This is a genomic window from Stenotrophomonas sp. TWI1151 (assembly GCF_039673135.1).
In the GTDB taxonomy this organism is placed as follows: Bacteria; Pseudomonadota; Gammaproteobacteria; order Xanthomonadales; family Xanthomonadaceae; genus Stenotrophomonas.
This window is the reverse complement of sequence record NZ_JBDJLA010000012.1, coordinates 1-115,343: the sequence shown is the minus strand read 5'-3', so window position 1 is coordinate 115,343 and position 115,343 is coordinate 1. Positions and strand designations below refer to the sequence as shown.

Annotated in this window: 96 protein-coding genes (1 of these 96 running past the window's edge); 59 read left to right on the top strand and 37 right to left on the bottom strand. The window is 67.3% G+C overall.

Annotation, left to right across the window (positions count from 1 at the left end):
• The 6 genes from ABE422_RS14550 to ABE422_RS14525 form a co-directional block, all read right to left on the bottom strand.
• Positions 1-642 carry the start of an efflux RND transporter permease subunit gene (locus ABE422_RS14550; protein ID WP_346483223.1) on the bottom strand. It extends 2,436 nt beyond the left edge of the window, so the window shows 642 of its 3,078 coding nt (coding positions 1-642); its start codon is at positions 640-642; its stop codon lies beyond the left edge, outside the window.
• Positions 639-1,739, bottom strand: coding sequence for an efflux RND transporter periplasmic adaptor subunit (locus ABE422_RS14545; RefSeq protein ID WP_346483222.1), 1,101 nt, complete (start codon positions 1,737-1,739; stop codon positions 639-641). The genes ABE422_RS14550 and ABE422_RS14545 overlap by 4 nt, the downstream gene beginning before the upstream one ends.
• A 49-nt stretch (positions 1,740-1,788) precedes the next feature.
• Positions 1,789-2,421: a TetR/AcrR family transcriptional regulator C-terminal domain-containing protein gene (locus tag ABE422_RS14540; RefSeq protein WP_346483221.1), complete on the bottom strand. Its 633-nt coding sequence runs from the start codon at positions 2,419-2,421 to the stop codon at positions 1,789-1,791.
• Positions 2,422-2,497: 76 nt separating this feature from the next.
• Complete coding sequence (locus tag ABE422_RS14535) at positions 2,498-3,832, bottom strand: sensor domain-containing diguanylate cyclase (protein ID WP_346483220.1); 1,335 nt, start codon at positions 3,830-3,832, stop codon at positions 2,498-2,500.
• A complete protein-coding gene (locus ABE422_RS14530) occupies positions 3,829-4,635 on the bottom strand; it encodes an alpha/beta hydrolase (RefSeq protein WP_346483219.1) in 807 nt (268 codons plus the stop codon). Before ABE422_RS14530 ends, ABE422_RS14535 begins: the two co-directional genes overlap by 4 nt.
• A 35-nt stretch (positions 4,636-4,670) precedes the next feature.
• On the bottom strand, positions 4,671-5,015 hold the full coding sequence (locus tag ABE422_RS14525) for a hypothetical protein (RefSeq protein WP_313211099.1): 345 nt from the start codon (positions 5,013-5,015) through the stop codon (positions 4,671-4,673).
• A 70-nt stretch (positions 5,016-5,085) separates the two neighbouring features.
• Here ABE422_RS14525 and ABE422_RS14520 point away from each other — a divergent pair, with 70 nt between their 5' ends.
• The 5 genes from ABE422_RS14520 (at position 5,086) to cyoD (ending at position 10,451) form a co-directional block, all read left to right on the top strand.
• Entirely contained in the window at positions 5,086-6,090 is a 1,005-nt protein-coding gene (locus ABE422_RS14520; protein ID WP_313211100.1) for a 2-hydroxyacid dehydrogenase, read from the top strand.
• A gap of 302 nt (positions 6,091-6,392) precedes the next feature.
• A complete protein-coding gene (gene cyoA / locus ABE422_RS14515; protein ID WP_313211101.1) occupies positions 6,393-7,457 on the top strand; it encodes a ubiquinol oxidase subunit II in 1,065 nt (354 codons plus the stop codon).
• Positions 7,458-7,465: 8 nt separating this feature from the next.
• A complete protein-coding gene (gene cyoB, locus ABE422_RS14510; RefSeq protein ID WP_313211122.1) occupies positions 7,466-9,463 on the top strand; it encodes a cytochrome o ubiquinol oxidase subunit I in 1,998 nt (665 codons plus the stop codon).
• Positions 9,460-10,101: a cytochrome o ubiquinol oxidase subunit III gene (gene cyoC, locus ABE422_RS14505; RefSeq protein WP_183073819.1), complete on the top strand. Its 642-nt coding sequence runs from the start codon at positions 9,460-9,462 to the stop codon at positions 10,099-10,101. Before cyoB ends, cyoC begins: the two co-directional genes overlap by 4 nt.
• Positions 10,101-10,451, top strand: a complete 351-nt coding sequence (cyoD, locus tag ABE422_RS14500) for a cytochrome o ubiquinol oxidase subunit IV (protein WP_346483218.1) — start codon at positions 10,101-10,103, stop codon at positions 10,449-10,451. Before cyoC ends, cyoD begins: the two co-directional genes overlap by 1 nt.
• An 84-nt stretch (positions 10,452-10,535) precedes the next feature.
• Here cyoD and ABE422_RS14495 read toward each other — a convergent pair whose 3' ends face one another.
• Positions 10,536-12,599, bottom strand: a complete 2,064-nt coding sequence (locus ABE422_RS14495; protein ID WP_346483217.1) for a bifunctional diguanylate cyclase/phosphodiesterase — start codon at positions 12,597-12,599, stop codon at positions 10,536-10,538.
• Between the two features lie 148 nt (positions 12,600-12,747).
• Here ABE422_RS14495 and radA point away from each other — a divergent pair, with 148 nt between their 5' ends.
• Positions 12,748-14,127, top strand: coding sequence for a DNA repair protein RadA (gene radA, locus ABE422_RS14490; protein WP_121043463.1), 1,380 nt, complete (start codon positions 12,748-12,750; stop codon positions 14,125-14,127).
• A 147-nt stretch (positions 14,128-14,274) separates the two neighbouring features.
• Here the strand turns inward: radA and ccsA are convergent, their stop codons facing one another.
• A complete protein-coding gene (gene ccsA, locus ABE422_RS14485; protein ID WP_121043472.1) occupies positions 14,275-15,069 on the bottom strand; it encodes a cytochrome c biogenesis protein CcsA in 795 nt (264 codons plus the stop codon).
• Positions 15,070-15,199: 130 nt separating this feature from the next.
• On the opposite strand from ccsA, the gene ffh reads away from it, so the two are divergent.
• The 8 genes from ffh (at position 15,200) to ABE422_RS14445 (ending at position 21,251) form a co-directional block, all read left to right on the top strand.
• Positions 15,200-16,579, top strand: coding sequence for a signal recognition particle protein (gene ffh / locus ABE422_RS14480; RefSeq protein ID WP_265309386.1), 1,380 nt, complete (start codon positions 15,200-15,202; stop codon positions 16,577-16,579).
• 76 nt (positions 16,580-16,655) lie between these two features.
• Complete coding sequence (locus tag ABE422_RS14475; RefSeq protein ID WP_313211103.1) at positions 16,656-17,732, top strand: nitronate monooxygenase; 1,077 nt, start codon at positions 16,656-16,658, stop codon at positions 17,730-17,732.
• Entirely contained in the window at positions 17,729-18,517 is a 789-nt protein-coding gene (locus ABE422_RS14470; RefSeq protein WP_346483216.1) for an aminotransferase class IV, read from the top strand. The genes ABE422_RS14475 and ABE422_RS14470 overlap by 4 nt, the downstream gene beginning before the upstream one ends.
• A gap of 127 nt (positions 18,518-18,644) precedes the next feature.
• On the top strand, positions 18,645-18,905 hold the full coding sequence (gene rpsP / locus ABE422_RS14465) for a 30S ribosomal protein S16 (protein WP_017356068.1): 261 nt from the start codon (positions 18,645-18,647) through the stop codon (positions 18,903-18,905).
• Positions 18,906-18,947: 42 nt separating this feature from the next.
• Positions 18,948-19,460, top strand: a complete 513-nt coding sequence (rimM, locus tag ABE422_RS14460) for a ribosome maturation factor RimM (RefSeq protein ID WP_121043481.1) — start codon at positions 18,948-18,950, stop codon at positions 19,458-19,460.
• 5 nt (positions 19,461-19,465) lie between these two features.
• Complete coding sequence (gene trmD / locus ABE422_RS14455) at positions 19,466-20,224, top strand: tRNA (guanosine(37)-N1)-methyltransferase TrmD (RefSeq protein WP_176990033.1); 759 nt, start codon at positions 19,466-19,468, stop codon at positions 20,222-20,224.
• A gap of 156 nt (positions 20,225-20,380) precedes the next feature.
• Positions 20,381-20,788: a 50S ribosomal protein L19 gene (rplS, locus tag ABE422_RS14450; RefSeq protein ID WP_019184486.1), complete on the top strand. Its 408-nt coding sequence runs from the start codon at positions 20,381-20,383 to the stop codon at positions 20,786-20,788.
• Between the two features lie 85 nt (positions 20,789-20,873).
• Entirely contained in the window at positions 20,874-21,251 is a 378-nt protein-coding gene (locus ABE422_RS14445; protein ID WP_313217627.1) for a DUF6404 family protein, read from the top strand.
• Here the strand turns inward: ABE422_RS14445 and ABE422_RS14440 are convergent.
• A complete protein-coding gene (locus tag ABE422_RS14440; protein WP_346464327.1) occupies positions 21,248-22,735 on the bottom strand; it encodes an MATE family efflux transporter in 1,488 nt (495 codons plus the stop codon). The genes ABE422_RS14445 and ABE422_RS14440 overlap by 4 nt on opposite strands.
• A 139-nt stretch (positions 22,736-22,874) precedes the next feature.
• Here ABE422_RS14440 and ABE422_RS14435 point away from each other — a divergent pair, with 139 nt between their 5' ends.
• Both ABE422_RS14435 and ABE422_RS14430 read left to right on the top strand, forming a co-directional pair.
• Entirely contained in the window at positions 22,875-23,123 is a 249-nt protein-coding gene (locus tag ABE422_RS14435; RefSeq protein WP_313211123.1) for a hypothetical protein, read from the top strand.
• A 9-nt stretch (positions 23,124-23,132) separates the two neighbouring features.
• Complete coding sequence (locus ABE422_RS14430) at positions 23,133-23,537, top strand: S4 domain-containing protein (RefSeq protein WP_313211108.1); 405 nt, start codon at positions 23,133-23,135, stop codon at positions 23,535-23,537.
• A gap of 69 nt (positions 23,538-23,606) precedes the next feature.
• On the opposite strand, the gene katG is transcribed toward ABE422_RS14430, so the two are convergent.
• The 3 genes from katG to mutS all read right to left on the bottom strand — a co-directional run bounded on the left by katG (position 23,607) and on the right by mutS (position 29,479).
• Entirely contained in the window at positions 23,607-25,841 is a 2,235-nt protein-coding gene (gene katG / locus ABE422_RS14425) for a catalase/peroxidase HPI (protein ID WP_346483215.1), read from the bottom strand.
• A 201-nt stretch (positions 25,842-26,042) separates the two neighbouring features.
• Positions 26,043-26,654, bottom strand: a complete 612-nt coding sequence (locus ABE422_RS14420) for a DUF937 domain-containing protein (RefSeq protein ID WP_313217634.1) — start codon at positions 26,652-26,654, stop codon at positions 26,043-26,045.
• Between the two features lie 203 nt (positions 26,655-26,857).
• On the bottom strand, positions 26,858-29,479 hold the full coding sequence (mutS, locus tag ABE422_RS14415) for a DNA mismatch repair protein MutS (protein WP_346483214.1): 2,622 nt from the start codon (positions 29,477-29,479) through the stop codon (positions 26,858-26,860).
• A 458-nt stretch (positions 29,480-29,937) separates the two neighbouring features.
• On the opposite strand from mutS, the gene ABE422_RS14410 reads away from it, so the two are divergent.
• Entirely contained in the window at positions 29,938-30,225 is a 288-nt protein-coding gene (locus ABE422_RS14410) for a hypothetical protein (protein WP_313217637.1), read from the top strand.
• Positions 30,226-30,857: 632 nt separating this feature from the next.
• Here ABE422_RS14410 and ABE422_RS14405 read toward each other — a convergent pair.
• Positions 30,858-31,253, bottom strand: a complete 396-nt coding sequence (locus ABE422_RS14405) for a ribonuclease inhibitor (protein WP_346464324.1) — start codon at positions 31,251-31,253, stop codon at positions 30,858-30,860.
• Positions 31,254-31,564: 311 nt separating this feature from the next.
• On the opposite strand from ABE422_RS14405, the gene ABE422_RS14400 reads away from it, so the two are divergent.
• From ABE422_RS14400 to ABE422_RS14350, 11 genes are all read left to right on the top strand, one after another.
• Positions 31,565-32,422 (top strand): CoA ester lyase, encoded by an 858-nt coding sequence (locus ABE422_RS14400; protein WP_346464323.1) that lies wholly within the window; start codon positions 31,565-31,567, stop codon positions 32,420-32,422.
• 85 nt (positions 32,423-32,507) lie between these two features.
• Positions 32,508-34,955, top strand: coding sequence for a sodium:solute symporter (locus tag ABE422_RS14395; RefSeq protein WP_346483213.1), 2,448 nt, complete (start codon positions 32,508-32,510; stop codon positions 34,953-34,955).
• A gap of 93 nt (positions 34,956-35,048) precedes the next feature.
• Positions 35,049-35,930, top strand: coding sequence for a LysR family transcriptional regulator (locus tag ABE422_RS14390; RefSeq protein ID WP_102789143.1), 882 nt, complete (start codon positions 35,049-35,051; stop codon positions 35,928-35,930).
• A gap of 244 nt (positions 35,931-36,174) precedes the next feature.
• A complete protein-coding gene (locus ABE422_RS14385; protein ID WP_346483212.1) occupies positions 36,175-38,349 on the top strand; it encodes a TonB-dependent receptor in 2,175 nt (724 codons plus the stop codon).
• A gap of 99 nt (positions 38,350-38,448) precedes the next feature.
• Positions 38,449-39,768, top strand: coding sequence for a serine hydrolase domain-containing protein (locus tag ABE422_RS14380; RefSeq protein WP_346483211.1), 1,320 nt, complete (start codon positions 38,449-38,451; stop codon positions 39,766-39,768).
• A complete protein-coding gene (locus tag ABE422_RS14375; protein ID WP_346483210.1) occupies positions 39,765-40,718 on the top strand; it encodes a ribokinase in 954 nt (317 codons plus the stop codon). Before ABE422_RS14380 ends, ABE422_RS14375 begins: the two co-directional genes overlap by 4 nt.
• 37 nt (positions 40,719-40,755) lie before the next feature.
• On the top strand, positions 40,756-42,945 hold the full coding sequence (locus ABE422_RS14370) for a formylglycine-generating enzyme family protein (protein WP_102789226.1): 2,190 nt from the start codon (positions 40,756-40,758) through the stop codon (positions 42,943-42,945).
• Complete coding sequence (locus ABE422_RS14365) at positions 42,942-44,807, top strand: beta-L-arabinofuranosidase domain-containing protein (protein WP_346483209.1); 1,866 nt, start codon at positions 42,942-42,944, stop codon at positions 44,805-44,807. Before ABE422_RS14370 ends, ABE422_RS14365 begins: the two co-directional genes overlap by 4 nt.
• 137 nt (positions 44,808-44,944) lie before the next feature.
• Positions 44,945-46,135: a CoA transferase gene (locus ABE422_RS14360; protein WP_102789147.1), complete on the top strand. Its 1,191-nt coding sequence runs from the start codon at positions 44,945-44,947 to the stop codon at positions 46,133-46,135.
• Positions 46,136-46,151: 16 nt separating this feature from the next.
• Positions 46,152-47,108, top strand: a complete 957-nt coding sequence (locus ABE422_RS14355; protein ID WP_346483208.1) for a transaldolase — start codon at positions 46,152-46,154, stop codon at positions 47,106-47,108.
• Between the two features lie 128 nt (positions 47,109-47,236).
• A complete protein-coding gene (locus ABE422_RS14350) occupies positions 47,237-47,599 on the top strand; it encodes a glycine zipper 2TM domain-containing protein (RefSeq protein ID WP_102789149.1) in 363 nt (120 codons plus the stop codon).
• A 100-nt stretch (positions 47,600-47,699) separates the two neighbouring features.
• On the opposite strand, the gene fabR is transcribed toward ABE422_RS14350, so the two are convergent.
• Positions 47,700-48,362 carry an HTH-type transcriptional repressor FabR gene (gene fabR / locus ABE422_RS14345; protein WP_026069985.1) on the bottom strand — a complete coding sequence of 221 codons (663 nt, stop codon included), beginning with the start codon at positions 48,360-48,362 and terminating at the stop codon, positions 47,700-47,702.
• A 93-nt stretch (positions 48,363-48,455) separates the two neighbouring features.
• On the opposite strand from fabR, the gene ABE422_RS14340 reads away from it, so the two are divergent.
• Positions 48,456-49,529 carry a ferredoxin reductase gene (locus ABE422_RS14340; RefSeq protein WP_346483207.1) on the top strand — a complete coding sequence of 358 codons (1,074 nt, stop codon included), beginning with the start codon at positions 48,456-48,458 and terminating at the stop codon, positions 49,527-49,529.
• A 2-nt stretch (positions 49,530-49,531) separates the two neighbouring features.
• Positions 49,532-50,665 carry an acyl-CoA desaturase gene (locus ABE422_RS14335; protein ID WP_313213059.1) on the top strand — a complete coding sequence of 378 codons (1,134 nt, stop codon included), beginning with the start codon at positions 49,532-49,534 and terminating at the stop codon, positions 50,663-50,665.
• 6 nt (positions 50,666-50,671) lie between these two features.
• Here the strand turns inward: ABE422_RS14335 and ABE422_RS14330 are convergent, their stop codons facing one another.
• The 3 genes from ABE422_RS14330 to ABE422_RS14320 all read right to left on the bottom strand — a co-directional run bounded on the left by ABE422_RS14330 (position 50,672) and on the right by ABE422_RS14320 (position 54,842).
• The gene (locus tag ABE422_RS14330; RefSeq protein ID WP_346483206.1) at positions 50,672-52,846 is read right to left on the bottom strand and encodes a TonB-dependent receptor; all 2,175 of its coding nucleotides are present in this window, start codon (positions 52,844-52,846) and stop codon (positions 50,672-50,674) included.
• 113 nt (positions 52,847-52,959) lie between these two features.
• Complete coding sequence (locus tag ABE422_RS14325; protein ID WP_346483205.1) at positions 52,960-54,459, bottom strand: M23/M56 family metallopeptidase; 1,500 nt, start codon at positions 54,457-54,459, stop codon at positions 52,960-52,962.
• Positions 54,456-54,842 (bottom strand): BlaI/MecI/CopY family transcriptional regulator, encoded by a 387-nt coding sequence (locus tag ABE422_RS14320; RefSeq protein WP_313213037.1) that lies wholly within the window; start codon positions 54,840-54,842, stop codon positions 54,456-54,458. Before ABE422_RS14320 ends, ABE422_RS14325 begins: the two co-directional genes overlap by 4 nt.
• Before the next feature lie 219 nt (positions 54,843-55,061).
• Between ABE422_RS14320 and ABE422_RS14315 the strand changes: the two genes are divergently transcribed.
• From ABE422_RS14315 to ABE422_RS14300, 4 genes are all read left to right on the top strand, one after another.
• Positions 55,062-57,035, top strand: a complete 1,974-nt coding sequence (locus ABE422_RS14315; RefSeq protein ID WP_346483204.1) for an oleate hydratase — start codon at positions 55,062-55,064, stop codon at positions 57,033-57,035.
• Between the two features lie 113 nt (positions 57,036-57,148).
• Positions 57,149-57,751, top strand: a complete 603-nt coding sequence (locus ABE422_RS14310; RefSeq protein WP_313213033.1) for an ECF-type sigma factor — start codon at positions 57,149-57,151, stop codon at positions 57,749-57,751.
• Complete coding sequence (locus tag ABE422_RS14305; protein ID WP_346483203.1) at positions 57,748-60,441, top strand: tetratricopeptide repeat protein; 2,694 nt, start codon at positions 57,748-57,750, stop codon at positions 60,439-60,441. Before ABE422_RS14310 ends, ABE422_RS14305 begins: the two co-directional genes overlap by 4 nt.
• A gap of 69 nt (positions 60,442-60,510) precedes the next feature.
• Positions 60,511-60,804: a hypothetical protein gene (locus tag ABE422_RS14300; RefSeq protein ID WP_346483202.1), complete on the top strand. Its 294-nt coding sequence runs from the start codon at positions 60,511-60,513 to the stop codon at positions 60,802-60,804.
• A 33-nt stretch (positions 60,805-60,837) separates the two neighbouring features.
• On the opposite strand, the gene ABE422_RS14295 is transcribed toward ABE422_RS14300, so the two are convergent.
• Complete coding sequence (locus ABE422_RS14295) at positions 60,838-61,971, bottom strand: metallophosphoesterase (RefSeq protein ID WP_346483201.1); 1,134 nt, start codon at positions 61,969-61,971, stop codon at positions 60,838-60,840.
• Between the two features lie 130 nt (positions 61,972-62,101).
• Complete coding sequence (locus ABE422_RS14290) at positions 62,102-63,526, bottom strand: diguanylate cyclase (protein ID WP_346483200.1); 1,425 nt, start codon at positions 63,524-63,526, stop codon at positions 62,102-62,104.
• Positions 63,527-63,669: 143 nt separating this feature from the next.
• Here ABE422_RS14290 and ABE422_RS14285 point away from each other — a divergent pair, with 143 nt between their 5' ends.
• From ABE422_RS14285 to ABE422_RS14275, 3 genes are all read left to right on the top strand, one after another.
• The gene (locus ABE422_RS14285; RefSeq protein ID WP_346483199.1) at positions 63,670-64,704 is read left to right on the top strand and encodes a cation diffusion facilitator family transporter; all 1,035 of its coding nucleotides are present in this window, start codon (positions 63,670-63,672) and stop codon (positions 64,702-64,704) included.
• Positions 64,705-64,790: 86 nt separating this feature from the next.
• On the top strand, positions 64,791-65,540 hold the full coding sequence (gpmA, locus tag ABE422_RS14280; protein WP_346481903.1) for a 2,3-diphosphoglycerate-dependent phosphoglycerate mutase: 750 nt from the start codon (positions 64,791-64,793) through the stop codon (positions 65,538-65,540).
• Between the two features lie 221 nt (positions 65,541-65,761).
• Positions 65,762-67,855, top strand: a complete 2,094-nt coding sequence (locus ABE422_RS14275) for a M13 family metallopeptidase (RefSeq protein WP_313212864.1) — start codon at positions 65,762-65,764, stop codon at positions 67,853-67,855.
• Between the two features lie 86 nt (positions 67,856-67,941).
• On the opposite strand, the gene ABE422_RS14270 is transcribed toward ABE422_RS14275, so the two are convergent.
• From ABE422_RS14270 to rlmJ, 4 genes are all read right to left on the bottom strand, one after another.
• On the bottom strand, positions 67,942-68,523 hold the full coding sequence (locus ABE422_RS14270; RefSeq protein ID WP_259260099.1) for an HD domain-containing phosphohydrolase: 582 nt from the start codon (positions 68,521-68,523) through the stop codon (positions 67,942-67,944).
• A gap of 114 nt (positions 68,524-68,637) precedes the next feature.
• Entirely contained in the window at positions 68,638-72,105 is a 3,468-nt protein-coding gene (gene mfd, locus ABE422_RS14265; protein WP_346483198.1) for a transcription-repair coupling factor, read from the bottom strand.
• Positions 72,106-72,285: 180 nt separating this feature from the next.
• A complete protein-coding gene (locus ABE422_RS14260) occupies positions 72,286-72,831 on the bottom strand; it encodes a GNAT family N-acetyltransferase (protein WP_019184458.1) in 546 nt (181 codons plus the stop codon).
• 126 nt (positions 72,832-72,957) lie between these two features.
• Entirely contained in the window at positions 72,958-73,815 is an 858-nt protein-coding gene (gene rlmJ, locus ABE422_RS14255) for a 23S rRNA (adenine(2030)-N(6))-methyltransferase RlmJ (protein ID WP_282263631.1), read from the bottom strand.
• 45 nt (positions 73,816-73,860) lie between these two features.
• Between rlmJ and creB the strand changes: the two genes are divergently transcribed.
• The 7 genes from creB (at position 73,861) to ABE422_RS14220 (ending at position 81,575) form a co-directional block, all read left to right on the top strand.
• On the top strand, positions 73,861-74,550 hold the full coding sequence (gene creB, locus ABE422_RS14250; protein ID WP_346483197.1) for a two-component system response regulator CreB: 690 nt from the start codon (positions 73,861-73,863) through the stop codon (positions 74,548-74,550).
• Positions 74,551-74,552: 2 nt separating this feature from the next.
• Positions 74,553-76,010, top strand: a complete 1,458-nt coding sequence (creC, locus tag ABE422_RS14245) for a two-component system sensor histidine kinase CreC (protein ID WP_313212855.1) — start codon at positions 74,553-74,555, stop codon at positions 76,008-76,010.
• 92 nt (positions 76,011-76,102) lie between these two features.
• On the top strand, positions 76,103-77,422 hold the full coding sequence (creD, locus tag ABE422_RS14240) for a cell envelope integrity protein CreD (protein ID WP_313217675.1): 1,320 nt from the start codon (positions 76,103-76,105) through the stop codon (positions 77,420-77,422).
• A gap of 9 nt (positions 77,423-77,431) precedes the next feature.
• Positions 77,432-77,863 (top strand): hypothetical protein, encoded by a 432-nt coding sequence (locus tag ABE422_RS14235; RefSeq protein ID WP_346483196.1) that lies wholly within the window; start codon positions 77,432-77,434, stop codon positions 77,861-77,863.
• 100 nt (positions 77,864-77,963) lie between these two features.
• The gene (locus tag ABE422_RS14230) at positions 77,964-79,550 is read left to right on the top strand and encodes a M20/M25/M40 family metallo-hydrolase (RefSeq protein ID WP_346481910.1); all 1,587 of its coding nucleotides are present in this window, start codon (positions 77,964-77,966) and stop codon (positions 79,548-79,550) included.
• A 119-nt stretch (positions 79,551-79,669) separates the two neighbouring features.
• Complete coding sequence (gltX, locus tag ABE422_RS14225) at positions 79,670-81,073, top strand: glutamate--tRNA ligase (protein ID WP_346464400.1); 1,404 nt, start codon at positions 79,670-79,672, stop codon at positions 81,071-81,073.
• A 16-nt stretch (positions 81,074-81,089) separates the two neighbouring features.
• Complete coding sequence (locus tag ABE422_RS14220; protein WP_019184450.1) at positions 81,090-81,575, top strand: Fur family transcriptional regulator; 486 nt, start codon at positions 81,090-81,092, stop codon at positions 81,573-81,575.
• A gap of 65 nt (positions 81,576-81,640) precedes the next feature.
• Here ABE422_RS14220 and ABE422_RS14215 read toward each other — a convergent pair whose 3' ends face one another.
• The 6 genes from ABE422_RS14215 to ABE422_RS14190 form a co-directional block, all read right to left on the bottom strand.
• Positions 81,641-82,825, bottom strand: coding sequence for an HlyD family secretion protein (locus ABE422_RS14215; protein ID WP_313217679.1), 1,185 nt, complete (start codon positions 82,823-82,825; stop codon positions 81,641-81,643).
• 8 nt (positions 82,826-82,833) lie between these two features.
• Positions 82,834-84,519, bottom strand: coding sequence for an MFS transporter (locus ABE422_RS14210; protein WP_346483195.1), 1,686 nt, complete (start codon positions 84,517-84,519; stop codon positions 82,834-82,836).
• Positions 84,516-85,082: a TetR/AcrR family transcriptional regulator gene (locus tag ABE422_RS14205; protein ID WP_313210773.1), complete on the bottom strand. Its 567-nt coding sequence runs from the start codon at positions 85,080-85,082 to the stop codon at positions 84,516-84,518. Before ABE422_RS14205 ends, ABE422_RS14210 begins: the two co-directional genes overlap by 4 nt.
• Before the next feature lie 100 nt (positions 85,083-85,182).
• Positions 85,183-86,424 (bottom strand): MFS transporter, encoded by a 1,242-nt coding sequence (locus ABE422_RS14200; RefSeq protein WP_346483194.1) that lies wholly within the window; start codon positions 86,422-86,424, stop codon positions 85,183-85,185.
• The gene (locus ABE422_RS14195) at positions 86,421-86,855 is read right to left on the bottom strand and encodes a MarR family winged helix-turn-helix transcriptional regulator (RefSeq protein WP_313217685.1); all 435 of its coding nucleotides are present in this window, start codon (positions 86,853-86,855) and stop codon (positions 86,421-86,423) included. The genes ABE422_RS14200 and ABE422_RS14195 overlap by 4 nt, the downstream gene beginning before the upstream one ends.
• A gap of 114 nt (positions 86,856-86,969) precedes the next feature.
• On the bottom strand, positions 86,970-89,165 hold the full coding sequence (locus tag ABE422_RS14190; protein WP_346483193.1) for a TonB-dependent receptor: 2,196 nt from the start codon (positions 89,163-89,165) through the stop codon (positions 86,970-86,972).
• A gap of 157 nt (positions 89,166-89,322) precedes the next feature.
• Between ABE422_RS14190 and ABE422_RS14185 the strand changes: the two genes are divergently transcribed.
• Together ABE422_RS14185 and ABE422_RS14180 are read left to right on the top strand one after the other, a co-directional pair.
• Positions 89,323-89,736, top strand: coding sequence for a MerC domain-containing protein (locus tag ABE422_RS14185; RefSeq protein WP_121041406.1), 414 nt, complete (start codon positions 89,323-89,325; stop codon positions 89,734-89,736).
• A 118-nt stretch (positions 89,737-89,854) separates the two neighbouring features.
• Positions 89,855-90,037, top strand: a complete 183-nt coding sequence (locus tag ABE422_RS14180) for a 30S ribosomal protein THX (protein ID WP_019184443.1) — start codon at positions 89,855-89,857, stop codon at positions 90,035-90,037.
• A gap of 80 nt (positions 90,038-90,117) precedes the next feature.
• On the opposite strand, the gene ABE422_RS14175 is transcribed toward ABE422_RS14180, so the two are convergent.
• From ABE422_RS14175 to ABE422_RS14165, 3 genes are all read right to left on the bottom strand, one after another.
• Complete coding sequence (locus ABE422_RS14175) at positions 90,118-91,380, bottom strand: ectonucleotide pyrophosphatase/phosphodiesterase (protein ID WP_313210783.1); 1,263 nt, start codon at positions 91,378-91,380, stop codon at positions 90,118-90,120.
• 75 nt (positions 91,381-91,455) lie between these two features.
• Positions 91,456-91,947 (bottom strand): methylated-DNA--[protein]-cysteine S-methyltransferase, encoded by a 492-nt coding sequence (locus tag ABE422_RS14170; protein WP_313210785.1) that lies wholly within the window; start codon positions 91,945-91,947, stop codon positions 91,456-91,458.
• A complete protein-coding gene (locus ABE422_RS14165; protein ID WP_346483192.1) occupies positions 91,944-93,410 on the bottom strand; it encodes an AlkA N-terminal domain-containing protein in 1,467 nt (488 codons plus the stop codon). Before ABE422_RS14165 ends, ABE422_RS14170 begins: the two co-directional genes overlap by 4 nt.
• Positions 93,411-93,586: 176 nt before the next feature.
• On the opposite strand from ABE422_RS14165, the gene ABE422_RS14160 reads away from it, so the two are divergent.
• The 4 genes from ABE422_RS14160 (at position 93,587) to ubiM (ending at position 97,006) form a co-directional block, all read left to right on the top strand.
• The gene (locus ABE422_RS14160; RefSeq protein ID WP_346466592.1) at positions 93,587-94,729 is read left to right on the top strand and encodes a hypothetical protein; all 1,143 of its coding nucleotides are present in this window, start codon (positions 93,587-93,589) and stop codon (positions 94,727-94,729) included.
• Between the two features lie 61 nt (positions 94,730-94,790).
• Positions 94,791-95,336, top strand: coding sequence for a DUF4019 domain-containing protein (locus ABE422_RS14155; RefSeq protein ID WP_313210791.1), 546 nt, complete (start codon positions 94,791-94,793; stop codon positions 95,334-95,336).
• Positions 95,337-95,354: 18 nt separating this feature from the next.
• Entirely contained in the window at positions 95,355-95,744 is a 390-nt protein-coding gene (locus ABE422_RS14150; RefSeq protein ID WP_313210793.1) for an MAPEG family protein, read from the top strand.
• An 89-nt stretch (positions 95,745-95,833) separates the two neighbouring features.
• The gene (gene ubiM / locus ABE422_RS14145; protein ID WP_313217693.1) at positions 95,834-97,006 is read left to right on the top strand and encodes a 5-demethoxyubiquinol-8 5-hydroxylase UbiM; all 1,173 of its coding nucleotides are present in this window, start codon (positions 95,834-95,836) and stop codon (positions 97,004-97,006) included.
• A 23-nt stretch (positions 97,007-97,029) separates the two neighbouring features.
• On the opposite strand, the gene ABE422_RS14140 is transcribed toward ubiM, so the two are convergent.
• Positions 97,030-97,260 carry an RNA-binding S4 domain-containing protein gene (locus ABE422_RS14140; RefSeq protein ID WP_019184435.1) on the bottom strand — a complete coding sequence of 77 codons (231 nt, stop codon included), beginning with the start codon at positions 97,258-97,260 and terminating at the stop codon, positions 97,030-97,032.
• Between the two features lie 267 nt (positions 97,261-97,527).
• Between ABE422_RS14140 and ABE422_RS14135 the strand changes: the two genes are divergently transcribed.
• From ABE422_RS14135 to ABE422_RS14115, 5 genes are all read left to right on the top strand, one after another.
• The gene (locus ABE422_RS14135; RefSeq protein ID WP_346464416.1) at positions 97,528-99,477 is read left to right on the top strand and encodes a DEAD/DEAH box helicase; all 1,950 of its coding nucleotides are present in this window, start codon (positions 97,528-97,530) and stop codon (positions 99,475-99,477) included.
• Between the two features lie 222 nt (positions 99,478-99,699).
• Positions 99,700-102,081: an EAL domain-containing protein gene (locus ABE422_RS14130; protein WP_346483191.1), complete on the top strand. Its 2,382-nt coding sequence runs from the start codon at positions 99,700-99,702 to the stop codon at positions 102,079-102,081.
• Between the two features lie 101 nt (positions 102,082-102,182).
• Positions 102,183-103,817 carry a diguanylate cyclase gene (locus ABE422_RS14125; RefSeq protein ID WP_346483190.1) on the top strand — a complete coding sequence of 545 codons (1,635 nt, stop codon included), beginning with the start codon at positions 102,183-102,185 and terminating at the stop codon, positions 103,815-103,817.
• A gap of 56 nt (positions 103,818-103,873) precedes the next feature.
• Positions 103,874-104,596: a pseudouridine synthase gene (locus ABE422_RS14120; RefSeq protein ID WP_019184431.1), complete on the top strand. Its 723-nt coding sequence runs from the start codon at positions 103,874-103,876 to the stop codon at positions 104,594-104,596.
• A 68-nt stretch (positions 104,597-104,664) separates the two neighbouring features.
• Positions 104,665-105,735 (top strand): sensor domain-containing diguanylate cyclase, encoded by a 1,071-nt coding sequence (locus tag ABE422_RS14115; protein ID WP_313217701.1) that lies wholly within the window; start codon positions 104,665-104,667, stop codon positions 105,733-105,735.
• Positions 105,736-105,787: 52 nt separating this feature from the next.
• On the opposite strand, the gene ABE422_RS14110 is transcribed toward ABE422_RS14115, so the two are convergent.
• Positions 105,788-106,735 (bottom strand): DMT family transporter, encoded by a 948-nt coding sequence (locus ABE422_RS14110; RefSeq protein WP_346483189.1) that lies wholly within the window; start codon positions 106,733-106,735, stop codon positions 105,788-105,790.
• 78 nt (positions 106,736-106,813) lie between these two features.
• On the opposite strand from ABE422_RS14110, the gene ABE422_RS14105 reads away from it, so the two are divergent.
• On the top strand, positions 106,814-107,470 hold the full coding sequence (locus ABE422_RS14105) for a Pr6Pr family membrane protein (protein ID WP_346483188.1): 657 nt from the start codon (positions 106,814-106,816) through the stop codon (positions 107,468-107,470).
• Between the two features lie 4 nt (positions 107,471-107,474).
• On the opposite strand, the gene ABE422_RS14100 is transcribed toward ABE422_RS14105, so the two are convergent.
• Both ABE422_RS14100 and ABE422_RS14095 read right to left on the bottom strand, forming a co-directional pair.
• Entirely contained in the window at positions 107,475-108,293 is an 819-nt protein-coding gene (locus ABE422_RS14100) for a DUF72 domain-containing protein (protein ID WP_346483187.1), read from the bottom strand.
• Entirely contained in the window at positions 108,290-108,730 is a 441-nt protein-coding gene (locus tag ABE422_RS14095) for a VOC family protein (RefSeq protein ID WP_346483186.1), read from the bottom strand. Before ABE422_RS14095 ends, ABE422_RS14100 begins: the two co-directional genes overlap by 4 nt.
• A 111-nt stretch (positions 108,731-108,841) precedes the next feature.
• Here ABE422_RS14095 and ABE422_RS14090 point away from each other — a divergent pair, with 111 nt between their 5' ends.
• Together ABE422_RS14090 and smrA are read left to right on the top strand one after the other, a co-directional pair.
• Complete coding sequence (locus ABE422_RS14090; RefSeq protein ID WP_346483185.1) at positions 108,842-110,419, top strand: serine hydrolase; 1,578 nt, start codon at positions 108,842-108,844, stop codon at positions 110,417-110,419.
• Between the two features lie 89 nt (positions 110,420-110,508).
• Positions 110,509-112,341: a multidrug efflux ABC transporter SmrA gene (gene smrA, locus ABE422_RS14085; protein ID WP_346483184.1), complete on the top strand. Its 1,833-nt coding sequence runs from the start codon at positions 110,509-110,511 to the stop codon at positions 112,339-112,341.
• Between the two features lie 195 nt (positions 112,342-112,536).
• Here smrA and ABE422_RS14080 read toward each other — a convergent pair whose 3' ends face one another.
• Positions 112,537-114,345, bottom strand: a complete 1,809-nt coding sequence (locus ABE422_RS14080; RefSeq protein WP_313210819.1) for a DUF885 domain-containing protein — start codon at positions 114,343-114,345, stop codon at positions 112,537-112,539.
• A gap of 156 nt (positions 114,346-114,501) precedes the next feature.
• On the opposite strand from ABE422_RS14080, the gene ABE422_RS14075 reads away from it, so the two are divergent.
• Positions 114,502-115,272, top strand: coding sequence for a DUF4349 domain-containing protein (locus ABE422_RS14075; RefSeq protein ID WP_313210880.1), 771 nt, complete (start codon positions 114,502-114,504; stop codon positions 115,270-115,272).
• Positions 115,273-115,343 lie beyond the last annotated feature (71 nt).

Here is a 115,343-nt window from a genome sequence, read left to right as displayed (position 1 = left end):
GGCACGCTCGACCTGGATGCGGGCCAGCTGCTGCGAAACATCGCCGGCGGTGATGCCCATCGCGATCAGCGCATTGGGATCCAGATCCACCCGGACCTGGCGCTGCACGCCGCCCACGCGGGTGACGCGCGCCACACCGGGCACGCCGTACATCGCACGCGAGATGTCACGGTCGACGAACCAGCTGGCCTCATCCGTGGTCATGTGCGGGGCGACCAGCGCATAGGTCATCAGCGAGCCGCCGATATCGACCTTGGAGATCACCGGTTCCTGGATGTCCTGCGGCAGGTCGGTGCGGATGCGGGTGACCGCGTCGCGGGTGTCATCCAGCGCGGTGGCCAGATCGGCCTCGAGCTGGAACTCGATGGTGGTGGTGCTGACGCCTTCGCTGACCGAGGACATCACGCGCTTGACGTTGTTGACCGTCGCCACCGAGTCCTCGACCTTACGGGTCACCTCGGCCTCCAGCTGGCTGGGCGAGGCGCCCGGCTGGGTGACGGTGACGGTGGTCATCGGGAAGGCGATATCGGGGAAGCGCGCTACCGGCAGCTGATGGAAACCCCACAGGCCGGCCACGCACAGCACGAAGAAGATCAGCAGCGCAGGCAGGGGGCGGTTGATCGCCCAGGCGGAGATGTTCATCGGGCGGCGGCCTTGGTATCGGCCACCACGCGCACGCGGTCGCCCTCACCGAGGAAGCCGGCGCCATCCACCACCACCTGATCGCCCGCCTTCAATCCTTCAAGGATCGCGGTACGGCCCTTGACGGCCTGGCCGGTGCTGACGCGGTGGCGGGTGGCCTGCTGTTTGTCATTCACGGTGAACACGTAGTTGTGGCCATCGCGCTGCACGATCGCCGCGGTCGGGATGGTCAGCACCGGGCCGTCGCCGGTGACGATGCGGCCATCCACATAGATGCCCTGTTTGAGCGGGCCGGGCGTGGGCAGGTCGGCGTAGATGGTGCCGGTGCGGGTCTGCCCATCGACACCCGGGGTGACCGCGCGGATGCGGCCGCTGACCACCTGGCCGCCGTACGGCAGCTCCACGGTGTTGCCCACGGCGACATCCGCCAGCTGGTTCTCCGGCAGTTCCGCGCGCCACTCCAGGCGGCCGTCGCGGATCAGGCGCAGCAGTTCGGTACCGGCGGAAACCACCTGGCCCGGCTGCACCAGACGCTTGGAAATCAGGCCGTCGGCCGGTGCGCGCAGGTCGGCGAAATCGCGGCGCAGCTTGGCCGCGTCGCGCGCGGCACGTGCGGTGGCGGTCTGCGCTTCGGCATTGATGCGCGAGGCGCGCAGCTCATCCAGGCTGCTTTCGCTGATCAGCTGCTGGGCGGCCAGCTTGGCGCTGCGTTCGTAGTTCATGCGGGCCAGCTCCTGCGAGGCCTGCGCCTGCCGCAACGAGGCGTCGGCCTGCGCCAGCTCGCTGTCCAACGTGCGATGGTCCACCTGCAGCAACACCTGGCCCTGCTTGACCCATTGCCCCACATCCACCAGCAACGCGGTGACGCGCTGGCCGCTGATCTCCACGCCCAGCTGCATTTCTTCATAGGCGGTTACCGGCCCGGAGACCAGTACCGTGCGCGCCATGGTCTGCTGCTGCGCGGGCGCCAGTGAGACCGGCAGCGCCGAACTGGCGGCCGCGGCCTCGGCGGAGGCCTTGTCGTCCTTGCCGCCACACGCGGACAGCAGCGCAGCGACCAGGATCAGGGAGAAACTGCGGAAGGAGGGTGCACGCATGGAGTGGCTTTCCGGGTCGGAACAGCGGGAAAAGAAAGGAATGGGGCAATCAGGATGCGCGGGACAGGCGCAGTGCGATGCCATCCAGCATCAGGCCCAGCCCCTGCTCGAAGCGGGCGTCGAAATCGACCTCGCTCCACACGTCACGGGCCTGCCAGCAATGGGGAAAGCGGGCCTCGGCCAGCGCCATGAACGCCTCACCCAGCGCCTCCATGCTGCCGTCGCCGGGCCAGGACTGTTCCTCGATGACGAAGCCCATCGTGTAGTACACCAGGTCCATCGGGGTGGTCGCGGCAAAGCGTGCCGGCGCGCCGGCGCCCATCAGCGCGGCGATGCTGGCCTCACCCACCCGCAGCACGTTCTCGGTGGCCAGGAAGGTGCCGGCATACACCCGTGCACCATCGCGGCGGGCCTTGAAGGCCAGGCGGAACTCGCGCCCGATCTGCAGCAGGGTCTGCCGCCATGGCTGCCCGGCGGGGATCGCACGGGCGACGTCGCAGATCATGGCGTCGGCCATGGCGTCGATCAGCGCCTGTTTGCTTTTGAAGTGCCAGTACAACGACGGCGCCCGGATGCCCAGCGAGCAGGCCACCTTGCGCAGGGTAATACCCTCCAGACCGGCCTCGTCGAGGATCCGGAAGGCCGCCTCGACGATGTTTTCCCGCGCGATGGGTTGGCGCACTGTGCTCTGGCCTAACGTTGTTAGGCGGCGAATCTAACAGTGTTAGGCTGGCGCGGACAAGTGCCGCCCGTGTGCCTCAGAGGTTGATGAGGTCGGCCTGCAGCGGCGCCATCCGGACCCGGTTGCGCCCGCTGGTCTTGGCGTCGTACAGCGCCTCATCCGCCCGGGCGATCAGCGCCTCCAGCAGCCGCTGGTCGCCGCCCGGCAGCGCCTCGCCGATCGCGCCCCCGACGCTGACAGAGACAGTGATGCGCTCGCCGCCCACGAGGATGGGTTCAGCCGCCACCGCACTGCGCAACCGTCCGGCGGCGGCGGGAATCTCATCGACGGCGGACGCCGCCAGCAGGGCGATGAACTCTTCGCCGCCGAAGCGGGCGAACAGATCGCGCTCCCGCAGGGCGTCGCGGCAGCGCTTGGCGACCACCTTGAGGACTTCATCGCCGACCGGATGGCCGTAGGTATCGTTGATCTTCTTGAAGTGATCCACGTCCACCATCAGCACCGCGACGGCGCGGCCGTTGGCTTCGCGGGCGGCGATGATCTGGACCGAGCATTCTTCGAAATGACGGCGGTTGGGGACGCCGGTCAAGGGATCGGAGGAGGCGAGGCGGCGCAGCTCGGCGGCCATCAGCAGATCGGCGGTGACATCGGTGAACAGCCAGATGCGCCCGTGTGCGCCGTTGCCGCGCACCGGATGGGTGTCCACTTCGAAGGTGCGCTCGCCCAGGGTCCAGTTCTGCTTGGCGGCGAACTGGTCGTTGTTCATCTGGGCGCTGTAGGCCACTTCCAGCTCGGCGTGGTTGTCGCAGCGTTGACGCAGGGCGCGCATCGGGCCGGCCAGATCCGCCGCGCGGTGATTGCCTGCCGTGCAGCCCAGCAGCTCCGCGGCGTGCTCGTTGACAGCCGCCCCGACGCCATCGCCGTCGATCAGCACGATGCCCGCCGGCACGCTTTCAAACAGATCCAGGAACTGATTGCGGACGATCGTGCCGCGTGCGGCTTCGCGCCGTGCGGACAGCAGCCGGGCCACGCTCGTGGCCAGCAGTGGCACCTGTGCCGTCAAGGCTGCCGGGGCAGGGGGGCTTCGCCAAAGCAGCAGCAGGCCACTCAGCGGCGCGCCGTGGGAGGGGGCCGGAACGTACAGCAGGCGGGCGGGGCGGCCTTCCAGGGCATGGATGATCGCCGTCGGCAGCCGGAAGTCCGCTGCGTCCATGGCCTCGCCGGTCCAGCGCGCCTCGAGGATGCCGCTGCGCGCCAGGTTGAAGCTCGGCGAGGGCAGTGCCGGGGCTGACACCGCCCAGGTCGCCCTGCCGCCGGCGTCCACCTCCACCGCCATCACCAGGTCAGCGTGGGAGGCGAGGCGGGCGAACTGGCACAGGGCCGCCAGCGCGTCACTGTCGGACGTCGTCACAACGCGGTGCCCGCCAGTCGCTGTTCAAGGATGCGCATGACGTCATCCGGCGCGGTCATGTGCGGAAGATGACCCGAGGCATCGATCACATCCAGGGTGGCGCCATCGATCGCGTTGGCCAGCCAGTGGCCGACGGCGACCGGTACCGCCACGTCGTGCGCGGTCTGGATGAGGTGGACCGGCGTGGAAACCCGCGCAGCCAGGCTGCGCAGATCGGAGGTGAAGATCGTGCGCGACGTATTGAGGGCGATATCCGGGCGCATCTGGAACAGCGTATTGGAGAAATCGGCGACAACCGCGCTGTCCTCCACGCCGACGACCATCGGGGCGAAGCCGGCGATCCAGGCCTGGTAGTTGGCGCGCATGCTCTCGAACAGCTGCTCCAGGTCCTGCGGCTGGAAGCCGCCGGTGTAGCCGTCGTCGTCGAGATAACGCGGCGACGCACCGATGATGACCAGGCGCTCGAACAGCTCTGGGCGTGCAACGGCGGCGGCCGCGCCGATCATGCCGCTCATCGAGTGGCCGATGTAGGTGCAGTCACGCACGTCCAGCTCGTCCAGAATGTCGATCAGATCGTCGGCATAGCCGAACAGCGAACCGTGCCGTTCGAAATCGTAGGTCTGCGCACCTTGCGGACCGCAGCCGGCAAGATCGAAGGAGATCACATCAAAGCGTGCTTCAAACCAGGGGCGCAGGGCGTTCCATGCGGTCTGATCGGTACCAAAGCCGTGTGACAGGATCGCGACCGCTTTACCCGCACCGCTTCGGCGCCCGTTGAACCGCTCGAAACTCTTCACGCACATCCACCCATGGCGTCTTGCAAGGGCCGAATACTAGGTCACGGGCGCGCGTGGGTCCAACGCGCCCCCGTGCTGAATACCAGTTGCCGCAGATAACCGCCGATGAAACCTGCGATGGCCCCTGCGAGCGTATCCAGCAGTAAACGGGCCGCGGCGCGGGCGATACGGCTGGCATGCAGCCGCACCCAAGGCAACAAGGTCATGGCCTGGGCACCGATCAGCAGGATCAGCACATCCAGCCCCAGCGCATCCACTACGGGCAGCAGTGGTGCAAGCAATGGATTGCAGGCCATCAGGGTCACGATCGCGGCAGTGATTGCGAACAGGGCGCGTCGGCCCACCGGCGTGGCGGTCCAGCGGAGAAGGCGGGCAGTCAGGGACACGGCAGGCTCCAGGCAGTTGGCCGGAGTGTACTGCGGTATGGTCATGCTCGAACTCCCGGGGATCACCCTCATGAAGATCGCAGTATTCAGCGCCCGCCCGTACGACCAGCAGTTTCTCGATGAGGCCAGCCAGCGCCGCGGGGCAGGGCAGCCGTTCGAGTTTCTGTACTTCGATGCCGCGCTGGATCTGCATACCGCGGCGCTGGCGCAGGAGTGCGAGGCGGTCTGCGTGTTCGTGAATGACCGGCTGGATGCCCCGGTACTGCAGGCGCTGCAGGCAATGGGCGTGCGCGCGGTCCTGCTGCGCTGCGCCGGCTTCAATAATGTCGACCTCGCAGCGGCGGAGCAGCTGGGCCTGTTCGTGGCCCGTGTGCCCGCGTATTCGCCGGAGGCCGTGGCCGAACACGCGCTGGCGCTGGTGATGACGCTCAACCGCCGGACCCACCGCGCCTACAACCGGGTGCGCGAGGGCAACTTCATGCTCGATGGCCTGCTGGGCCGTACGTTGCATGGCAAAACGGTGGGCATCGTCGGCACCGGGCAGATCGGCCTGGCCACGGCCCGCATCTTCAAGGGCATGGGCTGCACCGTGCTGGGCCACGATCCGTATCCGTCGGCGGCGTTCGCTGCGATCGGCACGTCGGTCGCGCTGGACGAGCTGCTCGCCCGCGCGGATGTCGTCTCGCTGCACTGCCCGCTGACGCCGGACACCCATCACCTGATCGACGATGCGTCACTTGCCGGGATGAAGCCCGGGGCGATGCTGGTCAATACCTCGCGCGGTGGGCTGGTGGATACCCATGCGGTGATCCGCGCGCTGAAGTCACGGCGCCTGGGGCATCTGGCCATCGATGTGTACGAGCAGGAGAGCGGGCTGTTCTTCCAGGACCGGTCCGGCGAAATCATCGACGATGACGCGTTCCAGCGTCTGATGACCTTCCCCAATGTGCTGGTGACCGGGCACCAGGGCTTTTTCACGGTGGAGGCGCTGCAGGAAATCTCGGCCATCACGCTGCGCAACCTGGCGGACTTCGTCAGTGGCGCAAGCTGCGCCAATCAGGTACTGCCCCCCTGAGCGCCGCCGCCGGTGAGGCTGGCAGCCGCAGCCTCGGAGCTGACCCGTTCATGTCTATACAAGGGCCGAAATGTTGCCGAATCGGGTCATTGCCCGGCACTGCGACAACGTGTCGCAGCCCAAAACAGGCCTTTCCTGCGCTGGATCATTGTCAATGCCTTTCTTAAATGATGCGTGACGGCCTAAAATTAGAAGGCTGACATGATCGTCCTTCGTGCCTGTCCCCTTGGACCGGCACCACCGGCTTTGGCTGGGACGGAGGCGGGCTTGAACTGGCATTCCCTACGCAATTGGATCGACCGATGATTCCGTTGAAACCCCTTGGACGCTTCCTGCGTCCGGGCCTGCTGTTTGCGTTGTCCGTGTTCCTGACGGGCTGCAACTCGGCCATCCTCAACCCCAAGGGCCAGATCGGCCACGACGAGAAGACCCTGCTCATCACGGCGACCGTGCTGATGCTGCTGGTTGTCGTGCCGGTCATCATCATGACCCTCACCTTCGCGTGGAAGTACCGTGCGACCAACACCAAGGCCCGCTATGAGCCGAAGTGGTCGCATTCCACGGCCATCGAAGTGGTGGTCTGGTCGATCCCGTGCATGATCGTGCTGGTGCTGGCCGTGCTGACCTGGCGTTCCTCGCACGCGCTGGATCCGTATCGTCCGCTGGACTCGGACAAGAAGCCGGTGGTGATCGAAGCCATCTCGCTGGACTGGAAGTGGCTCTTCATCTATCCCGAAGAGAACATCGCCACCGTCAACGAGATCACCTTCCCGGTGGATACCCCGCTGAACTTCAAGATCACGTCCGATACGGTGATGAATGCGTTCTTCATTCCGCACCTGGGCAGCATGATCTACTCGATGACGGCCATGGAGACCAAACTCCACCTGATCGCCAACGAGACCGGTGAGTTCCCGGGCATGTCCTCGCATTACAGCGGCGCGGGCTTCAGCAAGATGCATTTCTCCGCGCACTCGGTGACCGAGGCGGAGTACCAGCAGTGGCTGACCAAGGTGCGTGCCGAAAGCGCGACCCTGGACAAGACCGCCTTTGCTGCGCTGACGGCCGAAAAGAACCATGACTGGCACCCGGTGACCTACTTCGGTACCACCGAGGCCGGCCTGTTCGACTGGGTCATCGCCAAGCACATGGGCGACAACCAGCACTACGGCATGAAGCACGACCACAAGGCCATGAAGCATGACGGCGCCGAGGGCGAAAGCCACGAAGGCCACACCATGCCGGCCGCCGGTGAATCGCACGACGGCCACGCGATGGCTGAAGGCGATGCTGCTGCACACGCCGAACACACTGCAGACGAGCACGCCGCAGCCGGTCACACCGGTCACGGCGGCTCGGGAGAATGACCATGAATCTGTTGGGTAAATTGACCTTTGCCGACATCCCGCATGACCCGATCATCATCACCACGTTGATCGGTGCTGGTATCGGCGGCCTGCTGGTGTTGGCCCTGATCACCAAGTTCAAGCTGTGGGGCTATCTCTGGAAAGAGTGGTTCACCTCGGTCGACCACAAGAAGATCGGCGTGATGTACCTCATCGTCGCCTTCGTCATGCTGCTGCGCGGCTTCGCCGACGCGATCATGATGCGTGTCCAGCAGGCCATGGCCGCTGGCGGCAACGAGGGCATCCTGCCTCCGCATCACTACGACCAGATCTTCACCGCCCACGGCGTGATCATGATCTTCTTCGTGGCGATGCCGCTGATCACCGGCCTGATGAACGTTGTCGTGCCGCTGCAGATCGGCGCACGCGACGTGGCCTTCCCGTTCGTCAACTCGCTCAGCTTCTGGCTGTTCGTGGCGGGCGCGGGCCTGGTGATGATCTCGCTGGGTGTCGGTGAGTTCGCGCAGACCGGCTGGCTGGCCTTCCCGCCGTTGTCAGGCAAGGAATACAGTCCAGGGGTAGGTGTCGATTACTACATCTGGGGCCTGCAGGTCGCCGGCCTGGGTACCACGCTGAGCGGCATCAACTTCTTCATCACCATCTTGAAGATGCGCACCCCCGGCATGAAGCTGATGCAGATGCCGATCTTCACCTGGACCGCGCTGGTCACCAACGTGCTGATCATCGCCGCCTTCCCGGTGCTGACCATCACCCTGGTGCTGCTGACCCTGGATCGTTACCTGGGCACGCATTTCTTCACCAATGACGGTGGCGGCAACGCCATGCTGTACATCAACCTGATCTGGATCTGGGGTCACCCGGAAGTCTATATCCTGGTCCTGCCGGCCTTCGGCGTGTTCTCCGAGGTCATCGCCACGTTCTCGCGCAAGGCGCTGTTCGGCTACAAGGGCATGGTCTACGCCACCGCCTGCATCGGCGTGCTGTCGTTCCTGGTCTGGCTGCACCACTTCTTCACCATGGGCTCGGGTGCCAACGTCAATGCCTTCTTCGGCATCACGACGATGATCATCTCGATCCCGACCGGCGTGAAAATCTTCAACTGGCTGTTCACCATGTTCCGCGGTCGCGTGCAGTTCACGACCCCGGTGCTGTGGACGATCGGCTTCATGGTCACCTTCACCATCGGCGGCATGACCGGCGTGATGCTGGCGATCCCGGCCATCGATTTCGTGCTGCACAACAGCCTGTTCCTGATTGCCCACTTCCACAACGTCATCATCGGCGGCGTGGTGTTCGGCATGTTCGCCGGCATCACCTACTGGTGGCCGAAGATGTTCGGCTTCCGCCTCAATGAAACCTGGGGCAAGCGCGCGTTCTGGTGCTGGTTCATCGGCTTCTATGTGGCCTTCATGCCGCTGTACATCCTGGGCTTCATGGGCATGACCCGCCGCATGCAGAGCTACCCGAACATGGAATATCAGCCGCTGCTGATCATCGCCATGTGTGGTGCCTTCATCATCGGTGCCGGCATCCTGTGCCAGATCATCCAGATCGCCGTGTCGATCCGTGACCGCAAGAAGACCGCCGACCTGACCGGCGATCCGTGGGACGCCCGTACGCTGGAGTGGGAAACCTCTTCGCCGCCGTCGTTCTACAACTTCGGCTCGCTGCCGCGCGTCAACGAACTGGACGAGTTCTGGGAGCGCAAGCAGCGCGGTGAGGCGTGGGAACGCCCGGCCAAGTACACCGACATCCACATGCCGCGCAACACCGGCACCGGTGTGGTGATCGGCGCCTTCAGCCTGGTGTTCGGCTTTGCGATGATCTGGCACATCTGGTGGCTGGCCATCGTGGGTCTGGTCGGCATGATCGGCACCTTCATCTGGCGCACCTTCGACAAGGACGTGGATTACTACGTGCCGGCCGCGGAAGTGGAGCGGATCGAAAATGAGCACCGTCGCCACCTGGTGGCGCAGGGCCTGGTGAAATCGGAGCTGAAGGCATGAGCACCACTATCCCCAACACCATGAACCCTGGGCACGCCGCGCACGCGGCGGCCCACGGCCATGACGACCACGAGCACCACGACACCGGCGGCAATACCGTCTTCGGTTTCTGGGTGTACCTGATGAGCGATTGCCTCATCTTCGCCACGCTGTTTGCGACCTACATCGTGCTGTCTGGCGGCACCGACGGCGGCCCCGGCCCGAAGGACCTGTTCGAACTGTCCTTCGTCGCCTGGGAAACCACGCTGCTGCTGGTCTCCTCGCTGACCTTCGGCCTGGGCATGATCGCCATGCACAAGCAGAAGGTGGGCCAGATGTACGCATGGCTGGCCCTGACCTGGCTGCTGGGCTTCGGCTTCATGTGCATGGAAGTGTGGGAGTTCAACCACCTGATCCATCAGGGCTACGGTCCGGACCATAGTGCGTTCCTGTCGGCGTTCTTCGCGCTGGTCGGTACCCACGGTCTGCACGTGAGCGCGGGTCTGCTGTGGCTGCTGATCATGTTCATCCAGATCAAGCAGAACGGCCTGACCCAGACCAACAAGACCCGCATGGCGTGCCTGAGCCTGTTCTGGCACTTCCTGGATCTGATCTGGATCGGCGTGTTCTCCGTCGTCTATCTGAATGGAGCGCTGTAATGGCCGCACATGACAATCACGCACACGATCATGGCCACAGCGCTGCCGGCGAAAGCCATGGCAGCGTCAAGTCTTACCTGATCGGCTTCGTCCTGGCCGCCGTGCTGACCATCATCCCGTTCTGGGCGGTCATGCATGGCGACCTGCCGCGCTTCACCACCGGCGTCATCATCGTCGTTGCCGCGGTGCTGCAGATCCTGGTGCACCTGGTGTTCTTCCTGCACCTGGACCGCTCCTCGGAACAGCGCTGGAACGTCAGCGCGGCGGCCTTCACCGTCGTGGTGATGGGCATCATCGTCGCCGGTTCGCTGTGGGTCATGCACAACATGAACGTGCACATGATGCACTGACGTCTTCGCGACGTTGCCACACGCAGAAAGGCCGCCCTCGGGCGGCCTTTTTGTTGGGTGATGTGATGGCGGTGGTGCCGCGCGTTACGCCGCCTTCGCCAGTCGCATGAACTCCACGGCATCCACCGGCCGCCCGAGGTGGTACCCCTGCAGCTGATCGCACCCCATGTCGCTCAGGTACTGGCGTTGGCCGGCGGTCTCCACGCCCTCGGCGACGATCTGCAGCTGCAGCGAGCGACCCAGCGCGATGATCGAGGAGACGATCGCCGCATCCTCGGCGTTGTCTTCCAGATCGTGCACGAAGGCGCGGTCGATCTTCAGCTCCGTGGCCGGCATGCGCTTGAGATAGAGCAGGCTGGAGTAGCCGGTGCCGAAATCATCGATGGAGATGTTCACGCCCATCGCGGTCAGTCCGTGCAGGATCAGCAGGCTGGCTTCCACATCGCGCATCGCGGTGGTCTCGGTGATCTCCAGGGTCAGCCGCTTCGGGTCCAGCCCATGCTTGTCCAGCGTGCGCTGCACGGTCTCGAGCAGCGTGCTGGAGCCGAACTGCAGCGGCGACAGATTCACCGCCATCGTCCAGTCCGGATGCCCGGCATCGTGCCAGTGGCGCAGCTGCGCGCAGGCCCGGTCGAGCACCCAGTCGCCGATGGACAGGATCAGCCCACTGCGCTCCGCGATCGGGATGAACGCATCCGGCGACAGCAGGCCCAGTTCCGGGTGCTGCCAGCGCACCAGCGCCTCGGCCCCGATCAGCGCGTTGCCGTTGGCCTGGAACTTGGGCTGATAGTGCAGCACCAGCTCGCTGCGGCTGACCGCCTTGCGCAGCTCCTGCAGCAGTTTCAGCTGGCGGTTGGCGCTGACGTTGAGTGACTGGGTAAAGAAGGTATACCCGTTCCGGCCCGAATCCTTGGTGTGGTACATCACCGCATCGGCGTGGGCCATCAGGTCGCGCTCGGTGGTGGCATCGGCCGGGTACAGCGCGATGCCCAGGCTGGCGCTGACCTGCAGTTCCAGCGCATCGATCTCGAACGGTTCGGCCACGCTGGCGATGATGCGTTCGGCGACCACCGCTGCGTCTTCCGGATCTTCCACCTGGAACACGATGACGAACTCGTCCCCGCCCAGCCGCGCGAACGTGTCCTGCGCACGCAGCAGCGCGGTGATCCGCTCGCTGACCTGGATCAGGAGTTTGTCGCCGAGCTGGTGGCCGTAGGCATCGTTGATCGCCTTGAAACCATCGAGGTCGCAGAACATCACCGCGAAGCTGAACTGCCGGCGTTGTGCCTTCTCGATGGCCTGCTCGATCCGGTCCTGCAGCAGCATGCGGTTGGGCAGCTGGGTCAGCGGGTCGTGCAGGGCGGCCTGCATCAGCTTCTCGTTGGCCTGCGCCAGCGAATCGGCCAGCAGGCCGGTGCGGGTACGCATCTGGCGATCGAACACCGAGGCGATCAACGCGATCCCCAGCGTGGCCAGTGTCGTCACGATCACCAGCACGGCCAGCCATTTGGTATCGATGCCCTGGCCGTACGCCGCGCCGCACAGCGCACCCTCGGGGAAGTTGGCTGCGGCCATCCCGGTGTAGTGCATGCCGACGATGGCCAGGCCCATCACCAGCGAGGCCAGGCCGCGCAGCAGGAACGGCCTGCGCTGTTCCAGGCGCAGCCGGAAGGCGATCCACAGCGCCGCACCGGCCGCGCCGATCGCGATCAGGATCGAGGCGGCAAACCACAACGGGTCGTAGTCGATGCCCGGCTGCATCTCCAGCGCGGCCATACCCAGGTAGTGCATGGCGGCGATGCCCAGCCCCATCAGCACCGCGCCTGCGCACAGTCGCGACCACGGCAGCTCTGCACGCGAGACCAGCCACAACGCATACGCCGAGGCGCCCACCGACACGGCCAGCGAGTACAGGGTAATGGCCAGGTCATAGCCGACCGGGATCGGCAGGTGGAAGGCGAGCATGCCGATGAAGTGCATCGACCAGATGCCCAGGCCCATCGCGCCGGCACCACCGGCCAGCCACCAGCGGGCGACCCGGCCGCGGGTACTGGCCAGGCGACCGGCCATGTCCAGCGCGGTGTACGAGGCGAGGATGGCGACGAGCAGCGAGAACACGACAAGACTCTGGCTGTAGGTGCCGGTCATTGAGAAGCCTGGAAAAGGTTGAAGGAGGGCAGTGGCCCGCCGGAGTATCGGCATCGGGGCCGGAATCTTGAGCGGGGGCGCTCGGCGTCTCGGTTGCTGCGACGCGGCTCGGCTATCCTGCCCCATCGATTCTGAAGCGGAAGTGGACATGGCCAAGCGACTCACCGCTTACGTCTGCAGTGAATGCGGCGCCGAATACAGCAAGTGGCAAGGCCAGTGCACCGAGTGCGGGGTCTGGAACACGCTCAGCGAAATCACGCTGGAAAGCGCGACGCCCACCAAGTCCTCGCCGGCCTCGCGACGTTCCGGCTGGGCCGGCAAGGTCGATGCGCCGAAGATCATGGCGCTCAAGGACGTACAGCAGACCGAACACCTGCGGGTGAGCACCGGCATCGGCGAGTTCGACCGCGTGCTCGGCGGTGGCCTGGTCGAAGGCGCGGTGGTGCTGGTCGGTGGCGATCCGGGCATCGGCAAATCCACACTGCTGCTGCAGGCGGTGGCGAAGATGGCTGCCAGCTTGCCGGTGCTGTACATCACCGGTGAGGAATCGCTCTCGCAGGTCGCGGGCCGTGCGGTCCGCCTGGATCTGCCGCTGGACAACGTCAACGCGCTGGCCGAAACCCAGGTCGAGGCGATCCTGCAGCATGCCAGCGTGGCCAAGCCGCGGCTGATCGTGGCCGATTCGGTGCAGACGCTGTGGACCGAATCGCTGACCGCCGCGCCCGGCTCGGTCAGCCAGGTGCGTGAGAGCGCCGCACGCCTGGTGCGCTTTGCCAAGGAAACCGGCACCGCCGTGTTCCTGGTCGGTCACGTGACCAAGGAGGGCGGCATCGCCGGCCCGCGCGTGCTCGAACACATGGTCGACGCGGTGCTGTACTTCGAAGGCGAGAGCGGCAGCCGATTCCGCCTGCTGCGGGCGTTCAAGAACCGCTTCGGCGCGGTCAACGAGCTGGGCGTGTTCGCGATGGGCGAGAAGGGCCTCAAAGAGGTCTCCAACCCCTCGGCGATCTTCCTCTCCGGCGGCAGCACCCAGCAGCCGGGCAGCTGCGTGATGGTGACCCGCGAGGGCACGCGCCCGCTGCTGGTGGAAGTACAGGCACTGGTGGATGCCTCACCGCTGTCCAACCCGCGCCGGGTGGCGGTGGGTCTGGAGCAGAACCGCCTGGCGATGCTGCTGGCGGTGCTGCACCGTCATGGCGGCGTGCTGGTGGGCGACCAGGACGTGTTCGTCAATGTGGTGGGTGGCATCCGCGTGCAGGAGACCGCCGCCGATCTGCCGGTGCTGCTGGCGGTGCTGTCCTCGCTGCAGGACCGGCCGCTGGCCGAGAAGACGATCGCCTTCGGCGAGGTGGGCCTGTCCGGCGAGATCCGCCCCGTGCCCAACGGTGAGGATCGCCTGCGCGAAGCAGCGACGCATGGCTTCAAGCGCGCGATCGTGCCCAAGGCGAACGCGCCGAAGACCGGCAGCGTGAAGGGCATGGAGGTGATCGCGGTGGAGCGGTTGTCCGAGGCGATCGACGCGCTGTAACGCGGCATGCCGACCAACGGTCGGCATCTACCTGCGATGTTCGGGGCCGCGTGCCGACCAGCGATCGGTACGCGGTGCACCGGTGGGTGCCGACCAACGATCGGCATGCGGTGCACGGGTAGGTGCCGACCGTTGGTCGGCACGCTTCTATCGCGTGCGCCCGAACACCAGCTCGATCACGAACTGGCTGCCGAAGAACGCCAGCAGCAGCAACGCCATCGCGGTCAGGGTCCAATGCACCGCCTTCGCGCCGCGCCAGCCGTAACGGCGGCGCCCGATCAGCAGCGTGCCAAACACGATCCAGGACAGGATGCTGAGCACGGTCTTGTGCACCAGCTTCTGCGCCAGCAGGTCATCGACGAACAGCACGCCGGTGACCAGGGTCAGCGTGAGCAGCGCAAAGCCGACCGCGATCACCCGGAACAGCAGGGCTTCCAGGTCGGCCAGCGGGGGCAGGGCGCGCAGCCACGGGCGGAAATCACGGCGGCGCAGGGCGCGTTCCTGCAGCCACAGCATGATCGCCAGCAACGCGGCCACGCTCAGGGTGGCGTAGGCGAGCAGCGCCATCCACGCGTGCGTGGCCAATTGCCAGCCCAGCGGCTTGCTCGGCTCGTGGCCGTAGGCGTGATAGATCCACAGCACCACGGCGGCCATCGGGAACACCAGGACGCCAAGTGCCGCCATGCGCCCGCGCGCAGCGACCAGCGAGGTCAGCCACGCCATGCCCAGCCCGACCAGCGACAGGGCGGCGAAGAAGTGCATGTCCGGCCCGCCGCTGGTACGCATCGCCACCAGCACGTGATAGCCGCCGTGCAGCAGCATCGCCGGCAGCGCCGGCCACAGCCAGGCCGGGGAGGTCACCGCGTCATCGCGGACGACCGCACGCACCAGCAGGCCGGTGGCGGTCAGGTACAGCAGGGTCGCGATGAGAACGATTGTCATCGTGTCAGTTTCGCATACCCCCGGGGTGCTGGCGATGCCCGCAGCGCCGCCGTCAGGGCCGGTCCGGGAGCCGGGGCGGAACCGTTATACTGGCGGTCTCATTGTCTTTTGTTCTGAACAGGTCGCTTCCATGTTCGAGTCCCTGACCCAGCGCCTCTCCGGCACCATCGAGCGGCTGCGCGGCCGCGGTCGCCTGACCGAGGAAAACATCCGCGAGGCCACCCGCGAAGTCCGCATCGCGCTGCTTGAAGCCGACGTCGCGCTGCCCGTGGTGCAGGCGCTGGTCGAACGCATCAAGGTGCGTGCGGTCGGCCAGGAAGTGCTCAAGTCGCTGACCCCGGGTCAGGCGCTGATCAAGGTCGTGCGCGACGAGCTGACCGCGGTCATGGGCTCGGCCGCCTCGGACCTGAACCTCAACGTGCCGGCGCCGGCGATCATCCTGATGGCCGGCCTGCAGGGTGCGGGCAAGACCACCACGGTGGGCAAGCTGGCCAAGCACCTCAAGGAAAAGCGCAAGAAGAAGGTGATGGTGGTCTCGGCCGACGTCTACCGTCCGGCCGCGATCGAGCAGCTCAAGACCCTGGCTGACCAGGTCGGTGTGCTGTTCTTTCCGTCCACCGCCGACCAGAAGCCGGAAGCCATCGTCCGCGCCGCCATCGATGACGCCCGCAAGTCGTTCGTGGATGTGCTGATCGTCGATACCGCCGGTCGCCTGGCCATCGACGAAGCGATGATGGCCGAGATCAAGGCGCTGCACGCCGCGGTCAACCCGGCCGAAACGCTGTTCGTGGTCGATGCCATGACCGGCCAGGATGCCGCCAATACCGCCAAGGCCTTCGGCGATGCACTGCCGCTGACCGGCGTGGTGCTGACCAAGACCGACGGTGACGCCCGCGGCGGTGCCGCGCTGAGCGTGCGCTACATCACCGGCAAGCCGATCAAGTTCGTCGGTGTGAGCGAAAAGCCGGACGGTCTGGATGTGTTCCACCCGGACCGTATCGCCAGCCGCATCCTGGACATGGGCGACGTGCTGTCGCTGGTGGAGCAGGTTGAGCAGCAGGTCGACAAGGACAAGGCCCAGAAGCTGGCCGAGAAGGTCGCCAAGGGCAAGAAGTTCGATCTGAACGACATGCGCGACCAGCTGGAGCAGATGCAGAACATGGGCGGCATCGGCGGCCTGATGGACAAGCTGCCGGGCCTGGGCCAGATCCCTGATCACCTCAAGCAGCAGGTCAGCCAGGGCAAGGACGTGCCGCGCATGATCGCGATCATCAACTCGATGACCAAGAAGGAGCGCCGCAACCCGGGCCTGCTCAACGGCTCGCGCCGTGCCCGTATCGCGCGCGGGTCCGGCCTGACCCCGGCCGACGTCAACAAGCTCATGAAGCAGTTCCAGCAGATGGAAAAGATGATGAGCAAGATGGCCGGCGGCGGCATGAAGGGCATGATGCGCAGCATGAAGGGGATGATGGGTGCCATGGGCGGCCGCGGCGGCATGCCGTTCCGCTGAGTCCTGCGCAGGCGCATTCCGGGCAGGGGCGGTGCGGCGTATGCTGGCACCGTCTCCTTCCACAGGTGCGCCGCGCGTGAATGGTTCCCCGCTTCTCGAACGCGCCGACAACTTCTGTCGGCGTTTTGCATTGCAGGCCCCGATCCTGCTCGCACCGATGGCCGGCGCCTGCCCCGTGCCGCTGTCGGCCGCGCTGGCCAATGCCGGCAGCATGGGCGCGATGGGCGCGGTGTTGTCGCAGCCGCAGGACATCGTGGCGTGGATGACCGATTTCCGTGCGCAGTCCGCCGGGCCGGCGCAGGTCAACGTCTGGATTCCGGATCCGCTGCCGTCACGCGATGCCGATGCTGAAGCGGCGACACGCCGCTTTCTGGCGAAGTGGGGCCCGGAGGTGCCGGCCAGTGCCGCCGATGCGGGGCCGGCCGATCTCGATGCGCAGTTCGATGCCTTGATCGAGGCCCGCCCGGCGGTGGCCTCCACCATCATGGGCGTGTTTTCTCCGGCACAGGTGCAGCGCCTGAAAGACGTGGGCATTGCCTGGATCGCGTGTGCGACGACCTTGGCCGAAGCGCGTGCCGCGCAGGCGGCCGGCGCTGACGCGGTGGTCGCGCAGGGGTTCGAAGCGGGCGGCCATCGCGGCGCCTTCGATCCGGAGGCCGCCGAGCGCCAACTGGTCGGATTGTTCGCGCTGCTGCCGCGGCTGGCCGATCATCTGGATATCCCGGTCATCGCGGCCGGTGGCATCGCTGATGGGCGCGGCATCGCGGCAGCCCTGACGCTCGGTGCCAGTGCGGTGCAGGTGGGCACCGCGTTCCTGCGCACCCCGGAGTGCCAGTTGAATCCGGCATGGTCACAGGCATTGGCGAACGCCGAACCGGAAGACACGTGGCCGACGCGCGCCTTCAGTGGTCGCCTCGGCCGTGGCCTGGCCACCGCGTATGTGCGCGCCGCGGCGTCTGCTGACGCACCACCGCCGCGGCCGTATCCGGTGCAGCGTGGGCTGACCGCGCCGATGCGCGCGCAGGCCGGGCGCGACAACAGCCTCGATGCAATGCAGGCCTGGGCGGGGCAGTCCGCGTGGATGGCGCCGGCGCGCCCGGCGGCCGAGGTGCTGCAGCAGATGTGGGCTGATGCGAAGGCGTTGCTCGGATGACGCTGTACTGCAATGGCCGCCCTGCCAGTGCCGACGACCTGGCGGGCGCATTGACCAACTACGGTCATTTCACCTCGCTGCAGGTGCGCAATGGCGCGGTGCAGGGGCTGGATCTGCATCTGCAGCGTCTGCAGGAGGGCACGGTGGCGTTGTTCGGCACCGCGCTGGAGCCGCTGCAGATGCGCGCCTGGATGCACGATGCGCTGCAGGCCGAAGGTGCGGTCGATGCCTCGCTGCGGGTGACCGTGTTTTCGCGGCAGTTCGATTTCCGGCGGCCGCTGCAACCCGTCGCCGTCGACGTGCTGGTCGCCGTCGCGCCAGCGGTCGATCTGCCGGCGATACCGCGGCGGCTGCGGACGGTGCGCTACCAGCGCGAACTGCCGCAGGTGAAGCATGTCGGTACGTTCGCGCTGTTCCAGCATCGCCGCGAGGCCTTGCTGGCAGGCGTGGATGACGCGCTGTTCGTCGGCGACGACGGCCTGGTCAGCGAAGGCACCACCTGGAACATCGCCTTCGCCTCGGGTGACACGTTGATCTGGCCGCAGGCGCCCGCGCTGCGCGGTACCCATGAGCGCCTGCTGCAGGCGGGGTGGGGCAGCGATCAGCAGGTGCGGCCGGTCGCGCTGGCGGACCTGGCCGGGTTCGACGCGGCCATTGCCTGCAACGCTGCCGGCCTCTGGCCGATCGCGGTGATCGATGGGGGCGTACTGGCGAACTCGGCGGCGCTGTGCGCCAAGGCCCGGCAGGTGCTCGCGGCGGCGCCCTGGCAGCCGTTGGTGGCCTGAGCAGCCCGGTCTGCAGGCCCTGTTCAGCTTTCCCGGTCTTCACAGGCTTGGAATGACCGGAGGCCGCCGCTATAATCGCCGGCTTACCGCGCCATCCTGGCGACTGGGCAATTGAGGAAACAACACCATGGTCAAGATTCGACTGACCCGCGGCGGCGCCAAGAAGCGTCCCTTCTACCACATCATCGTGACCGATTCGCGCAGCGCCCGTGATGGCCGCAACATCGAGCGCGTCGGTTACTACAACCCGGTTGCCCAGGGTGCCGAGTCCCGCATCGTGCTGGACCTGCCGCTGGTCGACAAGTGGGTCGCCAACGGCGCCCAGATGACCGACAAGGTTCGCAACCTGTACAAGGAAGCGACCAAGGCCCAGGCCTCCGCGGCCTGATCCTGAAGGGCCGCGCCTGCCGCGGCCCATCGGTCTATACAGATGAAAGATACCGAGCGCCGCATCCTGCTGGGCAGGATTGTCGGCGCTTTTGGTGTGCGAGGCGAGATCAAGCTCGAGTCCTGGACCGAGCCGCGTACCGCCATTTTCCATTACCAGCCCTGGATCCTGCGGACCCCCGCCGGCCAGGAGAGCACGCTCACCGGTGCACGCGGACGTCAGTCCGGCAAGCATCTGGTCGCCGTGTTTCCGGATATCACCGACCGCGATGTGGTCGAGGCGATGTACGGGACCGAAGTCTATGTCGCGCGCAGCGCGCTGCCGCCCCCGAAGCCCGATGAGTATTACTGGGTCGATCTGGAGGGCTTGCAGGTGCGTACCGTCGAGGGTGTCGAACTTGGGCGGGCGTCACACCTGTTCTCGACCGGCTCCAACGACGTGCTCGTGGTGCAGGGGGATCGTGAGCGGATGATTCCGTTCGTGCAGCCCGAATTCGTCGTCTCGGTGGATTTCGAGGCCAACCTGATCGTGGTCGACTGGGATCCGGAGTTCTAAGCCGGATGCGTATCGACGTCGTCACGTTGTTCCCCGAGTTCATGGCGCAGTCGGCCGCGCTGGGCGTGGTCGGCCGTGCTGCCGAGCGCGGTCTGCTGGAACTGCACGGCTGGAATCCGCGTGACTATGCCGAAGGCAACTACCGCCGGGTGGACGACCGTCCATTCGGGGGTGGCCCGGGCATGGTCATGCTGATCGAGCCGCTGCGGGCCTGTCTGGCGGCCGCGAAAGCCGCTGATCCGGCGCCCGCGCCGGTGATCTACCTCAGCCCGCAGGGCAAGCCGCTGACCCAGGCCAAGGTGCGGGAACTGGCGGCACTGCCGCGCATGATCCTGCTCTGCGGCCGCTATGAGGGCATCGACGAGCGCTTCCTCGAGGCCGAGGTCACCGAGGAAATCTCCCTCGGCGATTACGTGCTGTCCGGCGGTGAGCTGGGCGCGGCGGTGATCGTCGATGCGGTGACCCGCCTGCAGGAGGGGGCCCTCGGCGATGCCGAATCGGCCGCCCAGGACAGTTTCGAAGGCCCGCAGGGGCTGCTGGACTGCCCGCATTACAGCCATCCGGCCCAGCATGAATGGGGCACTGTCCCGGACGTACTGCGCTCGGGCAACCATGCCGCCATCGCCCGCTGGCGCCGGCAGCAGTCGCTGCTGCGCACCGCGCTGCGGCGGCCGGACCTGCTCGACGAAGGCCAGTTGTCCAAGGCCGACCGCCTCCTGCTGGAGCAGGCACGGCAGGCCGTTGCCAAGGATCCAACCCCCTAGCGCGGGGGCGGGATCTTGTTTACAATTCGGGATTGCCATCGGCCTTTTTGGGGCCCGTTGGCAGGAACCCCTACAAAAAACGTGCAGCACAGTCCGGTGACTGCATGAGCCCACGTTGTCGAACGACACGATCACCCGAACATTATCGGTGCACCCATGAGCAAGCTGAACAAATCCATCCTCTCGGACTTCGAATCCGCCCAGATCACCCGCGAGCTGCCGAAGTTCAGCCAGGGTGACACCGTCGTCGTCAACGTGAAGGTGAAGGAAGGCAACCGTGAGCGCGTGCAGGCTTACGAAGGCGTCGTCATCGGCACCAAGAACGCCGGCCTGAACTCCGCGTTCACCGTCCGCAAGATCTCGCACGGCTACGGCGTCGAGCGCGTCTTCCAGACCCACAGCGCCATCATCGACTCGGTCGAAGTGAAGCGTCGTGGTAAGGTCCGCGCCGGCAAGCTGTACTACCTGCGTGGTCTGGAAGGCAAGGCTGCCCGCATCAAGGAAGATCTGGCTGCTGCTGCGCAGGCCAAGGCCGCGCGCCTGGCTGCCAAGGCTGCCCAGTAATTCCCGGCCGACAACTTCGGTTGTCGCCTCAAACGGCCACCTTCGGGTGGCCGTTTGCATTTGTGGCCTCGTGATGGAGAAGCACATGGACCGTTATCCCGCTGATGTTCGTCACGCGCTGCAGGCCATGGCCGACGCCAACGTGCCTGCCGGCATGCGCGCACCGCCGCTGCATCGGCTGCTGTGGCGCATGGGGCTGCGCGTGCCGCCACCGCTGCTCGCCAGCTTCGGTGCCAATCTGTTCGTGATGGGCGGGCTGTTTGGCGTGTTGTGGGGCGTGTTGTGGCGCGGCTTGATGTGGCTGGTCCTGGACCTTGGCTCGCTCACGCTCGGCATCACCATTGGCAGTGCTGTCATGGCCGGGCTGTTGTTCGGCGTGATGATGGCGCTGCTGATGCGGTACCAGCGGCGACGCTACCAACTGCCTGCCTGGAAGACGCTGCTGCAGGGGCGCATGGCTTAATCCGGCCGTGCGGTGCCCACGCGGGCGGGCTGGAGCGGCGTGGTCGGATTCGGGTCCGCCACCGGCGACGGCGGCGACGCGGGGACCTCGGCCGGCGCGGCCAGTTCCTCGTGATGGCTGGGCAGCATGCGTGCCTTGCGCCAGCCGCCCCAGCGGTAATACGCCAGCGACATCAGCATCGCGCAGAACGAGCTGACCGGGAAACTCCACCACACCGCGTCGGCGCCCCAGCGGTCCTGCAGCAGCTCGGCGAAGGGCACGCGGATGCCCCACAGCGAGGCGGCCAGGATCAGCAGCGGCGGAATCACTGCGCCGGTCGAACGCACCACGCCGGAGATCACGAAGTTCACCCCGAAGAACAGGAACGACCACACCGCGATGTGGTTGAGGTGGCGCGCCACCTCCAGCGCCTGGCTGCCTTCGGGCAGGAACAGGGCGAGCGTGTATCGGTCGAGCAGGATCAGCGGCAGGATCAGCACGCCGGTCAGAAGGAAGTTGTAGAGCACGCCGCTGCGGGCGGTGCCGCGCACGCGGTCCCAGCGCTGCGCGCCGACGTTCTGCGCGGCCATGGTCGAGCACGCCGCGCCGATCGCCATCGCCGGCATCTGCACGTAGGTCCACAGCTGCAGCGAGGCGCCATACGCGGCGGCGGTGTCGGTGCCGTAGCTGTTGACCATGGTCATCATCAGGATCATCGACAGCGAGATCAGCACCATCTGCAGGCCCATCGGCACGCCCTTGACCACCAAGGCGCGCAGGATCTCGCCATCGATCTTGAACAGCGCCATGTCCTTGCGCCCCAACCACAGCACATGCCGCTTGTTGCGCATGTACCAGAGCAGGCCGAGCAGTGAGAGGGTCTGCGCGATCAACGTGGCCCACGCCGCGCCGGCGATGCCCAGCTGTGGGAACGGGCCGATGCCGAAGATCAGCAGCGGGTTGAAGCCGATATCCAGCACCACCGACAGCAGCAGGAAGCGGAACGGCGTGCGGGAGTCGCCCACGCCGCGCAGCGCAGAGCTCAGGAAGGCGAAGGCATACAGCGTCGGCATCGCCAGGAAGATGATGCGCAGGTAGGCCTCGGCCAGCGGCAGTGATTCGGCCGGTGTGCCCATCGCCGCCAGCAATGGATGCGACAGCCACCAGCCGGCGATCGCGATCACCACCGACAGGCCGATGAAGAAGGTGGCGCTGGTGCCCATCACGCGCCGGGCCTGGGGCAGGTCGCGGGCACCCATCGACTGGCCGATCAGGATCGAGGCGGCCATGCCGATCCCGAACACCGAGCCGATCAGGAAGAACATGATGTTGTTGGCGTTCGCGGTGGCGGTCAGCGCCGCCTCGCCGAGGAAGCGGCCGACCCAGATCGCGTTCACCGAGCCGTTCATCGACTGGGCGATGTTGCCGGCCAGGATCGGCAGGGCGAACAGGAACAGATTGCGCCCGATCGGGCCCGTGGTCAGGTCAAGCGGCGCTTTGGCCATGTGCGCTGGAGATCGAGCTCAGAGAGCGGCACACTAGCACCAAGCCCATCAAGGGGATATCGCGATGCGTACTTCCGCGTCTCAACGCACGTCAGCCGCTGCCCCGGTAGTGCCGGCCGCTGGCCGGCTGCAGATCCTTCTGGATGACCGGTTCATCCCCACCGCGCTGGCGCTCTTGATTGGCGCCTCGCTGGCCGCATGTTCGAGTACGGACGACCGCCTGCGCGACGCACAGGTACGGCCCATGGACCGACCGGAATGCCAGGTCGGCAGCCAGCGACGCGATCTGGATGCGGGGGTTCCCACGCTGATCGGTGGCACTGGCTGCCGTGGCGATCCATCGGCACCGCAACCGCTGAACCGACGACCGGCTGAGCCGGGGAGTTGAATCACCCGCATGATCGAAGCAACCCCATTGGCCGCCGTGCGGCTGGATGTGTGGCTCTGGGCCGCACGGTTCTATCGAACCCGCAGCCTGGCCAAACAGGCGGTGGAAACCGGCAAGGTGGATGTGGCCGGGCAGCGCCCGAAATCCTCGCGCGCGGTGCGCGTGGGCGAAGCGCTGCAGATCAGCCGTGGCGATGAAGTGTTCGATATCCAGGTGCTTGGGCTCAGCGAGATGCGCGGCCCGGCCCCGGTGGCCCAGCAGTTGTACGCCGAGAGCGAGGCCTCGCTTGCACGCCGCGCGGAGCTGCGCCTGCAGCGTGCCGCGGCGAAGAACGGTTACCAGCCGCCGGAGCACAAGCCGGACAAACGCGCGCGCCGGTTGATCCGTGCGCTGGGTGATCTGGACGCGCTGTGAGCCGCGCACCGCACGCATGAAAAGACCGGGCCATGCGGCCCGGTCGTTGTGTATGGCCACGGTGGTGAATCAACGCAGGTCGTAACGATCCAGCTCCATCACCCGCGCCCAGGCGGCGACGAAGTCGCGGACGAACTTCTTCTCGCCGTCCGCGCTGGCGTAGACCTCGGCCAGTGCACGCAGCACCGAGTTCGAGCCGAACACCAGGTCCACACGGCTACCGCTCCAGCGCTGCGCGCCGGTGGCGCGGTCACGGCCGCTGTAGTTGTCGCCATTGGCCACCCATTGCGTGCGCATGTCGAGCAGGTTGACGAAGAAGTCGTTGCTCAACGTGCCGACGCGATCGGTGAACACGCCCTCCTGGCCGCCGCCGACGTTGGTGCCGATCACCCGCAGACCACCGACCAGCGCGGTCATCTCCGGCGCGGTCAGTGTGAGCAGCTGCGCACGGTCGATCAGCAGCGCTTCGGCAGGCACGTTGTAGCGGCCCTTGACGTAGTTGCGGAACCCGTCGGCATACGGCTCCAGCACGGCGAAGGACGCCACATCGGTCTGGTCCTGGCTGGCATCGGTACGGCCGGGGTTGAACGGCACGCTGACCTCATGGCCACCGGCCCTGGCCGCCTGCTCGACGCCGACATTGCCGGCCAGCACGATCAGGTCGGCCAGCGAGACCGGCGTACCGCCGTCGCCCTTGAAGCCGGCCTGGATCTTTTCCAGTGCGGCCAGCACCTTGCCCAGCTGCTGCGGCTGGTTGACGGCCCAGTCTTTCTGCGGGGCCAGGCGCACACGCGCGCCGTTGGCGCCGCCACGCTTGTCCGAGCCGCGGAAGGTCGAGGCTGATGCCCACGCGGTGGAGACCAGCTCGCCCGCGCTCAGGCCGGTCGCGGCGATCTGCTGCTTCAGCGCGGCGATGTCCTGCGCGCTGAGCGGGGTCTGCGGAGCCGTCGGCACCGGGTCCTGCCAGACGAATTCTTCGGCGGGAATTTCCGGGCCGAGGTAGCGTGCACGCGGGCCCATGTCGCGATGGGTCAGCTTGAACCACGCACGGGCAAAGGCATCGGCGAAGGCCTGCGGATCGGCCAGGAAGCGGCGCGAGATCTTCTCGTAGGCCGGGTCCACACGCAGCGACAGATCGGTGGTGAGCATGGTCGGGCGGTGCTTTTTCGATGGATCGTGCGCGTCGGGAATGATCGCCTCGCTGTCCTTGGCCACCCACTGGTGCGCACCGGCCGGGCTCTTGGTCAGCTCCCACTCGTGGCCGAACAGGATCTCGAAGAAGTCATGGCTCCACTGCGCCGGCGTGCGCGTCCAGGTCACTTCCAGGCCACTGGTGATGGTGTCGCCACCCTTGCCGGTGCCGAATCGGTTGGCCCAGCCCAGGCCCTGGCTTTCCAGGCCCGCCGCTTCCGGTTCCACATCGACGTTGTCGGCCGGGCCGGCGCCGTGGGTCTTGCCGAAGCTGTGGCCACCAGCGATCAGCGCGACGGTTTCCTCATCGTCCATGGCCATCCGGCCGAACGTATCGCGGATGTCGAAGGCCGCCTTGAGCGGATCGGGATTGCCGTCCGGGCCTTCCGGATTGACGTAGATCAGGCCCATCTGCACGGCGGCCAGCGGGTTCTCCAGATCACGCGAGTGGATGTCGCCGTCAGCGTCATCATCGGAGACCAGCACGCCGTGGTCTTCCTGCACGCCTTCGGAGCCATGCGCATAGCGAACATCGCCGCCGAGCCAGGTGGTTTCGCGGCCCCAGTACACATCCTGGTCGGGTTCCCAGGTATCCGGACGGCCGCCCGCGAAGCCGAGTGTCTTGAAGCCCATCGATTCGAGCGCGACGTTGCCGGTGAGCACCAGCAGGTCAGCCCAGGAGATCGCCTGGCCGTACTTCTGCTTGATCGGCCACAGCAGGCGGCGTGCCTTGTCCAGGCTGACGTTGTCCGGCCAGCTGTTGAGCGGGGCGAAGCGCTGCTGACCACGGCCGGCGCCGCCACGGCCATCGCCGATGCGGTAGGTGCCGGCGCTGTGCCAGGCCATGCGCACGAACAGGCCGCCGTAGTGGCCGAAGTCGGCCGGCCACCAGTCCTGCGAATCGGTCATCAAGGCCTTGAGGTCGGCCTTGAGTGCGGCGTAATCCAGGCCCTTGAAGGCCTCGGCGTAATCGAATGCCTCATCCAGCGGATGCGACCGGGTCGAGTGCTGGTTGAGCAGGTCCACCCGCAGCTGCTTGGGCCACCAGTCGCGGTTGGTGGTGGCATCGCCGACGAGGGCGTGGTTGAACGGGCACTTGGCTTCGCTTTTCATGGGTATCTACCTGTGTACTGGCGAACGTGGCCACCATCGGCGTGGGGGAGGCGATGGCGACGTCGGAAAGGTTGCCTGCACACCTGGCCGTGGAGCACCGCGATGTGAAGGCGTGCCCACACGGTAATCACTGCCGTTCATTCGGTACATTCGAATGAATCAACCAATGCGATAGGCGCAGGCTATTTCAAGCGCGTGCCTTCAGCGCTTGCCGAACAGGCCGCCGCCGAGCTTGAGCAGATCGCCGACGCCCAGCTGCCCATCGCCATCCTGGTCCAGCACGGAGGTCAGCAGGCCACCACTGTTGGCGCTCTGCGCTTCCTGGCCGAGAGCCTGGCTGAGCTGACCCGGGTTGGCGTTGCCGCCGCTGGCGAAGCGCTGGGCGAGATAGGACATGACGATGGGGGCGAGGATGGCCAGCAGCTGGCTGGTCTTGCTGCTGTCCAGCCCGGTGGCCTGGCTCAGGCCCTGGGTGGCGCGGTCAGTGTTGCCACCGAAGACATGGCCGAGGATGCCGGCGCCATTGGTCGCATTGCCGCCACCGCCGCCCAGCACGCTGCCGAGCAGCCCGCCCAGATCGAAGCCCCCGGCACTGGCCGGCGCATGATCACGCTGCAGCGCCCCGAGCAGTGCCTGGGCGCCCTGGGGTTCCTGCGCGTTGCGGCCCATCGCGCCGAGCAGCAGGGGCAGGGCCGCGCCCACCGCGGTGCTGGCCTGGTTGGGGTCGATGCCCAGCTGCTGGGACACCTGCTGCAGGCCTTGGCCCTGCTGCAGTTGCTGGAAGAGGGACGCGGCAAGCGATTCGGTATTCACGGCGGACTCCAGGGCAGGGATGGGAACCGCCCGAGCATAGCGCTGCGTTCACTACGGGAATGCGAAGAATTCACGCGGGCCCGCGCGGACACCCGACCAACGGTCGGGTGCTACCGGCGCTGCGGGGAGCCGGCCAGCGGCCGGCACTACCGCACTGTGGCGGTAGGCCACGACCGTTGGTCGTGGCCAGCCCGGACGCTCCCTCAGAGCAGCGTCTTCAACCGGTACAGCGCTTCCAGTGCCTGCTTCGGGGTGAGCTCGTCCGGATCGATCGCGGCCAGCGCATCCTGTGCGGCGGTATTGGGTGCGTTGAACAGCCCGAACTGCTGCGGTGCATCCAGCGCCTGCGCGGCCACCACGGCGGACTGCGTCTCATGGCTGCGCTGCTCCAGCTCGGCCAAACGGCGCCGCGCCTGGGCGACGGTCGATTTCGGCAGGCCGGCCAGTGCGGCCACCTGCAGGCCGAAGCTGCGGTTGGCCGGGCCATCTTTCACGGCGTGCATGAAGACCAGTGCGTCGCCGTGTTCCACCGCATCCAGGTGCACGTTGGCGATGCCGCTGGCGCCGCCTTCGTGTTGTTCGTCGGCCAGCGCGGTCAGTTCGAAATAGTGCGTGGCGAACAGCGTGTAGCAGCGGTTCTGGTAAGCCAGATGCCGTGCGACCGCATCGGCCAGCGCCAGGCCGTCGTAGGTGGACGTGCCGCGGCCGATCTCGTCCATCAGCACCAGCGACTGTGCGCTGGCGTGATGCAGGATGTAGCTGGTCTCGGCCATTTCAACCATGAAGGTCGACTGCCCTCGGGCCAGATCGTCGCCGGCGCCGATACGGGTCAGGATGCGGTCGATCGGGCCGATCACCGCGCGGCTGGCCGGCACGAAACTGCCGATGTGGGCCAGCAGCACGATCAGCGCGTTCTGGCGCATGTAGGTGGATTTACCGCCCATGTTCGGGCCGGTGATGACCAGCATGCGGCGGTCGGGATGCAGGTCCAGATCGTTCGGCTCGAACGGCTGCTCGCGTACCGCTTCGACCACGGGATGACGCCCGCGCTCGATCTTCAGGCACGGCCCGGTCTCCAGTTCCGGTCGCGCCCAGTCCAGCGCCTGCGCGCGTTCGGCGAAGCCGGCCAGCACGTCCAGTTCGCTCAGCGCGGCGGCACACTGCTTGAGCGGCTCCAGCCCGCTGGCGAGGATGTCCAGCAGTTGTTCGTACAGGAACTTCTCGCGGGTCAGCGAGCGTTCCCGCGCGGACAGCACCTTGTCTTCGAAGGACTTCAGTTCTTCGGTGATGTAGCGCTCGGCATTGGTCAGCGTCTGGCGGCGCGTGTAATGCACCGGTGCCTTCTCCGACTGCCCCTTGCTGATTTCGATGTAGTAGCCGTGCACGCGGTTGTAGCCGACCTTCAGCGTGGCAATGCCGCTGCTGATGCGCTCGCGCTGTTCCAGATCGATCAGGAACTGATCCGCATGCGTGGAGAGGCGACGCAGTTCGTCGAGCTCGGCGTCGTAGCCTTCGGCGATGACGCCGCCATCGCTGAGCTTCAGCGGCGGGGTCGGGGCGATCGCGCTAGCCAGCAGATGCGCGCATTCGTCATGCGAGCCCAGTGCATCGTGCAGCGCGATCAGCCGTGGCGAATCCAGCGGTGCGAGCACCGCGCGCACCTCGGGCAGCAGACCCAGGCCATCGCGCAGCGTGGAGAAATCACGCGGGCGCGCCGAGCGCAGCGCCACGCGGGTGAGGATGCGTTCCAGATCGCCCAGCGCACGGAAGGCATCGCGCACGTCCCCATCGGCGCCGCGATCGATCAGCGTGGCAACCGCATCGTGACGGTGCACCAGCACTTCGCGCAGGCGCAGCGGCCGGTGCAGCCAGCGCCGCAGCAGGCGACCACCCATCGGCGTCACCGTGGTGTCGAGCACGCCGAGCAGGGTGTTGCGGGTATCGCCATCGACGCGCGTATCCAACTCCAGATGGCGGCGCGTGGCCGCGTTCATGGCGATGGCTTCGCTCGCGGTTTCGGTGGCGATCGCGGTGAGGTGCGGCAGGCGTTGCTTCTGGGTTTCTTCGACATAGCCCAGCAGGGCACCGGCGGCCGCGGTGGCGCGCGGCTTGTCGTCGATGCCGAAGCCGGTCAGGTCATGCAGCTTGAAGAAATTCAGCAGCTGGCGGCGGCCGCTGTCGGCATCGAACAGCCAGGGCGCGCGCCGGCGGATGCCATTGCGGTACTGCAGGAAGGCGGGCCAGTTCTCTTCATCGGGCACCAGCAGCTCGGCCGGTTCCAGGCGCGCGAGCTCGGCTTCCAGCGCATCGTCCGAATCGACTTCGTTGACCAGGAAGCGGCCACCGGCCAGATCGGCCCAGGCCAGGCCGTAGCCATTCTTGCCCCGCGAGAGGGCCATCAGCAGGGTGTCGCGGCGCTCGTCCAGCAACGCTTCGTCAGTGACGGTGCCGGGGGTGACGATGCGCACCACCTTGCGCTCGACCAGGCCTTTGGCCAGCGCCGGGTCGCCGATCTGCTCGCAGATCGCCACGGACTCGCCCAGGGCGACCAGACGCGCCAGATAGCCTTCGTAGGCATGCACGGGCACACCGGCCATCGGGATCGGCGCGCCGCCGGAGCTGCCGCGCTGGGTCAGGGTGATGTCCAGCAGCCGCGCCGCCTTGCGGGCGTCGTCGTAGAACAGCTCGTAGAAATCGCCCATCCGGAAGAAGAGCAGCAGGTCCGGGTAGTCGGACTTGGCGGCGAAGAACTGCTTCATCAGCGGGGTGTGCTCGGCCGAGGCCTTGGTGCTGCTGTTCTTTTGTTTTGAATCAGTGGCTTGCAATGGAGTGCGTCTCGGTCGGTGAACGCGGGTTGCCGCCGAAAGCGGCAAGTAACGGGATTTTTTGTTGCGATGGTGCTGCGACGGCTCGTCGGGAGCCAAAGATCGTGTTGCGACGCCAATCGGGACGCGGACGATCATGCCAAAAAATGGTGCGACGGGCCGCGCCACACGGCGCGAGGTCACCAAGTTTAGTCTGACCCGCCAGCAGGTGATGGAGCTTTCGGTACGTCGTATCCCTGTCCATGGGGCGCAGCCAAGCGCGCCAGGGTCGTCGAACGTGCGGTGGACAAGGGAGGCAAGGCTTATGGCGTGCTGATCGGGAGCCAAGGCACCCCGTGAGGGCGGGCTGGTGGGCAGTGGTCAAGGGAGAGGGGGTCCGCGCCCAATCATTTCACCCATCCGTGTCAATACGCTATCGTCTGAGCGCCGCCACGACGTCGGCTCGCCAAGGAATGCTCATGCGCTGGACTTCGTTTGCTTTTGCCTCCCTGCTCGCCGTGGCCGGCTCCGCTTCTGCCGCGCAAGGAGAGGTTTGCCTCGCCACTGAACAAATCACACCGGCCGGGGTCATGACCCCCTTCAGTGACAGCACCGTCTTCCAATGCAAGTCGGTTGGCCAAGTGACCGTTCCGCAGCTGTATTCGAAAGGGTGGAAGGTTGTGTCGGTGTTCCCGCAGAGCACCATGGATCCAGCCAAGCCCGGAATGGTCACCGTTCTCTGGACCATGGTCGTCGAAAAAGACTGATTTGCCGATGCCGACGGCTTGGCGTGTGCCGGGAACGTCTCAAGGCATTTCGGTCCCAGTATCCGGACCCCTGACCCTCACATCGGACTGGGAGACCGTTGGCAACCTTTTGCGCCGCGCGCCTGATAGGCCGGGGCGCCTGTCAGCCGGCAACCGGAGGCGGGATCGAATGAAAGGGCGTCGACGTCAGCGTCGACGCCCTTCAGCACCGTTACTTGCCGCGGGGAGGTGCGTTGCTACGGCTTCCGCCTGAAGGCTTTCCCGTTGTGCTGGGCCAGCCGCCGGCGTTCCCCGGACCGCGCCCACCAGGACCAGGGGCGCTTACCTTGCTTCCACCGCCCCCGGACTTCGCGCCACCGCCACTCGTGTTTCCTTTACTCATTGCAGATACTCCTTCACCTGCCGAACGGATTCTGGCTTTCCAGCGCTATCGGCTTCGCATTGGAGAGCTCGACGGCTCATCAATGAGAACACAGCCCGACCATCCACTACGGGGCTGCCAACCCAAGGTGAGTGCTTTTCCGCGTTTGAATGATCGTAGCTACGAGCAACTTGACTGACAAGCCGGCTCCAGAAGGTGGCGAGCAGGGCCACAACTACCCGTCGGCTCGATGGGCGCGCCCCGCAGCCGCTCAGTCCGTGCGCAGCTGCAAGGTGGGATGGGCGGCGAATACCTCCAGGATGATGTCGAAATAGGTCTGGCCGACGCCGCGTTCCAGCGCGTCCAGCTGGGTGGCGATTCCCGCGGCATTGAACACGCCGGGCCGCGCCTGTTTTTCCTGCAGCCAGGCGCGGGTGGCCGCCACCCCGAGCGCGGCGCGGCTGTGTGCGATGTGTGTCCAGTGCACGGTGGCGGATGCGTGCCCGGCCAGTGCGCCGTAGCCGCCGTAGAGCAGGTCATCCAGCGCATCCAGGCTTGGGGCCAGTTGCCAGTCCTCGCTGGCCATGAACACGCGGTTGATCTCGGCGTAGAAGCCGGCGATGTCGTGGATGGCGCTTCCATCCAGCACCAGGGTGGGGCCGGTCATGCCCAAGTCCGCGCGTGCAGGTGCTGCATGCACCGGGCGGTGGTTGTCGACGGCAAGGTGGCTTCATGCATCGGCAGCAGTCCTCGTGATGCGCTTGATGGGGGGCCGCCCGAGACGCGACGTGGGCGGTCACCACGGCAGGTTCCAGCAATGGATTGTGCGGGCAACACGGTGATGTTCGACGCTGTTCTGCTCGTGGTGCACTGCAGCGCAGTGGGCGGTCAAAACAAATGCTATCCAATGAATGTCCGGGACCGCACTTTTAAAGGGCTTCCAATTCTGCAGACTGCGCGGGTTGATGAGGGAAAACCATGCGTAGCAAGCTGTTCGTCCCCGGCGCCCGACCGGAACTGTTCGACAAGGCCATGGCCGGCGAGGCCGATGCGCTCTCTTTCGACCTGGAGGATTCGGTGCCCGAGGCCGGCAAGGCCCAGGCCCGCGACCAGGTCGCCGGCTTCCTGCGCCGCGTGCGGGGCGGCGCCGGTGACAAGCAGTTGATCGTGCGCAGCAACGGTACCGACAGCGCCCATTTCGGCGCGGACCTGGATGCCGTGGCGCTCCCCGGTGTGGACTTGCTCAATCTGCCCAAGATTGAATCGGTGGCGCAGCTGCTGGCGGCCATCGTACGGCTGGAACAGGCTGAGCAGCGCAACGGCGTGACGCGCCCGATCGGGCTGCTGATCAACATCGAAACCCCCAAGGCCCTGCGCATCGCCGCCGAACTGGCCGGCGCGCACCCGCGCGTGGCCGGATTGCAGTTGGGACTGGGCGACCTGTTTTCGCCCAACGGCATCGACCGTGAGCCGAGCAATGTGCATGCCACGCTGTTCGCGCTGCGGTTGGCGGCCGCCGAAGCCCAGGTGTTCGCCTGCGACGGCGCATTTCCGGACGTGGCTGACAGCGACGGCTTCCTGGCCGAGGCGCAGATGGCCCGGCAGTTGGGCTTCATCGGCAAAAGCTGCATCCACCCGCGCCAGGTTGCCCTGGCCAACGCCACCTTCAGCGTGCCGCCGGCGATGCTCGCGGAGGCGCAGCGGATTGTTGCCGCCGCCGCCGGTGCCGAAGGGCAGGGACACGGCGCGTTCCTGTTTGAAGGCCGGATGATCGACCTGCCGTACCTGCGCCGTGCTCAAGCCCTGCTTGCCGCGTCTTCTCCCCCGGTTACCTGATTGCGGTATCGGGATGCATCGACCACTGTCTCTTACCTGCGCTCTTGCCGGCTTCGGCGTTGCCGCACTTTTTCCGGGTAATTTCATGCACAAGCCTGCACCGTCCGCGTTTCTTTCCACTGTGCTCCGGCGCTGCGCGCGCAGCGTGCGGCTGGTTGCCGCCGCTGTCCTGCTTGCCGGCAGTGGCGCCGTGGCCGCCGAGAGCCTGACTACGGTGGCGGCCGGCAACCTGCCGGCATTGCCGACGCAGATCGCACCGGGCGGGCTGGTGCATGTGGACGGGCGCCTGGTGGCGCTCGGCCATGACGGTGCCTGGGAACTGCGCGCCGACAACAAAGCGTGGGATGCGTTGCCGGCGCCGGCCGCCGGGCAGCTGGACGGGCTTGAGGGGAGTGTCAGCGCGGCCGGGCGCACCTATCTGCTGCAGGGCCGGGATGCGCTCGGCGACCGCCTGCAGCCGGTGGTCCTGAACAACGGCGCGCTGGTTTTCGGCGCGGCCATTGCGCTGCCTGAGCCGCTGCGCAACGCGCGGGCGGCCACCTTTGGTGACGCGCTATATCTGGTGGGCACCGATGCGGCTGGCAGCGCCCAGCTCTACCGCCGTCCCGCGGCGGCAGGCACCGCCACTTGGCAGCATCTGGAGGACTTGCCGCAGCAGGGGGTTGCCAGCGCATTGCAGGCGCAGAAAGGCGCGCTGTACCTGGGCCTGGCCACCAGCGCGGGCAGCGATCAGCTGTGGCGCCGCAACGTCGACGCCAGCTGGCAGCAGGTCGCGTCGCCGGACGGCACGATCGTGGCCGGCTCGATGCGCGCGCTGGGCCAGGCGCATCTGCTGATGCTGGTGAAGGACGGCAGCGGCATGACCCAGGCGCGCACTTTCCACACGATCACCGATGCGTGGACGACGCTGGAGACGCCCGTGGCGGCCGATCCGCAGGCAGTCACCGCGTGGGGTAACGGACTGGCCTGGGCCAGCGCGGGCGCCACCGGCAGCCAGCTCCAGTACGCCGAAATGCAGGGCGGCAAGCACCTGCTGCGCTGGCTGGACTGGACGGTGATCGGCATCTACCTGCTGGCCATGCTCGGCATGGGCTTCTACTTCTACCTCAAGGATCAGAACGCTTCCACGGCGGACTTCTTCGTCGGCGGGCGCTCGATTCCGTTCTGGGCGGCCGGCATCAGCCTGTATGCCACCAACACCAGTTCGATCAGCTTCATCGCCATCCCGGCCAAAGCCTTCGATACCAACTGGCAGTACCTGACCAACAACCTGATCGCGGTCGTCGGCCTTATGTTCGTGGCGGTCTGGATCGTGCCGCTGCTGCGCCGGCTGGACCTGATGAGCGTGTTCTCCTACCTGGAAACCCGCTTCCACCCGGCGATCCGCATGCTGTCCAGCGCACTGTGCATCGTGATGCAGATCGGCAGCCGCATGAGCGTGATCCTGTTCCTGCCGGCGCTGGCGATCTCCACCATTACCGGCGTGGACGTGGTCTGGTCGATCATGCTGATGGGCGTGTTCACCATCATCTACTCCACCGTCGGCGGTTCCAAGGCGGTGATCTGGACCGACGTGGTGCAGGTGATCGTGATGTTCGGCGGCGCGCTGTTCGCGATCGGCTTCATCTTCCTGCAGACCGGTGGCGACATGCCGCAGCTGCTCAGTGCGGCTGCGGCGGAAGACAAGACCAAGCTGTTCGATTTCAGCTTCGACCTGACCAAGGCCACGGTGTGGGGCTTCATCTTCCTGGTCGTGTTCGATGTGGTGCTGACCTTCCCGAAGGACCAGGTGCTGATGCAGCGCACCTTGTCCACGCGCTCGGACAAGGAAGCCGGGCGATCGATCTGGGCATTCGCCGCCATCATGATTCCCGGCGGCTTCGTGTTCTACGGCATCGGTACGGCCCTGTGGATGTACTACCGCAACAATCCCGAGCGCCTGAATCCGCTGCTGCCGATCGATGCGACCTTCCCGCTGTTCATCGCCGCCGAGCTGCCGGCCGGGGTCACCGGGCTGATCATCGCCGGCATCTTCGCCGCGGCGATGTCGACCCTGTCGAGCATCATCAACTCGATCTCGACCCTGGTCTCGGTGGATTTCTACCAGAAACTGGTCAAGGACCCGAACGAGAAAACCGCCGTGCGCGTGGCCGAATGGTCCGGCGTGGGCGTGGGCCTGATCGGCATCGGCATCGCGCTGGTGATGAGCCGCTATGACATCCATTCGCTGTTCGATGTTTCCATCGAACTGGCCGGTCTGCTCGGCGGTGGTTTTGCCGGTGCCTACACGTTGGGGATGTTCACCCGCCGCGCCAACGCGCCGGGCGTGGCGATCGGTGTGGCCGGCTCGATCCTGATCACGCTGGTCTGCTGGACCATGGACCTGGTGCACCCGTACTTCTATCTGGCGATCTCGATCCTGCTGTGCATCGTGATCGGCTACGTGGCCAGCCTGTTCTTCCCGGCGCCCACCCGCTCGCTGAAGGGGCTGACCATCTACCGCGATACCCCGGCCGAAGCGGCAGCCCCATGACCAGCACCGTTGAGGCGCCGGCGCACGGGCCATTGGTCCAATCGCATTGCGCCAGTGGCTCGTGTAGGTTGCTCACGCGCTGAGAGGTAATCCGTGGAAACCCAGTTCCTGAGTACGTTCGTAACAGTGGTGGACCGCGGCTCGATGGCTGCCGCGGCCCGCTCGCTGCATATCACCCCGGCCGCGGTCGCCCAGCAGATCCGCACGCTGGAACGTGAACTCGGCGCGCCGCTGATCGCCCGCGCCGGGCGCACCGTCAGCGTCACCGAGGACGGCGCGCGCATCCTGCAGCGGGCGCGCGACCTGCTGCGCCAGGTGGCCGACCTGCGCAGCGTGGCCAACGAAAACGACCTGGCCGGCGAGCTGCGGCTGGGTGCGTGCCCGACCGCGCTGGCCGGCCTGCTGCCGGACATCCTGTCGCGGATGGTGGCGACGTTCCCGCAGATCAACGTCTTCATCAAGCCGGGCTACTCGGCCGATCTGTACCGGGCGGTGGAGGCTGGCGATCTGGATGCGGCGATGGTGCTGCAGGCCCCCTTCGCGCTGCCCAAGACCTGCAAGTGGCAGCAGCTGCGCGAAGAACCGCTGGTGGTGCTGGCGCCGGCCCATCTGGGCAGCCGTGACCCGCACGAGCTGCTGCGCGAGCAGCCGTTGATCCGCTACGATCGCCACGAATGGGGCGGTCGCCTCGCCGATGACTACCTGCGACAGGCCGGGATCGTGCCGCGCGAGCGGTTCGAGCTCAATGCACTCAACGCCATCGCGGTCATGGTCGACCGCGGGCTGGGCGTGTCACTGGTGCCGGATTGGGCCAAGCCCTGGCCGGAAGGCTTGAATGTCGTGCGCATTCCCTTGCCGCAGTGCAGCGAACCGCGCCGGATTGGCGTGGTCTGGTCGCGTTCGTCGGTGCGCATCCGCCTGGTGAACGTGTTGCTGGAGGAAGCGCGCGTCGCATTGACCGAGCCGCAACGCTGACACCACGGGTTTTCGCGCGGTGCGCGGTGCGAAGCGAAACAAATCCTAGGCTTTGAACATACCTGAGCACAGTTCTATCGCCATGGCGCCGCGCCTAGGCTCTCGCCTCGTTGCCGGACAGGACGTGGAGACCCGCAAGGGAGCCGCATCGACCGGCGGAAGGGCGAAAGCCCACGCGCGTCATCGGTGGCGACGGCTCCCCGGCCGGCTGTCCCGCATTTCCTTTTTTGGGGGGGAGAAACGAATGATCAAGCCACTTTCCGCGGCCATCAGCACTGCACTGTTCGCCTGTGTCATCAGCCCTGCCATGGCGCAGAGCACGACGCCCACCGATCTGGACCAGGTGATCGTGACCGGCAGCCGGACCCCGATTTCGATCGAGAAGGTTCCCGGTGCAGTGACCGTCGTGAACCAGGAACAGGTGCAGCGCACCCTCAACCTGACCGAAGACGCCACGGCCGTGCTGGCACGCATGGTGCCCGGTTACTCCGAATCCTCCCAGGCGATGAGCAACAGTGGCGAGACCCTGCGCGGCCGCGTCGCGCTGCGCCTGTTCGATGGTGTGCCGCAGGGCTCCCCGCTGCGCGAAGGCAGCCGCAACGGCACGTTCACCGACATGGGCGTGATCGGCCGCATCGAGGTCATCAACGGCCCGTCGGCCGCCGAAGGCATCGGCGGTGCCGGTGGCGTCATCAACTATCTCTCCAAGAATCCGGAAGTGGAGGGCCACCAGACCACGGTGAGCACGCGCTACGGCACCCAGTTCAAGGATGACAGCGGCCAGTCCAAGATCGGCATCACCCACACCTTCAAGGGCGATGCGGCGGACTTCCTGATCAGCGGCGCCTACATCGATCGCGGCATCGCCTACGACGGCGACGGCCGCCGGGTTGGCTTGAACACCTCCGGCTCGCTGTCCGATTCCTACAGCAAGAACCTGTTCCTGAAGGGCGGCTACAACTTCGGCGAGGGCCAGATGCAGCGCATCCAGGCCAGTTACAGCAACTTCCATATCGGTGGGAAGCACAACTACATTCCGGTCGAAGGCTGCCGCTACGACGCCGTGGAGTGCCCGGTGCCGAGCACCAATACCGCCGAGAAGGGCTCGATCAAGGATTCGCTGGCCGAGTTCAACGATTTCGAACAGTTCGCTGCCAAGTACACCCATGCCGATTTCTTCGGCGGTGACCTGAGCGTGGACCTGTACTGGGCCAAGCAGGCGATGCGTTATGTGCCGGAGAACGGTACGGACCGCCAGCTGGTCAAGCCGGCCCCGCCGGAAGACCAGCGCATCTGGGACCAGTCGGAGATCAACTCCGAGAAAAAGGGGCTGCGCGCGGCGTATGCCTACAGTGGCCTGTTCGCGGTGGAAGGCCTGCGCCTGCGCACCGGCCTGGACCTGGTGGAAGACACGGCGGAACAGCGCCTGGCGTTGACCGACCGGGTCTGGGTGCCGCCGATGAAGTACACCAGCCTGGCACCGTACGCGCAGCTGAGCTGGGACATCGGCCCGGTGACGCTGGATGCGGGCATCCGCCGCGAAGATGGCCAGCTGGAGATCGACAGCTATACCACCACCGCCTACCGCGACTTCACCCCGGTGCAGGGCGGCAAGCTCGACTACAAGGCCAACCTGCCCAACTTCGGTGCGATCTGGCGCATCACCGATGCGTGGTCGGTGTTCGCCTCGTACTCGGAAGGCTTCGGTATTGCCAACGTGGGCATCCCGCTGCGCAACATCCAGGCCAACAGCCCGTGCAAGGCAGTGGCATGCATCGCCGATCTGCAGCCGCTGATCACCAAGAACAAGGAAGTGGGCTTCAACTGGCGCGGCGAGCAGGCACAGGTCGGGATGTCGGCTTACCGCTCGACGTCCGAGTTCGGCTCATCGCTGACCGTGGACAAGGTGACCGAGGACTTCATCCTCACCCGCGCCCCGACCCGGATCGAAGGCGTTGAACTGAACAGCGCCTGGACCTTCAACGACCAGTGGAAGGCGACGCTGCTGTACTCGCGGATCCGCGGCCAGACCCAGTACTACGACGGCTCGGGCCTGAACAAGGAGATGGGCATCCTCGATATCTCGCCGGACAAGGTCAATGCCTCGCTGACCTGGACGCCGAACGAACGCTTCGACGCGACGCTGGGCGTGAGCCGTACCTTCAGCCGTGACCTGCGCGAGACCTTCGTCAATCCGTCCAACGGTGCGGTGTATCGCAATGACGAGGATACCTACGGCTACGCGCTGTGGGATCTCAGCATGAACTACGACACCGGCACCTACGGCAAGCTGTCGCTGGGCATCGAGAACCTGCTGGACAAGCAGTACGTGCTGACCTGGTCGCAGCTGCCGGGCTGGCAGAACTTCTTCTCCGGCCGTGGCCGCATGGTGTCGCTGACCCATACCTTCACGTTCTGACCGTCACCGCGGACCGGCGCTGCGAGGCACTGCAGCGCCGGTCCGTTTTTATTGCCTTACCCTGTCATGACGTTACCGCCACCGACAGCAGGAGAGCGGATGTACTGGCCATCGCACGGACCGGCCCACGCCCGTCATTGCCGCCCCCGGGCACGCCTGGCCGTGTTCGCGTTGCTGATGCTGGCGGTGGGACAGGCCGCGGCGTCGTTGCCGGACCCGCCGAGCCGGACGGAAACGACGGCTGCGTCGGCGCGTTTGCCAGCAGTCGATGCCTTCCTGCACGAATCGACCGGCCGCCAGGGCTATACCGGCGCGGTCGCGCTGGTGATCCACGATGGCCGCATCGTGCATGACGCCGCCTACGGTTGGCAGGACCTGGCGCATGCCACGCCCATGCAGCGTGACAGCATTTTTCGCATCTACTCGATGACCAAGACGGTGGCCTCGGTGGCCGCCTTGATGCTGGTGGAAGAGGGTCGGCTGGATCTGGATGATCCGGTGGCGCGCCATCTCCCTGAGTTCTCACGTCTGCAGGTCTTCGCCGGGGGCACCGCCGCGGCGCCACAGCTGCGGCCGGTGACACAGACGCTGACCGTACGACATCTGCTCACCCATATCGCTGGTTTCGCAGCGGGTGGCGAGGGATTCGAGGCGGTAACCGCATTGCTGGAACACCAGCAGGTGCAGGCCGCGGACAGCCTGGCCGCCTACACCACGCGCTTGGCCCGCGTGCCACTGGCGACCGAGCCGGGCACGCGCTTCCGTTACGACAGCACGTCGATCGAGGTTCTGTCGCGCGTGGTGGAAGTGGTGGGTGGGCTGCCGTTCGAGCAGTTCCTGCAACAGCGTGTGTTCGGCCCGCTGGACATGCGCGACACCGGGTTCGTGGTGCCGGTGCGCGATCGCGCACGGGTGGTGGCGCTGACCACCATGGGCGAGCACGGTGATCTGGTGCTCGCCGATGAGGTGCATGCGCGGGTGCCCGGCAGTGCGCTCCGGCCGTATCCAAGCGGTGCCGGTGGTCTGTATTCCACGGCCGGCGACTATGGCCGGTTCGCGCAGATGCTGCTGGACGGCGGCCGCTACGGCGAGGTGCAGTTGCTTCGACCCTCCACCGTGGCCCTGATGATGCAGAACCAGCTGGTGCACACCGCCTTGCCCCGGCCGGTAACCGAGTTCAGCGATGCCGAGGGCTTCGGCCTGGGCGGTTCGGTGTTGCTGGATCCGGCCCTGAAAGGACGCACCGCTTCGGTCGGCGCGTTCGGCTGGTCGGGCGCGGCCTCGACCTACTACACGATCGACCCGGCACGCCGCCTGGTCGCGATCCTGATGCTGCAGCATCTTCCGGGCGGCAATGACGATCTGCCGCGCATCAGTACGACGTTCTACAACCGCGTTGATGAGGCGATAGACCCATGAGTAGTGCGACACGTTCCACCGTCCTTGTCGCCGGCTCGGCCAATCTCGATTTCGTGGTGCGCGCCACGCATGTGCCGGCGCCCGGTGAGACGGTGCTGGGCCGTGGCTTCAGCACGTTCCCCGGTGGCAAAGGCGCCAATCAGGCCGTGGCCTGCGCGCGGGCCGGCGGTACGCCGACACGGATGCTGCTGGCCGTGGGCGAGGATGATTTCGCCGCGCCGATCGAAGCGTCCCTGCGCGATGCGGGTGTGGCCCTGTCGACCGTGCGCGATCCTGCGCTGCCCACCGGTACCGCCTTCATCTGCCTGGCCGACACCGCCGAGAACGCGATCACGGTCGCGCCGGGTGCGAACCTCGGGCTTCGCGAGGAGCACCTGCCGGCACTGGAGGGCGTGGACTGGCTGCTGCTGCAGCTGGAAACCCCCGTGCCCACCATCACCGCCTATGCCCACCGCGCCCGTGCGACCGGGCTCAAGGTCGCGCTCAACGCGGCGCCGGCACAGGTCCTGTCCGATGCGCTGCTCGCGCTGCTGGATGTGCTGATCGTCAACGAAGGTGAGCTGGATGTGGTGGCCGGCCATCCCCCGGACCTGGCCACGGGGCTGGCCCGCGTGCCGGTGCCCTGCGTGATCGTGACCCTGGGTGCGCGTGGCTGCCTGGCCCGGGTGAACGGCGAGGTGCTGCTGCAGCCGGGGTTCCGCATCGACCCGTTGGACACCACCGCGGCCGGCGATACTTTCTGTGGCGCCCTGATCGCTGCGCTGGCCGACCATCAACCGATGGCCGAGGCGTTGCTGGCGGCCACCGCAGCTTCCGCGCTGGCCTGCACCCGCCTGGGCGCACAGGCGAGCATTCCCACCCGCGCCGAGGTGCAGGCGCTGCTGGGCGATCCCACGCGCGTTCCCGATGCCGCCGCCCATGCCGCGCTGGCGGCAGCGTGCGCGCGCTGATGTCCCTCCTTTCCGTTTCCTGCTGGATGCCTTGCCCATGACCACGCCGTATCAGAGCCCCGATTACGACACCGATGCAGCCGACTACGGGCGTGAGCCGATCCGCACCGAGTACAAGTTCTCGCACGTGACCACCGGGCGTTACCTGCCGACGCCCGGCAAGGCGCCGGCGTGGCCCTTCGCCGATATCGGCAGCTGGATGATCGATGCCAATGCCAGCGCGGGCGATTGGCTGGAAGAACTGAAGGACTGGCGCCGCGAGCACCTGGTCCGGATCGGCTACACCGATGTGAACTACCGTCGTCCGGAGCTGCAGTGGGCGCAGCGCAACTTCGTGCATGCACAGATGATGGTCGAGGATCGCTATTTCTTCGATGCGGCCACCGGGCAGTACACCGTCGATCGGTACCTGGACGATCTGACCGCACGGTTCGGCGGGCTGGATTCGGTGCTGATCTGGTACATCTACCCCAACATCGGTATCGATGACCGCAACCAGTTCGATCTGGCGCATGACATGCCCGGCGGCCTGGCGGGATTGAAGGCCGCGGTGCAGGCCTTCCAGAAGCGCGGCGTCAAAGTGTTCCTGCCGGCCAAGCCGTGGGACCACGGCACCCGCGACCCGGGCGTGACGCACTGGGATGGGCTGGCCGAGATCGTCAAGGCGGTCGGTGCCGACGGCATCAACGGCGATACCTTCAACGGTGTGCCGCGGGCGTTCTTCGATGCCTGTGATGCACGCGGCAATCCAGTGGTGGTGCAGCCCGAATCCACCATCAGTTCCGAAGAGCAGTTGATCTGGAACGTGCAGAGCTGGGGCAAGAAGGCGCCTGATGGCCCGGTGCCGCCCGTCTCCAAATGGAAGTGGCTGGAGCCACGCCACATGGTGAACTACGAGAACCGCTGGGGCCGCAACCGCAATCACGACCTGCAGTACTGCTTCTTCAACGGCATCGGCTACAACGCCTGGGAAAACATCTGGGGCGTCTGGAACCAGTTCACCCCGCGCGACGGTGAAGCGCTGCGCCGGATTGCCACGCTGTACCGGCAGTTCCCGCAGCTGGTGGTCTCGATGGACTGGGAGCCGTACCAGGTCTGCCTGCAGGGCGGCATCTTCGCCAGCCGGTTCCCGGGCGAGGGGGTAGCGCTGCACACGTTGATCAACCGCAACGAATACGCCGTGGACGGTGAGCAGATCGCGCTGGCGCATGCGCAAGGCACGCGTTACTTCGATGCGTGGCATGGCCGCGCGTTGACGCCGCGGATCATCGACGGCGCGGCGTACATCGAGCTGCCGATGGAAGCGCGCGGCTTCGGGGCTATCCTGAGTGTGGCTGCAGGTACCGCGATCGAGGGTCTGGACGAATTCCTGGCGGCGACCGCCGAGCGCGCACAGCAGCCCCTCAACAGTTACTCCGCCGCGTGGAAGGCCGCTCCGCAGGAACTGCTGGCGATCGCGAGCACGCCCCCGCAGGCCGAGGCGCCGACAGGCATGGTCACGATCCCGGCCGGCGAGTTCCTGTTCCAGGTGGGCGGTATCGAGATCGAAGGGTTCACCTGGGCGGGCCTGGATGTGCAGTACCCGTGGGAAGACTGCGCGCGCCGCCACCATCGCCGGCGCATGGCGCTGCCTGCGTTCCACATCGATCGCCACCCGGTCACCAACGCCGCGTTCAAGCGCTTCCTCGATGACAGCGGCTACCGGCCGGCCGATGACCACAACTTCCTGGCGGACTGGAAGGACGGCGCGCCGCGTGCGGGCTGGGACAACAAGCCGGTCACCTGGGTCTCGATCGAGGACGCGCGTGCGTACGCGGCGTGGGCCGGCAAGCGGCTGCCGCATGCGTGGGAATGGCAGTACGCCGCGCAGGGCACCGACGAGCGCCTGTACCCGTGGGGCAACGCGTGGGATGCCGCACGCGTGCCGCGGGTCAATCGTGGCCGTCGCCTCACCCCGCCGGCGGATGTGGATGCACATCCGCAGGGGGCCAGCCCGTTCGGGGTGGAGGACCTGGTCGGCAATGTGTGGCAATGGACCGATGAATTCAGCGATGCGCACACCCGCGCGGCCGTACTGCGTGGCGGCAGCAGCTATCAGCCGCAGACCTCGCACTGGTACTTCCCGCAGGCCTACCGCCTGGATCAGCACGGCAAGTACCTGCTGATGGGTCCGTCCAAGGATCGCGCCGGTACGGTCGGCTTCCGTTGCGTGGTGGATGCGGCATGAACCGTCTGCATCCCGCCGCCCGCGGCATGACGCTGGTCCCGCCGCAACAGGTCACCTTGCAGGGCGTGCTGGGCGATGCCCTGGCAGCCAACCGCAGCGGGCGCCTGAGCACGTTCGTCGTGGATGAGCACAGCGCGCCGATCAGCATCTTCAGCCAGGCGCACAAGCACCAGAACCACGAGGGCGACTGGTATGGCGAGCACGCCGGCAAGTGGCTCTCGGCCACCGCGCGGGCGGTGGCGCAGGGCGGGCAGCCGCAGCTGGAGGCCTCGTTGCGCCGCGTCGCCGACTGGTTGATCAGCCAGCAGGACGATGACGGCTACCTGGGCAACTATGCGCCTGAGCGTCGCTTCACCGTGCCGCAGCCGCCCAAGCCGGAGAGCTGGAACGGCGAGCCGGCGCTGCGCACCTGGGACATCTGGACGCACAGCTACCTGATCCTCGGGTTCCTGGAAACGTGGCGCGCGCTCGGCAACGCAGCCTACCTGCAGGCCGCGTGCCGGATCGCCGACCTGTGCTGGCAGGCCCTGCAATCGGGCATCGACATCACCACGCTGGGCAACCACCACGGCATGTCCGCCACGGTACTGCTGGATCCTGCCGCCGATCTCTATCTGGTCACCGGCGAGCCGCGCTATCTGGCACTGGCCGAATGCATCCTGGCGCAGGCCAACGCCAACCCGCGGCTGGCGCTGCTGGACAAGGCGCTGGCTGGTGAGGACGCGGCCTTCATCGCAACCGGCAAGGCCTATCAGCTCAGCTGGAACCTGGTCGGGCTGGCCAAGCTGTACAAGGCCACCGGGCAAGACGACCATCGCCAGGCGCTGGATCATCTCTGGCACAACATCCGCGAGCAGCACCTCACGCTGGGCGGCGGGCCGTGGGGTGGGGTGGCGCACCGGTCGCGGGAGGTATTCAACGCGCCGCGCACCTTCTTCCCGCAGGCCTATGTGGAAACCTGCTCGGTACTGGCGTGGATGCAGCTCAACCGTGAGCTGCTGGCCATCACCGGCCACGCACGCTACGCCGATGAACTGGAGCGCACCGCCTACAACGACCTGCTGGCGGCGATGGCCGCCAATGGCGAGGACTGGTGCTACTACACCTATCCCAACGGCCGGCGCGTGCACACCACGTACTGGCGCTGCTGCAAATCCAGCGGCGCGATGGCCGTGGAAGAGTTGCCACAAGTCGCCTATGGAATCGCGGCCGATGGTGAGCTGCGGGTCAATCTGTACGGGCCGGGCGAGGCCACGTTGCTGCACGCGCAGGCCGGTGCAGTGACCCTGCTGCAGGCGACCCGATTCCCCTTCGAGGGTACGGTGACCCTCACCGTGCTGCCCGAGTGCGTCGCCGAGTTCAGCATCGGCGTGCGGATACCGGGCTGGGCGACGGGCGCACGGATCGAGGTCAATGGACAGCCCGAGGCGGCCGAGGCGGGCGCGGACGGGTTCGTGCACGTGCAGCGTACCTGGCAGTCCGGCGACACGATCTGCGTGCAACTGCCGATGCAGCCACGCCTGCACCGGGCGGCCAACATCAACGTGCAGGAATCGCGCGCGCCGGATGGCGCGCCGGTGGCGCAGGAGGTCCTGCGCTGGGAGTACGTGGGGTTGAGCTACGGGCCGCTGGTGTATGCCACCGGCCTGATCGACGGGTACAAAACCGATGAGACGGTGCGCTTGCCGGACCGGCCACCCTCGCAGTGGCTGCAGGTGGGCGAGGACACGGGCGAGGGCGCGTCGATCACCGTGCAGCTGGAGTGCCGCGGCCCGCTGACGTTCGAGCCCTACTACCGGTGTGGCGGGCGCGATCACGGCAGCTGGCGGTTGAGCTGGCTGTCGCTGGCGCCGTCGGGCTGACGTCCCGGCGGTGTTCGGCGGCCGTGGCGCCGCCGACGCCGCAGCGTGCTTTTTGTCCACCCAGAACATACCCACACGATCTGTTTCTTCCCGTTGGCCAGGAGGAAACTTCCATCAAGGTATCGAGTGTATTGACCATGACCGGAAGCAACCCCAGTTCTCCATTCGCCATCGCACAGCGGGAAGGTGCCACCGGGCCGTTGAGCGGCATTCGGGTGCTGGATCTGAGCGCCTACATTGCCGGCCCCTACGGCTGCACGCTGCTGGCCGACCAGGGCGCGGAGGTGATCAAGGTGGAGCCGCCGGTCGGCGACAACCTGCGGCGCTATCCCTCCACGCTGGAGGCCGAGAGCCGCGCATTCCTCGGCGTGAACCGCTCCAAGCGCGGCGTGGTGCTGGACCTGAAACAGCCTGACCAGCGTGCGGTGCTGATGCGCCTGGTGCGCGAGGCGGACGTGCTGGTGCACAACTTCCGGCCGAGCGTGCCGGTACGCCTGGGCATCGATTTCGAGAGCCTGCACAAGCTCAACCCGCGCCTGGTGTATTGCTCGGTCACCGGCTACGGCGAGCAGGGGCCGTTGAAGGAGAAGGCAGGGTACGACCAGGTGCTGCAGACCATGACCGGCATGTGCACGATGCAGGGCAAGGCGGGCGGCGCCCCGGAGATCCTGTACGGCTCGGTGGTCGATTACTACGCTGCCGCGCTGGTGGCGGCCGGTGTGTCATCGGCCCTTTACGAGCGCGAACGCAGCGGCGAAGGCCAGTTCGTGGGCGTGTCGCTGCTGCGCAGTGCGCTGACGATGCAGTCGGCGCGGATGGTCTGGGCCGAGGGCGAGCCGGCGGCAGTGGGCCGCGATATGCGCTCAGGCGGTGTCACCGGCATCCATCCCACCGCGGATGGATACCTGTACATCTCGGCCAATACCCCGCGCTTCTGGCAGGCATTGTGCGAGCGGATCGGGCGGCCGGAACTGGCGGCCGACGCGCGCTACGACACGGTGCGCAAGCGGGCTGCGGAGGCCGAGATACTGTTGCCGCAGTTGCACGCCGCGCTGGCCACGCGCAGCGCGCTGGCGTGGGAGGCGTTGTTCGGCGAAGAGGTGCCGTGCGCGGCCGCGCGCCAGGTCGAGGACATGTTCGACCATCCACAGGTGCAGGCCGAGCAGATGGTCACGTCGCTGCCGCACCCGCTGTTGGGCAGCTACCGCGGCATCACCCGGCCGATCGTGTTCGGCCGCACACCCGGCCCGGAGCCGTTCGCCGCGCCGGTGTTCGACCAGGACACGGCGGCGGTCAGCGCGCTGCTCGACGCGTGCTCCGATGACTGATGCCCAGGAGCTCTCCATGACGTCGCTGTCCAAACTCTCCCAGCTGCGTGATCTGTCCGTGGTGGTTGCCGATACCGGCGACTATGAGGCGATCAAGCGCTTGAAGCCGGTCGACTGCACGACCAACCCCACCCTGGTGAAGAAAGCGCTGGACCTGCCGGTATACGCCGATCTCATCGAGGGCGCGCTGGCCTGGGGCCGCGAGCAGGCGGGCGAGCGCGAGACCATCGTGCACGCGGTGGCCGATCGCCTGACCGTGGGCGTGGGCACCCTGCTCAGCACCCTGGTGCCGGGCCGGGTCTCGACCGAGGTCGATGCCGACCAGGCGCACGACACCGCGGCCACGGTGGCCAAGGCGCGTCAGTTCATCGCCATGTACGACGCGGCCGGCGTGCCGCGCAGCAAGGTGCTGATCAAGATCGCGGCAACCTGGGAAGGCGTGGAAGCGGCACGTCAGCTGCAGGCCGAAGGGATCGACTGCAATCTGACGCTGATCTTCAATCCCACCCAGGCGCTGGCCTGCAGCGAGGCCGGGGCGTTCCTGATTTCGCCGTTCGTGGGCCGCATCCTGGATTGGTACGTGGCCAACGGCCAGGCGCCAGCCAGCATCGATGAAGACCCGGGCGTGGTGTTCGTGCGCGGCGTGTATGCCGAGTTCAAGCGCCGTGGTTCGCCGACGGTGGTGATGGGTGCGTCGTTCCGTTCGACGGCGCAGATCGAGGCCCTGGCCGGCTGCGATCGCCTGACGATTTCGCCGGACCTGCTGGAGACGCTGGACGCCGATCATGGCCAGCTGCCGCGCATGCTGGTGGCCGGTGCGGCCGAGTCGGTGCAGGTGACGCCGATCGATGCGGCGCGCTTTGCGGCGGATCTGGCGGCCGATCCGATGGCGACAGAGAAGCTGGCCAGCGGCATCGATGCGTTCGCCAAGGATCTGGACGCGTTGCGGCAGACGATCCGCGCGCGGTTGTAAGCGCGCATGGCTGGATGGCTGCGGCCTGAACGCCGCCGCTGGCGTTGACGTGGCGTGGACGCAACTTCACCCGGGCTTGCCGCCGGCAGGCAGACACTCGGGCCATGTTCCATAAACAGGGATCGACCATGAAGACGAGCTTCCGCGTGTTGTGCCTGGGCAGTCTGCTCGCCGTATCGGCCGTTGCCGGCGCCCAGACCTATGGCCCCAAGGACGAGGGGCGCCGCTTCAACGACGGCAGCAAGGTGGTGTGCCACAACGTCGAGGTCCAGCGTAATTCCAAGGATCCCAACCGCATCACCGGCACCGCGACCGGCGCGGTCGTGGGTGGTCTGCTGGGCAACCAGGTGGGTGGCGGCAATGGCAAGAAGCTGGCGACGGTTGCCGGTGCCGTGGCCGGTGGAGCCGCAGGCCGCCAGATCCAGGGCAACCAGCAGTCCAAGAATGGTGATCGCGTGGTTGAGCGTCGCTGCGAACGTCAGTACCGCTGATCAAGCGCCGCCCACTGCCCTGCAGTTGCGGCGTGCAACAGGATCAAAAATGACGGCCCGGTGGGTCGTCATTTTTTTTGTGCGCGGCCCGCAGGCCGGATCAGCGCAGCGGCGGACTGCCTGCCAACGTGCGTGCCCCGGTGATGATCATCCGCAGCATCTGGGTCAGCTGCTCGATCAGTTCCGGATCCTTCTCCGGCGGCAGGTCAACCGCCGTCGCACCCATCGCAAACACCAGCCGGGTAATCGCCTTGGAGGCCAGGGCCGGTTCATGCAGCCGCGCGCCGTCGGCGGCCGCCAGGCGGATCAGGTCGACCCGCAGTTCGTCTTCGAAGTAATTCAGTTCGCGATCCACCGCATGCTTGAACGCATCCGAGCCGGCCGTGCCTTCGCGCAGCAGGACATGGAGCAGGCGGTCATCGGCGCGCAGCTGCTCCATGAAGGTCTCCACCGACAGGCGGATCACGCTGCGGTCGGAGGAGGCGGCGCGCTGGCGCGCCTCGCCGATGATCGTGCGCAGTGAGCGCCCGGCCAGGTCGATCAGGGCCACGGTCAGCTCGTCCATGTCGCGGAACTGCCGGTAGAACGAGTTCGGGGCGATCCCGGCTTCACGCGCGACCTCGCGCAGGCTCAACGTGGAGACGCTGCGGTGCGGGCCGATCAGGGCCAATGCCGCGGCCAGCAGATCCTCGCGGGAGATGGAGGCTTTGCGCGCGGGATGGGCGTCGTCGGAGGCGGGCAGGGGCAGGTCTGGGGAGGTCATCAGGGGCAGCGGGGTCAAGTCCCTGAATCATAGCCCGTCCCGGCAATATACAACTGTATACACAGTCGTATGCTCGGCCGTATAGTGCGAAGCATGAGCACCGTCCCGCGCATTGCCGCCCGCCGTCACGCCGCCAGCCCCCGCCGCTGGGTCCCCGAAGCGCTGTTCGACTTCTGGGGCACCCGTCTGCACCCGCTGTGGACGCTGCGCCGCCCCTTGGCCCGGCTGCTGTCGCGCACCGCCGAGAGCGCGGATGCGGTCACCCTGGTGCTGAAGCCCAACCGCCATTTCCGTGGTCTGCTGCCGGGCCAGCACGTCACCCTCGGCGTCGAAGTCGATGGCCGCCGCCTGTCGCGCAGTTACAGCCCGACCGTGCTGGCCGACGGTCGCTTGGCGATCACCGTCAAGGCCATCGCCGGCGGTGCCGTCAGCCAGCATCTGGCCCATGCCGCGGCGATCGGTGAGATCTTTGAGCTGGGCCAGGCGTTCGGTGAAATGACCTTGCCCAACGCCTCTGGCGCGCGGCTGTTGCTGCTGGCCGCTGGCAGCGGCATCACCCCGATGCGCGCGCTGCTGCGTCAGCTCGATGGTGCCGGCATGCCGGGCCAGGTGGACCTGGTGTATTGGGCACGCCGGCGTGAGGAAGTCTGTTTCGCCGAAGAGCTGGCCGCGCTGGCGGCGCGCCATCCCTCGTTCACGCTGCACATCGCGCTGACCCGCGACCCGGCGGCACCGGCGTCGCGTGTGGATGCATTCGCCTTCGCGACGCTGGGCGATCTGAGCACCGCCCGCACTCTGGTGTGCGGCCCGGGTGGCTTCGTCGATGCAGCGCAGGCGCGGCTGCAGGGCCAGGTCGCGTCGCTGCAGTCCGAGGCGTTCACACCGCCGGTGCTGCCGGATGCCGAAGAGGGCACGGTGCAGGTCGAACTGCGCCGCAGCGGCCGCACGCTTGCCCTGCCACGCGGCACGTCGCTGCTGCAGGCGCTGGAAGCCGAAGGGCTGCGCCCGGCCAGCGGCTGCCGCATGGGCATCTGCAATACCTGTGTCTGCGGGAAGGTATCCGGCGTCACCCGCCACACCCTGACCGGCGAGCACGCGGCCGAACCGGCCACGCAAGTAAAGCTGTGCGTGAACAGCGCCAGCACCGACCTGATCCTGGAGCTGTGACCATGTCTTCCGTGCACAACCGCGCGCTGTCCCCGGCCGAACTGCAGGCCTTCGGCGCTGAACTCGATGCACTGCGCGCGCGCCAGCTGGCCACGCTCGGTGCGCGCGATGCGCGTTACATCCGCCGCGTCGTGGCCGCCGTCCGCTGGACCGGCGTGGCCGGCCGCGCGTTGCTGTTCCTCGGTGCCTTCGTGCACAGCGTGTTGATCCCGGCGTGGATTGCCGGCGTGGTGATGCTGGCGCTGTCCAAGATCCTGGAAAACATGGAGCTGGCGCACAACGTCATCCATGGCCAGTACGACTGGATGGGGGATCCGCAGCTGCAGGGCAGCACCTACGAGTGGGATATCGTCGGCACCGCCGACGCCTGGCGCAAGACCCACAACTTCCGCCACCACACCTACACCAATGTGCGCGGGCTGGACGACGATATCGGTTACGGGCTGCTGCGCATTTTCCCCGAGCAGCGCTGGCGCCCGTTCTACCTGATGCAGCCGGTGGTCGCGGTGGTGTTCGCGCTGCTGTTCGAATGGGGCATCGCGATCCAGGACCTGCGCCTGGGCCGCGTGTTTGCCGGCAAAATGACGCTCAAGCAGCTGGGCAGGCAGTTCCGCCCGGTCGGCCGCAAGATGGGCAAGCAGATGTTCAAGGACTACCTGCTGTTCCCGGCGCTGGCCGGCCCCTTCTTCCTGCCGGTGCTGCTGGGCAACGTGGTCGCCAACCTCATCCGCAACGTGTGGACCTACGTGATCATCTTCTGCGGCCACTTCACCGCCGAGGCTGAAACATTCCCGAAGGAATGCGTGCGTGATGAGACCCGTGGCCACTGGTACCTGCGCCAGCTGCGCGGCTCATCCAACCTGACCGGCGGCAAGCTGATGAACGTCATGTCGGGCAACCTCAGCCACCAGATCGAGCATCACTTCTACCCCGACATCCCGGCCAACCGCTACGCGGCGATCGCGGTCGAAGTGAAGGACATCTGCGCGCGCTACGGCCAGCACTACAACACCGGTTCGCTGCCGCGGCAGTTCGGCCAGGTGATGTGGCGGATCGTGCGCCATGCCTTCCCGAGCAAGCCGGGCCGCGCGCGTGCGCTGCCGGCGGTAGGTGAGGCCAGCCGCCAGCCGGGCTGAGCCGGGCTAGAGCGGCAGTTCCAGCTGCAGGCGCAGCAGCGGGGATGCCCTGCGCTGGCGCCGCAGCTGCTCGGTACCGTCTTGGCTGACCCGCTCCTGCCCCGTGTGCAGCGCCCGGTGCAGCGCGTTGTTGAGGCTCAGCCGCAGCTTGCTGCCTGCGCGCAGCGACCACAGCGAGTACAGGTCCAACTCGCGCCCGTACGCACTGATCTCGAACTGGCCGGGGCTGACCTGCACCGTGCCGCCGGTGCGGTAGGTGTAACTGCCGCCGACCGTCCAGCCGGTGCGGATCTCGTAATCCGCGCCCAAGGTGCCGCTGAAGCGCACCTGCTCATCAAGCCGGTTGTCCGGACCGGGCACATCATCCACGCGCGAATCGTTGGCGGTCGCATTGAAACGCACCGCCACGGCCGGCGCGCCTGCGATCAGCTGCGGCAGACGGAATGCCGTATCCATCTCCAGCCCCCAGGTCATCGCAGTGCCGCCGTTGACCGGCGTGGCCACCCAGCGACCGTCCTGCAGATGTGTTTCGGTGCGGATCACCTCACTGATCCGGCGCGCATAACCGCCGATGCTGAGCTGCGCGCCGTCCTTGCCGTAGGTTTCGTAGGACAGGTCCACGCCGGTCGCCAGTTCGGGCCGCAGCGCCGGGTTGCCGCGTTCGTCGGGGTTGAGCGGGCGGTTGTTGGTGGAGGTGTACGGGCGCGGGATCAGCGAAGCCAGCGTAGGCGAGCGATAGGTCCGGGTCAGCGCGACGCGCAGCTGGTCGCCCCGGGTGCCGGGCATTTTCCAGAGTGACTGCAACACCGGTGAGAGCACCTGGTCACGGCGCTGAATGCCGCTGAAGCTGCTGCCGTCACTGCGGGTATCGATCTGTTCCCAGCGTGCGCCGGCATAGAGGGACCAGCGCTCGCTCAGCGAGATGTCATCCTGCACGTACAGCGCCAGGCGACGGATGCGCGCGTCGAAAGCCAGGTCGCTGATCGCCACCACGCCGCCCTCGTGGACAGGCAACAGCTGCTGCACGCGTGTTTCATCGCGGCGATCCTCGCTGCCCTCCCAGCCGAGCTGCAGCGCATGCCGCCCGCGGGCGGGCAGCGTGTACTTGCCACTGCTGTTCAGATCGCCCACGGTCAACCGCGCGTCGGTGTGGTCCTCCAGGTTCTGTCGCCCATCCGCTGCCTGGCCCTGTTCGCGATAGGTGTAGCGCTCGCGGTTGCCGCCCAGGCGCAGCTTGGTGGTGAACGTGCCGCCCCGTTCGAACGCCCGCGTCCACGTCATGCTGCCATTGGCCTGCGCCACGTCGATGCGCGTGCGTTGTTGATAGCGGGTGGTCTGTAGTGGGGCGCCGAGCGTGGTGGCCCAGTCGATGTCGGTGATGCGGTTGAACCGGCTCGCATCGGCGAAGCCCTGCAGCGCGAAGATATCGCCGTTCTCCAGCGTCGCTTCGAGGCTGGGGGCCAGTGAGAGCACATCGCGGTTTCCGCTGGCGCGCAGGGAGGTGTCACGCAGGGTGGTCGGTGTTCCCTGCCGATTCCATGCACGCTCGGTACCGGTTTCCTCGACCAGGAACTCGCGGCGCGATGCGGTCGCCGTGATCGCGCTGCTGCGGTGGTCGGCGCGCCGGTTGCGCTGCCAGCTGACCGAGGGCGTGTTCCGGCCGTTGCTGTTGCCCCAGGCCACCGACAGCTGCCCGCTGTCCTTTCGCGCGCCTGCGGCCAGCACGATGTTGATCGAGCCGGCGATCGCTTCGGCGCGCTGGTCGGCGGTGGGTGCGCGGATGATCTCCACGCGCTCGACCATCTCCGGCGTGAGCGAGTCCAGGTCGAACCCGGCGGGCGCTTTCTGGCCGTTGAGCAGGATCTGGGTATAGCCCGCACCCAACCCCCGCAATGACAGCGTGCCGCTGCGGCCGGGCGCACCCGTGCCGACGGTAATGCCGGGCAGGCGTTTGAGCGCGTCCACCAGACCGATGTCGCCGTACTGGCGCAGCGCTTCAGCGTCGACCACGATCCGGGTGGCGGTGTCCTCGCGGCGTGCGTCGTACACGGTGCCCTGCACCTGCACGGTCTCCAGTTCGGTGGGCGGCGGCGCCTGCTTTGCGGGCAGTGACTGTCCAGCGCTGGAGAACGCGGCACACAGCGGGGTCAGGGCAAGTACGATGCGGAACGTCGGTGACATGGGGCGGTCCGTGCAGGAGGGCAGGGGGCATTTCGCGGGGCAACACGCGCCCCTCCTGTGGCCAGGAAAACGAAATGCAGCAGTGGGGTGGGGATGTGGAGCGGGTTAGCCGGTCATGGCAGGTGCGCCTGCGGATCGACGCGCTCACCGTTGCGGAGCATCTCCAGATGCAGGTGCGGTCCGGTCACGCGCCCGGTGCTGCCGACCCGCGCGATCTGCTCGCCGGCGTGGACCTGCTGGCCGACCACCACATCGGCGCCCTGCAGGTGCGCGTACAACGTCTGCCAGCCCTGACCGTGGTCGATGACCACCACCGTGCCGTACTGCGGACCGTCGGGGTAGGCGGTGGTTGCCGCCACGATGCGGCCGTCTGCCGGCGCGAGGACCGGCGTGCCCGGGCGCGCGCCGAAATCGGTGCCGCGATGCGGTCGCTGGCGGATGCTGCCGGTATCGCCGAAATGTCCGGTGATCCTCGGTGCGGCCAGCGGTGCCTGGAACTGCACCTCGATGGGGGCCTCGCTCAACGGCGGCAGCGGCAGTGCCGCCTCCGTCGCCGAGATCTCGTTTGGGGTGCCAGTGACGGCGGGGCCCGGCACGGGGCGCGCGGCACTGGCCTGCATGACCAGCAACAGGGCGCCGATCAGCAGTGCGCTGCCCAGCAGCAGCGCGCGTCGCGATCCCGACAGCGGCCGCGCGGCATCGCCATGCAGCATGTGCCGGATGCGGATTTCATGCCCGGCCAGATCGCGGTGGGTCAGGGCAGTGGTGGGTGCGTGAGCCGCTGCGGAGAGGCGCAACGTGCGCACGTACGCCGTGGCGAATTCACGCCCGCCATGTGCATCCCCCGCGAGGGCCTGCGCATCACATCGCAGCTCGGCCGCCAGCTGCACGCGTGCGGTGAGGCGGCGCAGGAACGGGTTGAACCACAGCAGGGCGTTGAGTATCGCCATCAGGCCGGCGCGCTGCGGATCGCGGCGCGTCAGGTGCGCCGCCTCATGGCCCAGGATCAGGCTGAGTGCACGATCCTCCAGCTGCTCCACGGCCGAGAGGGGCAGCACGATCAACGGGCGCGGCCAGCGCACCGCGAACGGACTCACCGGCAGCGCGCTGACCCGGCAGACGATGCCGGCCGAGCGCAGCCGCTGCGCCGACGCACGGCTGCGTGGGCCCGGCCAGGCCTCCGCTGCGATCGGCAGGGTCGCCCGGCACAGCCGGCCGGTCGCCCGCGTGCCAACCAGCACGCGCAGCAATGCGATACCCAGGCCGGTGACATAGAGCGCGGCCAGCCACGTGGTAGTGGCCACCCCCGCCCAAGGGGAACTCACCAGGCGCCCTTCCGCCGCACCGGCAGCCCCGAGGTCCAGCGCGACCGGCAGCGGCATCATCAGTGCCGGTGGCAACGAGATGAGCGGTGCGGGGGCCCACAGCGCCATACCCACCGACAGCAGGACCGGCGTCACCGCCAGCAACCACACCCCCATCCAATAGCCATATGCGGCGTGGGAGAGACCCAGACGGCGGTGGACACGTTGCCCGGCAGACCAGGCCACCCAGCCGCCCGCCAGGGCGCCAACGGCATGCACGCCCCAGAAGCCCAGCGTCAGCCCACTCATGCCGGATCGTCCTTGGCGGGGGCACGCAGCAGCGCATCGAGCTGCTGCAGTTCCTGTTCGCTGAGCAGGCGGCTGTCGGCGAAGGCCTGCGCCGGCAATGCGCCATCGATCTCGAGCACCCGGCGCGCGAAGTCCGTGCTGAGTGCGGCCAGTGTGGCCACCTTGCCGACCTTGGCGCGGTACATGTTCAGCCCGTGCTCGACGGTTTCTTCCACCAGCCCTTTGTCGACCATGCGTTCGAGCGTCTTGCGGGTGGACGAGTAGGACCAGTCCAGCGCCGCGGCGGCGCCGTTGTGGACTTCGCGCGCACTGCAGGCGCCCTGGCGCCACAGCGCTTTGAGCAGTTCCAGTTCGGCATTGGAAGGGGTAGGCAGCGCAGACATGGCAATCCCGGTGTGGCGAGGTGTCGCAAGTGTGCGACACGTGTCGCATGGAATGCAACAGGGGTGTCATTGATGCGGATCAATGCCGTCACAGGTGGCGTGCGTACCATCCAGATGTGCAGCGCGGTGCCGGGAGGGGGCCGTGCGGTAAGGAAACCGTGCTGCCAGGCACCGGGCGACCGGTGCCTCCTGTAGGTCCATCGAAAAAGGAGTGGTGATATGGCTGTCGAGCAACAGGGCGTGCACCGGGCACCGGTGATCGATAAAGAACCCGATGCCACGGGGGCCTACTGGTCCAACCGGCCCGAGAACACACTGCCGCCGCCGGACATGATGGGTGCCTACATGCGCAATCGCCCGGTCGCACCGGCCGGCGTGGCGAACCGCAAGGCGTGGATCATCGGCACCGGTATTGCCGGCCTGGCCGCGGCGTTCTATCTGATCCGCGATGGCGGCATGCCGGCGGCGAACATCACCCTGATCGACAGCCTGGACATCGAAGGCGGTTCGCTCGATGGGGCCGGCGACCCCGAGCAGGGCTACCTGGTTCGCGGCGGCCGCGAGATGAACTGGAACTACGACAATTTCTGGGACATGTTCCAGGACGTGCCGGCACTGGAACTGCCCGCCGGCTACAGCGTGCTGGACGAGTACCGGGCGGTGAACGACAACGACCCGAACTACTCCAAGGCCCGGCTGATGCATCAGCAGGGGAAGATCCAGGACTTCGCCACGTTCGGGCTGAGCAAGCCGCAGCAGTGGGAACTGGTCAAGCTGCTGCTCAAGCGCAAGGAAGACCTCGACGATGTGACCATCGAGGACTACTTCAGCGAAGGCTTCCTGCAGAGTAATTTCTGGTTCTTCTGGCGCTCGATGTTCGCCTTCGAGAACTGGCAGAGCCTGCTGGAAATGAAGCTGTACATGCACCGTTTCCTGGATGCCATCGACGGCTTGAACGACATGTCCGCGCTGGTGTTCCCGAAATACAACCAGTACGAGAGTTTCGTCAAACCGCTGGTGAAGATGCTGCGCGACCAGGGGGTGCAGGTCACCTTCGGTACCCGCGTGTACGATCTGGACATGCGCGTGGCAGGCGATACCCGCACCGTCACCGGGCTGCGCTGCCGTGTGGCGGGCAACGATACGCTGCTGCCGGTGGCCGAGGGCGACCTGGTGTTCGCGCTGACCGGCTCGATGACCGAGGGCACCGTCTATGGCGACATGGACACGGTGCCGGTGCTGCAGCGTCCGCGCGAAACACCGGGGCAGGACAGTGACTGGGCACTGTGGCGCAACCTCGCTGCACAGTCGCCGATCTTCGGCAAACCGGAGAAATTCCACGGTGACATCAACCGCTCGATGTGGGAGTCGGCCACGCTGACCTGCCGCCCCTCGCCACTGGTGGACAAGATCAGGGAACTCTCGGTCAACGACCCGTACTCGGGCAGGACCGTGACCGGCGGCGTGATCACCTTCACCGACTCCACCTGGGTGCTGAGCTTCACCGTCAACCGCCAGCCGCACTTCGTCGACCAGCCCAAGGATGTGCTGGTGGTGTGGGTGTATGCGCTGCTGATGGACCAGAACGGCAACCACGTGGCCAAGCCGATGCCAGCCTGTACCGGCCGCGAGATCCTGGCCGAGCTGAGCTACCACCTGGGCATCGTCGATCAGCTTGATGAGATCGTCGCCAACACCAAGGTGCGCACCGCGCTGATGCCCTACATCACGGCGCAGTTCATGCCACGCGCGGCCGGCGACCGCCCGCACGTCGTGCCCGGGGGCTGCACCAACCTTGGCCTGTTGGGGCAGTTCGTGGAGACCCACAACGATGTGGTGTTCACCATGGAAAGTTCGGTGCGCACCGCCCGCGTGGCGGTGTATACGCTGCTGGACCTGCCCAAGCAGGTGCCGGACCTGAGCCCGACCCAGTACGACATCCGCAACCTGATCAAGGCGGCGCGTGCGCTCAACAACAACGCACCCTTCCCGGGCGAGCGACTGCTGCGGCGGGTGCTCGACAAGACCTACTTCGCGCACATCCTGCCGCCGCTGCCGGACACCGAACACAGCCGTACCGGCTTCATGGAAGAGGAGGTGTCCTGGCTGGTCGGCAAGGGCGGCAACGCGTTGAAGGATCTCTCCACGCGGCTGGAAACGCTGCGCGAGAACCTGGCCAAGCGCGGGAAGTAGCCCGGTTGTGGTGCCGCGGTGATGGAGATCGCCTCGGCACCGCCGCCCCATGGGGATGGGGATCGGCGATACTGCAGGCTGATCGCCTGCTGTGATGCACGGACCCGCCCCACATGTCTTTTGACGCGACACCTCCAGCGGCCGAGCGCCAGGATGTCACCCGTTTGCTGCGCCGCTGGAGCGAGCAGCAGGACATCGCCGCCCGCGATCAACTGCTGGCGCTGCTGTATGCGCAGCTGCGTAGCATGGCCGTGGCGCGGCTGGGCACCCCCCAGGATGGCGTGCTGCAGCCGACCGTGCTCGTGCACGAGGCCCTGATGCGGATGATCGGTGGGGAGATCGGTTACCGCGATCGCGTGCATTTCCTTTCATTGGCGGCGCTGAAGATGCGCAGCGTGCTGGTGGACCACGCACGCGCGATGGCGGCTTCCAAGCGGGGCGGAGGTGCGATCAACCTGACCCTGTCGTATGCCGACCTGGAAGCCAGCCCTGATCACGATGCCTTCGAAGTGCTGGCCCTGAACCGCGCGCTGGAGGAACTGGCCGCCCTGGATGAGCGCGCCGCACGCACGGTGGAATGGATGTACTTCGGTGGCATGAGCCGCGAAGAGATTGCCCTGGCGCTGGATGTGTCGGTGCCCACGGTCGATCGCGATCTGCGGTTTGCCAAGGCGTGGTTGAACCGGCATCTGGCTGGGCCGGCCACGCGCGCATGACCGGCCCAGACCGCTGGCAGACGGTGCGGGGGCTGTTCGACGCGGTCTGCGATCTGCCCGAGGCGCGCTGGCGCCCGGCGCTGGGTGAGCTGTGCGATGACCCGGCCGCGATCGACGAAACCCTGCAGCTGCTGCGCGCGCAGACCGCCGACCTGGGCCGGGTCGAGCACGCGCTCGCCGCCGTGATGGCCGCGATGGATGATCCGGCCACGCTGGTCGGGCAGCGGCTTGGCCCGTGGCGCCTGAGCCGGTTGCTGGCCGTCGGCGGGATGGGGGTGGTGTTCCTGGCCGAGCGCGCCGATGCGTTGTACCGGCGCGAAGTGGCGATCAAGCTGATCCGCCGCGCCTACGACCCGGTACTGGCCACGCGGCTGGCGAGTGAAAGCCAGATCCTGGCCGACCTGCAGCACCCGCATATCGCCCGGCTGTATGACGTGGGCGTGGCCGAGGGCGGTCAGCCCTACCTGGTGATGGAATACGTACAGGGTGAACCGCTGGACGACGCCTGTCGCACCCTGGCGCTGGATCTGGCCGCACGCCTGCGCCTGTTCGTGCAGATCTGCGGCGCGGTCCAGGCCGCACATTCCCAATCCGTGGTGCACTGCGACCTCAAGCCCGGCAACGTACTGGTCCGCCCCGACGGCCAGCCGGTCCTGCTGGATTTCGGCATCGCGCATCTGCTCGGTGACGCCAACGATGCCGCGGCCTTCCTCACCCCGGCCTATGCCAGCCCCGAGCGCCTGGCAGGGCGCCCGGCCAGTGTGGTGGGCGATGTCTACAGTCTGGGCGTGATGCTGGAGGCGCTGCTGCAGGCCACGCCGCCGCCGGCGCGCGGCGTGCCCGCCGACCTGCTGGCGGTCGCGGCCAAGGCCGCTGCCGCGGATCCGGCCGAACGTTATGCCTCTGCCGACGCACTGGCCGAGGATATTGAACGGTATCTGGCACATCGCCCGGTGCGCGCGCGTCGGCCCAGCCGCTGGCATCGTGCGCGCCTGCTGCTGCGGCGGCAATGGCGCGCCAGTGTGATCGTCGCGCTGGTGGCGGTGATGGTGCTGGCCTTCGTGCTGCGCTTGAGCGAGGCGCGTCGGCAGGCCGAGCAGAATGCGGTGGCTGCCGCCGGCATCGCCGATGTACTGGTGGCCGCCTTCGATGCGGCCGATCCGGGGCTGCGCCACGGCACGCCGATGACCGCGCGTGAGGTGCTCGATCTGGGCGCACGCCGGCTTGAGCAGGACCGCACCGTGTCGCCCGCGCTGCGCGCGCGGATGCAGGCTGCATTGGGGCGCGCCTACCAGAACCTGGGTCAACCGCAGGATGCGCAGGCCCTGCTGCGGGACAGCGTGGAGGGGCTGGTGCACACGCGCGCCGCGCCGCATGAGATCGCCGACGCCCGCGCCAGTCTGGCGGTGCAGCTGCTCAGCGCCGGGCGTGAGAAGGAGGCGCTGGGCAGTGCAGAGGACGCGTTGGGCCTGCTTGAGCAGGACGATGCCCCGGCGGTGCGGGTGAAGGCCTTGAACGCCCGGGGCCTGGCCCAGGCGCAGCTGGAGCAGCCGGCGGCGGCGGAACACTCCTTCCGCTCCGCGCTGGCGTTGAGCCGGCGGGGAAACGGTGCACCGCTTCAGCGCGGCGGCCTGGCGGCGATGGCCAACCTCGGCGATCTGTACCGGAGCCAGGGCGAGCTGGACAAGGCCGAAGCGATCCTGCGCGAGGGTCTGGCAGAGGCATCGCGGGAGCATGGTGTCCAGGGGGCCGAGTACCAGCGGGTCCTGCGCGCGCTGTCCTCGACGCTGCTCAACCAGGGCCGTATCGATGAAGCGCTGGCGCTGGCCGAGCGCAGCTTCGCGCTGACCCGGCAGATGTTCGGCGCAGGCAGCAGCTACACCGCCTCGGCCGAAGCCGCGCTGGCCGGACAGTATCTCGATCTTGGCCGCTACCAGGCGGCCGATCAGCACTTCCGCAACAGCCTGCAGACCAGCGCCGCGGTGGATGGCGTGGACAGCCGCGCCTACGCGGTCAAACAGTATGCCCATGGCCTGATGGAGGAAGCCCGCGGCGACTATGTGCAGGCCGAGCAGAACTACCGCGCTGCGCTGGCGCGCTATCGGGCGCTGCTCGGGCCTGAGCATGCCGACACACTCGACGTGGACATGGTGCTGGCCCGGTTGCTGCTGCGTACCGGCCGCACGGCCGAGGCGCAGGCACCGCTGCAGCAGGTGGCCGCCCTGTGGCGGCGCGAACTCCCGCCCGAGTCGCCGCAGCTGCTGGTGTTGCGCCTGGTCGAGATTGAATGGCTGATCCGGGACGGACAGCATGCCGAGGCCGCCCGGGCCCTGGCCGCGTTCGGCCAGGCCCACCCGAGCCTGCCCCCGTGGCTGGGGCTGCGCCTGCAGATGCAGCAGGCGCTGCTTGCCCAGCGCCGTGGCGATCCCGCGGCAGTGCCGCTGTCGGCCCAGCTGGTGGAGACATTCGCTGGTTTCTACGGGGCGGATTCCACGGCCACCGCCAAGTGGCGTATCCCGCTGGCGGAGGCATTGTTCGCCAACGGCGATGGCGCTGGCGCCCGCGCCCAGATCGCCCGGGCCCGGCCGCACCTGCAGGAACTGGCGCCGACGTCGGAATTTCTGAGTCGCATCAAGGGGTTGGAGCAGCGCATGGCGGATCACGACGCGGGTCTGTCCCGGGGGCGATAGTTTTGTGATGGTTTTCTCGGTTTATCGATCAGGAGGCCGATTCCGGGCCTCGTTGATCGAAGGAACGCCATGTCAAACCCTCTCCATCCAGATGCCACCCGCGCTGCAGCGCATCCGACAGCCGCCTCCGCCGAGGCCATGGACCCACCTGAGGCGATGGAAGCACGTGAGGCCGAACTGGACACCACGCAGGCCCGCGGCCCGTTCCGTGCCTTCCGGAAGGCCTACCGCAAAGCGCGTGACTGGCATTGCTCCCGCGGGCGCGCCGCGGTGGTCGCGCTGCGCTTTGCCCTGACCGGCGACAGCGGCCGCTTCCGCAGTCACGGCGGCTGGATGGTCTCGCGCATCTACAAGCCACGGTGAGCTGCGGCGGGTTGACCGGCGGGAACGGCCAGGTCAGTCGCTTTCGCCGAGCCGGCCTTCGGCCAGCGGCACCCGCGAGCCATCCAGCAGGCCGCGGCTGAGCGCGCCGTTCTCGATGAACAGCAGCTCGCCGTTTTCACCGTTCTTGATGCTGCTGTCGATGGCGATGATGCGGTCGCCATGGAAGCTGCTGACATGCGGCATCGAGGTGTGGCCGACCACGATGCGGGCGAGGTCGAGCTGTTTGAGCAGCGTCTCGACATGGGCGGTATCCATGCGTCCATCGAAGTAGCCGCGGTACCAGATCGGGCTGGTCTTGCCATCGAACAGGCGGGCAGTGTCCGGTGCGGCCTTGACCTGCTCCTTGGGCAGCCCGACTGCGGCCTGGTAGCCGGCGTTGGTGGTCGCCATGTTGCGCACCAGGTCCAGGTTCTCCGGTGCGATGCCGCCGTGCAGGAACAGGGTGTCCCCGACGCGCAGCAGCACCGGACGGGTGCGCAGCCACTGGCCGATCGTCGAATCCGGACCGTACAGTGCGGGGTAGGAACGGCCGAGCAGCTGCGCGGTCTTGAGGTACTTCGGGTTGACGTAGCGCAGGTCGTTGTAGAGGACCATCGTCTCGTGGTTGCCGAGCACGAAGTGCACCGCACCGCCGGCTGCCGCGGCCTGTTGCTGCAGGCTGTACAGCAGCCAGAATGCTTCGGTGACCTGCGGACCGCGGTCGAACACATCGCCCGCCACCACCAGCGTGGCGTCGCCCAGCGACCATCGGTCTTCGCTGTCGATCACGTGGTGGGCGCGCAGCAGCGTCACGAGCAGGCCGTACTGGCCGTGGATGTCCGACAGCGCGACGATCCGCGGCGTGGCCGGGAACCGGGCGATCTCCGCCGTGCGCGGCGGCAGCACGGTCAGCGGGTGCGGATAGCCGCACTCGGGGGCGACCACGGTGGCTTCGCCGCGTGCCGGCAGCTCGCGGCGGATCACGTGGTCCTTGCACACCCAGGCCGCTTCCAGCCCCTTGGCGGTACGGAACACGTACGGTCCATCGGCATCCACATGCTCGGCCGGCGTCGCCACCTCGCGTGCCGTGGCCAGCAGCGGTGTCATCAGCAGCGCTGACTGGAGCAGCAGCAGGGCAGGGCGGGTCAGGGCGCGGCGGATCGACATCGGGGGATTCCTGTGGCGGACGGCAATGCCGCGATGCTACGCCGCACGGGGCGCGCGGGGCATGCGCCATTGGTCAGCCATGCGTGCCGCAACGGGCGGATGGGCCGGCGCTGCCGTCGGCCACACAGGGTCACCCGCGCTGCAGCGCCTTTCGCCCGGGCGCATCGGGCAGGTCATCGCTGGCCAGCACCACCTGGTCGCGGCCCCGCTTCTTGGCCTGGTACATCGCCGCATCGGCGCGCGCCATCAGCCGCTCGTAGTCGGGATGGCCATCATGCGCGGCCACGCCGATGCTGGTGGTCAGCGACAGGCTCTGGCCACTGCCCAGTTGCACCGGGCTCTGCGCGATGTGCTTGCGCAGGTTCTCGGCGATCACCTCGGCCTGGGCGGCGGTGGCGGCCACCAGCACCACCACGAATTCCTCACCGCCATAACGGAACAGGTAGTCGCTGCCGCGGGTGAGCTGGCCGAGCAGGGCGGCCACGTGCTGCAGGGCGCGGTCGCCGCCGTCATGGCCGTGCGCATCGTTGATCGCCTTGAAATGGTCCAGATCCAGCAGCAACACCGAGAACGGCGTCTGCGTGGAATTGGCCAGTTCGATTTCCCGGCGCAGCACGGTCGGCAGGAAGCGACGGTTGAGCAGGTTGGTCAGTGCATCGCTGCCGGCATCGAGCTCGCCGATCCGTTCGAACAACATGCCCATCAGTGTGCGGATCTGCGCCAGCCGCTCGCGGATGCCCTGCAATGCCCCGAAGCGCGCTGCGAAATCGGCATGCGCCAGCGCTTCCTGCAACTGCGTATCGACCGCGGCGACCAGTGCACCGACCTGGCCGGTCTCGCTGCTTTCGCCGAAACTCGGGATGCCCTTGTGGGTGAACCACAGGCCGAACTCCGATTGCGCCAGCCCGGTGAGCTCGGCCTCGGCATTCTGGCTCGCCATCGCATAGAGCAGCGCGTTTTCCCAATCCAGCAGCAGGGCGCGTTGGCGTTCGCGCTCGGTGCTGACGTTCTGCACCAGCGAGAACAGGCGATACGCCGCATCGGTGCGCGAAGAGCGCTCGCGTGCATGCGTGTAGGCCAGCGTCATGCCTTCCAGGGCGATATCCATCGAAGCGCTGAGGCAGTGGATCGCCGCAAACGCCGTCGTGCTTTTGTCGGCCTGCGCGATGATGCGGTCGAACAGGCGGTGCTTGAGCACGCGCGCGCCGCGCGCCACCAGATCCACCGGAATCCCCACGCGCGCATGCACGTCGCCAATCACGCGCTGCGCGGCGACCAGCGCGTTGATGCTGTCCGGCGTGGCGGTGAGGATCTGCTGCAGCCACCGCTGCATCGCCGGTTTCAGGCGCAGCCGCACCTGGTCGTGCGAGAGGAACCGGCTCGCGCGCGGGTCTTCGAGCAGCACATCGTAGAAGTGGTGGGCCAGCCCGGGCGGGCTCTCGGCCGACAGGCTCGCCAGCAGTGTCGCCGCCGCGGCCGGCGTCTGCGCCAGTGTCTGTGCCCAGGCCAGCGCCAGCGGTTGGCTGGCCTCATCAAGATTTGGAACGTTATGCACGATTGTCTTCCCGCCACACAGGCCGTCGAGAGGTAGCGGCCGGACGCTGTTGTTATTGAATGGCAAACTGAACGCTGCGGTAAGTGTAATAGTCTCCGCGCGAGGCGCTGCTTAACCTGCCGGCATTGTCCAGGAGAGCTTTCATGGGTCACGACCACGACCATCTGCCCAGCGAGATCCGCCACGAAAAACCGCTGTGGTGGGCGCTGGGGCTGACCACCACCTTCCTGCTGGTGGAGGTGGCCGGCGCGTTCTGGACCAACAGCCTGGCACTGTTGTCCGATGCCGCGCACATGGCCACCGATACCCTCGCGCTGATGATCGCACTGGTTGCGGTCCGGCTCAGCCGGCGCCCGCCCGATGCCAAGCGCACCTACGGCTACGCGCGGCTGGAGGCTCTGGGCGCGATGATCAACGGCGGCATGCTGTTCGTGGTCGCCGGTTACATTCTCTGGGAAGCGGTGCAGCGCTTCCGCGCGCCGCAGGAGATCGCCTCCACCGGCATGCTGGTGATCGCGGTGTTCGGGCTGGTGATCAATCTCATCTCGATGCGGCTGCTGCGCGCCGGCAGCGGCGAGAGCCTCAACGTCAAAGGCGCGTACCTGGAAGTCTGGGCGGACATGCTCGGCTCGGTCGCGGTGATCCTCGGCGCGTTGCTGATCCGCTGGACGGGCTGGAAGCCGATCGATCCGATCCTGGCCGTGCTGATCGGCCTGTGGGTGCTGCCGCGCACCTGGGTGTTGATGCGCGAGGCGATCAACGTGCTGCTGGAGGGCGTGCCCAAGGGCATGGATGTCGCGGCGGTACGCGGCACCCTGTGCGCACACGATGGCGTGGTGGACGTACATGACCTGCACGTATGGGCGCTGGCTTCCAGCACACCCGCACTGACCGCGCACGTGGTGATGGGCACCGGCGTGGATGCGGACCGCCTGCGTCGCGAACTGGGCACCCGGTTGCACGAGCAGTACGGCATCGACCACGTGACCCTGCAGATCGAGGCCGACCACTGCGGCGATCCCTGCAGCGTCGGCAGCCCCCGCGACCGGCACGCCGATGACCATGCCGGGCACGACCACGCCGCTCACGCGCACGGCAGCCACGACAGCCACGACAACCACGACAGCCGCCGCCCTGCACCGGACGCGCAGGGCCACCACGGGCATCCGCATCCCTGAGGGTCAGGGGCGGGCCGCGGCGGACGGGCAGGGCAGGGTTGCCGCTACAATGTGGGTCTGCCTTGCCATCTGTCGGAGATACTGCAGTGACCCGGAAACTCGTACTGTTGCGCCACGGCCAGAGCCAGTGGAACCTGGACAACCGCTTCACCGGCTGGGTGGACGTGGAACTGACCGAACAGGGCCGCCGCGAGGCCGCCGCCGCCGGCCGCCTGATGCGTGAAGAAGGGCTGCAGTTCGATGTCGCGCACACCTCGGTGCTCAAGCGCGCCATCCACACCCTGCAGGGTGCCCTGGCCGAACTGGACCAGGACTGGCTGCCGGTCAGCAAGAGCTGGCGCTTGAACGAGCGTCATTACGGCGGCCTGCAGGGCCTGGACAAAGCCGAGACCGCCGCCAAGCACGGCGAGGACCAGGTCAAGATCTGGCGCCGTTCCTACGACATCCCGCCGCCGGCGATGGACATCGAGGACCCGGGCCACCCGATCCACGACCGTCGTTATGCCGGCCTGGACCGCAACGCGCTGCCGGGCACCGAATCGCTGGCCACCACGCTGGACCGCGTGCTGCCGTACTGGTTCGATGCGATCGCCCCCCAGCTCAAGGACGGCAAGACCGTACTGGTCACCGCCCACGGCAACTCGCTGCGCGCGCTGTACAAGTACCTCAACAACGTCTCGCAGGACGCCATCCTGGAGCTCAACATCCCGACCGGCATCCCGTTGCTGTTCGAGCTCAACGACGACCTGACCGTGCAGTCGTTCCGCTACCTGGGTGACCCGGAAGCGGCACGCAAGGCCGCTGAGGCCGTGGCCAACCAGGGCAAGGCGAAATAACAACGAAAGGCCGGCGCAAGCCGGCCTTTTCTTTACCCCCGCGGGTAGAGCCACCCCATGGGTGGCTGCACGCAATGCACGGTTCACGCAGCCACCCATGGGGTGGCTCTACCGCTGCGCGATGGTGTGACCTTTGGCCGGTCCGCCCCGGCCCCTCCCGCGCTACGCTGCCCGATTGCCCGTGATCCGGGTGATGCATCCATCTGTAGCCGGAGAGTCGAATGAAGTTTTCCAAGCTGGTCCCGCTGGGCCTGACCGCCGCCATCGCCGTGTCGCTGGCCTCCTGCGGCAAGACCGATACCGCGCCTGCCGCCACCGCCGATGCCAAGCCGGCGTTTGATCAGTCGCAGATCAAGACCGCGCTGATCTCGCTCAACACGGCCGATCTGGACACCGCCATCGCCGCCTGTACCGACCTCAACGGGTTCGTGAACAGCAAGTGGCTCAAGGCCAACCCGGTCCCGAACGACCAGACCACCTGGGGCAGCTTCGAAATACTGCGCGAGCGCTCGCTGGAAGTGCAGCACGCGCTGGTCCAGCAGGCTGCCGCCAGCCAGGCCAAGGCCGGCACGGTGGAAGCCAAGATCGGTGACATCTGGAAGACCGGTTCGGACGAAGCCAAGATCGAGGCCGCCGGCATCACCCCGCTGCAGCCGCAGCTGGACAAGATCGCCGCGCTGAACGATACCGCCGCCATTACCCAGTACCTGCGCGACAGCCAGGCGGTGGGCCAGGGCGTGCTGTTCTCGCTGTTCGCCAATGCCGATTACAAGGATTCGGCCAACGTCATCGCCTATGTCGGCCAGGGCGGCCTCGGCCTGCCGGAGAAGGGCTACTACTTCGACGATTCGCAGGCCAAGATCCGCGACGCCTACGTCGCCTACATCGCGCAGGTGCTGACCCTCTCCGGCGTGGACGCCGAGCAGGCCAAGACCCAGGCCAAGGCCGTGATGGACTTCGAAACGCGTCTGGCCAAGGCCTCGATGTCGCGCATCGAAATGCGTGATCCGGCCAAGCGTTACAACCCGGTCAGCGCGGCTGACGCGGACAAGCTGACCCCGAACTTCAGCTGGACCGCATTGTTCGAGACCCTGAAGGTGCCGGCCGCGCAGAAGTTCTCGATGGCCCAGCCGGGCTTCTTCGGCGAAGTGGACAAGATGCTGGCCGACGTGCCGGCCGCCACCTGGCAGGCCTACCTGCGCTTCCACACCATCGATGACGCCTCGCCGTACCTGAGCAGCGCCTTCGAAAAGGCCAACTTCGATTTCTACAGCACCACGCTGCGTGGTCAGAAGGAAATGCAGCCGCGCTGGAAGCGCGTGCTGGAGTCGGTCAACGGCGCCATCGGCGAAGGCCTGGGCCAGATGTATGTCGATGCCGTGTTCCCGGCCGACTCCAAGGTGCAGATGCAGCACCTGGTGGAGAACCTCTCGGTGGCGCTGAAGGCGCGCCTGGAGAAGCTGGAGTGGATGAGCGAAGACACCCGCAAGAAGGCACTGGAAAAGTGGGCCAGCTTCACCCCGAAGATCGGCTACCCGGACAAGTGGCGTGACTGGTCGGGCCTGGAAACCAACGGTGACAGCTACCTGGGCAACATGCAGGCCGCGCGCACGTTCAACTACCGCTTCATGCTCAACAAGATCGGCAAGCCGGTCGACAAGACCGAATGGGGCATGACCCCGCAGACCGTCAACGCCTACTACAACGCCACCAAGAACGAGATCGTGTTCCCGGCGGCGATCCTGCAGGCGCCGTTCTTCGACGCCAAGGCCGATCCGGCGCTGAACTACGGCGGTATCGGTGCGGTCATCGGCCACGAGATGATGCACGGCTACGACGACTCGGGCAGCCAGTTCGCCGCCAACGGCAACTTCGACAACTGGTGGACCGACAGCGACCGTGCCGCCTTCACCCAGCGTACCGACCAGCTGGTCGCGCAGTTCGACGGCTATGAGTCGCTGCCGGGCGTGAACGTGAAGGGCAAGCTGACCCTGGGCGAGAACATCGGCGACCTGGGTGGCCTGACCGTGGCGTACGACGCGCTGCAGATGGCGTTGAAGGAAGACCCGAAGGCCAACGTAGCGGTCGACGGCCACACGCAGGACCAGCGCTTCTTCATGAACTGGGCCACCGTGTGGCGCCGCAACTTCAATGAGGGCGAGCTGCGCGTGCGTCTGAACACCGACCCGCACGCCCCGGCGAATTTCCGTGCCAACGGCGCGCCGTCGAACATGCCGGCGTACGCGCAGGCGTTCGAGTGCAAGGCCGGCGATGCAATGGTGCGGGCCGACGACAAGCGCGTTGTGATCTGGTGATCGCACGCGGTTGAGTGAGACATGAAAAACCCGGCGAAAGCCGGGTTTTTCTTTTCCAGCACGCTCGCGGCAAACCCAGGCCGAGACTAGGTAGTGGCGGCCATCATCCGGGTGAACAGGCCGAACACCTCCGGGTCGACCAGCCCCCCCTGCTGCTCGGCGAGGATGCCCATCGCCTTGGCATGCGGCATCGGGCCGCGGTACGGGCGGGTGGTGGTCATGGCGTCGTAGCCATCGACGATGGTCAGCACGCGTGCGCCCAGGGGAATGTCGCTGCCTTTCAGGCCATCCGGGTAACCACTGCCATCGAACGCCTCGTGATGGCTGCGGATCAACCGCGCCACCTCGGCGGCGTCACTGCGCCCGGTGGTGGCGAAGATGCGCTCACCACGTTCGGGGTGGGTGCGCATGATCGCGCGCTGTGCGTCATCCAGGCGCGCGGGATACAGCAGCACGTTGTCCGGAATGCCGATCTTGCCGATGTCATGGAAGCGGGCGGCCAGTGCCAGATGCGCACGCTGCGTGTCGTCCAGATCGCACAGGCGGCCCAGCTGATCGCCGAGCAGGCCGACCCGGTCGCAGTGGAAACGGGTGTACTGGTCGCGCATCTGCAACGACATCGATAGCGCGTCGATGGAGCAGACCTGCGAAGGGGCGTCGTCGAACATGGGGGCGGTCACGTGGGGTCGGATGGCCGGCCGTCAGTGCCGGGGTCGGGCAGGCCGCCACGTGGCGCCTGCCCAGTGAACGATAGCGCCTGGCGACCGACGCCAGGCGTGAAATCAGCGCGGGGAGAGGGTCAGCAACAGGGCCTTGGCGGCGCTGAAGCGGTCTTCCGGCAGCGGCAACGGGTGCTTGATGCGCAGCTTGTCCGGCCCGTCCATCGTGTACAGCTTGGGCTGCTTCTGGATCAGCTGGATCACCGCCATCGGGTCGATCTCCGGCTTGGGATTGAACACGATGCGGCCGCCGTTCTCGCCCAGTTCCAGCTTGCGGATGCCCAGCACGTTGGCCTGCAGCTTGAGTTCGGCGATCGCGAACAGATGCTTGGCCGGGTCCGGCAGCAGGCCGAAGCGGTCGATCATCTCCACCTGCAGTTCGCGCAGCTCAGCACTGTCACGCGCCGAGCTGATGCGCTTGTACAGGGTCAGGCGGGTATGCACGTCGGGCAGGTAGTCATCCGGGATCAAGGCCGGCACATGCAGTTCGACCTCGGCACCGCGCGCTTCTTCGCCCGCATCCAGGTCCGGCAGCTTGCCCAGGCGGATGCTGCGCACCGCGCGTTCCAGCAGCTCGGTGTACAGGCTGAAGCCGACCTCGGCCATCTGGCCGCTCTGGTCCTCGCCGAGCAGCTCGCCGGCACCGCGGATTTCCAGATCGTGGGTGGCCAGGGTGAAGCCGGCACCGAGTTCGTCCATCGAGGCGATCGCCTCCAAACGCTTCTCGGCATCGGGCGTCATCGCGCGCTTGTCCGGCACCACCAGGTAGGCGTACGCCCGGTGGTGCGAGCGACCCACGCGGCCACGCAGCTGGTGCAGCTGGGCCAGGCCGAAGCGGTCGGCGCGGTTGATGATGATGGTATTGGCGTTGGGAATGTCGATGCCCGATTCGATGATCGTGGTCGACAGCAGCACGTTGAAGCGCTGCTTCTGGAAGTCCAGCATCACCCGCTCCAGCTCGCGCTCGGGCATCTGCCCATGGGCGATGCCGATGCGTGCTTCGGGCACCAGCTCGGCCAGCTCGCGCTGCATGCGGCCGATGCTCTCCACGTCGTTGTGCAGGAAGTACAGCTGGCCACCACGGGCCAGTTCGCGCTGGAAGGCTTCGCGCAGCAGCGCGTTGTCCCAGGCGGTGATGAACGTCTTGACCGCCAGCCGGTTCGGCGGCGGGGTGGCGATGATCGACAGATCCCGCAGCCCGGCCATGGCCATGTTGAGCGTGCGGGGAATCGGCGTGGCGGTCAGCGTCAGCAGATGCACGTTGGCGCGCATCGCTTTGAGCGCTTCCTTCTGGCGCACACCGAAGCGCTGCTCTTCATCCACCACGACCAGACCGAGGTCCTTGAACTTCACGTCCGGCTGCAGCAGGCGATGGGTACCGATGATGACGTCGATGGTGCCGGCGGCGACCTTCTCCAGTTCGGCCTTGATCTCTTTGGTGGATTTGAAGCGCGACAGCACCTCCACCTTGAGCGGCCAATCGGCGAAGCGATCGCGGAAATTGCGGTAATGCTGTTCGGCCAGCAGGGTGGTCGGCACCAGCACGGCGACCTGCTTGCCGGCGCTGGCGGCGGCGAATGCGGCGCGCACGGCGACCTCGGTCTTGCCGAAGCCGACGTCGCCGCAGACCACGCGGTCCATCGGCTGGCTGCTGGCCAGATCGCGCAGCGTCGCGTCGATCGCGGCCAGCTGATCCGGTGTTTCCTCGAACGGGAAGCCGGCCGCGAACGGCTCGTACATCGCGCGGTCCACGTGCAGCGCCAGGCCGGCACGGGCACGCCGACGCGCCTGGATTTCCAGCAGTTCGGCGGCGACGTCGCGGACCTTTTCGGCGGCCTTGCGCTTGGCCTTGGTCCACTGCTCGCCACCGAGCGAATGCAGCGGCGCGGTTTCCGGCGAGGCACCGGAATAGCGGCTGATCAGGTGCAGCTGGGCGACCGGCACATACAGGCGGTCGCCCTTGGCGTACTCGATTTCCAGGAACTCGCCGGGCATGCCACCGGCATCGAGCACGATCAGGCCGCGGTAGCGGCCGACACCGTGGTCTTCATGCACGATCGGCGAGCCTTCGCTGAGCTCGCCGAGGTCGCGGATGATCGCTTCGGGCTCGCGCCCGGCCCGGCGGCTGCGGCGCTGCTGGCCGGCGCGTTCGGGAAACAGCTGACGTTCGGTCAGCACCGCGATCGGCGGGCTTTCCAGCGCGAAACCGTCTTCCAGCGGCGCCACGGTGATGCCGAAGCGCACGCTGTCGTCGGCCAGGAAGCCGGGCAGATCGGCGACCACCGGCGGCTTCAGCTCGGCGGCGAGCAGCACTTCCAGCAGGGCTTCGCGGCGGCCGGCGGAATCGGCGGCGATCAACACCCGGCCCGGATAATGACCGATGAAGGATTTCAGTGCCTCGGCAGCCGGGGCATCGCGTGCGGCCACCGGCAGCGGCGGCAGGGGCTGGTCGCCCAGCGGCTGTGCATCGCCGATGCGGTCGTGATCCAGCGGCCAGACTTCGACGCGGGCCAGGCCGTTGAGCGTGGCGCGCAGTTGCTCGGGGCTGGCATACAGCTCTTCCGGCGCCAGCAGCGGGCGCTCGACATCGTGGCGGCGCTGCTCGTAGCGGTTCTGCGTCTGCGCCCAGAAGGCGGCCGCAGCATCGAACACGTTCGGCGCCAGCACCGGTAGCACGTTGGGCTGCAGGTAATCGAGCAAGGTTGCGGTCTTGTCGAAGAACAGCGGCAGGTAATACTCGATGCCGGCCGGCGCGATACCGGCCTTGAGATCCTGGTACAGCGCGCTGCGCCGGGTATCCACATCGAAGCGCTCGCGCAGCGTGTTGAGCACGCGCGAGACGCTGAGATCATCCAGCGGTACTTCACGGCCGGGCAGCATGTGCACCGCCTCGACCTTGTCCAGCGAGCGCTGCGACTCCGGATCGAAGGCGCGGATCGAATCGATGTCTTCATCGAGCAGTTCCACCCGCAGCGGCGCCTCGGCCCCCATCGGGTAGACATCGAGCAGGCCGCCACGCACGGCGAAATCACCCGGGTCCATCACCTGCGGCACGTTGCGGTAGCCGGCCGATTCCAGGCGGCGCTTTTCCGCGTCCATATCCAGGCGCTGGCCGACCGTCAGGTCGAAGCTGCCGCCGATGACGTACTTGAGCGGTGCCAACTGCTGCAGCAGCGTCTGCACCGGCACCACCACGATGCCGCGCTTGAGCGCAGGCAGGGCGTGCAGCGCAGCCAGGCGCTGGGAAATGATGTCCGGGTGCGGGCTGAAGGCGTCGTAGGGCAGGGTTTCCCAATCCGGGAAGGCCACGATCGGCACGTCGCCGGCAGTGCCGAGCAGGGTGTGCAGATCGGCTTCGATCTGGTTCGCGCCATGGTTGTCGCGCGCGACCACCAGCAACGGCCCGTCGTGCGACTGCGCCGCGCGGGCGATGTACCACGCCAGCGCCGTGGCCGAAGCGGGGGCGCGCCACCAGGCGCGGAGCTGTCCAGGACGTGGCAGCGGCGGAACGGGATAGGAGGTGCGTGACATGAACCGTCGATTTTAGCAGACCGCAGCGTGGCGGCCGTGTCATCCGGTGGCAGGCAAGCGTACGGCCGATCCACGTTACCGGTAGTGCCGGCCGCTGGCCGGCTCCAGGCGATGGGGGTTGTGGGGGCAGCCCGCCCGCGGCCGGCTCTGCCGCTGAGGGCGCGGAAAGACGCCCCCGCGTCAGCTGTCGAGTTCCAGCACCATGCGCACCAGGCCCGGCGTACCGTTCGGGTGCGGGATCGGCTGGAAGCCCAGCGAGGCGGCCAGCTGCTTCATCGGCTCGTTCTCTTCGGCAACATCACCGTACAGACGATCCAGGTACTTGCCGCGCGCCCACTTGACCAGCTTGCGCATCAACTGCCTGCCCAGGCCCTGGCCGACCAGGAAGCGGCTGACCAGGATGGCGTACTCGGCCTCGCGGGTACCGGGGATGATCGAGGCACGCGCGACCGCACCCACCACGGCTTCACCGGCGGGCAGCGACTCGGCCGCGACCAGGGTGATTTCGCTCTTGGGATTGGGATGGGTCAGGCGCTGCGTCGTTTCCGGCGACAGTTCGGTTACCGACTGCAGGAAGCGGTCGCGGATCTCTTCGGGACCGAACAGACTGAAAGCGGCATGCAGCGGCGGGCCGTCTTCCGGCCGGATGGGGCGGATCAGCAGCTCGTGGCCACTGGGTGCCTTGAAAATCTCGTGCCAGGGCGGCATGCGGTTACGGGTAGCCATACCGGTGATTCCTTGGTGGTCTTCGGATTCTCGCATCCCGGGGGCAGCGTTCCGTGAACGGATCACTCACGCCGCGCCGGACGGGAGGCGCCGGCCAGGCCGGGGTTCCGGCCTGGATTCAGGGGGTCATTCGGCCTGCTTGAGCCACTGCAGGCGGGTCGAGGCGCCGGCCTCGCCCAGGTGCTGCTTGAGCGCCGGCATGGCCGGGGCCAGGACCTGGTCGAACTGCCACGGCGGGTTGAGCAGCAGCATGCCGCTGCCATTGAGCCGCAGCGGGGAGTCGTCCGGGCGGATCAGCAGCTCGGCGGTCAGCACCGATTTCACCGGCAGCGCACAGGCCTTGCGCAGGAAATGCAGGATGGTGCGGCGCTGCTTGATCGGGAACCAGATCGCAAAGCTGGCCTGCGGCCAACGGCCCAGGATCTCGGTCACCGAGGCCAGGATGGCCTGGTACTCGGCGTCCTGCCCCTCGTAGGGCGGGTCGATCAGGACCAGCCCCCGGCCGATCTTCACGCCGTTGGCCTTGGGCGGCAGCAGCTTCTTGTTCTGGGCATAGCCATCGGCGTGATACACGGCCACCCGGCTGTCATGGGCGAACAGTGCCTTCAGCGCGGTGGCTTCGGCATCCTGCACTTCACAGACGGCCATGCGGTCCTGCTCGCGCAGGGTCTGGGCGGTCAGCAGGGGCGAGCCGGGATAGCTGATCATCGCCCCGACCGGGTTGTCGGCCTGGACTGCCTTGAGATAGCGCTCCACCACCGCGGGCAGCTGCGGCTGGGCCATCAGGCGCATCACGCCGTCTTCGGCCTCCAGCGTCTTGCGGCTTTCCTCGCTGGCCAGCAGGTAGCGGCCTGCGCCGCCGTGGGTGTCCAGCACGAAGAACGGGCTGTCCTTGCGCTTGAAGGTGTCGAGCAGGGCAAGCTGCACGATGTGCTTGAGCACATCGGCATGGTTGCCGGCATGGAAGGCGTGGCGGTAATTCATCGGCGCAGTGTACGGGGCGGCGGGCCCAGCGGCTATGCTGCGCGCATGAGCCATCCCCTGCACAACGTCCTGGTGGTCGAGGACGAAACCGCCATCGCCGATACCGTTCTGTATGCACTGCGCAGTGAAGGCTACGGCGCCCAGCATTGCCTGCTCGGCGGGGAGGCGCTGGCCCGGCTGCGCCAGCACGGCTTCGATGTGGTGGTGCTGGATGTCGGCCTGCCGGACATGAGCGGTTTCGAGGTCTGCCGCACGTTGCGCACCTTCAGCGAGGTGCCGGTGATCTTCCTGACCGCCCGCAATGACGAGTTCGACCGGGTGCTCGGCCTGGAGCTGGGGGCGGATGACTATATGGCCAAGCCCTTCTCCCCGCGCGAGCTGGTGGCGCGGGTGCGCGCGCGCCTGCGCCGGTCCGCGGCCCCGGCCGACACCACCGGCTGGCAGCAGATTGGGCGCTTCTCGATCGACCGCGAGGGCAGCCGGATCCGCTTTGGTGACCAGCCGCTGGACCTGACCCGCTACGAATACGCGCTGATGGCGGCCCTGCTGCAGCGCCCCGGCGCGATCCTCAGCCGCGCCCAGCTGATGGACCGCGGCTGGGACAGCGACGCCGACAGCGCCGACCGCACCGTCGATACCCACGTCAAAACCCTGCGTGCCAAGCTGCGTGCCGCCGGTGCCGAGACCGACCCGATCCGCACCCACCGTGGCCTGGGCTACGCACTGGAGGTGTAGGCATGCGGCTGGGCCTGAAACTGTTCCTGGGCTTCTTCCTGATCGTGGGTATCGCCGCGTTCTTCGTGATGCGTATTTTCGTCAACGAAGTGAAGCCTGGCGTGCGCCAGGCGATGGAGTCCACGTTGGTCGATGCGGCCAACGTGCTGGCTGAAATGGCCGCCGCCGATCTCAAGGCCGGGCACATCCGCGACGGCCGCTTTGTCGCCGATCTGGCGCGTGCGCAGCGACGTGACCCGAAGGCGATGGTGTGGCGTTTTCCCAAGCGCACGCTGGATTACCAGGTCACCATCACCGATGCCAAGGGCATCGTGGTGTACGACTCGACCGGGCGCGATGTGGGGCGCGACAACTCGCGCTGGAACGATGTCTATCGCACCCTGCGTGGCGAATACGGCGCGCGTTCCAGCCCGGAAACCCCGGGCGACGATACCCACTCGGTGATGCACGTGGCCGCGCCGATCTTCGATCCGGCCGATGGGCGCCGCTTGATCGGTGTGCTCAGCCTGGCCCAACCCAACCGCAGCATCGATCCGTTCATCGCCGCCAGCCAGCGCGCCATCATGAAGCGCGGTGCCTGGCTGATCGGTCTCTCGGCGCTGATCGGCCTGCTGATGACCGCGTGGCTGATGCACGGCGTGAGCCGGCTCAATCGCTACGCCAAGGCGGTCAGCGCCGGTGAGCCGGTGCCGCCGCCGAAGCCGCGCCGCGATGAGATCGGCGATCTGGGCCAGGCGCTGGAAACCATGCGTCGCAAGCTGGAAGGCAAGGCCTACGTCGAGCAGTACGTTCAATCGCTGACGCATGAAATGAAGAGCCCGCTGGCCGCGATCCGCGGTGCCGCCGAACTGTTGCAGGAGCCGTTGCCGGATGCCGACCGTGCGCATTTTGCACGCAGCATTGAAGGCCAGGCGCAGCGGCTCACCGAAACCATCGACAAGCTGCTGGCGTTGGCCGAGGTGGAACAGTACGGCTGGCTGCACAAGCACGAGCGGCTTGCCTTGGCACCCTTGCTGCAGGCCGCGACCGATGCGGTGGCGGTGCGTGCGCAGGCGGCGGGCGTAGCACTCCATGTGGAGGTGCTGGCCGAGAGCGTGCAGGGCGACGGCTATCTGCTGCGCCAGGCGCTCAACAATCTGCTGGAGAATGCCGTGGCGTTCTCACCCGCCGGCAGCAGCATCACGCTCGGTGCGCGTGCAGAAGGCGAGGGCATCGCGCTGACCGTGGCCGACCGCGGCAGTGGCGTGCCCGAGTACGCGCTCGACCGCGTGTTCGAGCGCTTCTATTCCCTGGCGCGCCCGGGCACCGGCCAGCGCAGCTCCGGCCTCGGCCTGTCGTTCGTGCAGGAAGTGGCCCGCCTGCATGGCGGCCGTGTCAGCCTGCGCAACCGCGATGACGGCGGCGCGCAGGCGGTGTTGTGGCTGCCGTCGCGGCTGCCTTCGGTCCCGCCGCGGCGCTGACCGCCGCTGCACTTCACACTGACTTCAAACTCGGCACAAACCCCGCACACCGGCGCGCGGGAAGCTGGCCCCCTCCCAACCGAGGACGGGTCATGAAATCCCTGAAGATGCTGTTGCGGTTCGCCATTGTCGGCGGGCTGATCCTGTTGCTGCTGATTCCGCTGAGCCTGATCAAGGGGGTGATCCGCGAGCGTGAGGCCTACCGCGACGAGGCGTACCAACGCGTCGCGCAGAGCCGCGCCGGCGCGCAGATTCTGACCGGACCGATCCGGGTGGTGCCGTGGACCGAAACCCGCGAAGTCGAGGTCGTGGATGCGGCCGGCACCAAAAAGAAGGAAAAGCAGGTCGAGCAGGGCCAGTGGCTGCAGATGCCGGCCACGCTCACGGTGGACGGCGTGATGCAGCCGGACGAGCGCCGCGTCGGCCTGTTCCGCGTCCCGGTCTATAGCTGGAAGGCCACGATCAGCGCCGCGTTCGCCGATGACGACTACCCGGTGAAAGCCGGCCGCGTGTATGGCACGCCTTTCCTGACCGTGGGCATCGCCGACGTGCGTGGCCTGGTCGGTTCGCCGAACCTGCGCGTGGATGGCAACGCCGTGACGCTGTTGCCCGATGCCGGCGGCGTCAGTGGCATCGGCACGGGCCTGCATGTCGGCTTGCCGGGCCTGGCGGATGAACGGGGTGGCGTGCTCAAGGGCAGCAAGGTCGAGCTGGAGCTGGTGCTGGATGGCACCCGGTCGCTGTCGGTGGTGCCGGTGGGCGATGACAGCCGCATCGCGCTGCGCTCGCCCTGGCCGCACCCGCTGTTCGGTGGCAGCTTCCTGCCCAACGAGCGCAAGGTCGACGCGCAGGGCTTCGACGCCCAGTGGGCGGTGTCCTCGCTGGCCTCGCGTGCCCAGCACCAGCTGCGCAACCGCCCGGACATCGACGCCGAGGCGGTAAGCGTGGAGCTGGTCAATCCGGTCGATGTCTATACCCAGGCCGACCGCGCCAGCAAGTACGGCATCCTCTTCATCCTGCTCACCTTCGTCGGCTTCATCCTGTTCGAGCTGATCAAGCAGCTGCGCATCCACCCGCTGCAGTACCTGATGGTCGGCCTGGCGCTGGCGATCTTCTTCCTGCTGCTGCTCAGCCTCTCCGAGCACATCGCGTTCTGGCAGGCCTATGCACTCTCGGCGCTCGCCTGTATCGGCATCCAGACCGTGTATCTGTCCGGCGTATTGAAGAGCTGGAAACGCGGCCTGGGCTTCGCGCTGATGCTCAGTGCCCTGTATGGCGCGCTGTACGGGCTGCTGATCTCGGAGAACAACGCGCTGCTGATGGGCTCGCTGCTGCTGTTCGGCGTGCTGGCCGCGGTGATGTGGGTGACCCGCCGGGTCGATTGGTACGAACTCGGCGCACGCCTGAGCTGAGGAACGGACATGAGCTTGCGCCGCTGTCTGCAGGAACGAGTGCGCCGGGCGCTGCCCGCCCGGCTGGAGGTGGCTTCGCTGCTGGAGGGCGAGGCCTCGGGATGGCCGTCACCGCTGAGGGCGCTGCCCGGTACGCCGGCAGCGCCGGGGCTGCTGCGTTTCGGCTTGGCCCCGGCCACCTGCGAGGCGATCACCGTGCACGGGCTACGCTTTCTGGAACAGGCACGGCAGGCGCGCGGACGCCTGCCGCTGCCGCACTGGTTTGGCGACTATCGGCCGTGGCGTGAGGGTGCACAGGCGTTGCGTGAGGTCGGCATCCGCGGGTTGCCCGCGGACTGGCCGGTGCATGCGGCGGTCTACGCCAGCGCCTCGGAAGACCGCAGCCGCTGGTTGCTGGTACTGCCTGCCCGTGGCCAGCTCTGGTACGGCTGGATGGCGTGACCATGACTCTTGGCCCGGGGGCACCGGGACCACGCCCGATAGACTCGGGTATTGTTCGTGGTCTGGCCGAGAGGCGGGGGTAATCGTGTTCAAGTGGGGCATGTTGAGCGTGGCATTGGCATTGAGTGGCGTCGCCGATGCACAGACGAAGGAAACGGTGGACCTGGACATGGTCAGCCGCATCCGCCAGGAAGCCTTCCACCGGTCGCAGGTGATGGCGACCTTCAGCCATCTGACCGAGCAGATCGGCCCGCGCCTGACCAATTCGCCCGCGATGGGCGAGGCCAATACCTGGACCCGCAGCAAGTTCAACGAGTGGGGCCTGGTCAACGTCCATGACGAGGCCTTCGATGCGTTCGGCCGCGGCTGGGAGTTCAGCAACGCCAGCGTGGAACTGCTGAGCCCGCGCGTGGCGCCGCTGTATGCGCTGCCGAAGGCCTGGACCCCGGGCACCAACGGCCCGGTCGAGGGCGAGGTGATCAAGGTCGAGATCAAGAAGCTCGCCGATCTGGATCAGTACAAGGGCAAGATCGCCGGCAAGATCCTGCTGCTCAATGATGCACGCGACTACGAACGGGCCACCAAGTCCGATTCGCACCGCCACGATGACGCCGGCCTGGCCGAGCTGCAGGTGTTCGCGGTGCCCAAGGACGTCGCCGATGCCAAGGCCGACCGTGCCAAGAAGGCCAAGGAGTTCCTGGAGAAGCAGGAACTGACCCGTGCCACCAACGCCTTCTTCGCCGAGCAGGGCGTGCTGGCCACGATCAGCATCAGCGGCTGGGACAACGGCATCATCCGCGTCGGCGGCGGTGGCTCACGCAAGGCGGGCGAACCGGTCGGCGTGCCCGAGCTGGCGATGATGGCCGAGCACTACAACCAGCTGGTGCGGGCGGTCGACCAGAAGCAGGCGGTCAAGCTGCGCGTGAATGTCGAGGCCCGTTTCACCGATACGCAGGACCAGCCGGGCTACAACACGCTGGCCGAGATCCGCGGCAGCGGCAAGGCCGATGAGATCGTGATGCTCGGCGCGCACATGGATTCCTGGCACACCGGCACCGGTGCAGCCGACAACGCTGCCGGCGTGGCGGTGATGATGGAAGCCATGCGCATCCTCAAGGCGGTTGGCGCCAAGCCCAAGCGCACGATCCGCGTGGCGCTGTGGAGTGGCGAAGAGCAGGGCCTGATCGGCTCCCAGGATTACGTGTCCAAGCACTTCGCGCGCTACCCCGAGCCGACCGACCCGGCGCAGCTCAAGCTGCCGGCCTCGATGCGTGAACCCACCGGCGCCCTGCAGCGCCAGCGCGATTACGACAAGTTCTCGGCGTACTTCAACATGGACAACGGCTCGGGCCGCTTCCGCGGCATCTACGCGCAGGAGAACCTGGCCGCGGTGCCGATCTTCGAAGCGTGGCTGGCCCCGTTCCATGACGTGGGCGCGACCACCGTGGCCACCCGCAACACCGGCAGCACCGACCACATCGCGTTCGATCGCGTTGGCCTGCCCGGGTTCCAGTTCATTCAGGACCGCCTGGACTACTTCACCAACGTCCACCACAGCAACCTGGACACCTGGGACCACGCCGAGCCGGAGGACCTGAAGCAGGCCGCCGCCATCGTGGCCTCGTTCGTCTACAACGCGGCGATGCGCGATGAAAAGCTGCCGCGCAAGCCGTTGCTGACGCCCTGAAGGCTGCCGCGTGGGCCGCCGGGAAATGGCCGCCCACGCCATGCCGGGCAAGGAGTGCCCGGTTTGCGGCCGGGGCGGGGTAAAATTGCCGGGATTCCGTTTCCCGCCCTGAGCCCTCCATGACCTGCCGCACCCGTTTTGCCCCCAGTCCCACCGGCTACCTGCACATTGGTGGCGCCCGCACGGCGCTGTACTGCTGGCTGGAGGCCCGTCACCGTGGCGGCGAATTCGTGCTGCGCATCGAAGACACCGACCGCGAGCGCAGCACCCAGGGCGCGATCGACGCGATCCTGGAGGCGATGGAGTGGCTGGGCCTGGGCTATGACGAAGGCCCGATCTACCAGACCCAGCGCGTGGCCCGCTATCTGGAAGTGGCCGAGCAGCTGGTCGCCGATGGCAAGGCCTACTACGCCTACGAGACCAGGGAAGAGCTGGACGCGATGCGCGAGGCCGCCATGGCCAAGCAGGAAAAGCCGCGTTACAACGGCGCCGCGCGTGAGCTGGGCCTGCCGTACAAGGACGACCCGAACCGCGTGATCCGCTTCAAGAATCCGCTCGAGGGCACGGTGGTGTTCGACGACCTGATCAAGGGCCGCATCGAGATCGCCAACAGCGAACTCGATGACATGGTGATCTTCCGTCCGGATGGTTTCCCCACCTACAACTTCGCGGTGGTGGTGGACGATTGGGACATGCGCATCAGCGAGGTCATCCGCGGCGACGACCACATCAACAACACCCCGCGCCAGATCAATCTGTACGAGGGCATCGGCGCCCCCGTGCCGAAGTTCGGCCATATGCCGATGATCCTGGACGAGCAGGGCGCGAAGCTGTCCAAGCGCACCGGTGCGGCCGACGTGATGCAGTACAAGGACGCCGGCTACCTGCCGGACGCACTGCTCAGCTACCTGGCCCGCCTGGGCTGGTCGCATGGCGACCAGGAGCTGTTCAGCCGCCAGGAACTGATCGATCTGTTCGATGTGACCAACTGCAATTCCAAGGCCGCGCGCCTGGACATGGCCAAGCTGGGCTGGGTCAACCAGCACTTCCTGAAGACCGAACAACCGGCCGACATCGCTCCGCACCTGGTCTACCAGCTGAACAAGCTGGGCCTGGATCTGAACGCCGGTCCGGCGCCGGCCGACGTGGTGGTCGCACTGCGCGACCGCGTGCAGACGCTGAAGGAAATGGCCGAGAAGGCGGTGGTCTGGTATCAGCCGCTGACCGAATACGACGAGGCCGCGGTGGCCAAGCACTTCAAGCCGGGCGCGGAACTGGCGCTGGGCAAGGCCCGCGAGCTGTTGGGCGCGGCCGGGGAGTGGACGGTGGAGAGCGTTTCGGCGGCACTGCATGACGTGGCGACGGCGCTTGAGATCGGCATGGGCAAGGTGGCCCAGCCGCTGCGCGTGGCCATCACCGGCACCCAGGTCAGCCCGGACATTTCACAGACGGTGTTCCTGGCCGGGCGTGAAGAGGCCTTGAAACGCATCGAGGTCGCACTCACTAAAGTACCGACGGCCTGACCACAGGAGACCGCGCATGTCCGCAAAAACCGCTTGTACCGCTCCGCACCATCACGTTCACGACGCCTCCGACTTCGTGAAGGTGGTCGAGCGCGTGTGCTCGGAACGCGGGCTGCGGCTGACGCCGATCCGCGCGAACGTGCTGCGCCTGATTGCCGAGGCCGGCAAGCCGGTGAAGGCGTACGAATTGCTGGAGTGGGTGCGCAACGGCAAGGGCGTCGGTGCCGACGCCCCGCCGACGGTGTACCGCGCGCTGGATTTCCTGATGGCCAATGGCTTCGTGCACAAGCTGGAATCGGTGAATGCGTTCGTGGCGTGCCACCATCCGAGCAGTGCGCAGCATTCGGTGCCGTTCCTGATCTGCAACAGTTGCCACAGTGCGGTGGAGCTGGAGGACAAGGAGATTGTCAGCCAGCTGGAGAAGCGGGCGAAGGAGCTCGGTTTCCAGCCGCAGGCGCAGACGCTGGAAGTGCATGGCCTGTGCGCGCGCTGTGCGGGGTAGGTACCGACCGTTGGTCGGTACGCTGTTGATGTTGAAAAGCCGCGCATCTGCGCGGCTTTTTCGTTTCAAGGCGTCGCATCGGTCGGCTCGCGCCCTTCCGCAGCGGTATCCACTTTGACGATCACCGACATGCCCGGACGCAGGCGCGGTGCCAGCGGCTGATCGGGGTCGATGGAAATGCGGATCGGCAGGCGCTGGACGACCTTGGTGAAGTTGCCGCTGGCGTTGTCCGGACGCAGGACACTGAACTCCGAGCCGGTGGCCGGGGCGATCTGTTCGATGTGGCCGTGCAGCTTCTGGCCATCGAAGGCATCCACGGAGAAGGTGGCCGGTTGGCCGATGCGCATCTTCCAGGTCTGGCCTTCCTTGAAATTGGCGACCACCCACAAGGCATCGGGCACCAGGAACAGCAGCTGCGAGCCGGCGGTGACGTATTGGCCCAGGCGCACCGAGGCTTCGCTGACCTGACCGTCGCGCGGCGCCTGGATCACCGTGTTGGCGAGATCGATCTTCGCCAGTTCCAGCTGGGCCTGGGCCGTCTCGACGCGGGCTTCCAGGCCTTTGCGGGCAACCTGGGTGGAGGTCAGGGTTTCCTCGGCGATGCGGATCTGGGCCTGCGACTGCAGCACGCTGGCCTGCGCCGATTGCGTGGTGGTGCGGAACTTGTCACGGTCGTTGAGGGCGACCAGTTGCTGGTCGGCGAGTTCTTCGTAGCGCTTGAGTTCGGTACGCGAGCGCGAGAGCTCGGCCTGGCCGGCAGACAGGTTGGCCTGCGCGGCCTGGATCTGCGCGCGGTTCTGTGCCTGGGATTGATCGGAGTTGGCCAGCGCGGCCTTGGCGCTGTCCAGATCGGCTTCGGCCTGGACGACTTTCTCGCGGTAGATGCGGTCGTCGATGCGCAGCAGCGGCTCGCCTTGTTTGACGTGCTGGAAGTCCTTGACCAGCACCTCGGTCACATAGCCGTTGACCTGCGGCGCGAGCACGGTGATCTGGCCGCGCACGTAGGCGTTGTCGGTGGTCACCCGGGACGTCTCGAACGGCCACAGTGACCAGGCGCGCAGGATCAGCGCGATGCCGATCAGGGCGATCACGATCATGATGATCACAGCACGCAGGCTCGGCTTGAGGTACTTGGGCACGCCCGAGGGGGCCGCCGCGGGCGGCGGCGCAGGGGCGGGCGCAGCATCGGTCGGCGGCGGTGGGTTGACGTTCTCCGGGGCGGTATCGTCGTGCGGGGGTTGGGTCGACATGGGCGGGCTCATCGGGGCGCGACGCTGCCAGGCGTCGGCGCGGAAAGGGGAGGTGTCGGCGCGTGGCGTTTGCGCCATTGCTTGAGCACGGCGGTGCGCACCGCCAGCAGCAGCAACCAGCCAAGGAAGACCAGCGCGACGCGGCCGCTGAGCGCGAACACGTCATTGAACGCGCGCACGTTGGCTTCGCGGCGGGTGATCTGCGCCAGTTGCGCGGTGCCCTGCGCGCTGCGCTGCACCGGGTCGGTGATCAGCCTGGCGTAGAGCTGCTGTTGCTGTTTCAAGCGCTGGGCAACCACGTTGTCGGCCGGATCCAGTTGGCTGACCAGCGCACCGGAATACACCTGCTCGCGGTGCAGCTGGTAGGTGCCCAGCACGGCCGAGCCGGCCAGGCCACCCAGGGTCTGGGTGATGGAGAGCGTGACCAGGAAGGTGATCATGTGGTCAACGCCCTGCTTCAACGCCTGGGTGATGCCAAGCATGATCAGCGGCCCCATGAACATGCCGGCGCCGACGGACGCCAGGAACTGGCTGGCGAAGAAGTCGTGCGGGCGATCCAGGCTGGTACGGCTCTGGTCGAGCAGGGCCGCGCTGCCCAGCAGCAGGATGGCCATCAACAACTGCGGAATGAGTCGCTTCGGGCCGAAGGTGAGCGAGCTGGCGGCCATGCCGGTGATCACGCCGGCCAGGATCACCGCGAACAACGGACGCATCTGGTCCGGGCCCATGCCGAGCGTGCGCATCAGGCCGACCACGCCATAGGACTGCTCGGTGGTCAGGAAGCGGATCAGGAACGCACCGATGATGAAGTGCATCACCGGCAGGCTGGCCAGCCAGCGCGTCTGCAGCAGCGGGTTGCGGCGGTAGTGCTCGATGATGAAGGCGGTGGTGGACAGCGCGATCGAGGCGACCAGTGCCCAGCCCAGCCACGGCGTATCCAGCCACCAGCGGGTGTAGCCCTGCGCCAGCACGACGACCAGCAGGCCGACGGCGGGAGCGAGCAGCGCGAAGGTGAGGAAGTCGAGCGGTTCAAACGCCTTGATCTGTGCCCCCGGCGGGAGCTTGAGCACCACCACGGCGGCGAACGCGCACAGTGCCAGCCCGGCCTCGAACAGATACAGGTTGTGCCACTGCCCGGTGTCCACCAGGCCGGGCGAGACCAGCCACGCGATCGGCACCGCAAGCTGTGAGATGCCCACGCCGATCACCAGCAGATTGCCGGTGTATTTGCGCGGCAGCGATTGCAGCATGTACAGCGTGCCCAAGGTGCTGCAGGCCGCACCGGCGAAGCCGCTGGCCGCGCGCATCAGCACGGTGGTTTCGAAGGTGCCGACGAACAGATGCAGTACCGCCAGCGCGGCATACAGGCCCAGCCCGATCTCGGCGAACAGGCGGATGCCGTATTGCTGGCGGAACTTGAAGGCGAGCAGGTTGGCGGTGACGTTGACCATTGCATACGCGGCCACCAGCCAGCTGCCCTGCGCCGGGGTGAGCCCGAGCTGGCCCTGCAGGAACGGCAGGTTGGCGCTGACCAGCGCATTGCCCAGGCCGCCGGTGATCCCGACCAGCAGCGCCACCAGCGCATAGGCGAGGCGGCGGTGCGGCGGATGCCACGGCATCGAAGCCGAGCCCGGCAGGGTCGGTTTTTCGTGCTCCTCCCAGTCCGGAACCGGCTTGAGGTACTGCGTCATCATCCCTCCCCGTCGGCAGGCCCCCGCAATCCGCCACGCAGCAATTGCAGGGCGCGCGTGGCCAGCCGGGCGCGTTCGTCACGCGTCTTGCCACGCAGCGCGGCTCCCAGCATGCCTGAGATGAGTGAAATGTCCGTCGTTTCCAGATCGGGGCGGCACAGACCTGCGGCCACCGCACGGGCAATCGGTTCGCGCAGCAGTTCGAAGATCGTTTCGCGCGCGGCCCGGATCGGGATCTGATCCGGATCCACCGCGCGCCAGTAGTCCGATAATGCCGGCGATTGGACGATCCGGTTCGCCATCCCTTCCAGCACTTCGAACAGTGCATCGTCGCGGTCGCCGAGGGTCTGCACCTGGCGCGCGATGCGGTTGACGGTGCGCTGCAGCAGCGCCTCCACCAGGGCGGCACGGTCAGGGAAGTTGCGGTACAGCGTGGCCCGGCCGACCTGGGCACGCTCGACCACCAGGTCCAACGGGGCGGTCACGCCGTGCTGGCCGAACACGGCATCGGCAGCGTCGAGGATCTGGGCACGGCGGGCGGCCGCGTCGGCACGTTGGGTAGGCATGCGCGCATCATCGGACACAACTGTCCGGCGCGGAAGGGGGGGCGTCGGTTTTGGCACGCGCGGGTTGGCGCGCGCTGGGCAATGTCGAGGGCGGGTGAGCTCAGCGCGGCGCGGGCACGCCGTGACAGCCGCCCATGCGGGCTTCGCGGATGGGTAGATTGATCAACGCGGCGAGCACGGCCAGGCCCATGTCGGCGTACCACATCCACAGGTAGTTGCCGGTGTGCGCCAGCGCCAGGCCGCCGAGCCATGCACCAAAGAAACCGCCCAACTGGTGCGAGAGCAGGGTCAGGCCGAACAGGGTGCCGAGGTAGCGCGGGCCGAACAGCTTGCCGACCAGGCCGGCGGTGGGCGGAACGGTCGCCAACCAGGTGAAGCCGAGCGCGGCGGAGAAGACGTAGAAGGTGAGTGGGGTGGGCGGCGCAACGAGGTAGACCCCGATCATCACGGCGCGGCTGGCGTACATCCAGAACAGCAGGTACTTCATGCGGTAGCGCTGGCCGAGGGCGCCGACGATCAGACTGCCGGCGACGTTGAACAGCCCGATCAGCGCGATGGAGGATGAGGCGACGGTGGGCGAGAGGCCACACAGCGCGATCTCGCCGGGGAGATGGGTGACCAGGAAGGCGATGTGCAGACCACAGGTGAAGAAGCCCAGATGGAGATACCAGTAGCTGCGATCGCGCACCGCGACGCGCAACTGCGCGCGCAGCCCGCCTTCATCGGTGGCGCCGGCGGTGGGCGCATGGTCGCCGGCACGACGTCGCAGTGGCCAGGCCAAGGGCACCGAGAGCAGGGTGATCACCGCCATGGTGATCATGGCCCGCGCCCAGCCGGCGGTGCCGATGATCCATTGGACGAGCGGCGCGAACACGAACTGGCCCAGCGAGCCGCCGGCATTGATGAGGCCGGCGGCGAACGACCGCTTTTCCGCTGGCAGGCGATGGGCGGTGGCGCCGATCAGGACCGAGAAGCTACCGGCGCCGGCACCGGCGGCCATCAGCAGGCCGAGGGTGAAGGTCATGCCCAGCGGGCTGGTCAGCAGCGGTGCCAGCAGCAGCCCGGCCGCCAGCAGCAGGGCACCGAAGATGAGCACAGGCAATGCGCCGCGCTGGTCGGCGATGGCCCCGAACACGGGTTGCACCGCGCCCCAGACGAACTGGCCGATGGCCAGTGCAAAGCTGATTTCGACGATGCTGACGCCGGTGCCGCGGTGGATGGGGTCGACGTAGAGGCCGGAAGTCTGGCGCACGCCCATGGTGACCATGAGGATGGCGGAGGCCGCGACCAGCAGGCCCCAATGCATGGAGGGTGCGCGGGTCGCAGGGGTTGACGTGCTCATGCGTCGGCTCCGGTGGGCAGGGCGTGGTCGAGTTGGTCGAGCAGGGCGTTGAGCCGGGCGGTCGGAGTGGGCCCGAAGGTGGTTTCCACGTCGTGTTGCGCCTGTTGCCACAGGGGACGCGCGCGGCGAAGGCAGGCCTTGCCGGCAGCGGTGATGACGATCAGGCGTTGCCGGGCGTCATCACCGCGGCGTTGTTCGAGCCAGCCGGCGCTGAGCAGGGGCTTGAGGTTGCGGGTGAGCGTGGTGCGGTCCATGCCAAGCGCCTCGGCCAGGTCGCCCAGCTGGCGCGGTGTGGGGGCGCGACGCAGGATGGAGTACGCGTTGAGGCTGAGCCCGGCGGGGGCGAGGTGGGCGTCATAGATCTGCGAGAGCCGGCGTGCGGCGCGGCGCAGGCGGAAGCAGGTGCAGGGGCTCTGGGTCAGCGGGTCCATGGGCGTGCGCCGGGGTGGGTGCTGGATGATACGTGCATATGCACGTAGTTGGTCAAGCATCAAAAAAGGGGGCCTTTCGGCCCCCTCGGGTCAAGCAACCACCCAGTGAATCGATCAGAAGTAAGCGCGGATCCCGAATGCCACGCCGCGGCCCGGCAGCGGGGAGTAGTCGCGCAGCAGGGAGGTGTGCGGACGGACCTCGCGGTTGGTCAGGTTGCTGCCGTCCAGGAAGACTTCGTAGCTGTTGCTGTCGGTACGGTCCCAGCGGTAGGCGAAGTGGGCATCGACCAGGGTGTAGCCGTTGCTCGGCTCTTCATTCTGGGCGACGTCCTTCTGGCTGCTGTAGCGCACGGCACCGACCGAGGCGCGCCAGCCATCCTTGGCCCAGCGCAGGTCCGCGCCGACACGGCCCGGGGCGATGCGCGGGAGGTAGCCGGTGTTGGCCAGATCCACGGTGTAGTTGTGGTTGTGATCACCGTGCGGGACGGCGATGTCGACGCTGCGGCTGCCGCTGCCATCCAGTTCTGCTTTGACGTAGTCGCCGAAAACGCGCAGGTCCCAGTCGCCAGTGTTGCCTTCGAAGAGATGGAGCAGCGCTTCGGCTTCAGCCCCCTTGAAGGTGGCGTCCTGCTGCGTCCACAGGCGGACCGGCAGCGATTCGACCACGCCGGTGTCGGCCAGGTAGATGAAGTCCTTGAACTTGGTCTGGTAGATGGAGGCGGAGAAGTCGACACGGTCGCTGTGGGTGTGGATGCCCAGTTCGACGCGCTGGCCGCGTTCGGTCTTCAGGTTCGCATCGCCGATTTCCAGCGAGCGGGTGGCGATGTGCGCGCCGGCGGCGTAGAGCTCTTCGTTGGTCGGGGCGCGCTCGGAGCTGTCGATGCCGAAGCGCAGGTCGACGGCGTCGTTGAGGGTCCAGATGCCGGCGGCGGAGAGATTGGTGGCGTCGAACGTGCGGGCGCGGTAATCACCGGTCGGGTCCAGCTTGACCTGGTCATGGCGGCCGCCGAGCTCCAGCTTGAACGCGCCGAACTGCTTTTCCTGCAGCACGAACAGGCCGATGTTCTTCGTCGCGGTATCCGGCACGAAAGCTTCTTCGCCCTTGGCGCCGAAGTCGCTGTTGCCGAACTGCAGGCCGAACGCGCCGTCCCAGCCACCGATCTGTTCCTGCACGGCTTCCAGGCGGCCTTCGATGCCGCGGTTGGTGAAGCGCGTGGCCGGCGTGCCGGCTTCGAGTTCGGTGTGCTCGTAGTCGGTGTAGGCGGTACGCAGGGTGATGTTCTTCAGGAACGAGGTCGGCTGGTAGATGCCGCCCTTGGCTTCGAAGCGGTTCTGCACCATGTCGATGCGGACGTCATGCTCGTCACCTTCTTCCTCATCGCCATGGTCGTGATCGTGGTCATGATCATGGTCGTCGTCGGCATGCACGTGCGCGCCGTTGGGAATGCCGTAGTTGGTGCGGTAGGTGCTGGCGGACACACCGAAGTAGCCGTCATCGCCCAGCCAGGTGGCACCGACGCCGCCGGCGCGGGTGCGGATCGAACTGTTGTCCAGACGGCCGCGGCGTGGTTCGTCGGTGTCGCCTTCCTCATGGTCGTGGCCGCTGTGATCTTCCAGGCCATCGATCACCGCGTAGCCGGGAATGCGGTAGTCATCGCCGTTGCGGACCAGGCCGTCCACATGCAGCACGACGTTGCCGCTGACACCGTCCAGGCGGAACATGCCGCTGCGCTCGTCGTTGACCGAATTGCCGCGCAGCTCTGCGCGGCCGCTGAGCGGACGGTCCGGCAGTTCGCGGGCGATGCGGCCGTCGACCACGTTGACCGCGCCGCCGATCGCGCCGCTGCCGAACAGCAGGGTCGCCGGGCCCTTCAGGACCTCGATCTGATCGGCCAGGAACGGCTCGATGCTGGTGGCATGGTCGGCGCTCACCGTGGAGGCATCCATGTTGCCCATGCCGTTGGACAGCACCGCCACGCGCGGACCTTCCTGCCCACGGATGATCGGGCGGCCGACCCCGGGGCCGAAGAAGGTGCTCTGCACGCCGGGCAGCTTGGCCACGGTGTCGCCGAGGGTGCCGGCCTTCTGCTCGTCCAGGCGCTCACCGGCCAGCACATCAACCGGGCGGGCCAGCGATTCGGCATCGCCCTGCAGCGGCGAGGCGGTGACCTTCACGGTGGAGAGTTCGGTCAGGTGGCGGTCGCGGTGGTTGCCGGCATCCTCGGCGGCCATGGCCAGCGAGGGCAGCATCGCGGCGGCAAGGGCCAGCGACAGGGTGTGGTGTTTGAGCAGGACGGAGCTGGAGCGCATAGGGCAGGGGCCTTCGGTCAATTGTTACAATATATCAATGGTGGGGCGCGCGAATCCCGTAACGGGACGGGGGAAGGGAAGTCAGGGGGAGGCAAGGGTGCGCGTCAGGATTGATGTTATATTATTCCATAACGCTTCGCCGACCCTGCTGGAAGTCATGCCCTTGTTCGCTCGTGTTCGCCATCTGCTGGATCGTTTCGGTGCCACCGGCTCGCTGCTGTGCGCCGTGCACTGCGCTGTGCTCCCGGTGCTGCTGGCCGCTGCGCCCTCACTGGGCCTGTCGGTCTGGATGAGTGACGGCGTGGAGCTGGCGCTGGTGAGCTTCGTCACCCTGCTGGGCCTGTTCAGCCTGGTCTGGGGCTGGCGCCGGCATGGCGCGCTGCGCGCGCTGGGCTTCCTGATCCCGGGCCTGACCGCGTTGTGGGCGGGCCTGTTGTACGGCCCGCTGCACCACTCGGCGGTGCCGCATGCGGTGGTGATGACCCTGGGCGGTGTGCTGGTGGGCGTGGCCCATCTGGTGAATCTGCGCCTGAACCACGGCCACGTCCATGACGCCAGCTGTGCTCATTGAGAGCGCGCATGGTAGGCTTTCCGATCGTGCGCGGGGGCGCCTGAGAGGGCGGCCCCGCCGAACCCGTGTCAGTACGGGGTAATCAGATTTCGCAGCATTCAGACTAAGGAGTTACGACATGGGTAAGGGTGACCGCAAGACCGCCAAGGGCAAGCGCTTCAATGCCAGCTACGGCAATTCGCGTTCGCACGTCGTGAGCAAGGCGGCCGTGGGCGCAGCTGCGCCGGTTGCCAAGAAGACCGTGACGAAGGCGCCGGCCAAGAAGGCCGTTGCCAAGAAAGCGGTGGCCAAGGCCGGCTGATCCAGCCAGGCGGGTCATGAAAAACGCGGCGCTTGCGCCGCGTTTTTTTTGCCTGCGTTCCGACTGAAGCCGATGCGCGCTCAGCGCAGCGCAGGCAGCAGTCGCTCGGCGTCGCCGTCGTTGGGCGCCGCTGGAATCCCCAGCAGGCGGGTCAGCAGCGGGTAAACATCCACGTTGTCGAACGGGGGCAGGCGCTCACCCTGTTTGAACGCCGGGCCACGCGCCACGAACACCGCGCGCATGGACGGCAGCGCATTGTCATACCCGTGGGAGCCGCGATCGCCCGGCCCGCGTTTGGCGATGCGCTCGCGGGTCAGGGCATCCCAGCCTTCGTGCATCTGGCAGACGATCGGTGGAATGCGCGGGTTGCTGCCGTACTTCCAGCGCGCCGGCAGGGTCTGGCGCGTCCAGCAGTCGTACTGGGCATGCGCGCCCAGCAGGATCTGCTCGGCCTGCGCCTGCTTGCCCGGCAACGGGGCGAACCCGATCGACTGGCCGACCGAGATGTCCTCGGCAATGGCGGGATCGATCATGTCTTCGGTGGCCACCACCTGGCCGTCCGGCACGCCGGCCATCCCGTGGTCGGAGACCAGGATCACGTTGGTGGCCTCGGCCAGACCGCGTGCCTGCAGACCGTCCAGCAGGCGACCGACCGCGCCGTCGGCCAGGGCCACCGCGGCGGCGTACTCGTGCGATTCCGGGCCGTGATTGTGGCCGGCCTTGTCGACCTGCTCCATGTACAGCGTCACCAGTCGCGGCGCCTGCGGGCCGTGCTGGTCCAGCCAGCCCAGTACCTGATCCACGCGATCGGGCAGGGTCACGGTCTCATCGTAGCCATGCATCTGGCTGGGGCGGATGCCCTGGATCGCCGCCTCACTCCCCGGCCAGGACCACACGGCCGTGCGCACGCCAGCCTTTTCCGCACCCACCCAGATCGGCTCACCGCCCCACCAGCGGGAATCGGCCACCGATTCGCGCACGTGCAGCTGGAATCTACCCAGTGCATCCTCGTGCATGCTGTTGTGGATGATGCCGTGATGGTTGGGCCGCAGGCCGGTCACGATCGTGTAGTGGTTGGGGAACGTCAGCGCGGGATAGGAGGGCGTCATCCATTGCGCCCGCACGCCCTCGTGGACGAGCCGACTGATGTTCGGGGTAATGCCGCGGTCGAGCATGTCCGCGCGCAGGCCGTCGATGGAGATCAGCAGCAGCTTCTGCTGCTGCGCCGGGACGCTCCGGGCGACGGTCGCCGCAGACGCGACAGGCGGGGAAGACGGTGCGGTGGCGCAGGCGGCCAGCGAGAGAGCGGCGGCAAGCGCCAGTGGAAGGCGGACGGAAATCATGACGACATGATAGTGCGTGGCGGTGACGCGTCGAAGACAACCGATGGCATACGCCACCCCACGGCGCATGCCCTGTTACGCGAACAGCGAATCGCGCCGTGCTTCCAGTTGCAGCAGGGCAGCCTTGGTTTCCAGGCCGCCGCCGAATCCGGTGAGCGCACCACTGCTGCCGATCACGCGGTGGCAGGGCAGCACGATCGGCAGTGGATTGCGGCCATTGGCGGCACCGACCGCGCGGCTGGCGGTGGGGTGGTTGATGTGCCGCGCCAGTGCCACGTAACTCCAGGTCTGGCCGAACGGAATATCGGCCAGCGCCTTCCACACCCGCAGCTGGAACGGCGTGCCGTGAGGGGCAAGCGGGAGATCGAAGCGCACGCGCTCACCGCGCAGGTACTCCAGCAGTTGCCCACGTGCACCGCGCAACGCATGGGCATCGCGCTGCCAGTGCTCGCGCCCCTTCGCGTCGTAACGGTTGTTCTCGAACAGGATGTGGTGGATGCCCTGGCTGTCACCGGCCACGGTGAGCGCGCCGATCGGGCTGTCGAAGGTGTCGTAGAGCAGGGTCATGAGGTAACTCCCGAAGACGGTGAGGCCAGATGCCACAGATGCAGAACGGCGTAGGCACGCCACGGTCGCCACGGCTGCGAGCGGGCCTCGGTGGCGCGTTCGCTCAGTCGCGTATCACCACCGAGCACCTGCTGCAGCACCAGATCGCCGGCCGGGAACGCATCGGGCAGTGCCAGCGCACGCAGTGCCATGTAATGCGCGGTCCATGGGCCGATGCCGGGCAAGGCGACGCAGCGCGCCACGAAGCCGGCCAGCGACTGGCCGGCACGGAAATCGAGCCGGCCATCGACCACCGCCTGCGCAACCGCACGCACGGTGGCCGCGCGGGTACGCGGCAGCCCGATGGTTTCAAGCGGTGCCTGGGCCAGCGCTTCCGGCGAGGGGAACTGACGGTCCAGTCCTGCCGGCATACCTTCGAGGGTGGCGCCGAAGCGATCCACCACCCTGCGCGCCAGTGTGGCGGCGGCCGCCACGCTGACCTGTTGGCCGAGCACGGCGCGCACGGCCACTTCAAACCCATCCCAGCCCCCGGGTACGCGCAGCCCGGGGCGTTGCGCGATACCCGTCGCCAGCAATGGTTCCTGCGCGAGCGTGGCGTGCACCATGCGCAGGTCGGCATCGAGATCGAAGATGCGGCGTACGCGGCGCACGATGCCCGGAATCGCACGCGGATCGATCTGGCCCAGGTGCAGCAACAGCTCCGGGCGCCGTGGATCGGCGGTCACGCGCAGCAGTGAGGGGCGCTCGGACGGCCCGATCACGCGCTGGTAGCTGTCCGTGTCGATCTGCTCGATGCCGGGAATCGCACGGCGGCGCAGGAAACCGAGCATCGCGGTGAAATCCAGTGGCGGACGGTAGCCCAGGCGCAGGGTCAGCGCGCCCTCGGTCAGCGCACCGCGCTGGCGGCGGATCGCGGTCGGGGGCATGCCGCAGCCGTCCACAAAGGCCGCGTTGAAACGGCGCAGGCTGTTGTAGCCCGAGGCCATCGCGACATCGGTGACCGGCAATGCAGTTTCGGTGAGCAGTTGCTTGGCCAACAACAGCCGGCGGGTCGCGTGGATCTGCGCCGGCGCCGCACCGAGCCGGGCCACGAACAGGCGCTGCAGCTGGCGGGCGCTCAAGCCGACATGCGTGGCCAGATCGGCCACCGGCTGGTCCTGCAGATAGCCATCGTGAATCAGGGCGAGCGCGCGCTGCAGCGTTTCATTGTTGAGTGCGTCCTGCGCCTCGGGGGCCAACTCGGGGCGGCAGCGCAGGCAGGGGCGGAACCCGGCCGCTGCGGCGGCGGCAGCCGTGGGATAGTAAGTGACGTTGGACGGCTTCGGCGCCGGTGCCGGGCAGACCGGTCGGCAGTAGATGCCGGTACTGCGCACGGCAGTGAAGAACACCCCGTCAAAGCGCGCATCGCGGGCAAGGCGGGCGCTTTCGCAGGCGGCGTGGTCCAGGGGCAGGGCGGTCTCCATGGGGGCCAGTCTATGCCCGGTGAGCAGCGCTGGCTCGCCATTTTCGGACGCCAATGCCAGCCCCGGGTCGCCCGGTTCAGGACAGGTTGCCGCGCCGCGCCGGTCGCGCACTAGACTGTGCATCTGCGCTGGTTTTGCCGCGCATTCCCCCTCGCAAGGATTCCGGGTTGTCCATGTTGCTCAAGTCGTGGTGGTTGCCGTTGTTGTGCCTGGGTCTGGCCGGTTGCAGCCAGCTGGAAAACCCGGGCAATGTCACTGCCGCCGACAAGGCCGTGCGGGCACAGACCGCCGATGGCGACCACATGGTCTCGATCAACGCCGCCGATGCGCCGCCACCACCGCCGCCCGCGCCCAAGCGCGGTGACCTGAGCTGGCCGGAAGCAGCCCTGGAAAACGGCAAGGCGTGGATCAGCTGCGATACCGACTATGCCGGCGACGCGGGCGATGGTGCGCCGCTGGAGGCATTGGACAGGCCCAGTATCGATGCCGCCCTGCAGCCGTGCGCCGAACGTGGCCTGCTGCGCGTGCGCTATGTGGGCAAGATCAATCCCGGTTTCTCCGAGCTGGTCGCGCGGCTGGCCGTGGTCGCCGATGCCCAGCGTATTTCCCGCCGCATTCTGGATCTGGATTCGAGTGGTGGCCAGGTCGAAGCCGCCATCGTGGCGGGGGATCGCATTGGCGAATCCAACTGGACGATCTGGGTGCGCGAAGGCTCGGTCTGCCACAGCGCCTGCGTGTTCGTGCTGGCCGCCGGCGACAACCGGCTGGTATCGGGCAAGGTCGGCATCCACCGCATGATGCGGATCAGCTCCAAGGCCACCTCGCGCGCCGAGCTCAACCGCGAGCTCCACGAGGTCTACGACAACGTCAAGGATTACCTGCAGCGCAACGGCGTGGCCGTGGGCGTGGCGGATCTGATGATGACGGTGCCCAACCGCAGCCTGCGCCTGCTCACCGCCGAGGAGCTGCGTCAGTTCGGGCTGGATGGCACCAACGCGGTGCAGGATGACCTGGAACGGATCAAGCAGATGCGCAAATGCGGCGATGCGTTTGTCCGCCGCAAGGATGCGTTCCTGGTCGCTTTCGATCAGGAGTGCAAGCGCGAAGGCAGTGAACTGGAGGCCGTCAACAGCTGTGGCCAGGCACTGAAGCAGCGCTTCGGCTTCCCGGATGAGACCTGCCCGGACGAGAGCCCGCTGTCGGAGATCGATGTCTCCACGCTGCTGCCGGACACGACGGCACCGGGTCGGCCGGAGACGGTGGAGCAGACCCTCGGCGATGCTCGCCCCGCACCGCCCGAGGCGGCCGAACGCAACTGACGGAGGACTCACGTCCATCCCGTAGACTGGCAGGCAGTTCCTTCCAGCCAATGGTGTCCTGATGCGTGTTCCGCTGCTGCTGTTGTCCGCTCTGCTGCCTTTCGCCGCGCTGGCCCAGACGCCTCCGCCGCCGGCCACGCCTGCACCGGCCCCGGCGCGCCCCGCGCCCGCTGCCGCGCCGGCCGCCGCTCCTTCGGCACGCCCGGCACTCAGCCCGGCGCAGCAGGCGCAGGTACAGAAGCAGGATGCGGAGATGAGCGCGGCCGCACTGCAGGTCGCCCATCTGATCGATGCCAACCGTGCGGGCGAGGCCTGGAAAGGCGCCTCCGCCGTGGCGAAGAAATCGGTGACCGAGCAGGCCTTCGTCAGTCAGCTCACGGCCGATCGCCAGCGCCTGGGGGCCTTGGCCTCGCGCGGCCAGCCGGTGATCACCCGGGTCAAGTACGCCGCCGGCGCGACCGTCCCGGAGGGCCTGTACATCAACGTCAGTTTCCCCACGCGCTTTGCCAACAGTGCCCAACCGGTGCGCGAACTGGTCTCCTTCCGGTTCGATGAAGACCGCATCTGGCGACTGGCCGGTTACAGCGTGCGTGCCGCCACACCCTGATTGCCGGAGCCTGCACAGATGAGTATCGAGATCCAGATGCTGGTGTGGTCGATGCTGCTCGGCCTCGTGCACGTGTTTGCGCCTTCCACCCTGATCACCCGTGAGCGCGGGATCGGCTGGAATGCGTCGGCGCGCGATCAGCCGATGCCGGCGCCGAGTCCGCTGGCTGGCCGCCTGCAGCGGGCGCAGAGCAACTTCATGGAAACCTTCCCCTTCTTCGCCGCGGCGGTGCTGGCGGTGGTGCTGACCCAGCGCCAGGACGGGATGACGGCCGTGGCCGTGCAACTGTACTTCTGGGCACGACTGATCTATCTGCCGCTGTACGCCGCCGGCGTGCCGTATGTGCGCAGCCTGGTGTGGCTGGTATCGCTGCTGGGCATCGTGATGCTGCTGTGGGCGCTGCTGTGAACCCGCGCTGGCGCGCCTGATCCAGATCAAGGACGGCGCCGGCGCTGCGGCGTTAAGCTGCGATGGACACGTAACGGCAGGATGGGATCATGCAGTCAGTGGATGTGGTGGTGGTGGGCGCCGGCCCGACCGGGCTGTGCTTCGCGCGCGCGCTGGCCGATACCGGCCTGAGCGTCACCCTGATCGAACAGCAGCCGCGTGCCGCGTTGGCGCAGGCCGCGTTCGACGGCCGCGAAATCGCGCTGACCCATGCCTCCCGCCAGATCCTGGTATCGCTGGGCCTGTGGGCGCAGCTGGATCCCGCCGAGATTTCCCCACTGCGCGATGCCAAGGTGATGGACGGCGGATCGCCGTTCGCGCTGACCTTCGCCGCGGACCAGCGCACCGGTGACGACCTCGGTTGGCTGGTGCCCAACCATCTGATCCGCCGCGCCGCCTGGCAGAGCGTGCAGGGCCAGGCCGGTCTGGAGATCCTGGACCAGGCCAGCGTCACGGCCGTGAGCCCGGGTCCGGCCCACAGCGTGGTGACCCTGGCCGATGGCCGCCAGCTGGCCGCGCGGCTGGTGGTGGCTGCCGACAGCCGCTTCTCCTCCACCCGCCGCCTGCTGGGGATCGGCGCGCAGCTGCGTGACTTCGGCAAATCGATGCTGGTCTGCCGCATGCAGATCGAGGTGCCGCACCAGCACACCGCCTGGGAGTGGTTCGGCTATGGCCGCACCATGGCCCTGCTGCCGCTCAATGGCGACCAGGCCTCGGCCGTCATCACGCTGCCGCCGCGGCAGATCGCGGCCTTGATGGCCCAGGACGAGGCCGATTTCGGCCGCAGCCTCAGTGGCTTTTTCGAGCATCGGCTGGGCGCGATGCGGCCGGTGGCCACGCCGGTGGCCTATCCCCTCGTGGGGGTGTATGCCAACGCGTTCGCCGGCGATCGCTGTGCGTTGATCGGCGATGCCGCTGTCGGCATGCATCCGGTCACCGCGCATGGCTTCAATCTGGGGTTGCAGAGCCAGCATCGCCTGGCCGGGCGCCTGCGCAAGGCCGCCGGGCAGGGACGCGACATCGCCGCACCCGCCGGGCTGGCCGCTTACGAGCGCGGGCACCGGCTGGCCTCGCGGCCGCTTTACGAGGCGACCAATGCGATCGCTTCGCTGTACACCGATGACCGTCTGCCGGCGCGGCTGCTGCGCCGGGCCGGACTGCGGCTGGCGCACGGGGTGGCCCCGTTCCGCCAGCTGATCGCGGCCCACCTCACCGGTAGGTGATGACCGTTGGTCGTCACACAGGGTCAGGGCGCGTCGCTGTCGGCGATCACGTGAATGACGGTGTCGGCGAACTGCACCTGCTGGCCCGCGCGGATCTTGCATGCCTTGCGCAGCTCGACCTCGCCGTCGACCAGGACCTGGCCGTCGCCGATCACGGTCTTGGCCTCGCCGCCGCTGGTGACCAGGTCGGCCAGCTTGAGCAGCTGCTTGAGCTCGACGTAGTCGCGGTCCAGTTCAAATTCGAGGGTCTGCATGGAGCGGGTATCCTGGGAAGAGGCGCGGACGTGGGACCGGGCCGTGAAAGGGCGCGTATTGTGCGCCAGCAGGCGGCGCAACGGCATCCATCCTGGAATCTGTATACGGTGTTCAGGAACGATGCGGTATCATCGCCCCCTGAGTGAGTGAATTCTCCTCCGACCGAGCAGCGCCAGGGCACGCGATAAGAAAGGGCGCCCAAAGCGCGGACCATCCCCCTTTTTTATCTCACTGCCTTCCAAAACGGCGGTGTTTCGGAGTTTCCCATGTCCCAAGAATCCCCCGCGCCGCTGCTGTTCGCAGATCTCGGCCTGTCCGACGCTGTGATGCAGGCCGTCGCCACTGTCGGTTACGAAACCCCGTCGCCGATCCAGGCCGCCACCATTCCGGCCATGCTGGAAGGCCGTGACGTGCTCGGCCAGGCCCAGACCGGTACCGGCAAGACCGCCGCCTTCGCGCTGCCGGTGCTGTCCAACCTCGATTTCAACCAGACCAAGCCGCAGGTGCTGGTGCTGGCGCCGACCCGCGAACTGGCCATCCAGGTCGCCGAGGCGTTCCAGACCTATTCCTCCGGCATTCCCGGCTTCCGCGTGCTGCCGGTGTACGGCGGCCAGCCCTATGGCCAGCAGTTGTCGGCCCTGCGCCGTGGCGTGCACGTCATCGTCGGCACCCCGGGCCGCGTGATCGATCATCTCGAGCGCGGCACCCTGGACCTGTCCGAGCTGAAGACGCTGGTGCTGGACGAAGCCGATGAAATGCTGCGCATGGGCTTCATCGACGACGTCGAAGCCGTGCTGAAGAAGCTGCCGGAGACCCGTCAGGTCGCCCTGTTCTCGGCCACCATGCCGTCGCAGATCCGCCGCATCGCGCAGACCTACCTGAAGAACCCGGCCGAAGTGACCATCGTCAGCAAGACGACCACCTCGGCCAACATCCGCCAGCGTTACTGGTGGGTGAGCGGCATGCACAAGCTGGACGCGCTGACCCGCATCCTGGAAGTGGAACCGTTCGACGCGATGATCATCTTCTCGCGTACCAAGGCAGCCACCGAAGAGCTGGCCGAGAAGCTGCAGGCACGCGGCCTGGCCGCGGCCGCCATCAACGGCGACATGCAGCAGGCCCAGCGCGAGCGCACCATCGGCATGCTGAAGGAAGGCAAGCTGGACATCCTGGTCGCCACCGACGTGGCCGCCCGTGGTCTGGACGTGGAGCGCATCAGCCACGTGCTGAACTACGACATCCCGTACGACACCGAAAGCTACGTGCACCGCATCGGCCGTACCGGCCGTGCCGGCCGCACCGGTGATGCGATCCTGTTCGCCACCCCGCGCGAAAAGGGCATGCTGCGGGCCATCGAGCGCGCCACCCGCCAGCCGATCGAAGAGATGCAGCTGCCGAGCGTGGACGCGGTCAACGACACCCGCATCACCAAGTTCATGAGCCGCATCAGCGATGTGCTCGATGCCGGTGGCACCGAGTTCTACCGCGACCTGCTGCAGCGCCTGGAAGGCGAGAAGAACGTGCCGGCGATCGAGATCGCCGCGGCGCTGGCCAAGCTGCTGCAGGGTGATTCGCCGTTCCTGCTGACCCCGCCGGTCCGTGGTGCCCGTGAAGAGCGTGCCCCGCATCAGCGCAACGAGCGCAGCAACGACCGTGGCGAGCGTCCGGCCCGTTTCGAGCCGCGCTTCGAGCGTGGTCCGCGCCGTGAAGACGACCGTGGCCCGCGTCCGCCGCGTCCGGAAGGCGACTTCGGCAACAGCGAAGGCGGCGTCGAGCGCGCCCCGCGCCGTGACATCGCCCCGCGCGGTGCCGCCGAGCCGGGCATGGAAACCTTCCGTATCGAAGTGGGCCACGTCCACGGCGTGAAGCCGGGCAACATCGTCGGCGCGATCGCCAACGAAGCCGGCCTGGAAAGCCGTTTCATCGGCCGCATCGACATCCACGACGACTTCTCGGTGCTGGACCTGCCGGCCGAAATGCCGCAGGACCTGCTGACCCACCTGAAGAAGGTGTGGGTCTCGGGCCAGCAGCTTCAGATGCGCAAGGTCGAGCCGGGTGAAGACCTGACCCCGTCGGCGCGTCCGGCCTTCAAGCCGAAGTTCGGTGGCAAGCCGCGTGGTCCGGGCGGTCCGGGTGGCCCGCGCAGCGGCCCGGGCGGCAACGACCGCCCGCCGCGTCGTGACGGCTTCAAGCCGCGCGGTCCGCGCAACTTCTGATCGCCCCAGGGTGATCAACGCGACGCCAGCCTCCGGGCTGGCGTCGTCGTATCCGGCCTCCGCGTCCCGGTCGACCGGTTTCGCACCGTCTCAACAGTGCTGGCCCTAGCCTGCGGATTGGACCATGCTCCAATGGAATGAGTTTCCACATCCGCAGCCCCGGGGGGATCGGCGATGTCTGGAGGTCGCAGGGAGAGTGGCAGGACCGCGATACCGTGTTCGATGCGGGGCCTGACCCTGCGCTTCGTGTTGTTGACCGGCATGGCCATCGGCCTGGTCGGGATTTCCGCGTTGATCCAGGAGCTGCAGGCGGCCTCCACGGCGTGGATCATGGGCCAGAGCCACTGGTCGCGTGGCCAGCAGCAGGCCACTCACGCGCTGTCGCGGTACATCGCCTCGGGGGATGCTGTTGACCTGGGCGCAACCCGGCAGGCGCTGCGGGTGCCGCTGGGCGATCTCACCGCCCGCCGTGCCCTCGAGCAGGCCGCCCCGGACATCGCCGCAGCACGCCAGGGCTTCATTGAGGGCGGCAACGCCCGTGGCGACATCAACCGTTTGATTCTCTCGTATCGCTACCTGCGCGATCAGCCGTATTTCCGCGATGCGGTACGGCTGTGGCGCGACACCGATGACGATCTGCTGCAACTGGTGGCCATCACCGACCGGGTCCAGGCCGGGCATGCCGCCGGCACACTGACACCGGCGGCGCAGCAGGCCCTGCTGCGCCGGGTGCAGGCGCTGGATGTGGGGATGCAGAACCAGGCGCGTGCGTTCTCCAGCGCGTTGCTGCACACCGCGGCGATGGTGCGCATGACGACCTTCATCGTCGGCGGGCTGTCGGTGCTGGCGATCACCCTGGTCGCCGTGCTGCTGGCGCGGCGCGTGCGCAATGACCTGACCGAACAGGAGAGCCGCTTCCGGGCCGCGTTCTACCAGGCCACGGTGGGCATGCTCAAGCTGGATGAGGACGGCGGCATCATGGAGGCCAACCAGGCAATGGCCGATATCCTCGGCCAACGCCGCGAAGCGCTGCTCAGTCTGTCGCTGGCCGATCTGCTGGTGGAGGGCGAGCTGGTCCTGGACGAGCACGGCCGGATCGACTGGCCGCGGCAGCTGCGCCCCGGTGAGCTGCGCTTCCTGCGTGCCGACGGCAACCTGATGTGGGGGCGCTGGAGCGGTACCGTGGTGCACACCCGGGCGCGGGCGCCGGCGGTGTTCGCGCTGGTGGAAGATGTTTCGCAGAACCATGCCCTGGCACGCGAGGTGGAGCACCACGCCAGTCACGACCCGCTGACCGGGCTGATCAACCGCCGCGAGATCGAGCGGCTGCTCGAACAGGCGCTGGTGGCGGTACGGGCCGCGGGCGGCACCCACTCGCTGTGCTACATCGATCTGGACTACTTCAAGCTGGTCAACGACGGGCTCGGCCATGCTGCTGGCGATCAGCTGCTGCGCAGCTTCGCCGATTACCTGGTGGGGGCGGTGCGCGATGGCGACTGGGTCGGCCGCCTGGGTGGCGACGAGTTCGCCTTGTTCCTGGCCAATGCCGGGCAGGATGAAGCCAAGCAGGTGCTGCAGCGGGTGGTGCGCACGCTTGGCCAGGTCAGCATCCAGCAGGGCGACGGCGCACCCCGGGTGAGCTGCAGCATCGGGGTCGTTGAGATCAGCCCGGATGCGCCGGATGTGAACTGGTTGATGAGCGCCGCCGATAGTGCCTGCTACGCGGCCAAGGAAGCCGGTCGCAACCGGGTGCACTGCTACAACGAGAGCCGCATGGCACTGGATGAGCGGCGGCGCGAAGCGGAGCGGTTGGCCCATGTTTCCAGCGCGATGGCCGAGAACCGCATGCTGTTGTATGCCCAGCGTATCGAGCGGGTCGGCGATCCGGAGTTCCTGCATTACGAAGTGCTGGTGCGCATGCGCAGCCCGGAAGGCGCGTTGCAGGGGCCGGCCGAGTTCATGGGCGCGGTGGAGCGATACGGCATGGGCATGGCACTGGACCGGCATGTGCTGTCGCTGCTGTTCCGGCACCTGCAGGTGTGCCCGAGCCATGTGCAGCAGCTGGGCCTGTGCAACGTCAACGTGTCCGCGCAGTCGATCGCCGAGCCGAGCTTCCTGGCCTTCGTCACCGATCTGCTTGAACGCAACCGCGGCCTGGCGCGCAAGCTGTGCTTTGAAATCACCGAGACCGCGGCGGTCAGCAACCTGGACCAGGCGCGCGCCTTCATCGATGCGGTGAAAGCGCGTGGCTGCCGCATGGCGCTGGACGATTTCGGCTCGGGGCTGTCCTCGTTCGGCTACCTGCGGCAACTGCCGGCGGACATGCTCAAGATCGACGGCGTGTTCGTGCGCGACATGAACCTGGATCCGGTCAACCGCGCCGCGGTGCGCGCGATCACCGAGGTCGGCCGCGAGCTGCACATGATGGTGGTGGCCGAATGGGTGGAATCGGCGGTGGTCGCCGATCAGCTGGCGCAGATGGGCGTGGAGGGCCTGCAGGGGTATGCGATCGAACGGCCGATTCCGCTGGAGCGGATGACCCAGCTGGCGATACGGCCGGTGGGCGCGGGGCGGCCCTCCGAGGCCTGGCGGGGCGCGCCATGATGCGATAATCCTCGCCGACGACAGCGGACACGGTGTGCGCGGGCGATCACGGGCGGGCAGGGCGCAGTGTGAGCAACGGGGGCGGGTATTCAATCGGGTGGATGGCGCTTGCGCTGGTGCTGCTGTGGCTGTTGCCCTGGAGCCTGCAGGCGGCCCCGCGCGTGGGGCAGGATTTCCTGTTGCTGGGCGGGGCGACCGATGCGGTCACCCCCCAGCGCGCGTGCACCCCGGATGTGCTGGCACGCCACCAGGAAGTGCTGTCCATCCCGGCCCCGGCCGCCGGCTGGTCGGGCAAGCCCCAGGCCGTGGATGTGTTCGGCGTGCTCACCGGCGAGGTCCGCATCAGCCACGGTGACCGCGAGATCTGCGGCAGCATGCACGATGCGCGTACCCGTGATTCGCGTTTCCGTGCAGGGGTCGGGCTGGTGGTGGTGCCCGAGGCCGGCAACCATGAGCCGATCGTGGTCTCCTGGACACGCCCGCTCAAGCCGCGCTGGGTGCCGACCATCCAGTTGGGGGCCCCGAGCCCGGTGCAGCAGAACGATACGGCACGGCTGCTGATGCGCGCCGCCTGCATCGCGGTGGCGATCGCGCTGGCACTGTCGGCAATGATGGGGTGGGTCACCACCCGCGACCGCTCGTTCCTGGTGTATGTCGGCGCGTGCGGGGTGTTCGTGCTGTGGCAGGCGGTGCTGGGGGGCTTGAGCGGCTATCCCGAGCCGTGGCTGCCCGTGCACGAACACGCCTCGTGGTGGCTGGTCGCGCTGAGCGCGTTCAGCGAAGCGCTGCTGCTGCCCATCCTGTGGCGACTGAACGGCGGCGATCGCCGCTGGCCGCGCTCCCGCCCGGCCCAGCATGCGGTGCTATGGGGACTGGTGGCCATGGGGCTGACCGTGCCTTTGTGGGGGCCGGACGGCCTGGCCGTGGTGTCCGAGCTGCTGGAGTGGGTCTTCCTCACGGGCTGCACGCTGTGTCTCGGCGCAGGCCTGTGGGGGCTGTGGCAGCGCGATGCGCATGCACTGCCGGGGCTGGCCGCGCTGGCCCCCTGGTGGATCATGATCGGGGCCGATGCGCTGGATGCGCAATGGCTGGTAGCGTACCGGATCGAAGCGTTGCAGCTGTCGGCGACCTGGTTCCTGATGATGGCCGCCTATGCACTGAACCTGCGGCTGGGCCGGCTGCGCCGCCAGCGCGATGAAATGCGCCAGCTCGCCGATACCGACATGCTGACCGGCCTGCCCAATCGCCGCGCCGGCCTGCGCCTGCTCGCCGAATACCTGGAACGGGCACGCCAGGAACCGCATGCACTGGCAATCGGCTTCCTGGATATCGATCTGTTCAAGAACATCAACGATCAGTTCGGCCACGACGTCGGCGATCAGGTCCTGGTCGCGGTGGCGCGCGCGCTGCGCGGCTCGGTGCGCAATCACGACGATGTGATCCGGATGGGCGGCGAAGAATTCCTGGTGCTGTTGCCCGGCGCCGGCCATGCCGCCGCCGTGGCGCGGTTGGAGACGGTGCGCCAGCAGGTGGCCGCAGTCACCCAGACACTCGGCATTCCCGGCCTGACGGTCTCGGCCAGCATCGGCCTGGCCGTGCTCAAGCCGGGCAGCGACGACCTGGCCGGGCTGCTGCGCCGGGCCGACCACGCCATGTATTGCGCCAAGCGCAACGGTCGCAACCAGATCCATGACGGCGAGCGCACCACGACCGCCGGCGATCCGCTGCCGGCCTGAACCGCCGGCACGCGGAAAAACGCAGCAGCGACCGCCTTTTGCCCGATAATGGGCCGATGACAACCCGACTCAACAAGCATATCGCCGACACCGGCTTCTGTTCCCGGCGCGAAGCCGACCGCCTGATCGGCGAACGCCGCGTCACCGTCAATGGCCATCCGGCCGGTACCGGTGCGGTGGTGGGCGAACAGGACGTGGTGCTGGTCGACGGCCAGCCGCTGCGCGCGCGCGAAGCGAAGAAGGCCGGCGGCCGCAAGCACGTCTATATCGCGCTGAACAAGCCGGTGGGCATCACCTGCACCACCGAAAGTTCGGTCAAGGGCAACATCGTGGAGTTCGTCGGCCACGAGCAGCGCATCTTCCCGATCGGCCGCCTGGACAAGGATTCCGAAGGCCTGATCCTGCTGACCAGCAACGGCAACATCGTCAACCAGATCCTGCGCGCCGAGAACGGGCACCAGAAGGAATACATGGTCGCGGTCAACAAGGCCGTCACCGATGAGTTCCTGCGTGGCATGGCCCGCGGCGTGCGCATCCGCGATGAGGTCACGCTGCCGTGCCGGACCAGCAAGCTGGCCAAGTTCGGGTTCCGGATCACGCTGCAGCAGGGCTTGAACCGGCAGATCCGCCTGATGGCGGCCGCGTTCGGCTTCCGGGTCACCCAGCTGCGCCGCGTGCGCATCGACAACATCAAACTCGGTGCGCTCAAGCCGGGGCAGTGGCGCAATCTCACCGATGCCGAGCTCAAAGGCCTGCTGCCCAAACAGCTGGACTGGTGATGCTGTGCGTCACGCCGTGACACCGTACCCGGGCTAGACTGATCCGGCACACGCCACCGCCTGCCACGATGATCAAGCCGTCCAAGCCGGACAACGAAGCACAGCGCCTGCTGGCGCTGCAGCGGTATCAGATCCTGGATACGCCGCGCGAGCGGTCCTTCGATGATCTGGTCACGATCGCCACCGCGCTGTGCGGCACCCACATGGGCGCGGTGACCCTGGTCGACCAGGAGCGCCAGTGGTTCAAGGCGCGGCAGCTGCTGGACGCACCGGAAACCAGCCGGGACATCTCCTTCTGCGGTCACGCCATCCTGCAGCCGGACCAGGTGATGGTGGTCGAGGATGCGCGAACCGACCCACGCTTTTTCGACAACCCGGTCGTGGTCGATGAGCCGCATATCCGTTTTTATGCGGGCGCGCCGCTGCTGAGCAGTGACGGCCTGCCCCTGGGCACGCTGTGCGTGTTCGATGCCGCCCCCGGGCAGCTCAGCCCCGGCCAGCGCGATGCCCTGTCGGCGCTGTCGCGGCAGGTTTCGCTGGTGATGGAGCTGCGCCGGTATGCGCATGAAATACAGCAGCACATGACCGATCGCGCCTGGTACGAGCAGCGCCTGGCCGAGTACAACGAACTGCTGGAACAGCAGAACGCCGACCTGGCCGAACAGAGCCGCACCGACCCGCTCACCGGCCTGCCCAACCGCCGCGCGATGAGCACCGCGCTGGAGGCGGCGGTGGTGGATGCCGATGGTCACCCGCGCGCGACCGCTGTGGCGCTGCTCGACATCGACCACTTCAAGACCGTCAACGATCTGTACGGTCATGCCACCGGCGATCACGTGCTGGCCGAACTGGCCCGGCTGCTGCGCGCGCATTTCGCCGGGCATGGCCTGGCGGCGCGCTATGGCGGCGAAGAGTTCGTGGTGCTGATGCCCGACACGCCGTTGGCCACGGCAGAGCTGCAGTGCGATTTCCTGCGCATGGCGGTAGCCGATCTGCCGCTGGGCCTGCCGTTGACGATCAGCATCGGGGTGGCCGCGCACCGCCACGGCGATGCGATCGAGCAGACCCTGGCCCGCGCCGATGCGGCGCTGTACCGGGCCAAGGGCGAGGGGCGCAACCGGGTCATCCGCGCCGACTGAGGCGCACGGGCCGTATCCGCGGCAGGTACAGGGTGTTGGCCGGTACGCCCGCTCAATCGGCGATGTTGCGTGCCTCGGACGTCGCCAGGAGTTCCGGGTGCTGCACCTTCCGGCGGCGGTCGAGCAGCGGGTGCAGGAACACCGCCCCCACGATGATCGCCACGCCGGCATAGAACAGCGGGGTCAGCTCCCGTTGCTCGCTGAGCAGCACCATCGCCAGCAGAATCGCGTAGACCGGCTCAAGATTGGTCACCAGCTGCGAGGTGTAGGCGCTGATGTGGCGCAGGGCGACCAGCGCGAGCGCGAACGGCAGCAGCGTGCACAGCCCGGCCAGGGCCAACAGCAGCAGGCCGTCGTGCAGGTCCGGGATCACCCACAGGTCGCTGGCCAGGGCCGGCAGCAGGAAGGGCAGTACCGGCGCCAGCAGGGTCAGCGTCAGCGTGCCCGCACCGAGTTCCAGCGCGGTCACGGTGAGCGGGTCGGCATGACTGACCAGGCGCTTGTTGAGTGAGCCGAAGATCGCCACCAGCAGCGCCGAGAGCGCGCCGATCAGGACGCCCAGGCGCATGCCATCGGGCACGCCGCCCACCACCAGCGCGACGCCCGGCAGGACCAGGATCCCGAAGGCCAGCTCACGGAACTGGAAGGGGCGCTTGGCCACCCAGGGTTCGATCACCGCGGTGAACACCGGCGCCAGCGCGATGCAGGTCGCCGCCACCGAGGCATTGGCCAGCTTCACCGCGCCATAGAACGTGAGCCAGTGCAGCGCGACCAGCGCGCCCACACCGCAGTAACCGGCGACCAGCCGCGGGGACAGCTGGCGCAGCCCGCGCCACACGCGCGGCACCAGGGCCAGCATCGCCACCACCAGCAACATGCGCCACCACACCAGCGGCAGCGCGGGCAGGGTGATCAGCTTGCCAAGGATGGCGGTGACGCCCCACAGCAGCACACAGAAATGGATTTGCAGCAGGGCTCTGCGGGTATCGGTCATCGGCATCCGTCTATTGTGCGACAAGCCGCGCCGCGAAGGATGCCCTCCACGCGATCCCGCGCGGGGTCATGGCATTCTGCGGCGATGACGCGCCTGCCCATCGCCCCTGTCTCCGCCGGACTGCCGCACGCCCTGCGTGCCCTGGCCGGCCTCACCGCCGCGGTCGCCGTGGTGGTACTGCTGCTGCAGTACCACCTGCTGCTGCGCACGCCCGGCCTGGGGGCTGCGGACGCGACGCTGCGCTACCTGGGCTACTTCACCATCCTGAGCAACATCGGCGTCGCCGCGGTCTGCCTGGCACTGGCCCGGGGCCGCCGTGAAGGGCTGGCCGGCCCGGTCCCGCGCGCGGCGGTGGCGCTGTTCATCGGCATCACCGGGTTGATCTACGTGATCATCCTGCGTCCGCTGTGGCACCCGCAGGGCGCGCAATGGTGGGCCGATGCCGGCCTGCATTACGCGGTGCCCGTGCTGTATCTGCTTGGCTGGCTGGCCGGGCCGCATGGCGGCCTGCATCGGCGTGGGTTGCTCAGCACACTGGCGTTGCCGACGGTCTACCTCGGCTGGGCCCTGCTGGTCGGGCGGCTCAGTGGGCAGTACCCGTATCCCTTCCTGGACCTGGGCGCGCTGGGCATCGCGCTGGTTGCGCGCAATGCGCTGTCCGTGGCGGTGGTGTTCGTCGTGTGCGGTGCGCTGCTGTGGTGGCTGGATGGTGCCTTGGCGGCGCGCCGCCGGAACCGCTAACCCATCAGCTGCCGCCAAGCAGCTGCAGCTGGTCGCGCAGCGCCATCGCCGCGCCGGGATTGCGCTGTTTGGCCGCACCGATGAACAGCATATACACCTCGCGCGGTGGCTGCGCGGGGCGTTCGGCGCAAAGGTGGGGAAGGTCCGGATTGTCTTCGCCGCGGGCCCAGCGCATCGCACGCAGGCACCATTGCTCCATGGCCCTGGCCGGGTAGCCGGCGCGCAGGTTGGCGCGCGAGCGCATCAGCCGCGCATAGATGAACCCCGCGGTCGGGTCGGCAAAGCTGGGGTACTCATCCGAGCCACTGAATACCAGCGCTGCACCGTGGGCGCGGGCAGCGGCCAACAGCGCCGGCGTCCATGCGGCGGGATTGCGTACCTCCAGTGCATGCTGCAGAAGCCGACCGTCGATCTTGCGCGGGAGCATGCCCAGGAACTGCTCGAATTCGTCCGCACCGGCGGGATGGCTGTCGCCGAACTGCCAGATCAGCGGTCCCAGCCGGTCCTCCAGCACGCTGATGCCCTCGATGAAGCGCTCGGCGCGTTCACCAACGGTGGTCAGGTCATGGGTCTGGGTGATCGTGCGCGGCGCCTTGGCCGAGAAGCGGAAGCCCGCTGGCGTCTGCTCGCGCCACTGCGCGTAGATGGCCGGCTTCTGCGCACGGTAGAACGTGCTGTTGATCTCGATGCAGCCCAGCTGTTGGCTGGCGTAGGCCAGTTCTTCGCGTTGCGGCAGCCCGGCCGGATAGAACGTGCCGCCGCGCCATGCCGGGAAGACCCAGCCGCCGATGCCGGTGCGGATGGTGCCAGGCGGTGTGCTCATGCGCCGCCCGCATGGTCGGCCCACGGGTCGTAGCTGCCGAACCACCACAGGTAACCTTCCAGATCGCGGCAGGCATAGCCGCGGCCGCCATACGGTTGGTCGGCGATGTCCATGACGATCTGCGCGCCCGCGGCGACGGCGCGCGCATGGTGCGCATCCGGATCGGCCACGATCACGCAGGCGCTCTGGGTCTGCCGACCGCCGACCTCGTCCGGGTGGACGCTGTAGCGGCCCCACTCGCTGGCGTTGTCGACCGAGCCGAGCATGATCATGCCGTGGCCATACACCAGCTGGGCACGGTGGACGATATCGCCCTCGGCATACACCGCCTGTTTCTGGAAGCCGAACGCGCGCTGCAGCCACGCCATCGCGGCGTGTGCATCGCGGTAGCGCAGGCAGGGAATGATCGTGGCGGTGGTCTCGGCGGGCGCGGTCATGGCGGGCCTCCTTCTGGCACAGGCGAGCCTGATCCGGGCCGCGTTACCATCGTGCGAAACCGGGGCATCGACACCCTCGACGCCCCCGCCACACGCAACCGGAGACACTGCTTGAACACATCCTGGATCGGAGGCGCCGTGCTGCTCGCATGCGCACCCTTGGCATCGGCCGCCGTGCCGGCCGAACTGCAGCGGCTGGACGCCACCATCGAACGCGCCCGCGCCGAGTTCGACATCCCCGGCATCGCCGTGGCGGTGGTCAAGGATGGCAAGGTAGTGATGGAGCGCGGCTACGGGGTGCGCGAGCTGGGCAAGCCGGATCCGGTCCAGGCCGATACGCTGTTCGCGATCGCGTCCAACACCAAGGCGTTCACCGCCACCGCGCTGAATCTGCTGGCCGAGCAGGGCAAGCTGAAGATGGAGGATCGCGTGATCGATCATCTGCCCGGCTTCCGCATGTCCGATCCGTACGTCACCGGCGAAATGCGCATCCGCGATCTGCTCTCGCACCGCAGTGGCCTGAGCCTGGGCGCGGGCGACCTGCTGTTCTGGCCGACCACCTCCTACAGCAACAAGGAGGTGGTGCAGCGGCTGGGCAAGGTGCCGCTGAAGGCCGGTTTCCGTGATCGCTATGCCTACGACAACATTCTCTACGCGGTCGCCCAGCAGGTGATCGAACAGGTGTCCGGGCAGACCTATGCGGACTTCCTGCAGCAGCACATCTTCACCCCGGTGGGCATGCAAGGCACCCGCTACAACGCCGATCATCTGCAGCCCGGCGACAACGCCGCGGTCGGTCACGCCAAGTACGATTTCAGCCAGCTGCGCACCGTCGCGCCGCTGACCTGGTCCAACAATGCCGGCGCCGGCGGCATTTATTCCAGCGTGCACGACATGGCGCGCTGGATGAACGTGCAGCTGGCCCACGGCATGCTGGAGAACGGGCAGCCACTGTTCACCGCCAAGACCCAGCAGGCGATGTGGCAGATGATTACGCCTCAGGTCGTGCCCGAACCGAGCGTGCCGCAGCTGGCGGCCGCACGGCCGAACTTCGCCGGCTATGGCGAAGGCTGGAGCCTGAGCGACTACCGCGGCCAGAAGCTGGTCTGGCATACCGGCGGCTGGCCGGGGATGGTGTCGCGCGTGACCCTGGTGCCGGAGCACAAGCTGGGCATCGTGGTGCTCACCAACCAGGAAGTCGGCGCGGCCTTCAATGCCATCACGATGGAAGCGCTGGATGCCTATCTGCAGGCCCCGGCCACCGACTGGGTCGCCGCGTATGCCGCTGCCGTTGCCAAGTCACAGGAGAAGGCAGACGAAAGCTGGGCCAAGCACCAGGCCGCACGTGATGCGAGATCCAAGCTGTCGCTGCCACTGGCGCGCTACGCAGGGGGCTACCGCGACGCATGGTACGGCGATGTATTCGTTGAGCAGCAGGGCGGCAAGCTGCGCCTGCGCTTCGGCAAGACCGCGCAGTTGATCGGCACGCTGGAGCATTGGCAGCACGATACCTTCCTGGTGCGCTGGGACGACCGGTCACTCAATGCCGACGCCTTCGTGAATTTCAGTCTGGATCCGGACGGCAACGTCCGTGAGGTCCGCATGCAGGCGGCGTCCTCGCTGACCGATTTCAGTTTCGATTTCCAGGACCTGCTGCTGACACCGATCGCGCCCGAGGCCAAGGGCTGAACCCCGTCGCCGGCGTGTGATGGAGGTGAGAGTAAAAGGACAGGCCGCGGTGGGATAATCGCGGCCTGTTTTGTTTTTGGTGCACTGCGATGTTCCGCTGGTTCGAATCGCTGATTCCGGTTTTCCCGCCGATCGATGCGCGCATGCCACCGCGCAAGGTGGTGCCGTTCTATATCCACTATCTGCGCCCGGTGTGGCCGGTGCTGCTGGCCACGTTGATCGCCGGCCTGCTGTTGGCGCTGGTCGAAGTGGCGATGTTCGATTTCCTTGGCCGCATCGTGGACATGGTCGCCGAGCAGCCCGGCAGCGATTTCTTTGCGCGGCATGCCAACACGCTGATGTGGATGGCCGGCATCACCCTGATCGCGCGCCCGCTGCTGGTGTCGTTGCACAGCCTGCTGGTGAACCAGGCGATCGTACCGGGGCTGAGCAACCGCTCGCGCTGGTTGATGCACAACTATGTGGTGCGGCAGAGCCTGAGCTTCTTCCAGAACGATTTCGCCGGCAGCATGGCCAATCGGGTCATGCAGACGGGTACGTCGCTGCGTGAATCGGCCGTGCAGATGGTCGATTCGCTCTGGTACATCATCGTCTACACCGGCACCGCGCTGTACCTGTTCGCGCAGGCGGACTGGCGGCTGATGATTCCGTTGGGGCTGTGGATGGCCGGCTACGCGGTGATCATGTGGTACTTCGTGCCGCGGGCCAAAGAGCGCGCGTGGATCGCCTCCGAAGCACGCTCCAAAGCGATGGGCCGCATTGTGGATGGCTACACCAACGTGCCCACGCTGAAGCTGTTCGCCCATGGCGGGCGCGAGCAGGCCTACGTGGCCGAGGCGATCGACGAACTGGCCACCAAGCACCGTGGCCAGACCCGGGTCACCACCGGGCTGGAAGTCACCATCGCCATCGTCAACGGCTTCCTGATCGTGGGCACCTGCGGCCTGGCGCTGTGGCTGTGGAACGGCGGCCACATCACCGTCGGCGCAATCACCCTGGCCACCGGCCTGGTGATCCGCATCCACAACATGTCCGGCTGGATCATGTGGACCATCAACGGCATCTTCGAAGATATCGGCACGGTGCAGGACGGCATCACCACCATCTCCCAGCCGCTGACCGTGCAGGACCGTATCGACGCCGTGCCGTTGGTGGTCAGCCAGGGCGCCGTGCATTTCGATCACATCCATTTCCATTACGGCAAACGCGGGGGCGTGATCGCCGGGTTGGACCTGCAGGTGAAACCCGGTGAGAAGATCGGCCTGGTGGGTCCCTCGGGTGCCGGCAAGTCGACCCTGGTCAACGTGCTGCTGCGACTGTACGACCTGGAGAGCGGGCAGATCCGCATCGACGGCCAGGACATCGCGGGTGTCACCCAGGAGAGCCTGCGCCGGCAGATCGGCGTGGTCACCCAGGATACCTCGCTGCTGCACCGCTCGATCCGCGACAACCTGCTGTACGGGCGTCCGGATGCAACCGAGGCGCAGCTGCATGCCGCCGTGGCCAAGGCACGCGCCTCGGCCTTCATCGATACGCTGGTCGATGGGGAAGGGCGCCGTGCTTACGACGCGCACGTCGGCGAGCGCGGGGTGAAACTGTCCGGCGGCCAGCGCCAGCGCATCGCGATCGCGCGGGTGCTGCTCAAGGACGCCCCGATCCTGGTGCTGGACGAAGCAACGTCGGCGCTGGATTCGGAAGTGGAAGCGGCGATCCAGGACAACCTGGACGAGTTGATGACCGGCAAGACGGTGATCGCGATCGCGCACCGCCTGTCCACCATCGCGCGCATGGACCGGCTGGTGGTGATGGATCAGGGCCGCATCGCGGAGACCGGCACGCACGCCGAGCTGATCGCGGCGGGCGGGTTGTATGCGCGGCTGTGGGCGCGGCAGACCGGGGGCTTCGTCGCCGCCGATGCCTAACCGGTGCCGACGCTGCCGGGGGGTAGAGCCGACTGTCAGTCGGCTGCTCCCCGCGTAGAGCCGGGTTCTACCCGGCTGGTCCTGCTGTTGCGTGGCGCAGGCAGCCGGGTAGAACCCGGCTCTACGAAACCCCACATAAAAAAGCGGCCCGGTTCGCACCGGGCCGTTGCCTGTCTGACGAGGAACCAGGCGGGTTTACTCGATCGGCTGGTCCAGCATCAGCTGGCGCGCGAAGCGCACCGGCGGGGCGCCGTAGGACAGCATCTGGTCGTGGTAGGCCTTCAGGTTGAACTTCGCGCCCTGCTTGTCCTGCACGGCCTTGCGGGTATCGAAGTGTTCCTGCGCACCGACGAAGTAGGTCGGCAGCTGCGCGGAGGTCAGCTGCGCACGCACCCACTTGCCCGAGGCTTCGCTTTCCTGCTGGAAGGCATCGTGGGTCATCAGGTGCATCGCCTGCTCACGCGTCCAGTTGTCCACGTGCACGCCCTGATCCAGGATCGCGTTGGAGATGGTGCGCAGGTAGAACTTCAGCTGCACCAGGTGGAACAGCGGATCGTTGTCCAGGTAACCCTGCTCCTGCATCATCCGCTCGGTGTAGACCGCCCAGCCTTCGGCGAACAGGCCCGAACGCAGCACCGCGCGCAGCGTGGAGGGGAACTTGCCCGAGTGCCAGCCTTCCAGGTAATGCCCCGGGGTGCCTTCGTGGATGCTCAGCAGGTGGATCATGCGGCTGTTGTATTCGCGCAGGAACGAATCGACCTGCTTGTCCGTCCAGTCGTCCGGGATCGGCGAGACCGCGTAGAAGGTCTTCAGGTTCTTGTCGAGCGGGCCCGGCGAGTCGCAATAGGCCACGGCCACGCCACGCTGGAATTCCGGCATCAGGATGATGTCGACCGGCGAATCGGGCAGGGTCATCAGGTCATGCTTGCGCACGAACTCGGTGGACTGCTCCAGCGCGGCCTTGGCGTCGTCAACCACCTTGTCGCGGGCCGGCTTGTCGGCATAGGCCAGCTCCAGCGCGGCTTCGATGGCGGCCTGCTGCTGCTCATCGCTCGGGTTGGCCGGCAGCGCCGGCGCGCCCGGCTTGTCCTTGAGCACGGTCTGCGCGATGCCGTACATGTCCTGGCGCACACGCTTGAGCTCGGCACGCGCGCGCTCGCCGATCTCGGCGCGCGAGAGCGAGGAGTTCAGCGCGAACTTCAGCTTCTGGTCGTACAGGTCCGCACCGATGCGGAAGTCCCCCTTGGCGTTCGGCACCAGGGTCTTGTCCAGCCAGGTCTGCTGCTCGTCGACAGCCTTCTTCAAGCCCTCGATCGCGGCCTGCAGGCGCTTCTGGTCCTCGGCCGGCAGCTCACCGATGTGCGGGGTGATGAAGGTATCGACGATGCTCAGGATGCCGCGGTTCTGTTTGGCCACGGTTTCAGCATGGATCTTCGGAACGCGGGCCGGGTCCAGGTTCTCGCGGGCCTGGGCGAAGATCTGCGGCAGCTTCTCCATGCGCGCGGTCGCCGACTTCAGGCGGTCGGGCAGCGGGGCGAACTCACGCGCCATCAGGCCGTAGAGCGCGCTGCCGGCCATGCCGTTGTACATCTGCGGGTCCCACTTGGGCGACTGCAGCACTTCCGCGGTCCAGACCTCGGACTGCAGCTGGTTGCGCAGGATCGCCGCATCCACCTGGTTCTCGCGCGAGAGCTTGCTGACGTCGATCTTGTCCAGATCGCCCAGCAGTGCCTTGTATGCGGTCAGCACCTTCTGCTGGCCGGCCGCGCTCAGGTCGTCGATCTCGCTGTCGTAGCGGTGGTCGCCGATCTGCGTGGCGCTGATCGGGGACAGCTGCATCCAGGTGTCGAGGGCGCGCTTGGACAGATCGGCGAAGGCCGCATCGACCGCGGCATCGCCAGCCGGGATGGCCGCTTCGGTGCCGGTGGTGGGCGTCGGGGAGTCGGCCTGCTGGCAGCCACCAAGGGCGGCGATCAGGGCGAGGGCAAGCAGATGCTGGCGCATCGGTGTTCCTGTACTGGGGACAATCCCCGAGCATAGGGCCGATGGCCGCCGTTGTCCCCGTGCCATTGGATTACCATGCGCCGTGAAGATCACCGCTTTTGATGGAGCTGCACTGTGACCGAGTGGAAAGGACGGGCCCGCGCCGGGCTGGCAGGGATGCTGTTGTTGGTCCTGGTGGCCTGTGGCCGCAGCGGGCCGAACTACGCCGCCGATGCGGCCGCCGGGGCCGTGGCGTCCCCCGAGGGCGCGTTCCTGGCGTATGAACACGACATCCGCATCCAGCTGGATGCCAAGCGCATCAGTGAGCGGGTCAAGGCCGTGTCCGCGGCCTGCCAGAGCAACCGGTTCGGGGACTGTGCCGTGCTGCAGGTAGGCGAGGAAGGCGGTGAAACCCGCTCCGGCTCCATCCGCGTGCGCATCGCGCCCAAGGGCGTGGAACCGATCATCGCCCTGGCTGGTGAAGGCGGCGATGTGGCCTCGCGCAACACGCATGCCGAAGATCTGGCCCAGCAGGTGGCCGATACCGCGCTGACCCAGACGCGGTTGCAGAAAGAACACGCGCAGCTGCAGGCGTATCAGCAGCGCAGTGACATGAAGGTGGCCGACCTGTTGGCGGTCTCGCAGCGCATGGCGGAGATCGAGGCGGGGCTGGAGCAGGCCAACAAGGACGCGGCACAGCAACGCCGGCGGATCGACACCCAGCTGGTGACGATGCACTTCGAAGGCCCGGCCGGGCAGCGCAGCCGCAGCGAAATCGGCAAGGCGTTCAGTGAGTTCGGGGCGATCTTCACCACCAGCATCGCCTTCGTGATCCGCGCGATCGCCGCCTTGGTGCCGGTCGGCGTGGTGGTCTGGGCGGTCGGTGCCGTGGTCGTGGCGCTGTGGCGCCGTCGCAAGCGGCGCAAGGCCGCGGCGGCCGCACGCTGACCAGACCGGTCGTGGGGGGGGGGGGGGGGGGGGGGCCGAGGCCGCGCCGACCCCAGGCGACCCCGGGCTAA

Coding starts and splice junctions, on each gene's coding strand:
- ABE422_RS14440 (WP_346464327.1), bottom strand. CDS start 22,735: ATGGCCAAAGCGCCGCTTGACCTGACCACGGGCCCGATCGGGCGCAAT.
- ABE422_RS14545 (WP_346483222.1), bottom strand. CDS start 1,739: ATGCGTGCACCCTCCTTCCGCAGTTTCTCCCTGATCCTGGTCGCTGCG.
- creC (WP_313212855.1), top strand. CDS start 74,553: ATGCGGCTGGGCCTGAAACTGTTCCTGGGCTTCTTCCTGATCGTGGGT.
- ABE422_RS14400 (WP_346464323.1), top strand. CDS start 31,565: ATGCGTAGCAAGCTGTTCGTCCCCGGCGCCCGACCGGAACTGTTCGAC.
- ABE422_RS14215 (WP_313217679.1), bottom strand. CDS start 82,825: ATGTCGACCCAACCCCCGCACGACGATACCGCCCCGGAGAACGTCAAC.
- ABE422_RS14470 (WP_346483216.1), top strand. CDS start 17,729: ATGACGCTGTACTGCAATGGCCGCCCTGCCAGTGCCGACGACCTGGCG.
- cyoA (WP_313211101.1), top strand. CDS start 6,393: ATGATTCCGTTGAAACCCCTTGGACGCTTCCTGCGTCCGGGCCTGCTG.
- ffh (WP_265309386.1), top strand. CDS start 15,200: ATGTTCGAGTCCCTGACCCAGCGCCTCTCCGGCACCATCGAGCGGCTG.
- ABE422_RS14110 (WP_346483189.1), bottom strand. CDS start 106,735: ATGCCGATGACCGATACCCGCAGAGCCCTGCTGCAAATCCATTTCTGT.
- ABE422_RS14285 (WP_346483199.1), top strand. CDS start 63,670: ATGGGTCACGACCACGACCATCTGCCCAGCGAGATCCGCCACGAAAAA.
- ABE422_RS14275 (WP_313212864.1), top strand. CDS start 65,762: ATGAAGTTTTCCAAGCTGGTCCCGCTGGGCCTGACCGCCGCCATCGCC.
- creD (WP_313217675.1), top strand. CDS start 76,103: ATGAAATCCCTGAAGATGCTGTTGCGGTTCGCCATTGTCGGCGGGCTG.
- ABE422_RS14175 (WP_313210783.1), bottom strand. CDS start 91,380: ATGATTTCCGTCCGCCTTCCACTGGCGCTTGCCGCCGCTCTCTCGCTG.
- katG (WP_346483215.1), bottom strand. CDS start 25,841: ATGAAAAGCGAAGCCAAGTGCCCGTTCAACCACGCCCTCGTCGGCGAT.
- rimM (WP_121043481.1), top strand. CDS start 18,948: ATGAAAGATACCGAGCGCCGCATCCTGCTGGGCAGGATTGTCGGCGCT.
- ABE422_RS14405 (WP_346464324.1), bottom strand. CDS start 31,253: ATGACCGGCCCCACCCTGGTGCTGGATGGAAGCGCCATCCACGACATC.
- ABE422_RS14105 (WP_346483188.1), top strand. CDS start 106,814: ATGACGCGCCTGCCCATCGCCCCTGTCTCCGCCGGACTGCCGCACGCC.
- fabR (WP_026069985.1), bottom strand. CDS start 48,362: ATGACCTCCCCAGACCTGCCCCTGCCCGCCTCCGACGACGCCCATCCC.
- ABE422_RS14315 (WP_346483204.1), top strand. CDS start 55,062: ATGGCTGTCGAGCAACAGGGCGTGCACCGGGCACCGGTGATCGATAAA.
- ABE422_RS14140 (WP_019184435.1), bottom strand. CDS start 97,260: ATGCAGACCCTCGAATTTGAACTGGACCGCGACTACGTCGAGCTCAAG.
- ABE422_RS14350 (WP_102789149.1), top strand. CDS start 47,237: ATGAAGACGAGCTTCCGCGTGTTGTGCCTGGGCAGTCTGCTCGCCGTA.
- ABE422_RS14520 (WP_313211100.1), top strand. CDS start 5,086: ATGAAGATCGCAGTATTCAGCGCCCGCCCGTACGACCAGCAGTTTCTC.
- ABE422_RS14340 (WP_346483207.1), top strand. CDS start 48,456: ATGAGCACCGTCCCGCGCATTGCCGCCCGCCGTCACGCCGCCAGCCCC.
- ABE422_RS14195 (WP_313217685.1), bottom strand. CDS start 86,855: ATGGACCCGCTGACCCAGAGCCCCTGCACCTGCTTCCGCCTGCGCCGC.
- ABE422_RS14185 (WP_121041406.1), top strand. CDS start 89,323: ATGCCCTTGTTCGCTCGTGTTCGCCATCTGCTGGATCGTTTCGGTGCC.
- ABE422_RS14375 (WP_346483210.1), top strand. CDS start 39,765: ATGAGTAGTGCGACACGTTCCACCGTCCTTGTCGCCGGCTCGGCCAAT.
- ABE422_RS14370 (WP_102789226.1), top strand. CDS start 40,756: ATGACCACGCCGTATCAGAGCCCCGATTACGACACCGATGCAGCCGAC.
- ccsA (WP_121043472.1), bottom strand. CDS start 15,069: ATGACAATCGTTCTCATCGCGACCCTGCTGTACCTGACCGCCACCGGC.
- ABE422_RS14125 (WP_346483190.1), top strand. CDS start 102,183: ATGGCGCTTGCGCTGGTGCTGCTGTGGCTGTTGCCCTGGAGCCTGCAG.
- ABE422_RS14320 (WP_313213037.1), bottom strand. CDS start 54,842: ATGTCTGCGCTGCCTACCCCTTCCAATGCCGAACTGGAACTGCTCAAA.
- ABE422_RS14180 (WP_019184443.1), top strand. CDS start 89,855: ATGGGTAAGGGTGACCGCAAGACCGCCAAGGGCAAGCGCTTCAATGCC.
- ABE422_RS14385 (WP_346483212.1), top strand. CDS start 36,175: ATGATCAAGCCACTTTCCGCGGCCATCAGCACTGCACTGTTCGCCTGT.
- ABE422_RS14395 (WP_346483213.1), top strand. CDS start 32,508: ATGCACAAGCCTGCACCGTCCGCGTTTCTTTCCACTGTGCTCCGGCGC.
- ABE422_RS14495 (WP_346483217.1), bottom strand. CDS start 12,599: ATGACCGGCACCTACAGCCAGAGTCTTGTCGTGTTCTCGCTGCTCGTC.
- ABE422_RS14330 (WP_346483206.1), bottom strand. CDS start 52,846: ATGTCACCGACGTTCCGCATCGTACTTGCCCTGACCCCGCTGTGTGCC.
- radA (WP_121043463.1), top strand. CDS start 12,748: ATGGCCAAGCGACTCACCGCTTACGTCTGCAGTGAATGCGGCGCCGAA.
- ABE422_RS14380 (WP_346483211.1), top strand. CDS start 38,449: ATGTACTGGCCATCGCACGGACCGGCCCACGCCCGTCATTGCCGCCCC.
- mfd (WP_346483198.1), bottom strand. CDS start 72,105: ATGTCACGCACCTCCTATCCCGTTCCGCCGCTGCCACGTCCTGGACAG.
- cyoD (WP_346483218.1), top strand. CDS start 10,101: ATGGCCGCACATGACAATCACGCACACGATCATGGCCACAGCGCTGCC.
- creB (WP_346483197.1), top strand. CDS start 73,861: ATGAGCCATCCCCTGCACAACGTCCTGGTGGTCGAGGACGAAACCGCC.
- rlmJ (WP_282263631.1), bottom strand. CDS start 73,815: ATGAATTACCGCCACGCCTTCCATGCCGGCAACCATGCCGATGTGCTC.
- ABE422_RS14230 (WP_346481910.1), top strand. CDS start 77,964: ATGTTGAGCGTGGCATTGGCATTGAGTGGCGTCGCCGATGCACAGACG.
- ABE422_RS14130 (WP_346483191.1), top strand. CDS start 99,700: ATGCGGGGCCTGACCCTGCGCTTCGTGTTGTTGACCGGCATGGCCATC.
- ABE422_RS14150 (WP_313210793.1), top strand. CDS start 95,355: ATGAGTATCGAGATCCAGATGCTGGTGTGGTCGATGCTGCTCGGCCTC.
- trmD (WP_176990033.1), top strand. CDS start 19,466: ATGCGTATCGACGTCGTCACGTTGTTCCCCGAGTTCATGGCGCAGTCG.
- ABE422_RS14445 (WP_313217627.1), top strand. CDS start 20,874: ATGGACCGTTATCCCGCTGATGTTCGTCACGCGCTGCAGGCCATGGCC.
- ABE422_RS14355 (WP_346483208.1), top strand. CDS start 46,152: ATGACGTCGCTGTCCAAACTCTCCCAGCTGCGTGATCTGTCCGTGGTG.
- rpsP (WP_017356068.1), top strand. CDS start 18,645: ATGGTCAAGATTCGACTGACCCGCGGCGGCGCCAAGAAGCGTCCCTTC.
- ABE422_RS14430 (WP_313211108.1), top strand. CDS start 23,133: ATGATCGAAGCAACCCCATTGGCCGCCGTGCGGCTGGATGTGTGGCTC.
- ABE422_RS14155 (WP_313210791.1), top strand. CDS start 94,791: ATGCGTGTTCCGCTGCTGCTGTTGTCCGCTCTGCTGCCTTTCGCCGCG.
- ABE422_RS14205 (WP_313210773.1), bottom strand. CDS start 85,082: ATGCCTACCCAACGTGCCGACGCGGCCGCCCGCCGTGCCCAGATCCTC.
- ubiM (WP_313217693.1), top strand. CDS start 95,834: ATGCAGTCAGTGGATGTGGTGGTGGTGGGCGCCGGCCCGACCGGGCTG.
- ABE422_RS14235 (WP_346483196.1), top strand. CDS start 77,432: ATGAGCTTGCGCCGCTGTCTGCAGGAACGAGTGCGCCGGGCGCTGCCC.
- ABE422_RS14075 (WP_313210880.1), top strand. CDS start 114,502: ATGCTGTTGTTGGTCCTGGTGGCCTGTGGCCGCAGCGGGCCGAACTAC.
- ABE422_RS14310 (WP_313213033.1), top strand. CDS start 57,149: ATGTCTTTTGACGCGACACCTCCAGCGGCCGAGCGCCAGGATGTCACC.
- ABE422_RS14190 (WP_346483193.1), bottom strand. CDS start 89,165: ATGCGCTCCAGCTCCGTCCTGCTCAAACACCACACCCTGTCGCTGGCC.
- cyoC (WP_183073819.1), top strand. CDS start 9,460: ATGAGCACCACTATCCCCAACACCATGAACCCTGGGCACGCCGCGCAC.
- ABE422_RS14170 (WP_313210785.1), bottom strand. CDS start 91,947: ATGACCCTGCTCTACGACACCTTCGACAGCCCGATCGGCGCGCTCACC.
- ABE422_RS14120 (WP_019184431.1), top strand. CDS start 103,874: ATGACAACCCGACTCAACAAGCATATCGCCGACACCGGCTTCTGTTCC.
- ABE422_RS14295 (WP_346483201.1), bottom strand. CDS start 61,971: ATGTCGATCCGCCGCGCCCTGACCCGCCCTGCCCTGCTGCTGCTCCAG.
- ABE422_RS14335 (WP_313213059.1), top strand. CDS start 49,532: ATGTCTTCCGTGCACAACCGCGCGCTGTCCCCGGCCGAACTGCAGGCC.
- ABE422_RS14220 (WP_019184450.1), top strand. CDS start 81,090: ATGTCCGCAAAAACCGCTTGTACCGCTCCGCACCATCACGTTCACGAC.
- ABE422_RS14360 (WP_102789147.1), top strand. CDS start 44,945: ATGACCGGAAGCAACCCCAGTTCTCCATTCGCCATCGCACAGCGGGAA.
- ABE422_RS14210 (WP_346483195.1), bottom strand. CDS start 84,519: ATGATGACGCAGTACCTCAAGCCGGTTCCGGACTGGGAGGAGCACGAA.
- ABE422_RS14095 (WP_346483186.1), bottom strand. CDS start 108,730: ATGACCGCGCCCGCCGAGACCACCGCCACGATCATTCCCTGCCTGCGC.
- ABE422_RS14325 (WP_346483205.1), bottom strand. CDS start 54,459: ATGAGTGGGCTGACGCTGGGCTTCTGGGGCGTGCATGCCGTTGGCGCC.
- ABE422_RS14260 (WP_019184458.1), bottom strand. CDS start 72,831: ATGGCTACCCGTAACCGCATGCCGCCCTGGCACGAGATTTTCAAGGCA.
- rplS (WP_019184486.1), top strand. CDS start 20,381: ATGAGCAAGCTGAACAAATCCATCCTCTCGGACTTCGAATCCGCCCAG.
- ABE422_RS14165 (WP_346483192.1), bottom strand. CDS start 93,410: ATGGAGACCGCCCTGCCCCTGGACCACGCCGCCTGCGAAAGCGCCCGC.
- gltX (WP_346464400.1), top strand. CDS start 79,670: ATGACCTGCCGCACCCGTTTTGCCCCCAGTCCCACCGGCTACCTGCAC.
- ABE422_RS14305 (WP_346483203.1), top strand. CDS start 57,748: ATGACCGGCCCAGACCGCTGGCAGACGGTGCGGGGGCTGTTCGACGCG.
- ABE422_RS14365 (WP_346483209.1), top strand. CDS start 42,942: ATGAACCGTCTGCATCCCGCCGCCCGCGGCATGACGCTGGTCCCGCCG.
- ABE422_RS14530 (WP_346483219.1), bottom strand. CDS start 4,635: ATGTGCGTGAAGAGTTTCGAGCGGTTCAACGGGCGCCGAAGCGGTGCG.
- ABE422_RS14100 (WP_346483187.1), bottom strand. CDS start 108,293: ATGAGCACACCGCCTGGCACCATCCGCACCGGCATCGGCGGCTGGGTC.
- ABE422_RS14200 (WP_346483194.1), bottom strand. CDS start 86,424: ATGAGCACGTCAACCCCTGCGACCCGCGCACCCTCCATGCATTGGGGC.
- ABE422_RS14410 (WP_313217637.1), top strand. CDS start 29,938: ATGCGCTGGACTTCGTTTGCTTTTGCCTCCCTGCTCGCCGTGGCCGGC.
- ABE422_RS14135 (WP_346464416.1), top strand. CDS start 97,528: ATGTCCCAAGAATCCCCCGCGCCGCTGCTGTTCGCAGATCTCGGCCTG.
- ABE422_RS14115 (WP_313217701.1), top strand. CDS start 104,665: ATGATCAAGCCGTCCAAGCCGGACAACGAAGCACAGCGCCTGCTGGCG.
- ABE422_RS14300 (WP_346483202.1), top strand. CDS start 60,511: ATGTCAAACCCTCTCCATCCAGATGCCACCCGCGCTGCAGCGCATCCG.
- ABE422_RS14270 (WP_259260099.1), bottom strand. CDS start 68,523: ATGTTCGACGACGCCCCTTCGCAGGTCTGCTCCATCGACGCGCTATCG.
- ABE422_RS14080 (WP_313210819.1), bottom strand. CDS start 114,345: ATGCGCCAGCATCTGCTTGCCCTCGCCCTGATCGCCGCCCTTGGTGGC.
- smrA (WP_346483184.1), top strand. CDS start 110,509: ATGTTCCGCTGGTTCGAATCGCTGATTCCGGTTTTCCCGCCGATCGAT.